The sequence below is a fragment of the Epibacterium sp. HA2-3 genome, from assembly GCF_055693725.2.
Window position 1 is genome coordinate 423885 of the sequence record NZ_CM172490.1, and the last position, 114562, is coordinate 538446.

98 protein-coding genes and 1 tRNA gene (2 of these 99 only partly in view) are annotated in these 114562 nt (G+C 60.8%); 48 read left to right on the plus strand and 51 right to left on the minus strand.

All coding sequences use genetic code 11. From position 1 onward, the window contains the following. Positions 1–855, minus strand: the 5' portion of a protein-coding gene (locus ACZ1HH_RS02100; RefSeq protein WP_472637179.1) for an NAD(P)/FAD-dependent oxidoreductase. It extends 456 nt beyond the left edge of the window; only the first 855 of its 1311 coding nucleotides appear in the window; it begins with the start codon at positions 853–855; the stop codon falls past the left edge of the window. A gap of 245 nt (positions 856–1100) precedes the next feature. Here ACZ1HH_RS02100 and ACZ1HH_RS02105 point away from each other — a divergent pair, with 245 nt between their 5' ends. After that, positions 1101–1658 carry a sigma-70 family RNA polymerase sigma factor gene (locus ACZ1HH_RS02105; protein ID WP_305809490.1) on the plus strand — a complete coding sequence of 186 codons (558 nt, stop codon included), beginning with the start codon at positions 1101–1103 and terminating at the stop codon, positions 1656–1658. Next, positions 1655–2290, plus strand: a complete 636-nt coding sequence (locus tag ACZ1HH_RS02110; protein WP_472637180.1) for a ChrR family anti-sigma-E factor — start codon at positions 1655–1657, stop codon at positions 2288–2290. Before ACZ1HH_RS02105 ends, ACZ1HH_RS02110 begins: the two co-directional genes overlap by 4 nt. A 153-nt stretch (positions 2291–2443) precedes the next feature. Here the strand turns inward: ACZ1HH_RS02110 and gap are convergent, their stop codons facing one another. Then, entirely contained in the window at positions 2444–3448 is a 1005-nt protein-coding gene (gene gap, locus ACZ1HH_RS02115) for a type I glyceraldehyde-3-phosphate dehydrogenase (RefSeq protein ID WP_472637181.1), read from the minus strand. A gap of 338 nt (positions 3449–3786) precedes the next feature. Between gap and ACZ1HH_RS02120 the strand changes: the two genes are divergently transcribed. Both ACZ1HH_RS02120 and ACZ1HH_RS02125 read left to right on the plus strand, forming a co-directional pair. After that, on the plus strand, positions 3787–5520 hold the full coding sequence (locus tag ACZ1HH_RS02120) for an alpha-amylase family glycosyl hydrolase (protein ID WP_487320351.1): 1734 nt from the start codon (positions 3787–3789) through the stop codon (positions 5518–5520). 180 nt (positions 5521–5700) lie between these two features. Then, on the plus strand, positions 5701–5958 hold the full coding sequence (locus ACZ1HH_RS02125; protein WP_416367899.1) for a YjhX family toxin: 258 nt from the start codon (positions 5701–5703) through the stop codon (positions 5956–5958). A gap of 226 nt (positions 5959–6184) precedes the next feature. On the opposite strand, the gene ACZ1HH_RS02130 is transcribed toward ACZ1HH_RS02125, so the two are convergent. Both ACZ1HH_RS02130 and ACZ1HH_RS02135 read right to left on the minus strand, forming a co-directional pair. Continuing rightward, on the minus strand, positions 6185–7414 hold the full coding sequence (locus ACZ1HH_RS02130) for a glycosyltransferase family protein (protein ID WP_011537768.1): 1230 nt from the start codon (positions 7412–7414) through the stop codon (positions 6185–6187). Next, on the minus strand, positions 7407–8186 hold the full coding sequence (locus ACZ1HH_RS02135) for an HAD-IIB family hydrolase (RefSeq protein WP_416367900.1): 780 nt from the start codon (positions 8184–8186) through the stop codon (positions 7407–7409). The genes ACZ1HH_RS02130 and ACZ1HH_RS02135 overlap by 8 nt, the downstream gene beginning before the upstream one ends. A 417-nt stretch (positions 8187–8603) precedes the next feature. Between ACZ1HH_RS02135 and ACZ1HH_RS02140 the strand changes: the two genes are divergently transcribed. The 4 genes from ACZ1HH_RS02140 to ACZ1HH_RS02155 all read left to right on the plus strand — a co-directional run bounded on the left by ACZ1HH_RS02140 (position 8604) and on the right by ACZ1HH_RS02155 (position 13306). Further along, on the plus strand, positions 8604–10271 hold the full coding sequence (locus ACZ1HH_RS02140; RefSeq protein ID WP_472637182.1) for a BCCT family transporter: 1668 nt from the start codon (positions 8604–8606) through the stop codon (positions 10269–10271). A 176-nt stretch (positions 10272–10447) separates the two neighbouring features. Continuing rightward, complete coding sequence (locus ACZ1HH_RS02145) at positions 10448–11146, plus strand: fumarylacetoacetate hydrolase family protein (protein WP_044026664.1); 699 nt, start codon at positions 10448–10450, stop codon at positions 11144–11146. Between the two features lie 134 nt (positions 11147–11280). Further along, positions 11281–12702: an alkaline phosphatase D family protein gene (locus ACZ1HH_RS02150; RefSeq protein ID WP_472637183.1), complete on the plus strand. Its 1422-nt coding sequence runs from the start codon at positions 11281–11283 to the stop codon at positions 12700–12702. 208 nt (positions 12703–12910) lie between these two features. Continuing rightward, positions 12911–13306, plus strand: a complete 396-nt coding sequence (locus tag ACZ1HH_RS02155; protein WP_416367904.1) for a hypothetical protein — start codon at positions 12911–12913, stop codon at positions 13304–13306. Positions 13307–13336: 30 nt separating this feature from the next. Here ACZ1HH_RS02155 and ACZ1HH_RS02160 read toward each other — a convergent pair whose 3' ends face one another. From ACZ1HH_RS02160 to ACZ1HH_RS02200, 9 genes are all read right to left on the minus strand, one after another. Next, positions 13337–14815: a mannitol dehydrogenase family protein gene (locus ACZ1HH_RS02160; RefSeq protein ID WP_472637184.1), complete on the minus strand. Its 1479-nt coding sequence runs from the start codon at positions 14813–14815 to the stop codon at positions 13337–13339. Beyond that, the gene (locus ACZ1HH_RS02165; protein ID WP_472637185.1) at positions 14815–15585 is read right to left on the minus strand and encodes an L-iditol 2-dehydrogenase; all 771 of its coding nucleotides are present in this window, start codon (positions 15583–15585) and stop codon (positions 14815–14817) included. The genes ACZ1HH_RS02160 and ACZ1HH_RS02165 overlap by 1 nt, the downstream gene beginning before the upstream one ends. After that, positions 15582–16589: an ABC transporter ATP-binding protein gene (locus tag ACZ1HH_RS02170; protein WP_472637186.1), complete on the minus strand. Its 1008-nt coding sequence runs from the start codon at positions 16587–16589 to the stop codon at positions 15582–15584. The genes ACZ1HH_RS02165 and ACZ1HH_RS02170 overlap by 4 nt, the downstream gene beginning before the upstream one ends. A 12-nt stretch (positions 16590–16601) precedes the next feature. Beyond that, positions 16602–17432, minus strand: a complete 831-nt coding sequence (locus tag ACZ1HH_RS02175; RefSeq protein ID WP_168610121.1) for a carbohydrate ABC transporter permease — start codon at positions 17430–17432, stop codon at positions 16602–16604. 15 nt (positions 17433–17447) lie between these two features. Continuing rightward, entirely contained in the window at positions 17448–18314 is an 867-nt protein-coding gene (locus tag ACZ1HH_RS02180) for a carbohydrate ABC transporter permease (protein WP_416367908.1), read from the minus strand. 102 nt (positions 18315–18416) lie between these two features. After that, a complete protein-coding gene (locus ACZ1HH_RS02185) occupies positions 18417–19724 on the minus strand; it encodes an ABC transporter substrate-binding protein (protein ID WP_416367909.1) in 1308 nt (435 codons plus the stop codon). Between the two features lie 131 nt (positions 19725–19855). Then, the gene (locus ACZ1HH_RS02190; RefSeq protein ID WP_011537780.1) at positions 19856–20887 is read right to left on the minus strand and encodes a LacI family DNA-binding transcriptional regulator; all 1032 of its coding nucleotides are present in this window, start codon (positions 20885–20887) and stop codon (positions 19856–19858) included. Positions 20888–21087: 200 nt separating this feature from the next. Next, complete coding sequence (locus tag ACZ1HH_RS02195; RefSeq protein ID WP_472637187.1) at positions 21088–23391, minus strand: methyl-accepting chemotaxis protein; 2304 nt, start codon at positions 23389–23391, stop codon at positions 21088–21090. A gap of 750 nt (positions 23392–24141) precedes the next feature. Next, positions 24142–26601: a GcvT family protein gene (locus tag ACZ1HH_RS02200; protein WP_472637188.1), complete on the minus strand. Its 2460-nt coding sequence runs from the start codon at positions 26599–26601 to the stop codon at positions 24142–24144. A gap of 101 nt (positions 26602–26702) precedes the next feature. Between ACZ1HH_RS02200 and ACZ1HH_RS02205 the strand changes: the two genes are divergently transcribed. Beyond that, entirely contained in the window at positions 26703–27356 is a 654-nt protein-coding gene (locus tag ACZ1HH_RS02205) for a TetR/AcrR family transcriptional regulator (RefSeq protein ID WP_168610126.1), read from the plus strand. Between the two features lie 73 nt (positions 27357–27429). Here the strand turns inward: ACZ1HH_RS02205 and ACZ1HH_RS02210 are convergent. The 3 genes from ACZ1HH_RS02210 to paaZ form a co-directional block, all read right to left on the minus strand. Beyond that, positions 27430–27506 (minus strand) — tRNA-Met (locus ACZ1HH_RS02210). Positions 27507–27620: 114 nt separating this feature from the next. Then, positions 27621–28526: a PaaX family transcriptional regulator C-terminal domain-containing protein gene (locus tag ACZ1HH_RS02215; RefSeq protein WP_472637189.1), complete on the minus strand. Its 906-nt coding sequence runs from the start codon at positions 28524–28526 to the stop codon at positions 27621–27623. A gap of 29 nt (positions 28527–28555) precedes the next feature. After that, positions 28556–30586 carry a phenylacetic acid degradation bifunctional protein PaaZ gene (gene paaZ, locus ACZ1HH_RS02220; RefSeq protein WP_472637190.1) on the minus strand — a complete coding sequence of 677 codons (2031 nt, stop codon included), beginning with the start codon at positions 30584–30586 and terminating at the stop codon, positions 28556–28558. 160 nt (positions 30587–30746) lie between these two features. Here paaZ and paaG point away from each other — a divergent pair, with 160 nt between their 5' ends. From paaG to ACZ1HH_RS02245, 5 genes are all read left to right on the plus strand, one after another. Further along, positions 30747–31532 (plus strand): 2-(1,2-epoxy-1,2-dihydrophenyl)acetyl-CoA isomerase PaaG, encoded by a 786-nt coding sequence (gene paaG, locus ACZ1HH_RS02225; RefSeq protein WP_472637191.1) that lies wholly within the window; start codon positions 30747–30749, stop codon positions 31530–31532. 3 nt (positions 31533–31535) lie between these two features. After that, entirely contained in the window at positions 31536–31967 is a 432-nt protein-coding gene (gene paaI, locus ACZ1HH_RS02230) for a hydroxyphenylacetyl-CoA thioesterase PaaI (protein WP_011537787.1), read from the plus strand. 55 nt (positions 31968–32022) lie between these two features. Beyond that, complete coding sequence (gene paaK, locus ACZ1HH_RS02235) at positions 32023–33333, plus strand: phenylacetate--CoA ligase PaaK (RefSeq protein ID WP_011537788.1); 1311 nt, start codon at positions 32023–32025, stop codon at positions 33331–33333. A 6-nt stretch (positions 33334–33339) separates the two neighbouring features. Next, a complete protein-coding gene (locus ACZ1HH_RS02240) occupies positions 33340–33936 on the plus strand; it encodes a TetR/AcrR family transcriptional regulator (RefSeq protein WP_472637192.1) in 597 nt (198 codons plus the stop codon). A 204-nt stretch (positions 33937–34140) separates the two neighbouring features. After that, a complete protein-coding gene (locus ACZ1HH_RS02245; RefSeq protein ID WP_011537790.1) occupies positions 34141–34404 on the plus strand; it encodes a YMGG-like glycine zipper-containing protein in 264 nt (87 codons plus the stop codon). A gap of 146 nt (positions 34405–34550) precedes the next feature. On the opposite strand, the gene trpS is transcribed toward ACZ1HH_RS02245, so the two are convergent. Then, positions 34551–35579: a tryptophan--tRNA ligase gene (trpS, locus tag ACZ1HH_RS02250; RefSeq protein WP_011537791.1), complete on the minus strand. Its 1029-nt coding sequence runs from the start codon at positions 35577–35579 to the stop codon at positions 34551–34553. Positions 35580–35693: 114 nt separating this feature from the next. Here trpS and ACZ1HH_RS02255 point away from each other — a divergent pair, with 114 nt between their 5' ends. Further along, complete coding sequence (locus ACZ1HH_RS02255) at positions 35694–36380, plus strand: rhomboid family intramembrane serine protease (RefSeq protein WP_472637193.1); 687 nt, start codon at positions 35694–35696, stop codon at positions 36378–36380. Positions 36381–36396: 16 nt separating this feature from the next. Here ACZ1HH_RS02255 and murJ read toward each other — a convergent pair whose 3' ends face one another. From murJ to ACZ1HH_RS02270, 3 genes are read right to left on the minus strand one after another with little or no spacing between them, the layout of a single operon-like run. Further along, the gene (gene murJ / locus ACZ1HH_RS02260) at positions 36397–37944 is read right to left on the minus strand and encodes a murein biosynthesis integral membrane protein MurJ (RefSeq protein WP_472637194.1); all 1548 of its coding nucleotides are present in this window, start codon (positions 37942–37944) and stop codon (positions 36397–36399) included. After that, complete coding sequence (locus ACZ1HH_RS02265; protein WP_044026665.1) at positions 37941–40769, minus strand: [protein-PII] uridylyltransferase; 2829 nt, start codon at positions 40767–40769, stop codon at positions 37941–37943. The genes murJ and ACZ1HH_RS02265 overlap by 4 nt, the downstream gene beginning before the upstream one ends. After that, a complete protein-coding gene (locus tag ACZ1HH_RS02270) occupies positions 40729–41904 on the minus strand; it encodes a penicillin-binding protein activator (protein WP_472637195.1) in 1176 nt (391 codons plus the stop codon). Before ACZ1HH_RS02270 ends, ACZ1HH_RS02265 begins: the two co-directional genes overlap by 41 nt. Positions 41905–42001: 97 nt before the next feature. Here ACZ1HH_RS02270 and rsmI point away from each other — a divergent pair, with 97 nt between their 5' ends. From rsmI to ACZ1HH_RS02290, 4 genes are read left to right on the plus strand one after another with little or no spacing between them, the layout of a single operon-like run. After that, a complete protein-coding gene (gene rsmI / locus ACZ1HH_RS02275; protein WP_472637196.1) occupies positions 42002–42865 on the plus strand; it encodes a 16S rRNA (cytidine(1402)-2'-O)-methyltransferase in 864 nt (287 codons plus the stop codon). A gap of 5 nt (positions 42866–42870) precedes the next feature. Beyond that, positions 42871–43245: a YraN family protein gene (locus ACZ1HH_RS02280; RefSeq protein WP_416367922.1), complete on the plus strand. Its 375-nt coding sequence runs from the start codon at positions 42871–42873 to the stop codon at positions 43243–43245. A 60-nt stretch (positions 43246–43305) separates the two neighbouring features. Further along, positions 43306–44241 (plus strand): glutathione synthase, encoded by a 936-nt coding sequence (gene gshB, locus ACZ1HH_RS02285; RefSeq protein ID WP_416367923.1) that lies wholly within the window; start codon positions 43306–43308, stop codon positions 44239–44241. Next, positions 44238–45134, plus strand: a complete 897-nt coding sequence (locus tag ACZ1HH_RS02290) for an alpha/beta hydrolase fold domain-containing protein (RefSeq protein ID WP_472637197.1) — start codon at positions 44238–44240, stop codon at positions 45132–45134. Before gshB ends, ACZ1HH_RS02290 begins: the two co-directional genes overlap by 4 nt. Here ACZ1HH_RS02290 and ACZ1HH_RS02295 read toward each other — a convergent pair. The 4 genes from ACZ1HH_RS02295 to cobU all read right to left on the minus strand — a co-directional run bounded on the left by ACZ1HH_RS02295 (position 45131) and on the right by cobU (position 48681). Then, positions 45131–46633, minus strand: a complete 1503-nt coding sequence (locus ACZ1HH_RS02295) for a YifB family Mg chelatase-like AAA ATPase (RefSeq protein WP_472637198.1) — start codon at positions 46631–46633, stop codon at positions 45131–45133. The two genes, ACZ1HH_RS02290 and ACZ1HH_RS02295, sit on opposite strands and share 4 nt — an antisense overlap. 110 nt (positions 46634–46743) lie before the next feature. Continuing rightward, a complete protein-coding gene (locus ACZ1HH_RS02300; protein WP_472637199.1) occupies positions 46744–47424 on the minus strand; it encodes a glutathione S-transferase family protein in 681 nt (226 codons plus the stop codon). Positions 47425–47482: 58 nt separating this feature from the next. After that, complete coding sequence (locus tag ACZ1HH_RS02305; protein ID WP_416367927.1) at positions 47483–48064, minus strand: histidine phosphatase family protein; 582 nt, start codon at positions 48062–48064, stop codon at positions 47483–47485. Continuing rightward, a complete protein-coding gene (cobU, locus tag ACZ1HH_RS02310; protein ID WP_472637200.1) occupies positions 48061–48681 on the minus strand; it encodes a bifunctional adenosylcobinamide kinase/adenosylcobinamide-phosphate guanylyltransferase in 621 nt (206 codons plus the stop codon). Before cobU ends, ACZ1HH_RS02305 begins: the two co-directional genes overlap by 4 nt. Positions 48682–48765: 84 nt before the next feature. Here cobU and ACZ1HH_RS02315 point away from each other — a divergent pair, with 84 nt between their 5' ends. The 10 genes from ACZ1HH_RS02315 to ACZ1HH_RS02360 all read left to right on the plus strand — a co-directional run bounded on the left by ACZ1HH_RS02315 (position 48766) and on the right by ACZ1HH_RS02360 (position 60645). Continuing rightward, positions 48766–49644, plus strand: a complete 879-nt coding sequence (locus tag ACZ1HH_RS02315) for an RNA polymerase factor sigma-32 (RefSeq protein WP_011537804.1) — start codon at positions 48766–48768, stop codon at positions 49642–49644. Further along, positions 49641–50504, plus strand: a complete 864-nt coding sequence (locus tag ACZ1HH_RS02320) for a ChaN family lipoprotein (protein WP_011537805.1) — start codon at positions 49641–49643, stop codon at positions 50502–50504. Before ACZ1HH_RS02315 ends, ACZ1HH_RS02320 begins: the two co-directional genes overlap by 4 nt. Positions 50505–50621: 117 nt before the next feature. Next, positions 50622–51833, plus strand: coding sequence for a bifunctional phosphopantothenoylcysteine decarboxylase/phosphopantothenate--cysteine ligase CoaBC (coaBC, locus tag ACZ1HH_RS02325; RefSeq protein WP_487320352.1), 1212 nt, complete (start codon positions 50622–50624; stop codon positions 51831–51833). Between the two features lie 236 nt (positions 51834–52069). Further along, positions 52070–52444: a hypothetical protein gene (locus ACZ1HH_RS02330; RefSeq protein WP_472637202.1), complete on the plus strand. Its 375-nt coding sequence runs from the start codon at positions 52070–52072 to the stop codon at positions 52442–52444. Positions 52445–52629: 185 nt separating this feature from the next. Continuing rightward, the gene (locus tag ACZ1HH_RS02335) at positions 52630–55143 is read left to right on the plus strand and encodes a CheR family methyltransferase (protein WP_472637203.1); all 2514 of its coding nucleotides are present in this window, start codon (positions 52630–52632) and stop codon (positions 55141–55143) included. Between the two features lie 151 nt (positions 55144–55294). Next, positions 55295–55786, plus strand: coding sequence for a dUTP diphosphatase (gene dut, locus ACZ1HH_RS02340; RefSeq protein ID WP_472637204.1), 492 nt, complete (start codon positions 55295–55297; stop codon positions 55784–55786). Then, the gene (locus ACZ1HH_RS02345) at positions 55783–56859 is read left to right on the plus strand and encodes a HesA/MoeB/ThiF family protein (RefSeq protein ID WP_011537810.1); all 1077 of its coding nucleotides are present in this window, start codon (positions 55783–55785) and stop codon (positions 56857–56859) included. The genes dut and ACZ1HH_RS02345 overlap by 4 nt, the downstream gene beginning before the upstream one ends. 2 nt (positions 56860–56861) lie before the next feature. Then, the gene (locus tag ACZ1HH_RS02350) at positions 56862–57653 is read left to right on the plus strand and encodes a transporter substrate-binding domain-containing protein (RefSeq protein ID WP_416367936.1); all 792 of its coding nucleotides are present in this window, start codon (positions 56862–56864) and stop codon (positions 57651–57653) included. Positions 57654–57726: 73 nt separating this feature from the next. Then, positions 57727–58533, plus strand: a complete 807-nt coding sequence (locus tag ACZ1HH_RS02355) for an amino acid ABC transporter permease (protein ID WP_011537812.1) — start codon at positions 57727–57729, stop codon at positions 58531–58533. Positions 58534–58629: 96 nt separating this feature from the next. Then, positions 58630–60645 (plus strand): M3 family metallopeptidase, encoded by a 2016-nt coding sequence (locus ACZ1HH_RS02360; protein WP_472637205.1) that lies wholly within the window; start codon positions 58630–58632, stop codon positions 60643–60645. A gap of 80 nt (positions 60646–60725) precedes the next feature. Here ACZ1HH_RS02360 and ACZ1HH_RS02365 read toward each other — a convergent pair whose 3' ends face one another. Beyond that, on the minus strand, positions 60726–61652 hold the full coding sequence (locus tag ACZ1HH_RS02365; RefSeq protein ID WP_472637206.1) for a 2-hydroxyacid dehydrogenase: 927 nt from the start codon (positions 61650–61652) through the stop codon (positions 60726–60728). Then, a complete protein-coding gene (locus ACZ1HH_RS02370) occupies positions 61649–62059 on the minus strand; it encodes a VOC family protein (RefSeq protein WP_472637207.1) in 411 nt (136 codons plus the stop codon). The genes ACZ1HH_RS02365 and ACZ1HH_RS02370 overlap by 4 nt, the downstream gene beginning before the upstream one ends. A 100-nt stretch (positions 62060–62159) precedes the next feature. Between ACZ1HH_RS02370 and ACZ1HH_RS02375 the strand changes: the two genes are divergently transcribed. Continuing rightward, positions 62160–63005: a LysR family transcriptional regulator gene (locus ACZ1HH_RS02375; RefSeq protein WP_472637208.1), complete on the plus strand. Its 846-nt coding sequence runs from the start codon at positions 62160–62162 to the stop codon at positions 63003–63005. On the opposite strand, the gene rodA is transcribed toward ACZ1HH_RS02375, so the two are convergent. The 6 genes from rodA to ACZ1HH_RS02405 form a co-directional block, all read right to left on the minus strand. Beyond that, complete coding sequence (gene rodA, locus ACZ1HH_RS02380; RefSeq protein ID WP_011537817.1) at positions 63002–64141, minus strand: rod shape-determining protein RodA; 1140 nt, start codon at positions 64139–64141, stop codon at positions 63002–63004. The two genes, ACZ1HH_RS02375 and rodA, sit on opposite strands and share 4 nt — an antisense overlap. After that, the gene (gene mrdA, locus ACZ1HH_RS02385) at positions 64138–66084 is read right to left on the minus strand and encodes a penicillin-binding protein 2 (protein ID WP_472637209.1); all 1947 of its coding nucleotides are present in this window, start codon (positions 66082–66084) and stop codon (positions 64138–64140) included. The genes rodA and mrdA overlap by 4 nt, the downstream gene beginning before the upstream one ends. Next, positions 66081–66620: a hypothetical protein gene (locus ACZ1HH_RS02390; protein ID WP_011537819.1), complete on the minus strand. Its 540-nt coding sequence runs from the start codon at positions 66618–66620 to the stop codon at positions 66081–66083. Before ACZ1HH_RS02390 ends, mrdA begins: the two co-directional genes overlap by 4 nt. Beyond that, positions 66613–67560 (minus strand): rod shape-determining protein MreC, encoded by a 948-nt coding sequence (mreC, locus tag ACZ1HH_RS02395; protein WP_472637210.1) that lies wholly within the window; start codon positions 67558–67560, stop codon positions 66613–66615. The genes ACZ1HH_RS02390 and mreC overlap by 8 nt, the downstream gene beginning before the upstream one ends. Before the next feature lie 55 nt (positions 67561–67615). Beyond that, a complete protein-coding gene (locus tag ACZ1HH_RS02400) occupies positions 67616–68662 on the minus strand; it encodes a rod shape-determining protein (protein ID WP_011537821.1) in 1047 nt (348 codons plus the stop codon). A gap of 199 nt (positions 68663–68861) precedes the next feature. After that, positions 68862–69614 (minus strand): lysozyme family protein, encoded by a 753-nt coding sequence (locus tag ACZ1HH_RS02405; RefSeq protein ID WP_487320353.1) that lies wholly within the window; start codon positions 69612–69614, stop codon positions 68862–68864. A 118-nt stretch (positions 69615–69732) separates the two neighbouring features. Between ACZ1HH_RS02405 and ACZ1HH_RS02410 the strand changes: the two genes are divergently transcribed. Beyond that, positions 69733–70512: a 23S rRNA (adenine(2030)-N(6))-methyltransferase RlmJ gene (locus ACZ1HH_RS02410; protein ID WP_472637212.1), complete on the plus strand. Its 780-nt coding sequence runs from the start codon at positions 69733–69735 to the stop codon at positions 70510–70512. A 79-nt stretch (positions 70513–70591) separates the two neighbouring features. Here ACZ1HH_RS02410 and ACZ1HH_RS02415 read toward each other — a convergent pair whose 3' ends face one another. Further along, positions 70592–72361 (minus strand): methyl-accepting chemotaxis protein, encoded by a 1770-nt coding sequence (locus ACZ1HH_RS02415; RefSeq protein ID WP_472637213.1) that lies wholly within the window; start codon positions 72359–72361, stop codon positions 70592–70594. Positions 72362–72580: 219 nt separating this feature from the next. Next, entirely contained in the window at positions 72581–74797 is a 2217-nt protein-coding gene (locus tag ACZ1HH_RS02420) for an NADP-dependent isocitrate dehydrogenase (RefSeq protein ID WP_472637214.1), read from the minus strand. 500 nt (positions 74798–75297) lie between these two features. Between ACZ1HH_RS02420 and ACZ1HH_RS02425 the strand changes: the two genes are divergently transcribed. Then, positions 75298–76590, plus strand: a complete 1293-nt coding sequence (locus ACZ1HH_RS02425) for a glycosyltransferase (RefSeq protein WP_487320354.1) — start codon at positions 75298–75300, stop codon at positions 76588–76590. Positions 76591–76604: 14 nt separating this feature from the next. Here the strand turns inward: ACZ1HH_RS02425 and ACZ1HH_RS02430 are convergent, their stop codons facing one another. Next, complete coding sequence (locus ACZ1HH_RS02430) at positions 76605–77207, minus strand: SH3 domain-containing protein (RefSeq protein WP_472637217.1); 603 nt, start codon at positions 77205–77207, stop codon at positions 76605–76607. Positions 77208–77369: 162 nt separating this feature from the next. Here ACZ1HH_RS02430 and ACZ1HH_RS02435 point away from each other — a divergent pair, with 162 nt between their 5' ends. The 4 genes from ACZ1HH_RS02435 to ACZ1HH_RS02450 all read left to right on the plus strand — a co-directional run bounded on the left by ACZ1HH_RS02435 (position 77370) and on the right by ACZ1HH_RS02450 (position 82410). After that, positions 77370–78356, plus strand: coding sequence for a 2-hydroxyacid dehydrogenase (locus ACZ1HH_RS02435; protein ID WP_011537828.1), 987 nt, complete (start codon positions 77370–77372; stop codon positions 78354–78356). Positions 78357–78403: 47 nt separating this feature from the next. Further along, entirely contained in the window at positions 78404–80203 is a 1800-nt protein-coding gene (gene ggt, locus ACZ1HH_RS02440) for a gamma-glutamyltransferase (protein ID WP_487320355.1), read from the plus strand. 256 nt (positions 80204–80459) lie between these two features. After that, positions 80460–81866: an FAD-binding oxidoreductase gene (locus tag ACZ1HH_RS02445; protein ID WP_168610660.1), complete on the plus strand. Its 1407-nt coding sequence runs from the start codon at positions 80460–80462 to the stop codon at positions 81864–81866. A 100-nt stretch (positions 81867–81966) separates the two neighbouring features. Then, positions 81967–82410: a hypothetical protein gene (locus ACZ1HH_RS02450; protein WP_472637218.1), complete on the plus strand. Its 444-nt coding sequence runs from the start codon at positions 81967–81969 to the stop codon at positions 82408–82410. Positions 82411–82421: 11 nt separating this feature from the next. On the opposite strand, the gene ACZ1HH_RS02455 is transcribed toward ACZ1HH_RS02450, so the two are convergent. Beyond that, positions 82422–82853, minus strand: a complete 432-nt coding sequence (locus ACZ1HH_RS02455; protein WP_011537833.1) for a GFA family protein — start codon at positions 82851–82853, stop codon at positions 82422–82424. A 282-nt stretch (positions 82854–83135) separates the two neighbouring features. On the opposite strand from ACZ1HH_RS02455, the gene ACZ1HH_RS02460 reads away from it, so the two are divergent. Beyond that, positions 83136–85643 (plus strand): GcvT family protein, encoded by a 2508-nt coding sequence (locus ACZ1HH_RS02460; RefSeq protein ID WP_011537834.1) that lies wholly within the window; start codon positions 83136–83138, stop codon positions 85641–85643. Positions 85644–85806: 163 nt separating this feature from the next. Next, positions 85807–86772: a nucleotidyl cyclase domain-containing protein gene (locus ACZ1HH_RS02465; protein ID WP_487320356.1), complete on the plus strand. Its 966-nt coding sequence runs from the start codon at positions 85807–85809 to the stop codon at positions 86770–86772. A 2-nt stretch (positions 86773–86774) separates the two neighbouring features. On the opposite strand, the gene ACZ1HH_RS02470 is transcribed toward ACZ1HH_RS02465, so the two are convergent. The 4 genes from ACZ1HH_RS02470 to ACZ1HH_RS02485 form a co-directional block, all read right to left on the minus strand. Next, positions 86775–87245, minus strand: coding sequence for an EF-hand domain-containing protein (locus ACZ1HH_RS02470; protein WP_472637221.1), 471 nt, complete (start codon positions 87243–87245; stop codon positions 86775–86777). 105 nt (positions 87246–87350) lie between these two features. Next, positions 87351–88004, minus strand: coding sequence for a DUF938 domain-containing protein (locus ACZ1HH_RS02475; RefSeq protein ID WP_416367952.1), 654 nt, complete (start codon positions 88002–88004; stop codon positions 87351–87353). Further along, the gene (locus ACZ1HH_RS02480) at positions 88004–89089 is read right to left on the minus strand and encodes an NAD(P)/FAD-dependent oxidoreductase (protein ID WP_011537838.1); all 1086 of its coding nucleotides are present in this window, start codon (positions 89087–89089) and stop codon (positions 88004–88006) included. Before ACZ1HH_RS02480 ends, ACZ1HH_RS02475 begins: the two co-directional genes overlap by 1 nt. Further along, complete coding sequence (locus ACZ1HH_RS02485; RefSeq protein WP_044027012.1) at positions 89086–90033, minus strand: aldo/keto reductase; 948 nt, start codon at positions 90031–90033, stop codon at positions 89086–89088. The genes ACZ1HH_RS02480 and ACZ1HH_RS02485 overlap by 4 nt, the downstream gene beginning before the upstream one ends. A 117-nt stretch (positions 90034–90150) precedes the next feature. Between ACZ1HH_RS02485 and ACZ1HH_RS02490 the strand changes: the two genes are divergently transcribed. Next, a complete protein-coding gene (locus ACZ1HH_RS02490; RefSeq protein WP_416367953.1) occupies positions 90151–90759 on the plus strand; it encodes a CDP-alcohol phosphatidyltransferase family protein in 609 nt (202 codons plus the stop codon). A 268-nt stretch (positions 90760–91027) separates the two neighbouring features. Here ACZ1HH_RS02490 and ACZ1HH_RS02495 read toward each other — a convergent pair whose 3' ends face one another. The 7 genes from ACZ1HH_RS02495 to xdhA form a co-directional block, all read right to left on the minus strand. After that, positions 91028–92104 (minus strand): BMP family ABC transporter substrate-binding protein, encoded by a 1077-nt coding sequence (locus tag ACZ1HH_RS02495; protein WP_011537841.1) that lies wholly within the window; start codon positions 92102–92104, stop codon positions 91028–91030. 117 nt (positions 92105–92221) lie between these two features. After that, complete coding sequence (locus tag ACZ1HH_RS02500; RefSeq protein WP_011537842.1) at positions 92222–93142, minus strand: ABC transporter permease; 921 nt, start codon at positions 93140–93142, stop codon at positions 92222–92224. Then, entirely contained in the window at positions 93142–94224 is a 1083-nt protein-coding gene (locus tag ACZ1HH_RS02505) for an ABC transporter permease (RefSeq protein WP_011537843.1), read from the minus strand. The genes ACZ1HH_RS02500 and ACZ1HH_RS02505 overlap by 1 nt, the downstream gene beginning before the upstream one ends. A gap of 117 nt (positions 94225–94341) precedes the next feature. Next, entirely contained in the window at positions 94342–95862 is a 1521-nt protein-coding gene (locus ACZ1HH_RS02510; RefSeq protein ID WP_472637222.1) for an ABC transporter ATP-binding protein, read from the minus strand. Further along, positions 95859–96794 carry a xanthine dehydrogenase accessory protein XdhC gene (gene xdhC / locus ACZ1HH_RS02515; RefSeq protein ID WP_472637223.1) on the minus strand — a complete coding sequence of 312 codons (936 nt, stop codon included), beginning with the start codon at positions 96792–96794 and terminating at the stop codon, positions 95859–95861. The genes ACZ1HH_RS02510 and xdhC overlap by 4 nt, the downstream gene beginning before the upstream one ends. After that, the gene (gene xdhB / locus ACZ1HH_RS02520; RefSeq protein WP_487320357.1) at positions 96784–99132 is read right to left on the minus strand and encodes a xanthine dehydrogenase molybdopterin binding subunit; all 2349 of its coding nucleotides are present in this window, start codon (positions 99130–99132) and stop codon (positions 96784–96786) included. Before xdhB ends, xdhC begins: the two co-directional genes overlap by 11 nt. Beyond that, a complete protein-coding gene (gene xdhA / locus ACZ1HH_RS02525) occupies positions 99129–100532 on the minus strand; it encodes a xanthine dehydrogenase small subunit (RefSeq protein WP_472637224.1) in 1404 nt (467 codons plus the stop codon). Before xdhA ends, xdhB begins: the two co-directional genes overlap by 4 nt. Before the next feature lie 405 nt (positions 100533–100937). Between xdhA and dnaE the strand changes: the two genes are divergently transcribed. Continuing rightward, positions 100938–104438: a DNA polymerase III subunit alpha gene (dnaE, locus tag ACZ1HH_RS02530; protein ID WP_416367960.1), complete on the plus strand. Its 3501-nt coding sequence runs from the start codon at positions 100938–100940 to the stop codon at positions 104436–104438. Positions 104439–104772: 334 nt separating this feature from the next. Here the strand turns inward: dnaE and ACZ1HH_RS02535 are convergent, their stop codons facing one another. Further along, positions 104773–105267 (minus strand): DUF995 domain-containing protein, encoded by a 495-nt coding sequence (locus tag ACZ1HH_RS02535; protein ID WP_011537849.1) that lies wholly within the window; start codon positions 105265–105267, stop codon positions 104773–104775. Positions 105268–105390: 123 nt separating this feature from the next. Beyond that, a complete protein-coding gene (locus ACZ1HH_RS02540) occupies positions 105391–105585 on the minus strand; it encodes a SlyX family protein (protein ID WP_011537850.1) in 195 nt (64 codons plus the stop codon). 153 nt (positions 105586–105738) lie between these two features. On the opposite strand from ACZ1HH_RS02540, the gene hisS reads away from it, so the two are divergent. From hisS to hisG, 3 genes are read left to right on the plus strand one after another with little or no spacing between them, the layout of a single operon-like run. Beyond that, on the plus strand, positions 105739–107241 hold the full coding sequence (hisS, locus tag ACZ1HH_RS02545) for a histidine--tRNA ligase (protein WP_472637225.1): 1503 nt from the start codon (positions 105739–105741) through the stop codon (positions 107239–107241). Between the two features lie 2 nt (positions 107242–107243). Next, positions 107244–108335, plus strand: coding sequence for an ATP phosphoribosyltransferase regulatory subunit (locus tag ACZ1HH_RS02550; RefSeq protein ID WP_472637226.1), 1092 nt, complete (start codon positions 107244–107246; stop codon positions 108333–108335). Next, positions 108332–109024, plus strand: a complete 693-nt coding sequence (gene hisG, locus ACZ1HH_RS02555; RefSeq protein ID WP_011537853.1) for an ATP phosphoribosyltransferase — start codon at positions 108332–108334, stop codon at positions 109022–109024. The genes ACZ1HH_RS02550 and hisG overlap by 4 nt, the downstream gene beginning before the upstream one ends. A gap of 157 nt (positions 109025–109181) precedes the next feature. On the opposite strand, the gene ACZ1HH_RS02560 is transcribed toward hisG, so the two are convergent. Together ACZ1HH_RS02560 and ACZ1HH_RS02565 are read right to left on the minus strand one after the other, a co-directional pair. Beyond that, positions 109182–109613: a DUF1489 family protein gene (locus tag ACZ1HH_RS02560; protein ID WP_416369366.1), complete on the minus strand. Its 432-nt coding sequence runs from the start codon at positions 109611–109613 to the stop codon at positions 109182–109184. A 189-nt stretch (positions 109614–109802) separates the two neighbouring features. Then, on the minus strand, positions 109803–110132 hold the full coding sequence (locus tag ACZ1HH_RS02565) for a TIGR02300 family protein (RefSeq protein ID WP_011537855.1): 330 nt from the start codon (positions 110130–110132) through the stop codon (positions 109803–109805). Positions 110133–110244: 112 nt separating this feature from the next. Here ACZ1HH_RS02565 and ACZ1HH_RS02570 point away from each other — a divergent pair, with 112 nt between their 5' ends. The 5 genes from ACZ1HH_RS02570 to ACZ1HH_RS02590 all read left to right on the plus strand — a co-directional run. Further along, the gene (locus tag ACZ1HH_RS02570; protein WP_011537856.1) at positions 110245–110946 is read left to right on the plus strand and encodes a M48 family metallopeptidase; all 702 of its coding nucleotides are present in this window, start codon (positions 110245–110247) and stop codon (positions 110944–110946) included. A 32-nt stretch (positions 110947–110978) separates the two neighbouring features. Beyond that, the gene (locus ACZ1HH_RS02575; protein ID WP_011537857.1) at positions 110979–111641 is read left to right on the plus strand and encodes a GntR family transcriptional regulator; all 663 of its coding nucleotides are present in this window, start codon (positions 110979–110981) and stop codon (positions 111639–111641) included. A gap of 130 nt (positions 111642–111771) precedes the next feature. After that, positions 111772–112551 carry a serine acetyltransferase domain-containing protein gene (locus tag ACZ1HH_RS02580; protein ID WP_416367963.1) on the plus strand — a complete coding sequence of 260 codons (780 nt, stop codon included), beginning with the start codon at positions 111772–111774 and terminating at the stop codon, positions 112549–112551. Then, complete coding sequence (locus ACZ1HH_RS02585; protein WP_472637227.1) at positions 112548–113441, plus strand: VOC family protein; 894 nt, start codon at positions 112548–112550, stop codon at positions 113439–113441. Before ACZ1HH_RS02580 ends, ACZ1HH_RS02585 begins: the two co-directional genes overlap by 4 nt. Positions 113442–113449: 8 nt before the next feature. Next, positions 113450–114562, plus strand: partial view of an amidohydrolase gene (locus ACZ1HH_RS02590; RefSeq protein ID WP_472637228.1) — the 5' portion only. Its footprint extends 27 nt past the window's final position; the window shows 1113 of its 1140 coding nt (coding positions 1–1113); the start codon lies at positions 113450–113452; its stop codon lies off the right edge, out of view.

Genomic DNA, 114562 nt, shown 5'->3' on the forward strand with positions numbered 1-114562 from the left:
TTCCTGCGGCGTCGGCGCAGCTAGCAGGCGCAGCGCATCATCGGAGTGGCAGGCAAAGATCACTTCGTCGAATTGCTCTGAACGACCATCGCCCAGACGCAGGGTCACACCCGCATCGTGGCGCTCGACCGTTTGCACAGGGCTCGCGGCGCGCAGGTCAACGCCGGTGTTCTGAAGGTGCCGGGTGAGGCGACGGACATACTCGCGGCTGCCGCCTTTGACCGTCCACCACTGATGCTGACCAGTGGCCGACAGTAGCGCGTGATTGCGAAAGAAGCGCACCAATGACCGGGCTGGAAAGGCGCGGATTTCTTCGGGTGGGGTTGACCAGATCGCGCCACAGATCGGCATCAGATAGTACCGCTGGAACCAGTCCCCGAGCGAGAGTTCCTTGACCAACTCGCCGATGGTGGTGCTGTCGTCGCGGGCGAACTCTTCGGCGCGGGCGTTGAAGCGCAGAATGTCGCGCACCATGCCAAAGAACGCGGGCCGTGCAAGGTTGCGGCGCTGTCCAAAGAGCGCATCCAGGCTGCGTAGTCCGTATTCCATCGCACCGTTCTCGATGGTGGCTCCAAATGACATGTCACTGCGCACAACCGGCACGTCCAGTTCGTTAAACATCCGCGTGAGATGCGGATAGTTCACGTAGTTGAACACGATGAACCCGGTATCGACCGGCTGGGTCCCGTGCAGACCTGCCTCGACCGTGCGCGCATGCCCGCCAAAACGCGCGGCCGCTTCAAACAGGGTCACATCGTGGCGCGGACCAAGAAGCCAGGCGGCGGCCAGACCGGAAATGCCACCGCCAATGATGGCGATGCGGCGGCGCTGGGGGGGCAGGGCATCAAATGACATAAACTCTCCATCCGTTTTCATGAACTTACGAGTCCAAACGGGCATTCGGATCAAAAAACTAAAAAATACTCGGGGCAGAGCACTATTTTGCGGGATGAGGCATTTTTTATGATCTGCTCGATGAAGCCGTGCGTACTGAGTGTATGTTTGAAGCATCTGCAGCTCTGTGTGAGGACCCACTTGATGCCCGCGCCCCGACGGCTAGTGTGGGCGAGGGCACGAGCGGTTGCCGGGAGAGCGACAGAGTGACAGGTGAGGCATATTCCGAGACGACAGTCTGGATGCTGGCAGTGCGCGATGACAGGGACAAAGCCGCCTTCGGGCGCTTGTTCGATCACTTTGCGCCCCGCCTCAAAGGCGTGATTTGCCGCTCGGGTGTCTCCCCTGCGCAGGCTGAGGACATCGTTCAGGACGTGATGCTCACGGTCTGGCGAAAGTCGCATATGTTCGACCCCGGTCGCGCTCAGGTTTCGGCCTGGATCTACCAGATCGCGCGCAACCGGCAGATCGACATCTTGCGCAAGGAAAAGCGTCCCGTACCGGAAGAGTTGAAGCCGGTCGAGGACACAGAGGATGACGCGTCACAGGTCGTGGCGCTGGAACAGGAGACGCAGGCTCTGCGTGCGGCGCTTCAGACCCTGAAGCCCGCGCAGCGCGAAATGGTGGAGCGCGCCTATCTGGGCGAGCTGACCCATGCGGAGATCAAGGCCGAGACGGGTCTGCCGCTGGGAACCATCAAGTCGCGCATCCGGCTGGGGCTGGAGAAACTGCGTCATGAATTGAAGGGAACGCAACGCTCATGACGGGTATTACGCACCATATCCCTGACGAGTTGCTGATAGCCTACGCGGCGGGCAGCTTGCCAAAGGCGTTTTCACTTGTGGTCGCCGCGCATGTTTCCATGTGTGACGAATGCCGTGCGCGCCTTGGCGCGCATGAGGCGCTCGGTGGCGCGCTCCTTGATGATATGCCCGTGGCCGAGGTTTCGGCGGATATGAAGGGACGGCTGTTTGACGCGCTCGACGATCCGGTTGCCCGAGAAAAGCGCTATGACCGGGCGGGGATTTTCCCTGCACCTGTCATGGAAGCCTTGGGGGGGCTGCCGCCAAAGTGGAAGCCCCTCGGGCTCGGTGTGCGGCAGATGATCCTCGATCATGATCGCGGTGGCAGCGTGCGGCTTCTCTATATTCCGGCTGGACAAGGGGTTCCGGATCATGGGCACAACGGGCTGGAATTGACCCTGGTACTGCAGGGCGCGTTTTATGACGAGACCGGACATTTTGGCGTCGGGGATCTGGAGGTTGCAGATGGGGATCTGGAACACGAACCCATAGCTGCTGATGGTCCTGCTTGCATCTGTCTTGCTGCGACGGATGCCTCGCTTCGGTTCCGCTCTTTTGTGCCTCGCCTTTTGCAGCCGATTTTCCGGATCTGAGCCTTCTGGGCTCAGGTGGTGACGGGAGCGAGGCGCTGCCTCGCGCTCCGGGATATTGTTAGTTAGAAGAAAACGATGACATGAAGAAGGGCCGCGGCATTTGCCGCGGCCCTTTGAAATGTGGCGTGAGGTGTGTCGCGCAGCGGTATTGCGTCAGAGGAATTTGCCCATGGCGCGGCCGGTGTCGATCATGCGGTTCGAAAAGCCCCACTCGTTGTCATACCAGCTCACCACGCGCACCAGGCCCTCGGAGGTCACGGCGGTTTGTGGGGCGGCGAAGATCGACGACCGCTTGTCATGGTTGAAGTCGATGGACACCAGTGGAGCCTCTTCATAGCCGAGAATGCCCTGAAGCGGGCCCTCTTTTGCGGCGGCCGCGATCGCGGCGTTGATCTCTTCGACCGAAGCGGCACGCTCGGGCTGGAACGTCAGGTCCACCACCGAGACATTTGGTGTCGGGACGCGAATGGCGGAACCTTCAAGGCGGCCCTTGAGGTGTGGCAGCACCAGGGAGATAGCGCGCGCCGCGCCGGTAGATGTTGGGATCATCGAGAGCGCTGCCGCGCGGGCGCGGTAGAGATCCTTGTGGGTGGTGTCATGGGTCGGCTGGTCGCCTGTGTAGGCGTGGATCGTGGTCATATAACCGGTCTTGATCCCAAAGGCGTCGTCCAGAACCTTGGCCACCGGGGCAAGGCAGTTGGTGGTGCAGGAGGCGTTGGACACCACGATGTCCTCTGCGGTGAGGTCGTGATCATTGACGCCAAAGACCACGGTGCGGTCAACTTCGGTCCCCGGCGCGGAAATCAGCACGCGTTTGGAGCCGTTTTTCAGATGCGCGGCTGCCTTGTCGCGGGTGGTGAAGAGGCCAGTGCATTCATAGGCGATATCGACATCGGACCAGGGCAGCTCTTCTGGGTTGCGGATGGCCGTCAGGCGGATCTCATGGCGGCCCACTTTCATGGTATCGCCCTCGACTGTAACCTCTGCGTCGAGGCGGCCGTGAACGCTGTCGAACTTGAGCAGGTGGACCTGGGTTGCCGGCGGGGCGAGATCGTTGATCGCCACCACCTCAACGTCGGTGGTGTCGTTCTCCAAAAGTGCACGCAGCACGTTGCGGCCGATCCGGCCAAATCCATTGATCGCGATTTTAAGGGTCATTTGCCAATAACTCCGGTTGGGTTTCCGGGCACGGCACCACCACTGGTACCGCTATCACTCGCGGCTATCGTTATCGCTAACGAAGGCGCCGATCAAGCCCCGTCGCTCAGCGTGAAACTGTCGCGCGATCACGAATGTGCAACTCTGGGCCTGCGCGTCAGGATAGCGCAATCTCAGACAGCTGCACGTAATATGCCCGGAAAATGGTCACAGACCCCGCCCATCCACTGTTTTGGCGGCACAGAATTTGCCCGCGTGACCGTAGGCTCCTAGGGTTACAGAGGACCCTGTCTCACGGTGAGGGAGGCATCTGCCGCGCTATCGCAAAAGGGAGAAAGATGGCCACATCCTTTGCTGCACGCCTGTCGCAACTGCTGACCCAAATCTATCCGGACTTGGACACGGAGATCCTTGGCTCCAAAGTGGCTGAGGCGTTTTGGCCCGAAGGCAGTCATCGGCGCAAGCGCCCGCGCAGGCCTGGAAATTCTCTTTGGTCAGAACGCGACGCATTGCTGATCACCTATGGCAACACCATGCGTGATGGGGCGCATAAGCCGTTAGACCTGCTGCATGATTTCCTGCTGACTTATATGAAGGGTGTGGTGAATGGCGTGCATATCCTGCCGTTTTTTCCCTTCACTTCGGACGACGGGTTTGCCGTCACGGACTATCGCAAGGTGAATCCTGAGCTGGGTGATTGGGCCGACATTCGCCGGATCGGCGGCGCGTTTCACCTGATGTCTGACATGGTGCTCAACCATGTGTCCTCGCAGAGCGCCTGGTTCAACGCCTACCGGCAGGGGCAGCCGCCTTATGACCGCTTCTTCTACGAGGCTTCGCCCTCGGACGATCTGAGCGCAGTGGTGCGTCCACGCACAACGCCGCTGCTGCAGGAGGTAGAGACGGCCACGGGCGCGAAACATGTGTGGTGCACCTTCAGCCACGATCAGGTTGATCTCAATTTTGAGAACCCGGAGGTCCTGCTGGAAATCCTTCGGATCATTCGCCTGCATATCGATCAGGGGGTCCGCATTATCCGGCTCGATGCGGTGGCCTTTATCTGGAAAGAGGTTGGGACCAGTTCGATCCACCTGCCGCAAACCCATGCGATTGTACAGCTGCTGCGCCTGCTGGCAGATTATGCGACCGAGACGGTGGTACTGCTGACCGAGACCAACGTGCCGCGGGCTGAGAATCTCAGCTACTTTGGCAATCGCAACGAGGCCCATGTGGTCTATAATTTTCCGCTGCCGCCATTGATCCTGCACGCGATGATGGCGGGCTCGGCGCGCTACCTGCTGAATTGGGCACGGGCGATGCCGCCGGCGCCCCTGGGATGCGCCTATTTGAATTTCACCGCGAGCCACGATGGAATCGGGATGCGCCCGGCGGAGGGGGTGCTGCCGCAGGAAGAAATCGACCAGATGATCGCCTGCGTGCGGGCGGTAGGGGGGCTTGTGTCCATGCGGGCCTTGCCGGGGGGTGGTGAAGCGCCCTACGAGGTGAACTGCACCTATTTTGACGCGCTGGGCCGGACCTTTGACGGGGGCGAAGCGCGAAAGGTGGATCGATTCATCTGTGCGCAGACCATTCCCATGAGCCTTGAAGGAATTCCGGCGTTTTACATTCACGCGATGCTGGCGACGGCCAATGATCATGATGCGGTGGCGCGGCGCGGGATGAACCGGGCGATCAACCGCCACCGGTGGGATTACGGCGAGCTGAAGGCGCGTCTGAATGACGCGGACAGCGCGCAGGCTCAGGTGATGTCGGCGCTCTCCGAACGGCTGCGGGTCCGGGCCGAGCAGCCGGCGTTTCACCCCAATGCTACCCAGTTCACTTTGCAGCTGGATGATCGTGTCTTTGCGCTCTGGCGGCAGTCGCTGGACCGGGCGCAGTCGATCTTTGCGCTGCACAATGTCAGCGGAGATGGGGTGATCCTGCATCCCGGCGCGCTGAACCTTATTGAAGGTGAGACATGGCGGGATCTGTTGTCCGGTGACATGTTTGAAAGCGATGCAGAGATCACACTGGCACCCTATCAATGCCGTTGGATCACCAATCAGGCTTGAGCGGCGGCGCGGGAGAATGTTAGGGGGCTCAGACGCCCCTCCAGACAAGGGAATTGTTGATGTTGGAGATTGCACCCACCCGCTGACAGGATCCGCACTCGGAGACCTGTCACACCCGGACAACTGCAGCACGCGTGTGCGCGGCCCGGTTTGACGTGGTTCAATCACAGGCAATATCACATGAACATTTCCAAGAACGAACAACGCGTGTTGCACGTGTTGGCGCAGGGTGGGCGCATCCTGTACGAGCGTGCACCCAATGGTCGGGTCACCGAAGTGACATGCTACACGCGAGAAGGGCTGATCTTGGCCAATTGCACGCTTGATGTTTTCAAAAAGCTGAGGCGAAAGCGGCTTGTCGAAAGCAAATCCTCAAGACCTTACCAGATATCTGAAAAGGGGCGGCGTTCGGTACGTGCGCAATTGGACAACCGATGACGCAACAGGTGGGTGCGAGGGGCCAGCCCCTCGCGCTCCCCGGGATATTTGGGGTTAGAAGAATGGGGGCGCTGATCCGGGAGGCAGCAAGAATCCTGGGATAAGGCCATTATATCAGATCTGACCGCTTCGCCTTTTTTGGAGGTGCGGCGCAGAGCGGGGGCAGTGACATATTGATCCTTTGGGGGCGCCGGCTCTTGTAGCTGCGGCGCTCGGTGGGCAGGGGTCAGGGACTTGGGCTGTATTCGGCCTCATCCGCGAGCGCTGCAGCCTTGAGATCCTGCAGAAACGTCGGATTTGCCGAGTGGATGCGGTTCCAGTTTGGAATGAAAGGGGTTTCATGGGGGTTTTCCAGAAACACTTGCCCGGCGGCCATGATGTTGTTTGCAAACATTTCGACCATTTTTTCTTCGCCGTGGCGATCCAGAGCGAGGCCATTCATCATGGCGTCGTGGGCATAGGCTTCCAGCAGATCAAGGGCCGAGCGATAATAGGTGGCCTTGAGGGTGCGAAAGACATTGGGGGTGAAGACCGTGCCGTCGGCGGCGAGCTTGCGAAAGATCGCCTTGCAGATGTCTGTCGACATGCGGTTGAGCCCCGCAGAGGCATCTTCGGGGCTGAGGGACTGGTGTTTGTGGTCGTAGTTGTCGGCGATCTCCACCTGACAAACGGCTTTGCGGCCAAGATTGCGCCAGGCTTCGGACAGAACGCCGATCTCCAGCCCCCAATCGGAAGGGATGCGCAGGTCCGGCAAAAGTGGTGCGCGCAGGGCCATCTCCCCCGAGAGCGGGTAGCGAAAGCTGCGCAGGTAGTCGATATAGTCGCGATCTCCGATGGTGCGCTTCAGCGCGATCAACAGCGGCGAGACCAGCAGGCGCGAGACGCGACCATTGAGTTTGCCGCCGCCCACCCGCGCATAAAACCCTTTTGAGAGCTGATAGGAGAAGGCGGGATGCGCCACGGGATAAACCAGCCGTGCCAGCATCTCCTTGGAGTAGGTGCTGATGTCGCAATCGTGGATCGCGACCACCGAGCTTTCGGCCTGGGCCAGAAGATAGCCGATGCAGGACCAGACATTCTTGCCCTTGCCCGGCTCGGGCGGCGCGAGCCCCTGTGCAGCCAGACGCGCGCCCAGCTGCTTCATGCGGGGGCTGTCATTCCACAGGACGCGGTGGCTTTGAGGCAGGGAGGCAAAATAGGTACGGGCGTGGCGGTATTCGGCCTCGCTGGCGCGATCCAAGCCGATTACGATGTGATGGAGGTAGGGAACACGGGCGAGTTCGTCGAGGATCGGGCGCAGGGCCGGGCCTTCGAGTTCGGAATAGAGGCAGGGTAGGATCAAGGAGATCTTGCGGGTCTGGGCAAAGGTAGTGAGCTCATACTCCAGCTCCTCGACCGGGCGGCTGCGCAGGTTGTGGAATTGGGCGATATTGCCATTCTGGTGGAAGTCAGCCATGCGCTGCGGCTCCTTTGTGGTCGTGGTCCCATTCGCTGAGGATCTGCAGCATGGCCGCGTTCCAGCCTTTTGGACCCTCCTGTTGCGTGTGCATGATCCGGTGCTCAGGCGGGATCGCGGGCATATCCGGACCATGATCGTTGCGTACAATGACGCCAATATCGGCGGTGGCGATCATTTCCGCGTCATTGGGGGCATCGCCGAGGGCGACGGTGAAGCAGGGGGCGTGTTGCTGGCGGATCTTTTGCATCTGCTGTGCCTTGGTGGCGCCATAAGAGAGCGTGAGGAACCGCCCCCCTTGGCGCGCGGTGACCCCTTCGCGGGCCAGTGCGGCAAGGAACGCGTCTTTCTGAGCAGGGGTGCCATGCCAGAGGCCGGGTTCGCTGAACTGGCGCGTCTTGGCGCGCACTGCGCCCTCATCGCTGAGGCCCGTGAGGGCGGCAACCTTTTGCGTGGACATATCACCAAAGCCTTCAAAGGGCATCTCGAGCCGCGTGAGAAGCCTGCGCAGTTTGTTGTAGGTGGCCGGGTCACTGTCGATCTCTGTCGGGCGCTGACAGGCGGATCCGTTCTCGACGATCATTGGGGCGTCTCCCAGCCCGAGTTCCTGATGCAGCGGCAGCATTTCGACCGCGGTCTTGGAGCTTGCCAGGATCAACACTGCGTCGCGGCTGCGCAGCGCGGACAAGGCCGGTTGAGCGGCGGCATGGCTGTAGGTCGTGTGATCCAGCAAGGTGCCATCAAGATCACTAAAAACAAGCAGCCGGGGCATGACGGGGCCTTCCTGCAAGACGGCGCGACAAGGCCGTGCGTGAACTGTTTCCCAAGCCTAAGGAGCGCCGGGTATCTGGGCAAAGGTCGCGGGGCGTGCTCTGCTTTGATATGCTGCAAATCTCAACATATGCCCGTTTTTTGTGCAAAATTCGCGTACGGGCACGATGCTGCGGCGCGGCGTGATTGGATCTGCGGCTTTGCGACGTGGCTCTCAGCTTCGCGACATCCCCCCGAATTTCAGTCCCAGCGGATGCCGCATCGACGAGTTTTCCTGTCGGATCGCAGTTGGCGCAGGTGGCGCCAAATCGAGACGATCGCGCAATCCACCTGCAGGCTTTTGCTGCGGTGGCAACCAAGATTGCGCCCGGCACATTCGCCCGAGGTCGCCTTTCCCCAACAGAGAGGACCAACCACCATGCCGCTTAAACCGCCTTTGACGGAGCTTGAGATCAAGACTGCCGACAGCGGATTCTACAAAGGGTTTACCAAGGATGTGACAATCACTGCCAAGATCCTTGTTGCCGCCCTGATCCTCTGGGCCGTGGCCTTTCCAAATCAGGCGGCCAGCGTGCTGTCGCACCTAAACGGGGTCATTCTGGCCAGCTTCAACTACTGGTACATCTACGTGGTCGCCTTTTTTGTGGTGGTGAGCCTGGGGCTTGCGATCTGGCCTGCATCCGGACGTCTGCGGCTCGGAGCGGAGCATGAAAAGCCAGAGTTCTCGGCCTTTTCCTGGTTCTCCATGATGTTCGGCGCTGGCATGGGAATTGGTGTTCTGACCTATGCCACCGGTGAGCCGATCTATCACTTCCAGAACAACCCGGATGTCATCCAGGGTTTTGTCGAAGGGGCCAGCGCCGAGACGGTGCGCTCGGCCTACAAGTGGTCCTTTTTGCATTGGGGTCTGTCTCCATGGGGGGCCTATGCGTTGACCGGGCTTGCGCTCGCGTTCTTCGCTTACCGCCGCGGGCTCCCGCTGACCATTCGGTCGGCGCTGACGCCTCTGTTCGGCGATCGGCTGTCGGGTTTTGCGGGTCATGCCGTCGATGTGGTGGCCGTCATCGCGACCGTGCTGGGGGTGGCGCAAACGCTCGGCTTTGGGGTCGAGCAATTCGTCGCGGGGCTGAGCCGCATCGGCTTTGGCGACTGGCTTCTTGTCACAACCGATGAAGGAACCCAAAAGGCGTCTGTGGTGGCGATCGTGCTGTCGCTGGTGATCATAATGGGGGCTTCGACGCTGTCGGCCCTGTCGGGTGTCGGCAAGGGGATCAAATGGCTCTCCAACATCAACATGGCGTTGAGCGTGTTCTTGCTGTCGTTTTTCCTGATCTTTGGCTCCACGGTTTTTGGCCTCACGGCGCTGGTGACAGGGATCTATGACTATCTCCTGGCTTTTCCCGAGATGCTGTTCACCGTCTGGAGCGACAAAGGCACCGAGACCAGCAGCGCACTTGAGAGCTGGCAGGGTGGTTGGACCATTTTCTACTGGGCTTGGTGGATTGCGTTTGCTCCCTTCGTCGGTTTGTTCCTCGCCCGGATCTCTCGAGGTCGGACGATCCGCGAATATGTCTTTGGCGCGATGCTGGTACCATCCGTCATGTGTTTTGTCTGGTTCGCCCTGATTGGCGGCACCGCCATCGATCTGGAACTGTCGGGCATCGCAGAGGGTGCAATCCTTGGAACGGGGCTGTCAGACCAGCTCTATGCAACCCTCGCAGTTCTCCTCAGCGATGGTCTGGCCTGGGTGTTCTCGGTGGTCGTCGCGGTTCTGTTGATGACCTACCTTGTCACCTCGGCGGATTCGGCGGTGTTGATTATCAACACCATCAACGCCGCAGGTGACGAGGGACCAAAGGCACGTCCTCATATCATCTTCTGGGGCGTCGCCTTGGCGTTGGTTGTCGGAGCGTTGCTGATCATTGGTGGTCTCGGTGCGATCCAGACCGCGATGATTATCGGCGCGCTGCCCTTCTCGGTGGTGATGGCGTTGATGGGCGTTGCCTTGATCAAGGCCATCATCCTCGACGGGCTTCGGGGCCGCGCGGGACTGCCAGTTACGGCAGATCAGCTCGCGGGCGAGTAGTCCGGTCATGTCCAAACGATTGCCCGCGCGACATCCTGCGCGCGGGCAATGACATCCTGCGCGCGGGCAATCCGGGGGCTTTGCGCGGCACAGGGACATCGGCCATGCACAGCAATGCTTGGCCTTCGGGGGCGAAGCCTCTATCTCTTTTGGTGACAAAGAGAAAAGGACCGCCCATGCCCGCCGCGCAGCCCGACTATGTGATTGCTCCGCCCCCACAGCCCGCCCTGCCAATTGCCGAGAGCACCGCCCTGTTTCCCGTGCGCAGGGTATATTGCATCGGGCGCAATTATGCCGCGCACGCGGTCGAGATGGGACATGACCCGGATCGCGAGCCGCCGTTCTTTTTCCAGAAAACGCCCGACAGTCTCGATGCTTCGGGGCGCTTTCCCTACCCGGTGATGAGCGAAGACGTCCATCACGAAGCAGAGCTTTTGGTGGCGCTCGGCAAAGGCGGCGAGAATATCTCTGAGGATGCCGCGCTTGATCATGTCTGGGGCTATGGGCTGGCGCTTGATATGACGCGTCGCGATCTGCAGGGGATCGCCAAAAAAGCGGGCCGGCCTTGGGAAATTGGGAAATCCTTTGAACATGCGGCCCCGGTTGCGCCGTTAACGCCGGCCACGACGATCGGGCATCCCGACGCGGGTGTGATGACGCTCACCGTGAATGGAACGCCGCGCCAGCAGGGGGATCTCAATCAGATGATCTGGAAGATCCCCGAAATGATCGCGCATCTTTCGCAGTATTACAGGCTGGCGGCGGGGGATGTGATCCTCACGGGTACGCCTGCGGGTGTTGGCCCGGTTCTGCGCGGTGATCAGCTTGAGCTCACTTTCGACGGCCTGACCCCGCTTCGGGTTCTGGTGGAGTGACAAGCGCCGATCCCAGGAAACAGCGATTTCATCATGCACCCCCTCGGGCGCCGGGGATTGGCGCGGGTTACATCACCGCACTCCATACCCTATCTCTGCACACAAGGACGGCACGGATCTGAAATGAGGGACACATGACTGTTGAATTCGACGCGGCGCACCTTGGTCCCATCCTGTACTACCGAGGTCTGGAGGGCGACGCGCTGCAGCTGGCGGCAATGGTCATGCTACCGATTGGAGAGCGCCCCGAAACCCTGCGTACGGATGCGGGGGACCACGCGCCAACGCTCTTGCGCGAGATTGGTCGCAGCGCGGTTTGGCGGTATGATTTTGGTCTGACGCCCAGCTGCGGCAGCTATCGCCTTGGGGATCAGAGCTACGACGTGCAGACTGATCTTCATGGCGATATGCGCATTGCCTTTGCGTCTTGTAATGGCGAGGAAAAAGGCGATCTCGACCGGGATCAGGAAGAGCGCAACCGCATGTGGGCGCATATGTGTGCCGAACACCGCCGCGCGCCTTTTGCGCTGTTGTTGCAAGGGGGCGACCAGATCTATGCGGATGAGGCCACAGAGGGCCATCCCCTGAGCGAAGACTGGCCGGACAAGGCCGGGCGTCCGCGCAATGCAGAAGAGCTGAAGGACCTGGCCGATCATCTCAGGCTGCGGTTTGCGGAGCGGTATGTGCAGGCGCTCTTTGGCGAGGCGCCAAGCTGGATCATGGCGCGGGTGCCGACACTGGCGATCTGGGACGATCATGACATCTGCGATGGCTGGGGTTCACTCTACCGCAGCAAGACCCACTCCGAGGTGGGGCAGTGTCTCTATGCCGTGGCGCGTGAAATGTATCTCTTGTTTCAGCACGCCGCCGTGGAAGGCGACATTCCGGATCTCTTTATGGACGAGACGGGCACCTCGCTGTCATGGCAGCGCGCCTTGCCGGGGGTGAAGCTGCTGGCGCCGGATCTGCGCGCCGAGCGCGGCCGCCGTCAGGTTCTGGGCGCCTACGGGTGGTCTGCGGTCGAGGCGATGAAGCCGGGATCGGAACATACCTTTGTGATTTCCAGCGTACCGCTCCTGGGGCCGCGGTTGTCATTGGTGGAGGGGCTCATGCTGATGATCCCGACCATGCAGAAATACGAGGACGATCTGCGCGATCAGTGGCAAAGCCGCGCGCACCGCAAGGAATGGATACGCATGCTCAAGCAGGTCATTGCATGGCGCGAGGAGGCGCCGGTGACGATCCTGTCTGGCGAGATCCACCTCGCCACGCGCGCCGAAATGGGTCCTGACGAGACGCGCGTGCATCAGCTTGTGGCCTCGGGCATTGCCCACCGTGCGCCGCCGCAGAGCTATGCCCGAAGTCTGGGCACTTTGGCGGGACTCGGTGATGCGCCTGTGAGCGGGCATCCGATCCGTATTCATCCGCTTCCGGGTCAAAGCCAACGCTACACGGCGGAGCGCAACTATCTTGAGCTCAGGCGCACGCATGGAAAATGGCATGCGGTCTGGCACCTCGAAGAGAGCGGGGACACAGTCCCGATGGTTCTGGAGTAACAGCAGCGGGCGGGTCGAGATCTTCACCTTTGATAAATTTTTCTGAACTTTTCCTTTCTTTTCAGGCCGTATCGTGGGGTCTGACAGGGAGACATTAATCTCTTTGCGTCACGCTGTTCTCGCGTTGGGGTGACGCAATTGGGTGAGTGACCTTTGCATGTATCAGGCCATTGGACCGGTGCCGTGCAAGGGTAGGGGATAGTAATACATGAGTGAAAAAGATCAGAGACGACCAAGCGGTCTGCGCGGGGCCGAGTTTCTTGGTGTGGCGACAGCCTTGATATTGGCGGTACTGGCGGGGCAGGGGCAGGCAAGGCTGCCCCATGACACGGGTTTTGCCGCTCTTCAGGGGCCGGGCGCGACGCCACTCAGCCGGGATCGCCGTGCGGTGAAGGCGCCTATGCCGCAAATGTCGCCCCTCAGTTGGCGGTGTCAGTCGGTCTGCGACGAGACTGGCCATGTGCGCCAATCCTGCCTGATGCTTGCAGACCCGCGACTGAGCGGTATTGGGCAGCGGCTTGACTATCTCTCAAAAACCAAATCCGCGCTCAAATCCCTTGGTGATCTGGGATTGAGCGATCTGATTGAAACGCCCACCTGCTAGGTGGCGCGCCCCAGCCCGGGGCGCGCGAGGTCAAATCTGAGCCGTGTAGGAACGGAGCGCCTCGCGTGTTCCTTTGCTCCAGATCAGTGCATGCCAGTGGCAGAACCGGTCAGCAAACTGCGTCTCCTGAGCGAGATCTCCGTAATATTCGGACTGCGCCAGCCAGATCTCGGGGGCAGCCCTTGCGGCCTGCGCCGCTTGTTGCAACTGCGGCCAGTTGGGGTCATTGGCTTCGATCTCGGTTCCGTCTTCGCGCAGCCCAGCGCACATCCGCGCCCAGAGGGCCTCGACCAGAGCGAGACCATCGACCGGACCCCGCGCAGCCAGCGCGTCACGCAGGATCGGCAGGATAAAGCCCGCGTGCCGTGAAGAGCCGTCGAACGCCACCCGCCGGGTGGTGTCGTGGATGGCCGGGTTCGAGAACCGGTCCGCAATCAACGCCACATAAGCGTCCGCTGTGATGCCAGGCACCGGCGATACATAGGGCGCGATCTCTTGCGTCTCCACTTTCTCGAACATAGCCCGAATGTCGGGGTCCAGCATGCAGTCCGCGATCGTCTCACAGGACAATAGCTCGCCCGCATTGGCGATGACCTGGTGCCCGGCGTTCAGGATACGGATCTTCATCGTCTCATAGGCGTGGACCTGATTGGTGAAGGTCGCCCCGACCTTGTCCCAATCCGGACGCCCGGCGCAGAAATTGTCCTCGATCACCCATTGGCGATAGGGCTCATGGGTGACGGGGGCCTGATCGGCGACGCCCATTTCCGCTGCAAGCGCTATCTCTGCCGGGCCGGTTGCGGGGACAATGCAATCGACCATGGAATTGGGAAACGTGCATTGCGCCGCAATCCAGCTTGCGAGCTCTGGATCGCTGCGACGGGCCAGGCCAAGCACGGTCTGGCGGGTGACATCGCCATTGCCCTGCAGGTTGTCGCAACTTTGTACAGAGAACGGCCCAACACCGGCGGTGCGGCGCAGCGCAAGGGCCGCAATGATCGCGCCGAACACGGTGCGCGGGGTGCTTGGATTGGCAATATCGTGCAGGATATCCGGATGTGTGTCATCAAACGCGCCCGAGACCGGATCCCGGTAATACCCGCCTTCGGTCACCGTCATGGAGACAATGCGGATCTCGGGGCGGGCCATGGCCGCAATCAGCGCGCCATTGTCAGCCTCGATCGGCAGGTAGTCGATCATAGAGCCAACCACCTCGGCGGACGTGGTGTCAGGGGAGAGAGCGATCAGGGTGGTGAGACAGTCCTGCGCCTTGAGGCGCGCGCGCATCGCGGCGTCATAGTCGCGCACGCCAGCGCCGATGATGGCCCAATCCTGGGCCTCGCCCTGCTGCATCAGTCTGTGCAAGTACCAGCTTTGATGGGCACGGTGAAAATTGCCAAGCCCGATGTGAAGGATGCCCGCCGTCAGCGCCGCGCGATCATAGGTCGGGCGCGTGATATGTTTGGGCAAATCCGAGAGAGTGTCGTTTGAAAGGCGCAGCGAGGTCATCAGCTCATCCAGTTTCCGCCGTCGACGTTATAGGTCTGCGACACCACATAGTCGGCCTCAGCGCTGGCGAGAAAGATCGCCATACCGGTCAGATCATCTGCGGTTCCCATGCGCCCAAAGGGCACGGCGTCGCCCACTTCGCGTTTTTTTTCGCCGGGGGCTTTGTTTTCATATTTTGCAAAAAAGGCATCTACGCCATCCCAGTGCTCGCCATCCACCACACCGGGGGCGATGGCATTCACGTTGATCCCGTGCTGAATGAGGTTCAGCCCCGCTGACTGCGTCAGACTGATGATCGCCGCCTTGGAGGCGCAGTATACAGCGACCAGAGCCTCGCCGCGTCGTCCGGCTTGACTGGCCATATTGATGATCTTGCCACCGGCGCCACGCGAAATCATGTGTTCCGCAACCGCCTGCATGGTGAACAGCGTCCCCGCAACATTGATGTCGAATACGCGTTCAAAATCGTCGCGGTGGATTTCCGTGATGGGTGCGGCGGTGAAAATCGCGGCGTTGTTGACGAGAATATCAATGCACCCCAAGGCCTCGACGGTTTGCTCGACCGCGCGCTCGATGCTCTCTTGGCAGGTCACGTCCAGTTCTATCGCAACCGCTTGGTCGCCGAGCTCGAGTGCCGTCTGGCGCGCGCGTTCAGTGTCGATATCAGCGACCGCGACGCGGGCACCTTCGCGAATGTAGGCCTCGGCAAAGCTGCGCCCGATGCCACGGGCTGCGCCGGTGATCAGGGCGGTTTTTCCTTCAAGTCTCATTCGGGGATCCTCAGGCCTTGGGCGTCAAAGCGATGCATCACATCCGTACGTGGCGTCAGGCTGACCCGATCGCCGTGGCGAAAGCCAACCTCGCCGTCGGCACGCACGGTGATGGTCTCGGCGAGACCCGTGTCGTGGATGTGAAAGAAGGTATCCGACCCCAGGTGTTCGGAGACCCCGACCACGCCGGACCACATGCCGCCGCTCTCGCCGATGTCGATATGCTCGGGGCGCACGCCAATGGTGTGCGCGTCGTATTTTGCGGCCTCGTCGCCTTCGATAAGGTTCATCTTGGGCGAGCCGATGAAACCTGCCACAAAGAGGTTGCGGGGGCTGTGATAAAGCTCGAGCGGGCTGCCGACCTGCTCGATGTGACCCGCGCGCAGCACCACGATCTTGTCGGCCATCGTCATGGCTTCGACTTGGTCATGCGTGACGTAAATCATTGTGGTGGCGAGTTTCTTGTGAAGTTCTGAGATCTCCATCCGCATTCCGACCCGCAGTGCGGCATCGAGATTGGAGAGCGGCTCATCAAAGAGGAACGCCGCAGGTTCCCGCACGATGGCGCGGCCAATGGCAACCCGCTGACGCTGTCCGCCAGAGAGCTGGCCGGGCTTGCGATCCAGATAGTCGGTCAGATTGAGCGCCTTTGCAGCGGCATCGATGCGGCGCATTTGCTCGGCGTCGTCGATGCCTGCCATTTTCATCGGAAAGGCGATGTTTTTGCGCACCGACATATGCGGATAGAGCGCGTAGGATTGAAACACCATCGCAAGGCCGCGTTTGGCAGGCGGCGTCATGGTTGCATCCTGACCGTCAATGCGGATCTGACCAGAGGTCACGTCCTCAAGCCCTGCAATGAGGCGCAGGAGGGTGGATTTTCCGCAGCCCGAAGGGCCGACGAAGACTGTGAATTCACCGTCCTCAATCGTCAGGTCCAGCGGCGGGATAACTTCTGTCGCCCCAAAGCTTTTGGTGACTTTGTCGAGTGTAATACGTCCCATAAATCGTCGTCCTTATTTCACAGCGCCAAAGGTCAGGCCGCGCACAAGTTGTTTCTGGCTGAACCAGCCAAGGATCAGGATCGGCGCGATGGCCATGGTGGAGGCCGCGCTGAGTTTTGCGTAAAACAGTCCTTCGGGACTGGAGTAGCTGGCGATAAAGGCCGTGAGCGGAGCCGCTTTGGCGGCCGTCAGGTTCAGGGTCCAGAAGGCCTCGTTCCAGGCGAGGATGATGTTGAGCAGCACGGTTGATGCGATGCCTGGAATGGCCATAGGTGTCAGAACATAAAGAATTTCTTCTTTCAGGGTGGCGCCATCCATCCGCGCTGCCTCGAGAATTTCGCCGGGGATTTCCTTGAAATAGGTATAGAGCATCCAGATGATGATCGGCAGATTGCACAGCATCAGCACCACAATCAGACCCGTGCGACTGTCGAGCAATCCGAGGCGGATAAAGATCAGATAGATCGGGTACAGCACGCCTACGGCGGGCAGCATTTTTGTTGAGAGCATCCACAACAGGATATCCTTGGTGCGCTTGGAGGGCACAAAGGCCATCGACCAGGCTGCGGGCACCGCGATTAGGATGCCAAGCAGGGTTGAGCCCCCGGCAATCGCGATGGAGTTCCACAAGAAACGCAGGTAGTCGGAGCGCTCCTGTACGACGGCGTAGTTTTCCAGCGTCCAGTCAAATGCGAGGAACAGTGGCGGGTCGTTGATTGCCTGCGCCTCGGTCTTGAAGGAGGTCAGGATCGTCCAGAGGATCGGGAAGAAGATCAACAGGCCAACCGACCAGGCGGCGATGGTATTGATCGCTTTTCGGTGTTGGGTCACGGAACGTGCCATTTCGGGTCTCCTCCCTTATGCGTCGAGGTTCTTGCCGACGATGCGCATCAGGAATGCGGCAACGATATTGGCAAGGATGATGGCATAGACACCGCCAGCGGAGCCAAGACCGACGTTCTGGCTCTCCAGTACACGCTGGAAGATCAGGTAGGTCAGGGTCCGGGTGCCAAAGGAGCCTTGGGTGGTTACAAAGATCTCGGCGAAGATCGACAGCAGAAAAATCGTCTGGATCAGGACGACCACGGTGATCGCCCGGCCGAGGTGGGGCAGAATGATGTAGCCAAAGCGCGCAAGCGGGCTTGCCCCATCCATCTCTGCCGCTTCAAGCTGTTCGCGGTCGAGCGACTGAATGGCCGTCAGGAGGATCAGGGTCGCGAAAGGCAGCCATTGCCAGCTGACGATCATGATCACGGATTGCATCGAGGCTTCGGAGAGCCACGCGATCGGCTCTGCCCCGAAGAACTTCCACAGATGCGCCAAGAGCCCGTTCACGGGATCCATGAACATGTTCTTCCAAACCAGCGCCGACACGGTGGGCATCACAAAAAACGGCGCGATAACAAGGATGCGTACAATGCCTTGGCCCCACATGGGTTGGTCGAGCAGGAGCGCAAGCAAAACGCCAAAGATCACAGTGATCACGAGCACTCCGCCTACGATCAGCAGCGTCGCCTGCACGCTGGGCCAGAAGGCGGAGGACGATACAAAGCGGACGTAATTGTCAAAACCGACCCATCCAAGATCGCCCCCGCGCAGGGGCAGATATTTCTTGAAGGAGAAGAGCAGGGTCATTGTCAGCGGAACAAGCATCCAACCGAGCAACAGAATGACGGCAGGGGCCATCATGAAGCGCGCGGCCGAGCGGGAATGCTGGGTTGCCATTTGAGACTCCTCATCGGTCGGGTCGGGCCCTTCCGAGGCTGCAATTGAGTGAAAAAAGGCCAAGGCTCGCGTGTTGCGAAACCCTGGCCAGGAGGAGTGAGGTTAGTAGCCTGCGGCTTCCATTTCGTCAGCGACCAGAGCCTGTGCTTTTGCAAGCGCTTCGTCCGGGGTTTGCTGACCTGCGACCATGGCCGAGAATTCCTGGCCTGCGCTGGTGCCGATGCCGGCCCATTCGGGGATTGCGACATACTGGATGCCCACATAGGGCACGGGATCCACGGTGGGGCTGTTGGGGTCCGCCGCATTGATCGAGTCGAGCGTCATCTGCGCAAAGGGAACCTTGGCGTATTCAGGGTTCTCATAAAGCGACGTGCGGCTGCCAGGCGGTACATTGGCCCAACCTTCGTTTTCCGCCACAAGCGCAAGATACTCCTTGGAGGTGGCCCATTCGATGAATGCCTTCGCCTCATCCTTGGCGTCAGAACCCGCAGGCACGGCCAGCGCCCAGGCCCAGAGCCAGTTGGCCCGTTTGCCCTTGCCGGTGTCGGGTGCCAGAGCAAATCCAACCTTGTCAGCGACGGTGGAATCGTCGGGGTTGGTCACGAAGGAGGCCGCCACAGTCGCGTCGATCCACATGCCACACTTGCCTTGCTGGAACAGTGCGAGGTTCTCGTTGAACCCATTTGTAGAGGCACCCGGAGGTCCGTAGCTTTGCAGCAGATCGTTGTAGAAAGTGACCGCCTCTTTCCACTCGGGGCTGTCGAGCTGCGGCGTCCAGTCTTCGTCAAACCAGCGCGCACCAAAGCTGTTCGCCACGGTGGTGATGAAGGCCATGTTCTCGCCCCATCCTGCCTTGCCGCGCAGGCATGCGCCGTAGATTTCGGCGTCCTTGTCTGTCATCGCGGCGGCGGCTTCCTTGATGAACTCCCATGTGGGGGCTTCGGGCATTGTCAGGCCCGCGGCCTCCATCAGGTCGGTGCGATACATGACCATGGAGCTTTCACCGTAAAACGGCGCGGCATAGAGAGTGCCATCATGTGAAAGGCCAGCGCGCATCGCGGGCAGGATGTCGTCCGCGTCGTAATCAGCCCCCATGTCGGTCAGCGGCACAAGCCAATTCTGAGCGGCCCAGATCGGGGTTTCGTACATGCCGATGGTCATCACATCGAACTGGCCGCCGTTGGTGGCGATGTCTTGTGTCACGCGCTGACGCAGCACGTTCTCTTCGAGCGTGACCCACTCCAGCTGGATGTCGGGATGTTTGGCGGTGAAGTCGTCAGTGAGGCCCTGCATCCGGATCATGTCGCCGTTGTTCACGGTCGCGATGGTCAATGTGGTCTCGGCCTGGACGGCGCCAGTTGCCATAACCGCAAGTGCAGAGGCCGCACAAAGTGCGTTTCTCAGGTACATCCGTTTCCTCCCTAGTGTCTGGATGTTGTGCCCTTACGGTAGGAGCAGGGAGGCGAATTCGTCAATAAAAAATTTACGCGCGTAAAGAATAGTCATCGAAGGGCAGCAAACTCAAGACCTTGGCGCAGGGCTTAGGCGGAGGCGCGTTTGATCAAGGTGCCCTCGAACAGGGTGCTGTTGCGCAGGTCCGGGTGCTCTCCCGATTCGATGAGGTTGAGAATCGCCTCAACGCTGCGTGTTGCGATGGCGGAATAATCCTGCGCGATGGTGGTGAGTGGCGGGCATGTAAAGCGCGCATAGGGGTGGTCGTCGTGGCCGGCAACGCGCAGCGCGCAGCCGGTCCCGCAGCCAACCCGAAGTCCGCATTCATAGGCGGCAGCCAGAAAGCCGATCGCGAGGCGATCATTGGAGCATAGAACCGTGTTTGTGCAGAGTTCGCGGTTTCGGATGGCCGCAAGGCCGCCTTTGTAGCCGATCTCCTCAAAGTCCCAGGTTTCGCCTTCAACCTGAACCAGTTTGGGGTCCAGTCCCAAGGCTTCCATGGTATCGATGTACGCGCGACGGCGTTTGTAAGCATTGGGGTTGGTGGGGGTTTTCATCTCAAAGAAAACGGGCGGCTCCCCAGTTTTGCAGAGATGTTTCACCATTAAACCAACGCTTTGCGGGTTGTCGAGCCCAAAGAAGGCCTGTCCGAGGTCATCAAGGTTGTTGTCAAAGAGAACGGTCGGGACATCGGTGCAAAACCGATCGACCGCGGCCGTGTCAGAGCGGCGGCCAAGGGGGGCCAGCAGAACGCCAGCCGGACGGATCGAGCGCAGCGAGTCGAGGTTTTCGACCTCCTGCCTCGTCTCGCCATGAGAGCTGAGCAGGATCGGTCGAAAGCCACCCTGAATGACGAGATTCTCGATCACACGCGCAATCTCAGCAAAGAAAGGATCCGCAAGATACGGCACCACGATGCCAATGTTTTTGGTCAGCCTCCTGTTCTGATTCATTGCGTAGATGTTGGGCTGATAGTGGTGCTCTTGCAATGCGGCCTCGACCTTCTTGCGGGTTGAGGCGCGGACGCTGTCGGGGTTGTTGAAATACTTGGAGAGTGTTGGTCGGGAGATGCCGCTGACGCTGGCCAGCTCTTCCATGTTGCGGATTTTCGACTCTGACATGTGCCCTCCTGAGTATTCTGGGTCCCGATTGCAGAGGTTTCGCCGTGCGGTTTGAGGCGCATTGTGCACCTTAAACTTTGCGGGCGCAAACTTTACTGGAGCTTTCTTAGAGGCTGATCCCCTGTTTTGCATAAAAACGCAAGGCTGCACCTTCGAAGGTGCGATGCCTTGCGTTTGACCTTGTAGTGCTGCGTTGGCGTCTAGCCCGCTGCCTCATGTGAAGCGGCAGGTGTGTCGGAGCCGTCGTCCCAAGAGGCGGGTGCATCTGTGCTCATGGGGGGATCAATCTGAAAGCGTCCGGTGACGCTGGAGAGCGTGCGCGCTTCGCTTTGCAGCAACTGACTCGACGCGGATGCTTCTTCGGCCATCGCGGTATTCTGCTGGGTGACGGCATCGAGTTCGCGCATAGCGGTGTTGATGTCTTCAAGTCCCTGCGACTGATGCTGAACACCGCCCGCGATTTCAGAGACAAGATCGCCCACCGAGGAGACCTGAGCGATAATGCTCGTCAGCGCATTGCCCGCCTTGTCCACCATCGACACCCCGTTGGCCACATGCTCCTCGCTTGCGGAGGTCAGGGTCTTGATCTCGCCGGCGGCTTCAGAAGCGCGGCGCGCAAGGTTTCGCACCTCAGAGGCCACAACGGCGAACCCTGCACCTGCTTCCCCGGCCCGTGCGGCCTCCACTCCGGCGTTGAGAGCGAGGAGGTTGGTCTGGAAGGCGATATCATCAATCATATTGATGAATTTGGCAATTTCGCTGGAGGCCTGCTGGATCTGATCCATGGCGGCCACGGCAGAGCGCACCACCTCGTTGCTCTGTTCTGCCTCGCGGCGCGTGCCACGCATGGTGCTGTCGACCTCGGTGGCCTTTTCCGCTGTTTCGCGAAGGCGCTGGCTCAGGTCCTGCATGGCTGTGGCAGTTTTCTCAAGCGTGGAACCCTGGCTCTCGGTGCGTTCGGCCATTTCGTTGGCGGCGGCGCGCTGCTCCTGCGAGAAGCGATCCACATGCTGCGAGGCTTCCACGACTTCCCGCAGGGAGTTGCGCAGGTTCTGCAGGCTGTGGTTGTAGTTCTCGCGTAGGGTCTCGTAGTCTTTGGAGAAGGGGTGTTCAATCTCGCTCACGAGATTGCCATCCTGCAGCTGCGCCAAGGCGCGGCTCATTTCATCCACCACAAAATCTGTTTCGCGTTTGGCTTCCTCTTCGCGCTCTGCAGCCTCATCCGCGCTCTTGAGCTTGTCGCGGAAGGTATCGAGGCTGCGCGCCAGATCGCCAAATTCGTCGCCACGGCTGAGACCGGAAATGGCAATGTCGTAGTCCTCTTGCGCGAGCGCATTGGTGGCGTCGCGCAGCTGATGGATCGGGCGTGTAACCCTGTTGGCAGCCGCCCAGGAAACCCCGATGGAGACAACGATCGACGCGCCGATCAGGGACAGCACCATCCAGCGGATTCGATGGATCACGGCAAAGGCCTGGGCGCTGTCGGTTTCCATCACCACCGACCAGTCAAAGCCATTGAGGTCAAGCGGCACCACAACTGCGGTTGCGGGTGTGCCCAATGCGGTGACCGTAGCGGTGAAATTGCCAGCTTCGCCTGCGCGTGCCGCAGCGATATGGGGGGCATTGGGAAGAACGCTCAGGAGAGAGAAGGCATCGGCGATCATCCCCGGGCTCTTGGTGCGGCCATCCGGGTCGACAAGAAAGATGTTCTCATAGCCATCGTCCGCGAGGTTTGCGTTCAGGGCAGATTGCACAAAATCGGTTCCAATCCGTACTGCTATCACGCCCACCGGATCGCCACGCTTGTTCAGGATCGGAGAGGCAAGAAACGCATCAACGGCGCCGGAGGGCCCATAGGCTGAGAAATCTTCGACGACGACGCTGCCGGGCTCCGCCGCGAGAGCGGCTTGCGCGACGCGCGACAAGGCAGTGTCGGCCAGCACGCTGTCATTGATATTTTCCGCAAAGTCCCCTTTTTTGTGGACCGAATAGGCCACAAGCCCCGCGGGGGTGATCAGGTAGATGTCTGAATATCCACTGAGTTCGGCAGTCTGCACAAAGGTCGGATGATACGTCACATGCGATTGGCTGTAGTAGGAGCCATCACCGGGATCGACCAGTGCAGCGCGCTCTTCTTCGGTGTTGGGGTTCTCTACGATGTAGTGCGTTTTCAGGAAGCCGATCTTGTCGTCGACCTCGATCATCCCGATGACGCGCTCGAAATTATTGATGGCGCGAAAGGTGGTTGGCAGTGCTGCGAGGTTGGAGACATCGCGTTGCGCAGCATCGATGCTGAAACGCAGGGCCTGCGCGCCGGCGTGCGCCTTGGATACTTTTGCAGAAGCGACCTTCTCGTGGATGCTGCGTTCGGCCATCGTGTAGATGAGCAAAGATACGGTCACCACAAATGCAACTGTGAGGGCAACCATCAAGACGGGCAGTTTGAGTTTGAGCGAAACGCTCGATGGCTTTAGCAACACAGGGGTGGTCTCCTTGAGGGTCATACATGCGCATTTCGGTAATGTTCTCACAACTTTCCTAAGATTCAGTATTGCGACGATCTCGCGGCCGTTCGCGGTTGCTTGACCCAAGCTTTGTTGCGGTGCCATCGCATGCGGCGTGTTTGCGTCGCGATTTGCCAAGAGATTGTACAAGCTGAGGAAATCTGTCGCGCGTGCTGGTTGCGTTGCGTGCGCATCAAGGACTGCAACTGAATGTCTAAAAACTGACATATTCGCGTTCTGCAAATCTCTGATCTCGCATTTGCGGTGCGCGCCGAGCCTGACGTTGAGAGAGGGCACCTATTGCAGTGCAGCGAGTTGACGGAACCGACTGGTCAGGCGGTTGCCGCTGCAGGGCAGCGTTATTGGTGGTTGAGATTTGCTGATCCGGGGTGGGTTTTGCTGTTCCACCCTTGCGCAAAACGCGTGTTTGCGCCATAACGCGCGGGTGCGGCAAATGGCAAGAACTCGGGCAGTTTTTGCCAGGTTCTTTGTGCGCCTGACGCAATTACATCTGGGTTATCTGCCTTTCGTGCCTTTGCTGGCGATGGATCTCCCGCGTCTTTGAGGGCGTAGAGTTGCCCATCGAGGCTGGGTTTACGTGCAGTGTCACCTTTTTGCTACCATTACCATTCGGTAAGTTGCAGTTACCACTCGGTAAGTTGAGCGTGCACGGTGCCTACCGTCTGGTAAGGTTGGCGCTAGTGAAGTGCAGAAACCTCAGTCCAGAATAAGTTAAGAGATTGAAAGTTATCACTTTCTCACTCTCTCCATTGCGGGGTCGAAGAGCGGTTTGAGCGAAGCAGTTGCAGCGATCTTGGTCCCTGCGATGTCGATTGACCAAGCGCCTGAAGTGGCGATCTCTGAGGTCAGTGGCGTTTCGATCTCCACAAATCCAATGCCGACCGCGCCTTGAAGGGTATGACCATAGGCGCCGACCTGGATGTAGCCGACGGGTTTATCGTCGAGATAGATGATTTCATTGCCATGAAGCAGCGGCTCGGGATCTCTCAGCAGGAATTGCAGCATGCGCCGTTTGGGCACACCTGCGGCCTTTATTTTGGCGAGGGCGTCGCGCCCAATGAAGCCGCCGGGTTTGTCGAGCTTCACGGCAAAGCCCAGGCCTGCCTCAATTGGTGTGTCGGTGTTGTCGACATCCACGCCAAAGTCGCGATAGGCCTTTTCCAGCCGCAGCGAAGACAGTGTTTGCATCCCGGCATTGCGCAGCCCGTGGTCTGCGCCAGCCTGCATCAGCAGGTCATAGACTTGCACGGCGTGCAGGCTCGGGACGTGCAGTTCCCAGCCTAGCTCGCCGACATATGTGACACGGAGCGCGTGAACGCGAAAGAGCCCGACATCAATATGTTGCGCAGTCATGAAGGGAAAGGCCTCTTGCGAGAGGTCTGCGGCGCTCACTTTTGCGAGGATGTCCCGGGCCTTGGGGCCATGCAGGTTGATCTGCGTGATCCCGTCGGTCATATCCGTGATTGTTACAAATTCATCGGCGCCGATGTGGCGCCGCATCCAGGTCTCCGTATGGCCGTGGCTGTTCTCCCCGACCACAACCATGAATCGGTCGACGTCCATGCGGGTTACCGTAAGGTCAGCTTCAAAGCCGCCCGCTTGGTTGGTCCAGGCGGTATAGACCACCTTGCCGATGGGGACGTCGATGTCATTGCAGCTGATGCGATTTAGCAATGTACAGGCGTCACGTCCCTGGACAAGGAATTTTGCCATCGAGGACATGTCCATCACGATTGCATCCTCGCGGGCGGCACGGTGTTCTTCGGCGTGCCAGTCAAACCAGTTCTGCCGGCCCCAGCTGTAGCGGTCGATCTTCGCCGCCTCTGGGGTCGGGGCAAACCAGTCAGGCAGCTCCCAGCCGTGACTCTCCGTGAAATAGGCCCCGGCGGCCCTGAGCCGGTCGTAGAGTGGCGAGCGCTTGAGGCCGCGGGCCGTTTTGAAACTGTCATTTGGAAAATGCGCGCCGAAGCTCTTGGCGAGGAGTTCTGGGGTCCGGGCGCGTCGGAAGGCGGGTGTGTTATGCGTGCCGTCGGCAAACCGGCTGACGTTGAACGCCGTGTGATCAACCGGGCAGCGTCCTTCCACAATCCAGTGCGCAAGTGTCTTGCCGACCCCCGGCCCGTAGAGGATCCCAAGCGAGTTCATCCCCGCGGCAACCCAGCAATTGCGCAGGCTCGGGGCCTCGCCGATCAGGGGGGCAAGATCCGGGGTAAAACTCTCGGGCCCGCAAAAGAATTTGCGCACACCCGCTGCGGCGACCTGTGGCACACGGCTGAAAGCGGCTTCGAGGTGAGGGGCCATGCGATCCCAGTCCGGTTCAATCTCGCCAAAGGCAAAGTTGTCCGGGATGGCGTCGATCATCCACGGGGCGGCGTCGGGTTCGAACAGGCCGACCAGCAAGCCGCCAACTTCTTCTCGGTAGTAGGACCAATTGTGCGGATCCTCGAGCAGTGGCAGATCGCGGTGGATACCCTCGATCTCTTCTGTGATCAGATAATAGTGTTCTGCGGCCTGCAGCGGCAGATTAACGCCAGCCTTTGCGCCGATCTGACGCGACCACATGCCCGCAGCAATAACCACATGCTCGGCAGCGATGTCGCCATGATCGGTACGTACACCAACAGCGCGTCCTTGCCGCGTGAGGATATCTGTCACAGCGACATCTTCAAGGATCTGCGCGCCGCGAGTGCGCGCGCCGCGCGCCAGCGCCATCGTTGTGTCTACCGGGTTGGTGCGGCCCTCCTTGGGATACCAGAAGGCGGCAAGCGTGTTGCTAAAGTCGCCAATCGGAAAGCGTTCCTGCGCCTCGCGCGGTGAGATTTCGTGGATTTCGAAGCCGTGAAGGTTCATGAAGGCTGCCCCACGGCGCATTTCCTCTAGGCGTTCCGCGGTGTCTGCCGGTTGAATGTAGCCGACTTCGCGCCAGCCGGTCGCCTGTCCTGTTTCTGCCTCAAGGCCAGCAATCAGTTCGCGGCCGTGTAGATAGAGTTCGCATTCCCACTCCGCTCCTAGAACGGCCGGGACGATTTCGCCTGCGGCGTGCCACGTTGTGCCAGCTGTCAGCTTGTCGCGCTCCAGAATCACAACGTCTGTCATGCCAAGTTGCGTGAGGTGATAGGCGATATTGCAGCCGATCGACCCCCCGCCGATGATCACGACTTGCGCTTGGGTCGGAAGGGAAGAGGGCATAGTCTCAACTCCTGCAGCGAACTCTGATTTGATCAAATGGCTAGCTTGACCCTAAGCCAAAATCAAGAAATTGATTGAATGAGCATTCAGTGGAGTGGAAAATGTCAGACAACTTGCCTAAAAAACAGCCACGAACCGCACCGCCCGAAGCCCGGCGTGAGCAGTTGATCGATGCGACCATCACTGCAATCAGCACATATGGTCTCTCGGGAACAACACTGGCGAAGGTCACGGCGGAGGCAGGTCTGTCGCTTGGGCTGGTTAATTTCCATTTCAAAAGCAAGGAGGCGCTTCTGACGGCAACGTTGACGCATCTTGCAGACGAACACCGCGCTCTTTGGTTCACAAGGTCCTCACAGCCGGATGTGTCTGCCGCTGACAAACTGAAGCTCATCGTCGACGCGCAGTTTCACGCCAAGATCTGCAACCGCCGCAAGCTTTCGGTCTGGTTTGCATTCTTCGGTGAGAGTCGCCCGCGCAAAGCCTATCGGGAGCTGACCGGCCCCCTAGATGAGGAGCGTCAGATTGCGACCTCTCGCTTGTGTGCGGACATCATAGCAGAGGGTGGCTACAGCGGCATCGATTCCGATACGGTTTCGGCGATGCTCGAAAGCCTCTTTGACGGGTTCTGGCTCAATATTCTGATGTATCCAGACCGCTTTACACGGCAGTCGGCCAAGGCGCAGGTTCTGTCGTATCTGCGGCTTTGCTTTCCGCAGCACTTCACGCGCCTCGATGCCGAAACGTTTGCATGAGTGTCGTGCGTGGGACAAGTGCCTGCACAGGCGTGGGCCCATGGTGTTGGCTGTGTGTCTGTTGTGGGAAGGGTGGTAGCGGAGGAGGGACTTGAACCCCCGACACGCGGATTATGATTCCGCTGCTCTAACCAACTGAGCTACTCCGCCGCTCGCTGTGTGGAGGCGATTTACGGAATGCCATCGGCAGGGTCAAGGGAGAAAACAGAAAGATCCGAGATTTTGGAGATTTTTTTTGCCCGCCGCCCGGCTTCCCGTTTGATGTCAGCCAGTTACAGCGATTGTGCCGTGTGGCGCAGCTTGTACGGCCACAGGGGCAGCGTCTTCGATTTCTGCCAGTTCGGGCTGCGGCAACTTGTCGAGCAGGGCAAAGACCCGCGTGCGACAGGATTCTCCGCTCCAATCTGCGGGGTGAAATACGCGTGGCACGTCCGGGTGTCGGAGCGTAATCCGGCGCCAGCGATGGACGAGGAGCGTGCGCAGGCAGGCGCGTTGCAAGGGAGAGAGGTCTGGTGGGCTCCCGAGGGGTGCAAGGGCCTGGTCAAGAGCCGCGCAGCTCTGCCGCAATGGTTCTGGAAAGAGATCGTCCTGAAGCCAGCCGGGCACATGCGCCACATCGAGATTTGCAACCAGCATGTGCGAGGTCTCTGCGGCGTGCTGCATGGCAGGGCCCGGTGTGATCGCGGCGTGGCGATTGACCCGGATGCTGGTTAGTGGCGTCTGGTTGCAGAGCGCATCCAGCGTCTCCAGCCCGTCTGGCGTGCCCGCAACAAGCAAGGTCCAGGCGTCTGTTTCACATGTGCTGCGCGCGTAGATACGGGGGGTCACCAACGCGGATTGCTGCCGCCCAAAGGGGGTCAGGAAATGAAAGGAGCCCCGCCCGCGTCGCTGGCTCTCGGTCCAGCCATCCTTACGCAAACGGTGCAGCGCAACCCGAATGGCCTCTGGTTTGATGCCAAGCGGAGTAATAACCCGCGTCAAGGCAGCACTGCTGACGCCGGCGCCTTTGTCTTGCGCCATATCTCCGAGGAAGGACACGATGATGGACCAGACCCTCAGGCCATCCGGTTCAGTGAGCGCCGTGATTGCAGTGGTAAACCAGTCGTCGGTGTCTTGTGTCATGCAGATACGATAAGGGCTGGCGCGGGTTAGCGCCAGCCCAACTGCCATGACGTGACATCATCGAGGCTGAGGTGGGTTCAGAACGCCACCATGGTCAGCAGGTCGTATTCCGCCACCAGCTCATCATCTTGATTGGTGAGGGTCACATGCCAGCGGACCTCGCCATATTCTTCGTTTCGCGGGGTCTTGGCTTTGACGGTCAGGCGCACCTTGATGCTGTCGCCAGGCACCACCGGCTTCATGAAGCGCAGGTTATCAAGTCCGGTATTGGCGAGCACGGGGCCCTCATTCGGCTCGACGAACATGCCCGCTGCAAAGGACAGGAGCAGGTAGCCATGAGCAACGCGGCCGGGAAAGAACGGGTTTCGCTCTGCGGCGGCATCGTCCATGTGGGCATAGAAGGTGTCGCCGGTGAACTGCGCAAAATGGGCGACGTCATCGCTGGTGACGACACGCGGCGCGGTGTGCAGTGTTTCCCCAATCGTGAGTGCGCCAAAGCGGCGCGTGAAGGGGTGTGCGGGCCCTGTGGTTTCGGGGCCGCCAGGCACCCACTTGCCTGTGATCGCCGACAGAATCTCGGGCGAACCCTGCACCGCAGTGCGCTGCATGTAGTGTTTCACCGCACGCACTCCGCCCAGCTCCTCGCCGCCGCCGGCGCGACCGGGGCCGCCATGCACCATATGGGGCAGGGGAGAGCCGTGGCCCGTGGATTCCTTCATTGAGGAGGCATTGTTGATATAGACGCGTCCATGGAAGGCCGCGATGTTTAGCGTGACCTCGCGTGCGACCACCGGGTCTGCGGTGATCAGGGAAGCCACGAGGGAGCCCTGGCCGCGATTGGCGAGTTCGGACGCATGAGAAAGGTCGCGATAGCCCATGACGGTAGAGACAGGGCCAAAGGCTTCGGTGTCGTGCACATGTCGCGCGGCGTCCGGGTCGGCACAGTGGAACAGCATGGGCGGCACGAAGGCGCCTTTGTCTTTGTCAGCGCCCTCAACGGTGAAATTGTCGGGGTCGCCAAAGACGCGGGTGGCCTCGGTTGCGATTTTGGCGGCTTGCTCCAGCACATCGCGTTTTTGCGCGGCGGAGACCAGCGCGCCCATACGGGTGCTGTCGGCGCGTGGGTCACCAATGGTGATCTTGGCAAGCGCGGCGCTCAGCCCATCGATCACAGCGTTTACCTGTGCGTCGGGCACGATGATGCGGCGGATCGCAGTACATTTCTGCCCCGCTTTGGTGGTCATCTCGCGCTGTACTTCCTTGAGGAAGAGATCAAACTCCGCGCTACCGGGTGCTGCGTCGGGGCCGAGGATCGACGCGTTGAGGCTGTCTTGTTCCGCTACAAACCGCACGGAGTTTTCAACAATCGCGGGGGTCTGGCGCAACTTGAGCGCGGTTGCGGCAGAGCCGGTAAAGCTCACCACGTCCTGACAGGTCAGCCGGTCCAGCATGTCGCCAAGTCCGCCACTTACCAGTTGCAACGCCCCTTCGGGCAGAAGGCCGCTGTCGAGCATTAGGCGCACGGCAGCCTCGGTGACGTAGCAGGTGGCGGTAGCGGGTTTTACGATGGCGGGAACACCGGCGAGCAGGGTGGGTGCGAGCTTTTCCAGCATGCCCCAGACCGGGAAGTTGAAGGCGTTGATATGCACTGCAACACCGGGCAGCGAGGTGCAGATGTGCTGGCCCATGAAACTGCCGTGGCGCGACAGTTGCTCGACCGCGCCGTCTGCATAGACCGTGCTGTCGGGCATCTCGCGTCGCCCCTTGGAGGCAAAGACAAACACCGTGCCGATGCCGCCGTCGACGTCGATCAGGTGGTCCTTCTGGGTCGCGCCGGTGTCAAAGCTCAGGTCGTAGAGCTCTTGTTTGTGGGCGTCCAAATGCTGCGCCAGCGCCTTGAGCATGCGGGCGCGGTCATGGAAGGTCATGGCGCGCAGGGCGGGGCCGCCCGTATCGCGGGCATGATCGAGCATCGCTTGCACATCGAGCGTGGCATTCCCCGCGCGCGCAATCACCTCTCCGGTGATGGCAGAGGCAATCTCGCGTGCGCTGTGGTCCGGTGCGATCCATTCTCCGGCGGCAAAGCTCGCCACATCTTTCGGGCACATGTCTCGTGTCTCCCTGAAGCCTGTTGTGCAAATGCAGTGCCAGCGCCCGAGTTCGGGGCGGCTCATTTTCCTGATTGAATATATTGACCGTCCGGTCGGTTTATGCAAGTCTTTTCCCAATCGAGCGCGAAATCGGTCGCCAGGGGCAAGGGGAGGGCTCATGGAGCAGAGCATTCTGACACAGGATCACGACACATGGTGCGAGATCACGCTGAACCGCCCTGATCGCCTCAATGCGTTTACCGATGAGATGCATCTGGCCCTGCGTGCCGCTTTGGAAGAGGCGCGCGACTCTGGAAAGCGGGCGTTGCTGCTCACGGGTGCTGGGCGCGGGTTTTGCGCGGGTCAGGATCTGTCGGCGCGCAATCCGGACGCGGCGGGAGGCCCCGTGGATCTGGGCTACACGGTGCGCACGTTTTATGCGCCACTCGTGAACCTGATCCGATCGCTGGAGTTTCCGGTCGTCTGCGCCGTCAATGGCGTTGCCGCAGGGGCAGGCGCGAACCTGTCGCTGGCCGCAGACATTGTGCTGGCTGCACAGAGCGCGAAGTTCATCCAGTCTTTTTCCAAGGTCGGCCTCATCCCCGACACTGCTGGCAGCTATCACCTGCCGCGCCTGCTGGGCGAGGCCCGTGCCAAGGCTCTGGCCTTGACCGGAGAGCCTCTGAGTGCCGAACAGGCCGCGGATTGGGGACTCATTTGGAAATGCGTTGCGGATGAGGCGTTGATGGACGAGGCCCGCACCCTGACCGCAAAGCTCGCCGACGGGCCGACACTGGGGCTGGGGCTGACCAAATCGCTGATCCAGACCTCGGGGGCCTATACGCTTACAGAGCAACTCGAGCGTGAGGCGGATGCGATGAAGGCCTGTGGCGAGAGCGCGGATTACGCCGAAGGCGTGCGCGCCTTTCTGGAAAAACGAACGCCCGTGTTTCGGGGGCAATAATCCATGTCATTGACCGCACAACAACGGGCCGAGAAATCCGCACAGGCAATGTGGGCCGACGATCAGGCGTCCAAATGGGCCGGCATGGGCATCGAACGTGTCGACGAGGGCAGTGCCGCGCTGGCCCTGACCGTCGAGGCGCATCACTGCAACGGCCATGGGATCTGCCATGGCGGCGTGATCTTCATGCTCGCCGACAGCGCCTTTGCCTTTGCCTGTAACAGCCGCAACCAGGCGACGGTGGCGCAGCACAATATGATCAGCTTTATCGCGCCAGGTCGCAAAGGCGACAGGCTACTGGCCGAGGCGCGTGAGGTTTCTCTGACCGGGCGCAGCGGCATCTATGACGTGAGCGTCAAGAATCAGGACGGGCAGCTGATTGCAGAGATGCGTGGCTGCTCGCGCGCGATCAAGGGACACCTCTTCGAGGAATGAGCCGAGGCACCCGGACCACGGGTGCAGACAGACACCAAGGCGATGGAGGACGCCCATGCTTGATTTGACACCAAACCGGGACGAATTGGATCCGATCGAGATCGCGTCTATCGACGAGATCCGCAGCCTGCAATTGGAGCGCCTGAAATGGTCGCTGCGCCACGCCTATGACAATGTGGCGATGTATAAGGCGCGGTTTGATGCAGCGGGCGTCCACCCCGACGACCTGCAGGAGCTGTCGGATCTCGCAAAGTTCCCCTTCACCACCAAAGGTGATCTGCGCGATGCCTATCCTTTTGGGATGTTTGCGGTCCCGCGCGAACAGATCCTCCGGCTGCATGCGTCTTCTGGCACCACGGGCAAACCGACCGTGGTGGGGTACACGCGAAAGGACATCGACACTTGGGCGGACCTCTTGGCGCGGTCCTTGCGCGCCTCAGGCCTGCGGCGCGGCGATATGGTGCATAACGCCTATGGCTACGGGCTGTTCACTGGCGGGCTTGGCGCACATTACGGCATTGAGCGCCTCGGCGCGACGGTGGTGCCGATGTCGGGCGGCCAGACCGAAAAGCAAGTGACGCTGATCGAAGATTTCCGCCCCGACGGCATCATGGTGACGCCGTCCTACATGCTGAACATCCTCGAGCAATATCACCGCATGGGGATCGACCCGCGCAGCTCTTCGCTGAAGGTTGGCGTCTTTGGCGCGGAACCCTGGACCGATGCGATGCGCCGCGAGGTCGAGGCGGCCTTTGATATGCATGCGGTGGATATCTACGGCCTCTCGGAAATCATGGGGCCGGGTGTCGCCAATGAATGTGTGGAGACCAAGGACGGGCCGGTCATCTGGGAGGATCACTTCCTGCCGGAAATCATCGATCCCGAAACAGGCGCGGTGCTGCCCGATGGCGAGTTGGGCGAACTGGTCTTCACCACACTCACTAAGGAAGGCCTGCCGATGGTGCGCTACCGCACCCGAGACCTGACCCGCCTGCTCCCGGGCACGGCGCGTTCAATGCGGCGGATGGCCAAGATCACCGGGCGATCGGATGACATGATCATCCTGCGGGGCGTCAATGTGTTTCCCAGCCAGATCGAAGAGCAGATGCTCACGGTAGAGGCGCTCGCGCCCTACTATCAGATCGAGCTTTACAGCAAGGGCCGCATGGACGCGATGCGCATCCATGTTGAGGTATTGCCAGCGGCCACCGCACCCGAACAACGCGAGGCCTGCACCAAGCAGCTGGCCAAGCGGATCAAGGATATCGTTGGCATCTCGGCAGAGATTTCGGTAGGCGAGCCCGGCAGTGTCGAACGCTCGCAGGGCAAGGCGCGCCGCGTCGTCGACAATCGCAACAAAGGATAAGAACTCTTGGCCCGGACGATTGCCAAAGACCACGATCAAAAGCGCGCGCAGATCCTCGCGGCGTCGGCGCGCCTTTTTGCCGAGGAAGGCTTTGACCGGGCCTCGATGACGCAGATCGCGCGGGCCTGCGGGATCTCCAAGGCCAATATCTATCACTACTATGAGGGCAAGGACGCACTACTCTTTGACCTTCTCGACAGCTATTTGCGCGGGCTCAGGGATCGGGTCTGCGGTCTTGAGCTGAGCGATCCGGACCCGGTTGTGCGCCTGCGTCTTATCCTGACCGAGGTACTTTTGGCCTATGAGGGCGCCGATCACGAACACAAGGTGCAGCTCAATGCGATGTCAGCGCTGCCGGAGCCACAACAGGAGCATCTGCGCGCGTATCAGCGTGAAATGGTGAAATTCATGAGCGCCGCGATCCGCGATGCGGCGCCTGATACTTTGGCGGCGGACAAGGACAAGCTGCGCGCGGTGACGATGTCCGTGTTTGGGATGCTGAACTGGCACTACATGTGGAATGCGGGCGCAGACACCGAGGACCGCAAAGGCTATGCCGATGTGGTCGCACGCCTCACGCTTCACGGCGTCTCCGGGCTTTAGACCGCGCCACAACCCATGATGCATCGGCAACGAACCGCGCTCTCTGCGCCATCGCCGAGGGAACGCTTGGGAACAATTTCCGACGTGCTACGTTTCTACATGGACGGTCAACCATCACCGGCGGCAAGGAGCCGGGAGGCAATGTGGCGCATATGAAGCGGCTCCTCCCCCTCTAGCCCCGGTCATCAGAGAGGAGATGGATCAATGTCCAAGACGTCAGGACTCTTAGCGACACTCTTTGCGGCGAGCGTGCTTGTGGCGGGGTGCAGCGACAATCAAGACATCAACGCTGTGAGTGGCGCTCTCGCGGGTGCGGCTGTCGGCAACCAGGTTGGCTCTGGCAGCGGCAAGGTTGCCGCCACGCTGATCGGTGGCGCGGTCGGCGCGCAGATCGGTGCCAATGCGCCGCGTCAATGTACCTATCGCAACAGCGCCGGGCAGACCTACAAGGCCGCGTGTCCGTCGTAACCTTTATTGGTGACACATGTAATGCGCCCGCAGCTGCTTTGGCGCCGAGGGTATCGCACAAACAAAGTCTGCGCGCAAAGAAGAGGGCCGCCCAATCAAACGGGCGGCCCTCGGCAGTTCTGGACATCGCAGTTGATGTGCTGCGATCAAATCTCGACCGGGGCGACCATGCCGACAATGTCGTAGGTCTTACGCAGAATTGGTGCAGTGATTGCGCGCGCACGCTCCGAGCCCCGAGCGAGAATCTTGTCGATCTCGTCCTGGTTCTCCATCAGACGGGCCATCTCGGTGGTGATCGGCGCCATACGCTCGACCGCGAGATCGGCCAGCATTGGTTTGAATTCCGAGAACTGTTTGCCGCCCACATCTGCGAGAACCTGATCCACTGTCTGATCGGCCATCGCCGCGTAGATGTTCACAAGGTTGCGTGCCTCGGGGCGCTCTTCAAGCCCTTTGGCCTCGGAGGGCAAGGCCTCGGGGTCGGTCTTGGCCTTGCGGATTTTCTTGGCGATGGTGTCCGCATCATCGGTGAGATTGATCCGGCTCGCATCAGAAGGGTCGGATTTCGACATCTTCTTGGAGCCATCACGCAGGCTCATGACACGGGTGGCCGCGCCTTCGATCACCGGCTCGGTCAGCGGGAAGAAGTCAACGCCATAGTCGTGGTTGAACTTTGTCGCGATGTCGCGGGTAAGCTCGAGGTGCTGTTTCTGGTCCTCGCCCACCGGCACATGGGTGGCGTGGTAGATCAGGATATCGGCTGCCATCAGGGACGGATAGGCCAACAGACCCAGCGAAGCGTTTTGCTGGTTTTTACCTGCCTTATCCTTCCACTGGGTCATCCGCTGCATCCACCCCATGCGGGCGACGCAGTTGAAGATCCATGCAAGCTGCGCGTGCTCCGGCACCTGGCTCTGATTGATCAGGATGGATTTTTCCGGATCAAGCCCCGCGGCAATGAAGCCTGCGCAAAGCTCGCGCGTGGCCTTCTTCAGATCGGCGGGGTCTTGCCAGACGGTGATCGCATGTAGGTCGACCATGCAATAGATCGACTCCACGTCCCGCGATTGCCAGTCGACGAACCGCTTCAATGCACCGAGGTAATTCCCCAGATGCAGATTGCCCGAAGGCTGTATGCCTGAAAAGACACGCGGGGTGAAGCTGGTTTCGCTCATCGTCGAAAACTCCCGTCTGGAATTATGCACCATCGTCGCTTACCCATGGCGCAGAGTATCGTCAACAGGCGTAGACCCGTAGAGCGCGCGCCAGAGCGCCGGAGAGCAGGACCAATGCAAGATCAGAACCAATCTCCCTTTAACGCCCTGCCGCCAGTGGTGGTGGCTTTGGTGATCGTGATCATCGGTATCGAGGCAATGTTTTCCTTCGGCGCCCGCGGCTACATCGGTGGCCCGGAGGCGGTGGGCTGGCGGCTGAACGCCCTGCAGGAATACGGTTTTGGCCCGCAGTATTTCTGGTGGATGTGGGAAAACGGCACCTGGCCCTTTGATCTGCTGAAGCGTTTTGTCACCTACGCCTTTGTGCACGGGGCCTTTACCCAGGCAGTTTTTGTCTGCGTGTTCCTTCTGGCCATGGGCAAGATGGTAGGCGAAGCCATGGGTGAGATCGCCGTTGTGCTGATCTTTATCGGCTCTGCCATCGGAGGGGCCTTGGCCTATGCGCTGCTGGTCGGTGGCAATGTGGCCCTGTTCGGGGGCTTTCCGGCGGTCTACGGGTTGATCGGCGGCTTTACCCATCTTTTGTGGCTATCACTTGCGACCGTCGGCGCGCAGCAATACCGCGCCTTCACGCTCATTGCGTTCTTGATGGGGGTGCAGTTGCTCTTTGGTCTGATTTTTGGCGGCAGCCCGGAGTGGGTTGCCGATCTTGCGGGCTTTGTCACCGGGTTTGTGATGTCGTTCTTTCTGGTGCCCGGTGGTTGGGCCCGCATCCTGCAGAAGCTGCGTCAGGACCGGTGATTGGCGACCCCTGCGGTCAGGCTTTGCCGCGCCGCAGGGCCGATCTGAACTCCGACAGACGGAAGGCGCCGATGATCTGACCAATCGTGAAATAGGCTACGGCACCCACCACGATCAGCGCCAGAAGCGCAAGGTAACGCCAATACGCCAGCGACAGCACGTCGCTTAGAATGGTCGCAGCGCCCAGCAGCACCACGCCCATCGCAACGGAGGCCAGCACAATGCGCAGGCAACGTCGCTGGAAGCGTGCATCAAATTGCGCCGCCTCTCCCATGCGCCGCGACCCAAGCCAGAGTTGCAGCACCATGACCCAGCCTGCAGCCGGAGCGGCGATGGCGGGGGCAAGCCAGCCCACAAGAGGTTGCAGGCCCACTGCAAGCACTGCGTTCACCACCATCGCCACTAGGGCATAGTGAAACGGGCTGCGCGTGTCCTCGCGGGCAAAAAAGAGTGGCTGCAGTACCTTTTGCAGCACAAAGGCCGGCAGGCCAGCGCCATAGATCGCCACAGCCATGGCAATCGCCGCTACATCCTCCGCGCCGGTTGCGCCGCGTTCATAAAGCACGGAGACCAGTGGCACAGGGATAGCGATAAGCGCCGCGGCGGCGGGGATCGTCAAAAGGAGCGAGAACTCTCCGGCACGCGAAAACGCATCCCGCGCGCCTTCATCGTCGCCCGCACGCAAGCGGCGCGACAGATCCGGCAAAAGCACGATGCCAACGGCGATCCCCACCACGCCAAGGGGCAGTTGATAGAGCCGATCCGCCAGCGAGAGCCAGGACACGGCGCCCTGATAGGCAGAGGCCACGGCTTGCCCGACCACCAGGTTGACCTGCGTGACCCCCATCGCGAGGGCAGCGGGCAGCGCCACGCGCACAAGCTGTTTCATGTCCGGCGTGAGACGCGGCATGCCCGGGCGCAGGGAAATCCCTGCACGGGCGGCGGCGACCCAGACCAGGGCCAGCTGAGCAATCCCCGCAAGCGGGATCACCCAGACAAGCCAGTCAATCACGGCCTGCCCCTGCAAGGCTCCCGCAATCATGGCGGCGCAGGCAAAGATGTTCAAAAGCACGGGTGCCGCTGCTGCAGCGGCAAAACGACCAGTGGCATTCAAGACACCTGAAAACAACGCAGCAAGCGACATGCAGAGGATATAGGGGAAGACGATCCGGCCATAGCCAACCGTCAGATCAAACCGCGCATCGCCTTCAAAGCCGCCCGCGGTCAACCAAACCAGAAACGGCATGAAGACCATGCCCAGAGCCGTAAGCCCCAAGACAGCTGCCGCAAGCAGGTTAAACGCATCCTGCGCAAACCCTTGCGGATTCTCGTCCGCTTCCCAGCGTTTTGCAAACATCGGCACAAAGGCGGCGTTGAATGCGCCCTCGGCAAAGAACCGGCGAAACAGATTGGGCAGGCGGAAGGCGGCATAGAACGCATCTCCGAGCAAGCCGGGGCCGATATAGGCCGCAATCAGGATCTCGCGCAGAAACCCGAGAACCCGGCTTGCGAGTGTCCAGAAGCCGACGGTCAGAAAGCCGGACATCAGTTTGATCGGCTTCATGTATCCGCCCGTTTTGCACCGTCTACGATGGCTTCGCGCAGCTTTTTCTCCAGCGACTGTTGCTTGGAGGCCGAGTGATATTTCAAGCCAAACATGTCTTTCACATAAAAGCTGTCTACCACCTGCTCGCCGTAGGTCGCGATCACCGCATTGGCAATATAGACATTCGAGGCCGCAAGCGTGCGCGCCAGATCATAGAGCAGGCCGGGGCGATCGCGGGTGTCCACTTCAATGATCGTGTAAATATCGGAGCCATCGTTATCAAAGGTGATATGGGTCGGCACACGGAAGGCGCGTTCGCGCTTTTTGATCTTGTCACGCGATTTCAGCGCGTCGCGGGCGATCACTTCGCCCCGCAGTGTCTTTTCGATCATGCTACGCAGGCGCGGGAGGCGAGAGGCCTCGAACGGGTGACCGTCTGCATCCTGAATCCAGAAGGCATCGGTCACAAACCCGTCCTTGGTGGTGTAGCTGCGCGCGTCGACGACATTGGCGCCGACAAGCGCCAGCGCGCCCGCTATCCGCGCGAAGATTCCAGGATGATCCGGCATCACGAAACAGGCGCGGGTGGCATCACGGTCTTCATCCGGGTGCAGGCGCACCAGCATGGCCGACGGATCATCCAGCGCGTCGATCTCGCGCAGCATTTCGGCAAAATCCACATGCGCGGTGACATGCAACCCTTGCCAATAGGGCGGATAATGGCGGGCGGTTTCGCGTTTGACAGCGGCCTTTTCCCAGTCGGGCAGGGCCGTGCGCAGGCGTTTCTTGGCCTCGGTGCCGCGGTGCTCGCGGTTGAAGGCCTCCAGTCCGTTTTCCATCGCGTCGCGTGTCTGGCTGTAAAGCGCGCGCAAGAGAACCGCTTTCCAGTTGTTCCAGGTATCAGGGCCGACGCCGCGAATGTCGCAGACCGTGAGCAGCAACAAGAGATCCAGCCGTTTGACCGTCTGCACGGCTTTGGCAAAATCGCGCACCGTGCGCGGGTCGGCAATGTCGCGTTTTTGTGCCGTATCCGACATCAGGAGGTGATAGCGCACCAGCCATTCCACCGTCTCGGATTCGGATTTGTTGAGCCCCAGCCGAGGCGCGACCTTGCGGGCGATCTGCGCGCCAAGAATGGAGTGGTCCTGCGGGCGTCCCTTGCCAATGTCATGCAGCAGCATGGCGATGATCAGCACCTTGCGATTAACGCCTTGCTTGATCAGTGAGGACGACAGCGGCAGCTCGTTCTCGAGTTCGCCCCGCTCAATGGCTGAGAAATTGGAGATCACCTGAATCGTGTGCTCGTCCACCGTGTAGGAGTGATACATGTTGAACTGCATCATCGCCACGATGGGTTCAAACTCCGGGATCAGGGTCGATAGGACACCCAGTTCGTTCATACGCCGCAGAACGCGTTCCGGGTTGCCGTGTTTCAGAAGAAGGTCGAGGAAGATCCGCTGAGCATCCGGAGAGTTGCGCATCTCGTCGTCGATGAGATGCAGATTGGCCCGCACCAGTCGCATACTGTCAGGATGCAGCAGGAGCCCCGTGCGCAAAGCTTCTTCGAACATGCGCAGGAGGTTCAGCTTGTCCTCAAGAAAACTCTCAGGGTCCGCGATCTCGAGCCGGTTGTGGTGAATCCGATAGCCCGGTTTCACGCGCGGCTTGCGTCGGAAAATACGCTCCAGCAGCGGCTCGCTCTTCAGCTGGCTGTCTTCCAGTTTCGAGAGCAGGATGCGGGTGACATCGCCCACCTGCGTGGCGTGGCGAAAATAGTCCTGCATAAAGACCTCGACTGCGCGCCGGCCGGAGGTGTCCTCATAACCCATGCGTTCGGCGACCTGCACCTGCATGTCAAAGGTCAGCTGTTCGGTGGCGCGCCCCGCACTGAGGTGCAGATGGGCACGTACCGCCCAGAGAAAATTCTCGGCCTTGGCAAAGAAGTCGAACTCTTCGGGGCGAAACAGGCCAAGTGGCACCAGCTCGGCCACGTCCTGCACCTTGTAGAGATACTTGGCGATCCAGAAGAGCGATTGCAAATCGCGCAGGCCGCCCTTGCCTTCTTTCACGTTGGGCTCGACCATGTAGCGCTCACCCTGCTTGAGGTGGCGCGCATCACGCTCCGCCAGCTTGGCATCGATGAATTCGGCAGAATCCTTGGCGAAGAGATCCTTCGCCAGCCGCGCTTCGAGTTCGGCTGCAAGCGGTCCGTGACCGGCCAGAAAGCGGTGCTCAAGCATGGCGGTGCGGATGGTGAAATCCTCAGAGCCGAGCCGGATGCAGTCTTTGATCGTCCTGCTGGAATGGCCGACCTTCAGGCGCAGGTCCCACAGGATGTAAAGCATGGATTCGATCACGCTCTCGGCCCATGCGGTGATCTTGTAGGGGGTGAGGAACAAGAGGTCGACGTCGGAAAACGGCGCCATCTCACCGCGGCCATAGCCGCCCACGGCAAAGACGGAAATCCGTTCGCCCGTGGTGGGGGTGGCAATGGGGTGCAGCACCTCAACAGCGGCCATCTGTGCTGATGTGACCAGCCCATCCGTCAGATAGGTATAAGACCGCGCCAATTCGCGCGCCGCAAAGGGCTGCAGCTCAAAGGCCTCGGCAATTGCACTGCGCCCGGACTTGTTGGCCTCTCGCAAGAGCGCAACAACAGCGGCACGGAACTCCGCGCCCTGATGGTCCTGCGCCAACTCCTTGATCCGAAGCCGAATTGCATCGGCATCGAAAATCGCACTGGGGTCGCAGATGAGCGACCCCAGAGGTTCAGGATGGGTTTTGTCGAGAGTGTTGGTCGGTTCAGGAACCGGCTCCGGGGAAGCTTCGTGGCGCTGGGTCAATGATGAAGACTTTCTTGTCCTGGATCGTTGCGATGGCGAGACCACGTTCACTGGTGCCATCCGGGCGCAGGCGGAAAATACCCCCTGTGCCCTGGAAACCTGCGGGTTGTGTCAGAGCCGCACCGGTGAGCGCCCCGGAGTTGCCAGAGCTGACCAGCGCGCCAATGGCGGCGATCCCGTCATAGGCCAGACCACCGATCGGGTGCGGTGCCGCGCCATATGCGGATTGATAACGTGCACGGAAAGAGGCAGACTTCTGTGGGTCGGGCAGGGCGAACCAGCCGTTCTGAACTCCGGGCAGTTCAAGCGTCTGCGCGGGGATGTCCCAACGGGTCAGGCCCATGTACTGCACGTCTTCTGGCGTGACACCGGCTTCGGGCAACAGCTGCGACAACAGCGGCAGCGCGCCTGCGGTGGTCGCGGTCATGAACATCACGTCCGCTTTGTTCTGACGCACATTCTGGCTAATGGTCGGGATCGCGTTGATCACACCCTGCTGCGACAGCTCATAGCTGACGTTGCCCGTAATGGTCATGCCACTCTGCACGGCGGCCTGCTGAATGGCAGAACGCCCGGCCTGTCCGGCGGCATTATTGCCCGACACAACCACCATGGAGTTCTTGCCCTGGCGTTTGGCATATTGGGTCAAGCGGTTGGCGGAGTTCTCAAAGGTCGAGCCCAGAACGAACACGTTGCCGCCCGCGATCGAGGCATTGTTCGAGAAGGCCAGCACGTTCACACCGCGCTTTGCGGCGGCAATCCCTGCGGCATTTGCGGCTTCGGCATAGACCGGACCAAGAATGATGCGCGCGCCGTCCTGCACCGCTTGCGAGGCAACGGCAGCGGCGGTTTCAGGGTTGCCCGCGGTGTCATAGACACGCAGGTCCACCTCTACGCCGTTCAGATCCGCAATCGCGAGGCGGGCTGCATTTTCAAGGCTCTGGGCCAGAACGCCATCACCATGCTGTGCCGAACCGCGCGGTACCAGCAGTGCGACAGGCACAGGTTTGGAGGTGTTGATGGTCGGCCCCCCGCCGGACAATGCTCCGGGGTCACAGGCGGCGACAAATGCAGAGGCAACAACTGCGGTGGCGGTCAAAGCAATCTTGCGGGCCCGATTGAAAACAGCAAACATAAAGCGCATAAACTCCCTGTTCCGGGCCGCAACGATATGCGAGGCGTACCCGTTTTGGTTTGGAGCGATCATAGACGACCAGAAAAGCGGGTCCAGCGTGAATCATAAAATCGTCAGTTTACCGCCGGGGTTGTACTTCGTCGCAACGCCCATCGGCACGGCCCGTGACATCACGTTGCGTGCGCTTGACATATTGGCGTCCGCCGATGTGATTGCAGCCGAAGACACACGTTCGATGCGCAAGTTGCTCGACATCCACGGGGTCCCGCTCGGGGATCGTCCGGTGGTGGCCTATCACGACCATTCCGGCACGGGCGCGCGGGCGCGCCTGATGGCGGATCTCGCGGCGGGCAAGTCGGTGGCCTATGCATCCGAGGCAGGTATGCCGATGATTGCAGATCCGGGGTATGATCTGAGCCGCGAGGCCGCGCGAGCTGGCCATCTGGTCACCGCCGCACCGGGGGCATCGGCGGCGCTTTGTGCGCTGACATTGGCGGGGCTGCCGACAGATGCGTTTTTCTTTGCAGGCTTTTTGCCGAACGCCAGCGGGGCGCGGCGCAAGCGACTGCAGGAGGTCGCAAATATCCCCGGCACGCTCGTTTTCTACGAATCACCCAAGCGCGTTGCCGCCTCGCTGGCCGATATGGCAGAGGTCCTTGGCGCGCGCGACGCGGCCCTCTGTCGTGAGCTTACCAAAAAATTTGAAGAGGTGCGCCGAGGGCCGCTTGCTGAGCTTGCCTCCGGGCTTGCCGAAGCACCGGTAAAGGGTGAAATCGTGATCCTCGTGGACCGCCAGCGCGCGGCGACAGTCACGGCTGCTGATCTGGAGGCGGATCTGCGGGCCGCGTTGCGGGAGAACTCTGTCAAGGACGCAGCAGCGATTGTCGCCGAAGCCCATGGTGAGCCGCGCCGCAAAATCTATCAACAAGCGCTGCAGATCGCGCGCGAAGATCAAGGATAGAAGTCATGACGCAGAACGCACGCGCAAGAGGGCAGAACGCTCATTTTGCGGGCGCGGCTGCCGAAGAGATCGCGATCCGTGCCTATCTGGCGCGAGGTCTTACCCTTGTGAAGAGTCGCTGGCGCGGCCCGCATGGCGAAATCGATCTGATCCTTCGAGACGGAGAGACCGTGATCTTCGCCGAAGTGAAATCCAGCACCACCCGCGACAAAGCCGCGGCACGCATCAAACCCGCGCAGATGCAGCGGGTTTTCAACAGCGCGGGTGCCTTTCTTGAGGGCGAACCCTTGGGCCAACTGACCCCGGCGCGGTTGGATGTTGTGCTGGTCTGGGGCGCGGGCGAGGTGGAGATTATCGAAAATGCCTATGGCCACGGCTGAGCCATTGAACATGGCCAGCGCCTACGCCATGTATCTGTTGTGAAACAAGGGACACATATTATGAAAATCGCATTTCAGATGGACCCGATCATGGGCGTCGATGTGAACGCCGACAGCAGCTTTCGTCTTGCGGAAGAGGCCCAGAAGCGCGGTCACGAGCTGTTCTATTACAGCCCGGATCAGCTTGCCTACCAGGAAGGGCGCATCACGGCGCGCGGGCATGACATGGTGGTGCAGCGTGTCGAGGGCACGCCGGCGACGCTCGGAGAGCTGCGGGAGGTAGACCTGGCAGATTTCGACGTGGTCTGGCTGCGCCAGGATCCGCCGTTTGACATGCATTACATCACCTCGACGCATCTTTTGGATCGTCTGAAGGGCCAGGCGCTTGTGGTCAATGATCCCTTCTGGGTGCGCAACTACCCTGAGAAACTGCTGGTTCTGAACTTCCCTGATCTCACGCCGCCGACGACGATTGCGCGCGATCTTGAGACCATCAAGGCCTTCAAGGCCAAACATGGCGATGTGATCCTGAAGCCGCTCTACGGTAATGGTGGTGCCGGGGTGTTCCGTCTGGATGCCAATGACCGCAACTTGTCGTCGCTGCATGAGCTCTTTACCGGCTTCAGCCGGGAGCCTCTCATTGTGCAGAAATTCCTCCCGGATGTTTCAAATGGTGACAAGCGCGTCATCCTCGTCGACGGGGAGCCGGTGGGCGCCATCAACCGCGTGCCCGCGGCGGGCGAGACACGGTCCAACATGCATGTGGGCGGGCGGCCTGAAAAAATCGGGCTCACGGAGCGCGATCTGGAGATCTGTGCCGCGATTGGACCGCTCCTCAAGGAGAAGGGGCAGGTGTTTGTCGGCATCGACGTGATCGGCGATTATCTGACAGAGATCAACGTGACCTCTCCGACCGGAATTCAGGAGCTTGAGCGCTTTAACGGCGTCAATATCGCGGAAAAAGTCTGGGAGGCGATTGAGGCGCGCGTTGCGTGAGTCTTGCGCTTGATTTGCTATTGGTTGGGCTGCGCCATGTGGTGCGGCCCCGCCTGCGCCGTGCGCATGGCCCGCTAGAGGCGCGCCGAGCCTTTGACCGCGCGGCAGCGGTGACATTCCGGGCGCCGCCCTTCCTTTGTCGCATCAAGGACCGGGCGGGGCTTGACCGGATCCACTGTGGTCCGCGCCTGCATGGCAAAATTATTCTTTATTTTCATGGCGGTGGCTATGTGGCCGGTGGCCCGCATACGCATGCAGCCATGCTCGGGCAGCTGTCAGGGCTTTCGCAGCTTGAGGTCTGCGCGCCGGCGTATCCGCTGGCCCCCGAACATCCTTTTCCGGCGGCGTTCGAGGGCGCCGTGGCATCTTGGGAGCATCTGATGGCTGCGGGTTACGCGCCGTCGGATGTGGTGTTGGGCGGCGATTCTGCCGGTGGCGGCCTGGCGCTCGCGCTGCTGTCCTATCTATGCCACGCGGCAACGCCGCCTGCGGCCGCGTTTGCGATGTCGCCCTGGTGCGATCTGAGCCTGAGTGGCGACAGCCTGCAGGGCAATGCAGAGCGAGATCCGCTCCTGCCCGCAGAGCGTATCCGGGAACTTGTGGGCTATATCCTGCCCGAAGGCGCCGATGACGCGGACCCGCGGGTGTCGCCACTTTTTGCAGAGTTCCCCACCTGCCCGCCGGTCTTGCTGCAGTATAGCGAGACGGAAATCCTGTTTGATGATTGCCGCCGGATGGCAGAACGCCTCAGGGGTTTTGACGCTGACGTTTTGGAGAGGCGGCATCCCCGCGCACCACATGTCTGGCATCTGTTTCAGGGCTGGGTCCCCGAGGCCCGTCAGTCGCTGAGGGAGATTGCCGATTTTGCACGCGCGGCGTTTGCTGCGCGCTAACTGGGCAGGCGGTAGGACAGTGCCTCGGCTACATGATCGCGGGCGATCTGCGCTTCGGCATCCAGATCCGCAATGGTGCGGGCCACGCGCAGGACCCGGTGATAGCCGCGCGCACTCAGGCCAAACTGCTCGGCAGCTTGGAGCAGGAGCGCGCGACTGTCGGTGCCCAGCTCTGCGACTTTTTCCAGCATCTCACCCTCTGCATCCGCATTGGTATGGGTGCCGTCGCAGGCGGCATAGCGTTCCCCCTGAAGCGCGCGCGCTTGCGCAACGCGGCTCGCAACACTGGCAGAGCTCTCGCCGGGGCGACTGCGTTCGAGATCGGCAAAGGCGACGGGCTCGACCTCGATGCGCAGGTCAAACCGGTCCATCAACGGCCCTGAAATCCGGCCCATGTAATCTGCACCGCACCCCGGCGCGCGGGGGCAGGCGCGGGCAGGGTCGGTCAGATAGCCACAACGGCAGGGGTTGGCCGCTGCCACAAGCATGAAGCGGCTTGGATAGCGCACATGAGCATTGGCGCGGGCCACCATCACGTCACCCGTTTCCAGCGGTTGCCGAAGGGTCTCAAGGACGGCGCGTGCAAATTCCGGCAGCTCGTCGAGGAACAGCACCCCATTATGCGCGAGGCTGATCTCTCCGGGGTGCGCACGACGCCCGCCCCCCACGATGGCGGCCATGGAGGCGGTGTGATGAGGCGCGCGAAACGGGCGCGCGCGGCTGACGCCCCCGGCTTCGATCAGGCCACAGATGGATTGGATCATCGAAGTCTCCAGGGCCTCCCCGGGTGAAAGCGGTGGTAGGATCGAGGGCAGCCGCGCCGCAAGCATAGATTTCCCCGCGCCCGGTGGGCCGCTCATCAGCAGGTGATGGCGTCCTGCAGCGGCAATCTCGAGTGCACGGCGCGGACCCTCCTGGCCTTTGACATCGGCGAGATCCTTCTCGAGCGGGTCATCCAACACCTCGCCCGGCTGGGCTGGTGCAAGGATGCCTTGTCCGGTGAAATGGCGGATTGCGTCTGAGAGCGACGCCGCACCAATTACGGTTGCAGCTTCGACCCAGGCTGCCTCCGCGCTGGAGCTCTTGGGGCAGAGCAGCGTGCGCTGTTGTTCGGCGGCTGTTAAGGCGGCGGGCAAGGCGCCGGTGATTGCGACCAAGGTTCCATCCAGCGACAGCTCACCAAGCGAGAGGGTCTCTTCGGCAGCTTCCGGTGGCAGGATTTCCAAAGCCGTCAGCAGCGCGACTGCGATTGGAAGATCAAAATGGCTGCCCTCTTTGGGGAGATCGGCTGGCGATAGGTTGATGGTGATCCGTTTCGCGGGCAAGGCAATCGACATGACCGCCAAGGCTGATCGCACCCGGTCGCGGGCTTCGCTGACGGCCTTATCGGGAAGGCCCACGATGGAAAACGCCGGAAGCCCCGGGGCGACGGCACATTGAACCTCAACCGGACAGGCTTCAACACCTTGAAATGCAACAGTTTGTGCACGTGAAATCATGGCCGCCCCCTGCGGTGCCTCAAAACAGGCCCATAGGGAGCAGCATTTAAAAACGTGGTTACCGATTGGTTAAGGGTGGCGTAAGTCCAGCGCGAAATCGCAGGCTGGGATCACAGCGCCCAGGGTTTGCGCTCCAGATCCAGCGCATAGGGTTCCGGGTCGTAGTGGACTTTGCGCGCTTCCGCCTGCCACGCAAGCACCGCTGGATCGCTCAGAAGCTCCACACAGTAGGCGCGGGTTTCTGTAGAGACCGGGAGGTCAAATCCGATGACCCGTGCCGCAACTGGGGTGTAAAATACATCGGCAAGGCTATAAGCGCCAAAAAGAGGGCCCCGTGCGTGGCCAGAGACCGCACGCGCGTGGGCGAAGAGTGTCTCCAGTCGGCTTAGATCGCTGAGAACGGCCTCCGAAGGCTCAAATCCCTGCCAGATATGACCAAGCTGCATGGGGCAGGCCGACCGCAAGGCCCCGAACCCCGCCGCCATCTCTGCGCAGAGCCAGCGCGCCGTGGCCCGACTGGCTTCTGATGCGGGCCAGAGCCCGGCTTTGGGGTGACGCTCGGCGAGGGTCTCAGCCATGGCCATGGTTTCGCCAACCACGGTGCCATCCGGCAGGACCAGCGTGGGCACCAATCGAGCCGGTGCAACCTCGGCAAGGTCCTGCGCCATGGTTCCGTTGTAAAGTCCCACCAGCCGCGTGTCGTAGGGCAGGGAGAACTTCTCGAGCATGAGCCAGCCGCGCAAAGACCAGCTGGAATACATGCGATCTGCAATATAGAGTGTGTATGTCATGGGGAGAGATTAGCGACGCCACATACATCAGGAAAGCTAATGTTTGTGCGCTCACGCATCACAAAATTTGATTGATCGCTCCGGCACTCCATCCCGTGCTCTCGTGATCTATCCGGCTCAGGGACAGGTTGTCGATTTTGTGGGCAAAAGCCTCGGTCGCCGTGAGGCCCAGGGCGCGTTGCACCTGACAGAGGATCTGGCCGAAGTGGCCCACGACAACAACATCCTGACCCCTGTAGGTCTCTGCAAGCCTGTCGAACTGTCGCGAGACCCGTTGCATCAGCCTGTTCCAACTCTCGCCATTTGGGGGGGCGACGTCTCCGGGCTTCTCCCAAAAGGCGCGAATGTGGTCCGGGTCCTCGGCGTCGATCTCGCTCCAACGGCGCAGTTCCCAATCTCCAAAATGGATTTCGCGCAAATCTGAGGTATGGGGCAGGCGGGTGCGTGATCCCTGGATCGCATCTGCCGTGGCAACGGCTCGGCTCAGATCTGACGAAATAACCACCGCCGTGTCGGGGAGGGCGCGCGACAGCCGAGACAGCATCGCCGTATCAGAGAGGTCTGCGGGCAAATCCGACCAGCCCACCATGGATTTGGCGTGGGTCGGGCCATGGCGTATCATGTGAAAACGCGTAATCATGTCGTGCCTTTCAGCGTCATTGGCAGCCCCGCTGCGACCAATACCACCGTGTCCGCCGCAGCGGCGAGCGCAATATTCAAGCGTCCCTGCGCCTCGCGAAACCGCCGTGCCAGCGCATTCTCGGGAACAATCCCAAGACCGGTCTCGTTGGTGACGACGACAACTTCGGCGGGGCAGTCTTTGATCGCTTCCAGCAGGACGCGGGTCTCTTTCTCGAGGTCATTTTCCGCAAGCAGATGGTTGGTGAGCCACATGGTCGCACAATCCATCAAGACCACATCATGTGGTTGAGCGGCGCCAAGCGCCGTTTTGGCTTCATAGGGCTCTTCGATGGTGGTCCAGCCGGCGCCACGCTGATCGACGTGGCGCGCGACCTTCTCCTGCATTTCAGAGTCAAATATTTGTGAAGTCGCCCAGTAAACCCTGCTTTTCCCTGTCTTAACACAAGCTTGCTCAGCAAACGCAGATTTGCCCGACGCTGCGCCGCCGAGAATGATTGTGACTTTGCTGGCCAATTTGCGTATCCTCAAAGTTGTAGGCGCGTTGAGCATCATGCGCCAAGACGCCCATGCCCGAATGATCCGTAGTTTCGCCGGCGACCAGGATGCATAGAGCATCTTTTGAATATCCGACAGATTATTTTTGAACCAAAGCCGACCCTCGCACGTTGTCAACGTAGTTCTTAGAACAGGGAGTTTAAAATGGCACTGGACGAGACCACCAAGAACCCCCTCCCGAAGCAGGCCATGAAAGCCGAGCTTCTGGATGCAGAGACGGAATTGGCGTTGGCCTACGCATGGCGCGATGAGAAGGACGTGCAGGCGCTCCATCGTCTGATCACAGCCTACATGCGGCTCGCAGTGTCGATGGCGTCAAAATTCCGCCGCTACGGCGCTCCGATGAATGATCTCATCCAAGAGGCAGGGCTTGGCCTGATGAAGGCGGCAGAGAAATTTGATCCCGACCGCGGCGTGCGGTTCTCGACCTACGCGGTCTGGTGGATCAAGGCGTCCATTCAGGACTACGTGATGCGCAACTGGTCGATGGTGCGCACTGGCTCGACCTCCTCGCAGAAGTCCCTGTTCTTCAACATGCGCCGTGTGCAGGCGCAACTCGAGCGCGAGGCAGCCGGCGAAGGCGTGGAACTCGACCGTCACAAGCTGATGCAGATGGTTGCCGAAGAGATCGGCGTGCCGCTGCGCGATGTCGAGATGATGGACGGCCGCCTCGCGGGTGCTGATTTCTCGCTGAACGCAGTGCAGTCGGCAGACGAGGACGGGCGCGAGTGGATCGACGCCTTGGAAGATGACAGCGAACAGGCTGCGGACCGCGTGGAGGCCGATCATGATCGTCGCCAGCTGCGCGAGTGGCTGCTCTCGGCGCTGAATGGTCTCAATGAGCGCGAGCGCTTTATCGTGCGCGAGCGCAAACTGAGAGAAGAGGCGCGCACTCTGGAGAGCCTCGGCAATGAATTGGGACTGTCAAAAGAGCGCGTGCGTCAGCTGGAAGCCGCCGCCTTCTCAAAGATGAGAAAGAGCCTTGAAGGTCAGTCCCGTGAGGTGCAGAACTTCCTTGCATGAGGAATATGCATTTTAGGCGCGGACCTGGAGGTCGGCAATTTCATCTGGCAGCAGTTCTTGCACTTTTGCCTTTTATTACAAACGCCCAAGCGCTTGCGGAGACAAAGCTGGCGCATATCATCGAGGAAGCCAAGCAGGCCGATGTGGTCTTGCTTGGCGAGATCCACGACAACCCGGCGCATCACAAGGTCCAGTCCGAGGTGATAGCTGAAATTGCGCCTGTGGCGGTGGTCTGGGAGATGCTCACCGAGGATCAGGCGGCGCGACTTACGCCGGATGCGCTATCGGACCCGGCAGGGTTGGGCGAGGTGCTCGACTGGGGCGAAAGCGGTTGGCCCGCGTTTGCTATGTATCAGCCTCTGTTTGAGGCGGCCCCGGAGGCGCAGCATTGGGGCGCGGCGGTCCCGCGGTCGGTGGCGCGAGACGCCGTTGCCAAGGGGGCGGTCGCGTTTTTCGGGGTAGAGGATGCGGCCCGCTTTGGGCTGGATCTGGCACTGTCTCAAGAGGAACAAGCTGCGCGCGAGGCCGAGCAGCAAGCGGCGCATTGCAATGCATTGCCCTATGATCTTCTCCCTGGAATGGTGGAGGTGCAGCGGCTCCGGGACGCGACGCTGGCTCGTGTGGCGCTTCTTGCGCGCGAGGCCGCACCTGCGGGCGCTGAAGGGCCCGTCGTCATTGTGACGGGCAACGGACACGCGCGGCTCGATCGTGGAGCGCCGGTGTATCTGCGCTACGCGGCACCCGACCTTGATCTCTTGTCTCTGGGGCAAGCCGAGGATGGGCAGATCCGAGGCGAGTTTGATCTCGTCCGGAATGCGGCGCCCATCGCACGCCCTGATCCCTGCGCGGCCTTTTACTGAGGCAAGGCAGCCCGCAAGATACACATGTAGCCTTGGCCTTTGCCCTCGTTTTCCCCTTTCACTAGGGGGGGGGAGGGCATAAGTTTGCCGAGCAAAGGCAAGGATCGAGGGCCCATCATGCTGTCAGGAAAACATATTCTGCTGATCATTGGCGGTGGGATTGCAGCCTATAAGTCTTTGGAACTGATCCGGCGACTGCAGGATCAGGGCGCGCGGGTGACGCCGGTTCTGACCCGCGCCGGAGAGGAATTCGTCACCCCTCTGTCTGTTTCCGCGCTTGCGGGGAACGCCGTGCACCGAGATTTGTTTGACCTCACCGCCGAGGCGGAAATGGGCCATATCCAGCTCTCGCGGAGTGCCGATCTTCTGGTGGTGGCTCCGGCGACGGCTGATCTGATGGCGAAGATGGCGCAGGGTCATGCAAATGACCTCGCCTCCACCTTGTTGCTGGCGACGGATACGCCGATTTTGCTGGCGCCCGCGATGAACGTGCGGATGTGGGAGCATCCTGCCACCCAGCGCAACCTGACCCAGCTTAGAAATGACGGTGTTTCCGTGGTCGGCCCGAATGAAGGCGGAATGGCCTGCGGTGAGTATGGCGCCGGGCGACTGGCCGAGCCGGAGGAGATCATCGCGGCAATCACCACGCGTCTTGCCGCCGGGCCGCTCGCGGGCAAGCGCATCATCGTAACTTCTGGTCCCACTCACGAGCCCATCGACCCGGTGCGGTATATCGCCAACCGATCCTCCGGGGCGCAGGGCACGGCGGTGGCCCGTGCTCTGCGGGCACTGGGGGCGGAGGTGGTCTTTATCACGGGCCCTGCAACGGTGCGCCCGCCGGAGGGGGTGCAGGTGGTGCCCGTTGAAACCGCCAGCGACATGCACGCGGCTGTTCAGGCGGCGCTGCCCGCGGATGCCGCGGTTTTTGCGGCGGCTGTAGCCGACTGGCGCGTGGCCTCTGCTTCTGACCGCAAGCTTAAGAAAACCAAAGATGGGATGCCCCGTCTCGCGTTTGAGGAAAACCCCGACATTCTGCGCGAGGTGGCCTCTCAGACGCAGGATCGTCCCGACCTTGTGGTTGGCTTCGCCGCCGAAACCAATGATGTTGTCGAACACGCAACGGCAAAACGCCTGCGCAAGGGCTGCGACTGGATTGTTGCGAACGATGTTTCCCCCGCGACTGGCATCATGGGGGGAGCCGAAAACGCCGTGATCTTGATTACCGCCGAGGGCGAAGAGCATTGGCCTCGTATGCCAAAAGACCAGGTGGCGCAGCGCCTGGCGGAAAAAATTGCAGCTACACTCACCCCGCCAGTTTCGGGGGGATAAGATCCGGAAAAATTGATTGCCTTCAATTCGGCGTCGATATGTTCTCTCCTTTTTTCTCGCCTAGCGTAAAATTCGACCCTCGCTTTTTTATGCTAAGGCAGTAGGGATTTAATAAGTTAACGGCTAAAACCATCCAGCGGTCTATGCTCAATTCCATTGGAGGTGTCATATATGTGTTGTTGTGGGGAGAGATTGCCAAGCGCGACACCCTTTGGGTTTGCAAAGGACTGCACGAGATGACGCAGCCGGCGGGTGACATTCTGGTGCTTGAAGATGACATCACGCTTGGACAGCTCTTGTGCAATATGATCCGGATGTATCGGCTTGGGGATCCGTACCTTTCCCTGAGCGAGGTGGATGCCTGCCAGATGCTCCGGGAGCGGGACTTCAAGCTGTGCTTTCTGGGGCTGCGGCTGCGTTCGGGGGTGTGCAAGCGCGCAGTGGCTGAGGCGGATGCGCGGATGGTTCCAACCCTGCTGATGGTCGACTCCGAAGGGCTGCAGGAACTCGTGCCGCCGCCACGCCGCGGGTTGGTCCTCCAGATGCCAGCCCGTGAGGAAGTGATCCGCGCAGCTGCGGTCACGCTTTTGGGTCAAAACGCAGCCGGCTGAGTCCTCGCCGGTATAAATTTTTGAACTTTAAGTGATTTTCACCGGTGCCGGTCCGTGCTAGCGTAATTCTGCGCGGCTGTCAGAGTTCCTTCCACGTCGTATCGAAGCGTCCGGGCAAGGCTTGAATTCGCCGCCGTATGCGGCGGGTGGCAATAGAGCAGGGTTTCGTCCCAGAGGACACATCAATGAGCGACCGAAGTATTCCTTTTTTGGTTGGTATCGCTGCTTCCGCTGGGGGGCTTGAGGCTCTGTCCGAACTGGTTCAGGAGCTCGGAGAGCAAAATGAAGCGGCCTATGTGATTGCCCAGCATATGTCGCCAAATCACAAGAGCATGCTCAGTGCGTTGATTTCTCGCGAAACGAGATTGCCGGTTCGTGAGCTGACGCCCGATGCGGACATCTGGCCGGAGGCCAACACGATTTATGTGGTGATGCCCGGCCATGACGTCATCGTCACCGAAGGTGGCCAGCTAGGGCTGCGAGCACCGAGCGGGCTGCGCGGGCAGCCAAAACCGCTTGCGGATCTGTTGTTGAAAACCATGGCCGAGGAATGCGGCGAAAACTGCGCCGCGATTATTCTCTCAGGCACTGGGAGTGATGGCAGCTATGGGGTGCGCGCCATTCGCGAGGTGGGCGGCATTACCATTGCACAGGATCCCGAGAGTTCCAAGTATTCCGGGATGCCGGCCTCTGCGTTGCAAACCGGCTGCGTTGATCTGACGCTTCGTCCGCGTGAAATCGGTGAGCACTTGGGGAAAATCCTTTCCCGTCCCCGGGATTTCACCGAATTGCAGGAGCTGCATCAAAAGCCAAATCACCTGTCTGATCTGTTCCAGATCCTGACGGCGCGCACCGGTGTGGATTTTCGCGAATACAAGGCGTCGACCATCAACCGCCGCATTGCGCGTCGGATGCTGGCCCTCGGTTTTTCGGAATACAACGCCTATGTGGATTTTTGCCGCAGCGACCTTGCTGAAGTGGATGCGCTTTATAAGGATCTGATGATCTCCGTAACGCGGTTCTTTCGCGATCCCCAGCAATTTGATGCCCTGAAGGCCGATATTCAAAAGCTGGTTGCAAAGCTCGAATCCTCATCCGATCAGCGAACGGTTCGCGTCTGGGTGTCTGGCTGCGCCACAGGCGAAGAAGCCTATTCGGTTGCAATCCTGTTTTTGGAAGCGATGGGCGGCCTTGAAAAAGTATCCCAGCGCCGATTGCAGGTGTTTGCCACCGATATTGACCAGCATGCACTGGATGTGGCGCGACGTGGGGAATATCCGATCTCTGCGATCAATGACATTCCGGAGGAATTGGTCGATCGCTATTTTGTCGAGCGCACTGAAACCATCGAGGTCAAAAAGGCGCTTCGAGCTTTTGTCCTGTTTTCGCGCCACAACGTCATCCAGGATCCGCCGTTCACCAATCTCGACTGTGTGAGCCTGCGTAACCTGCTGATCTATTTCAATGGGCCCTTGCAGGACAAAGTGCTCGCACGGATCGGTTACGCTCTGGTCCCTGATGGGCTGCTGTTCCTTGGGGCTGCCGAAACCGTGGGTGGGATGGAGACGATCTTTGAACCCACCAGCACCTCCGACCGGATCTACCGCAAAAGACTCGTGACGCGCAAACCCGCGCTGCAACCGTTCATCGAGGATGCAACGGCTCGGCGCCCCTTGGAACAGCCCGCGCTGCCGTATCTGGCTGACAAGAACAAGCATCACAGTGCGACACGGCAATTTGACAACCTGATCCGTGTGTTGGCCCCAAATGGTTTCCTCGCCAGCGCCACAGGCGCGATCCTGCGCGTGATTGGCGACATCTCATTTGTGACCGCACTGACGGAAAACACCGGGCTGCAGGTGGACCTCAAAATCCTGCTCCCGGAGTTGCGCAGCGAAGCCTCAAGTCTGATCAATGTCACCTTGCGCTCACGCGGTGTGCGCAGTGGCCAGTGGCATCCCTTACCACGGTCCAAGCATGAACAGGTGCGTCTGACCTGCTATCCTATCGTCTCCGCGCCAGACGGTGAAATGGACGGCAACAGCATTGTTCTGATCGGCGTCGAATCTCGGATCAAGGAAGAGCAGGCCGCACCGCCCGAGAGCCGCAATCCCGAGGAACAGGATCGCTATATTCGTCAGATCGAGGACGAGGTGATCTCTACCCGCGAGGCGCTCCAGCAGACCATCGAAGAGTTGCAGACTGCCAACGAGGAACTGCAGTCGGTCAACGAGGAAATGCAGGCCGCCAACGAGGAATTGCAATCCACCAATGAGGAGCTTGAAACCTCCAACGAGGAATTGCAGTCCACCAATGAAGAGCTGATCACCGTCAACGAGGAAATTCAGGTCAACTCCAGCGAGATCCAGCATCTGAGCGCGGAGCTCAGTGCAGTATTGCGGGCCAATCCTTTTGTGATGATCGTGGTGGATCAGGCTCTGCAGGTGCGTCACGCTTCGCGACAGGCAATGACGATGTTCGAATTGGACGCCCTTCCCAAGTCGGGCATCCACATCAGCCAATGCGCGCCCGTTGACGGGATGCCGGATCTGACGTCCCGGATTTCTCATGTCTTCCGTACCAGTGCGCCCCTGGTCGAAAACGCCGAGTTTGGCGGTGCATCGCATGAAATGACATTCACGCCGTTTCGGGAGCGCGAAGGCCGGGACCTCATCGGGGTGGCCGTCACCATCGTCTAGGCGTGATATGGGATGGGGCCATGTGGGGTGGGCCTGATTTACAGGCGCTGTCGAAAACCCAGTGGTGTTTCCTACCCGATTTGCGGCATAAACGTCGCGAATTGGACGGCGCGGAACAGGACACGCGCGCAGAGACAGAAGGATCGCCCCGATGACTGCATCGCCATTTGCGGTAGACGTGAAAATCATTGACCCGCGTATCCGGGATTGGGGGATGCCCAGCTATCAGACCCAAGGCTCTGCCGCGATTGACCTTTTTGCCTGTATCGACGCCCCCAAAGAGATCGCGCCGCAGGCGCCTGCAGTGCTGATCCCCTCGGGGCTGGCGTTTTACATGGGCGATCAGTCCTGCGCCGCGCTTGTGATGCCGCGGTCCGGGCTTGGTCACAAAAAAGGGCTGGTGATGGGTAATAATGTCGGCCTCATCGATGCCGACTATACTGGCGAAGTGTTCATCAGCGCCTGGAACCGCAACCCGCCGCGCGCCGCGCCGATCGTGATCGAGCCGGGGGAACGCATCGCGCAACTCATGTTTGTGCCAGTTCTGCGGGCGACCTTGAACGAGGTCGAGACATTCTCAAACAGCACGGAGCGTGGTGCGGGCGGCTTCGGCTCGACCGGCTCGGGGGCGACCGGCGCATGATTTTGGTACTGGGGCTTGCGGGGCTGATCTGGTGGGGCGGGCGGCTCTTTGGGGCATCGCAGTCGATGCGCTGGGCGTTGCTCGGTCTTTTGTTCCTGGCGGTTCTCAGCATCCAGCTGACCTTGCCCGAAGGCAATCCATTGCGTGCCGCCACTGGGGGATCTGCGAGCCTGTGGCTCCTGATTGCCGGGACAGGGGCCTTGGTTGCGCTCTATGGCCGCGTGTTGAAGCGGCTGCGCAACCGTGCGGATGCGCGCGAGGACAGTGCTGATGCGCCTGAGGCGGCTGCTCCGTTTCGGGACTCGGAACTGGACCGCTATGCCCGCCACATCGTCCTGCGCGAGGTCGGAGGCGCTGGGCAAAAGCGCCTGAAAGACGCCAGAGTTCTGGTGATCGGAGCGGGTGGCCTGGGGGCTCCCGCGCTGCAGTATCTGGCCGCTGCGGGCGTCGGCACCATCGGCGTTATTGACGATGATCGCGTCGAGAACGCCAATCTGCAACGACAGGTCATCCATCGTGACGCCGATATTGGCATGCCCAAGGTCTTCTCGGCTCAGGCCGCGATGGAGGCGCAAAACCCTTTTGTGACCGTCCGTCCGTATCATCGTCGCCTCAGCGAGGACATCGCATCGGAACTCTTTGCGGAATATGACCTGATCCTCGACGGGACTGACAATTTCGACACTCGCTATCTGGCTAATGCGGCGGCGGTTGCGCAGAGGAAACCCCTGATTTCCGGCGCCTTGTCGCAGTGGGAAGGCCAGATCTCCGTTTTTGATCCCGCCTCGGGCGGCCCGTGTTACCAGTGTATTTTTCCCGAAAGCCCCGCCGCTGGCCTTGCGCCCAGCTGTGCAGAGGCGGGTGTAATTGGACCTTTGCCCGGCGTTTTGGGCGCGATGATGGCTGTGGAGGCCGTGAAACAGATCACAGGCGCAGGAGAAGTCTTGCGCGCGCAGATGTTGATCTACGATGGTCTCTATGGTGAAACCCGCCGGATTGCGTTGAAAGCGCGCGCCGATTGTCCGATTTGCGGACCCAATGCAGGCACCCCGGCCCCGACAGGAGAAAACTGAATATGACCCGCACTTTTGCCCTGACTGCCCTTGCAACGGCTGTCTTTGCCACCGGCGCCCTGGCTGCCGATCTGCCGGATCTTGAAGGGCGCGAGGTCGTGTTTGCGACCGAAAACACCTATCCGCCTCTGCAGTTCATCGACCCCAACAGCGGCGAGGCAATTGGTTGGGAATATGATGCAGTGGCCGAGATCGCCAAGCGCATCAACATCACCGTGGTCTACGAGAATTCGAGCTGGGATGCGATGATCCCCGCGATCACCGCAAGCCAGTATGATGTCGCCATGAATGGCATCACCATTCGCGATGACCGCAAGGAAAAGGTCGACTTCTCCGAGAGCTACCTGACCTCGCAGATGCGCATGATCGTTGCGGGCGACGAAGACCGGTTTGAGGACGCAGCAGGCTTTGCCGCGGATGAGGACCTCCTGGCGGCAGCGCAGCCCGGCACCACGCCCTTCTATGTCACCGTCTATGATGTGCTGGATGGTGATGAAGCCAACCCGCGGATCAAACTGTTTGAAACCTTTGGCGCCTCGCTGCAGGCGCTGCGCGCAGGTGATGTGGATCTCGCTCTGTCCGACAGCACCGCCGCAAGTGGCGTTGTTGCGGCCTCTGACGGTGCACTGAAAATCGTTGGTGAGCCGCTCGGCACAGAGGACTTTGGCTTTATCTTCCCCAAAGGCAGCGATCTGGTGGAACCCGTGAACGCCGCGCTTGCTGCGATGAAGGCCGATGGCACGCTGGATGCGCTCAATAAGAAGTGGTTCCTCGACTACAAGATGGGCCAATAAGCGCCTTTCCTTCTGAACTCCAATACCGCCCCGGCCAAACACAGGCCGGGGTTTGTCGTGACAGGGCAAGCACATGACCAATCGCCACAAGCGCGAAGACAAAGAAGATTTCCCGTGGTGGCTGGTCGCAGTCGGACTGACCGCGCTCTATCTGGGCATTGAGGTCGCATTGAGCGACGTCTACGCACAGATCATGAACACGCTGTGGCGGGGCGTTGGGATTACCATCTTCGTCACGATTGTGAGCTTCTTCTCCGCCTCGGCTCTGGGTCTTGCGCTCGCACTCGGGGCAGAATCGCGTTGGCTGGTGCTGCGGCAGGTCTGTCGCTTTTACGTCGAGGTGGTGCGCGGCGTGCCAATCATCGTGCTGTTGCTCTATGTGGCCTTTGTACTGGCTCCGGCGCTTGTGGATCTGCGCAACTGGCTTGGCGGTTTTCTCGGTCTTGAGGACATTCGCACCCGCAATTTCCCGCTCCTGTGGCGCGCGATCGTGGCCCTTATGATCGCCTATTCGGCCTTCATTGCCGAAGTCTTCAGGGCCGGTCTGCAGTCGGTGCCCGACGGCCAGATCGAGGCGGCAAAGGCGCTCGGGCTCTCGGGTTGGAAGCGGTTCCGCTTTGTGGTGTTCCCGCAGGCCATCCGCACGATCCTGCCACCGCTCGGCAATGACTTTGTCGCGCTGGTCAAGGATTCCTCGCTGGTGTCCGTGCTGGGCGTTCTGGACATCACGCAGCTGGGCAAGGTCACGGCCGCCAGCAACTTTCGCTATTTCGAGACCTACAACATGGTCGCGCTCATCTATCTGGCGATGACGATTTCCCTGTCTTTGGCCCTGCGCGCATTGGAGCGGCACTTGCGCAGCAAGCAAGAGCATCGCTAGGCAATCTGGGGTCTTAGGACAGCGAAAACCGAAACACTGCAGACAGATTGCAGGTCCCCGGTGAAGGCGCTAGCGTCGGTGCAAAGGAGACCTCATATGACAAATCCGCTGCTTCGCGACTGGCAAACGCCCTTTGGGATTGCCCCGTTCGATCAGATTTCCGACGAAGATTTTGCGCCTGCGCTTGATGAGGCGCTAAAGGCGCATACTGCGCAGATCGACGCGATTGCCACCGACCCCGCGCCGCCCACATTCGCCAATGTGATCGAGGCTCTGGAGACGCCATGCCAGCCACTTGAACAGGTGCTGTCGGTGTTTTTCTCGGTGGCCGGGGCGGACAGCAACCCGGCGCGCGAGGCGCTCCAGCGCGCGTTCTCTCCGAAACTTGCGGCGCATTTCTCGGCCATCACTGCCAATAAGGCGCTTTATGCACGGGTGCAGGCGGTGTGGGACCAGCGCGACACTCTGGACCTGACCGACGAACAGGCCCGTGTCCTGATGCTCACCCATCGTGGGTTTGTGCGCGGCGGCGCGGCGCTCAATGGCGCGGAAGATACCCGCATGCAGGAGATCAAATCCCGCCTTGCGACGCTTGGAACCAATTTCACCCAGAACCTGCTTGCGGATGAGCGGGACTGGTTCATGGAGCTCTCTGAAGACGATCTTGAGGGGCTTCCTGATTTTGTTGTGAAGGCCGCACGGACCGCGGGGGCTGAAAAAGGCGTTTCCGGGCCGGTCATTACACTTGCGCGCTCTATTGTGACGCCCTTCCTGCAATTCTCGCCGCGCAGGGACCTGCGTGAAAAGGCCTTTCGGGCCTGGGCTGCACGAGGGGCAAATGGCGGCGCACATGACAACCGGGCGATTGCGGCAGAGATCCTGTCGCTGCGTGAAGAACGGGCCAAGCTCTTGGGCTATAGGAATTTTGCGGCCTACAAGCTGGAAACCGAGATGGCCAAAACGCCGGAGGCGGTGCGTGAGCTGTTGATGGATGTCTGGGGGCCAGCCAAGGCGCAGGCGGACAAGGACGCCGAGGTGTTGACGCGGATGATGCATGAGGACGGCATCAATGGCGATCTGGCGCCTTGGGATTGGCATTACTACGCCGAAAAACGTCGCAAGATCGAACATGATCTCGACGAAGCCGAACTCAAACCATACCTGCAGCTCGACCGGATGATTGAGGCGGCTTTTGCCTGCGCAAATCGTCTGTTTGGCCTGGAATTCGCACCCCTTGATGTGCCGCTTTATCACAAGGACTGCCGCGCCTGGGAGGTTACGCGGGAAGGCAAGCATCTGGCGGTGTTTATTGGGGACTATTTCGCGCGGGGATCAAAGCGGTCCGGAGCGTGGTGTTCGGCTATGCGTGCGCAGGCGAAATTCCCCGAGGAACAGACGCCAATCGTGGTCAATGTCTGCAACTTTGCCAAAGGCGACCCGGCGCTGTTATCCTATGACGATGCGCGCACGCTGTTCCACGAGTTTGGCCATGCGCTGCACCAGATGCTGTCGAATGTAACCTATGAGAGTGTCTCCGGGACCTCCGTGGCGCGCGATTTTGTGGAACTCCCGAGCCAGCTCTATGAGCATTGGCTGGAGGTGCCCGAGGTACTGCAGGAGTTTGCCACCCATGCAGAGACCGGCGCGCCGATGCCGAAGGAGATGCTCGACAAGGTGCTTGGGGCTGCGACCTTCAATATGGGGTTCCAGACCGTCGAATATGTGGCGTCCGCATTGGTGGATCTGGAATTTCATGATGGCAGCGCACCCGAGGATCCGATGGTCAAACAGGCCGAGGTTCTCGCACAGATCGGCATGCCGGCAGCGATTGTCATGCGCCATGCTACGCCGCAGTTTGCGCATGTTTTCTCAGGCGACGGGTACTCCTCGGGCTACTACAGCTATATGTGGTCAGAGGTAATGGACGCCGATGCTTTTGAATCCTTTGACGAAGCCGGCGGCGCCTTTGATCCTGCACGCGCTGCGGCGCTTGAGGCACACATTCTGTCCAAAGGGGGCTCTGAGGATGCCGCTGAGCTGTATACGGCGTTCCGGGGGCGACTTCCGGGGGTGGACGCGCTTTTGAAAGGGCGTGGGCTGGCCGCCAAGTGAGCGCCCCTTCTGGGGCGCGGCCCCCGATGGGGAGATTTGGGAAAGATGAAGAGGGGCGCCAAGTTGGGCGCCCTTCGTCGTCAATAGCCGCGGTTCCGGTCGACGAGATGCACAAAATCCTCACCTGCTTCGCCGAGGCGAATATTCTCCGCAATCACGCGTGAGGCCGTGATGGGGCGGGTTTCAGCCGCGATGTGAGGGGTCACAGTGACTTTGGGATGGGCCCAGTAGGGATGATCCTCGGGCAGGGGCTCAATCCGGAACACATCCAAGGTCGCATGTGCGATCTGCCCCGTTTCGAGCGCCGCGAGCAGGGCCTCGTCGTCGATCAGGGGGCCGCGGCCGGGGTTGATGATGCGTGCGCCCTTGGGCAGCCGAGCGAGGCTTTGCGAATTCAGGATGTTTTGGGTGTGAGGCGTATCCGGCAAAAGCAGGATAACGATCTGCGCCTCCGCAAGCGCTGCATTCAGGCCCTCTGGTCCGTGGTGACAGGTCACGCCCGCAACAGATTTGGCGGTGCGCGACCATCCGGAGACGGGAAAGCCGAGTTGCGTCAAAGCGGTGGCACAGGCCTGGCCCAGAGCGCCGAGGCCGAGAATGGTGATGGGGCGCTCTTCGGCAAGCGGCGGGATATAGGGCGACCAGCTGTTCTGCAGCGCGAGAGAGCGGTCGATGTCCAGATGATACCGTAGCACATGGCCCGTGACCCATTCGATCATGGATTGCGTCAGGCCAGGGTCGACCATACGGCAGAGCGGTTGGGTCAGGGTCTCATTGGTGGTGATCTTCTCCACCCCGGCCCAGAGGTTCAGGACCGCTTTGCAGCGCGTGTAGGGGCGAAAGTCTTGAAGGTCTGAATTGGGCGCGTAGATTATGTAATCCACCTCCTCGGGCGCGAAATCCTGGCGCAGATCGACTGCGAGCCCCTCGGCCTCGAACGCAGCGCGCAGGGTTGGCTCATAGGTGTCCCACCGTTCCGGACGGGCTGCAAAAAGCGCATTGATCATGTTGCAAACACTCCGTCCATATCGGCAAAGCCTTTGACCTCGATCGGGTTTCCGGCCGGGTCGTAGAAGAACGTGGTGCTTTGCTCGCCCGGTTCTCCTTTGAACCGGGTGGTGGGCGGAATTTCGAATTCCACGCCTGCGTCATGCAGCCGCTCTGCAAGGCGTACCCATTCGTCTTGCGGAAGGATCACACCGAGATGCGGCATAGGCACCATATGCTCTCCGACGCGGCCGGTCTTGGCGGTTTCAAAGGGCGCGCCCTTGTGCAGCGAGATCTGATGGCCAAAGAAGTTGAAGTCGATCCAGGTGTCGGTGCTGCGCCCGGCCCGGCAGCCAAGCGTTTCGCCATAAAAGCGGCGTGCGGCGTCCAGATCATCGACGTGATAGGCGAGGTGAAAGATGCTCATGCGGCGTCTCCTGCGTCTTGAGTGCGGGTCATGTTACCCATAGCGCTCCCGGACATGCACATGCTAGCTTGTTTTTGGATCTTCAATCGTAAGGAAAACTGTGGATACGAGATTCGTAGCGAGCTTGCTGGCCATAATCGAGGAAGGCTCGATCGCGGCTGCGGCGCGGCGCAGCGGGGTGACGGCCTCGGCGCTGTCGCAGCGGATCTCCGCACTTGAGGCTGAACTGGGCGTCACGCTTTTGCGGCGCGAGGGGCGAATGGTGCAGCCCACGCATGCCTGTCGCAGTGTGCTGCCCCGGCTGCGGGCGATGCTGCGGCTGGAACAGGACTTGCGCGCGGACTTGCGGGGTCAGAGGCTGGCAGGGCCCTTGCGGGTGGGGGCGATCTCTACCGCGCTTGGGGACTGGGCGGCGCAGCTGTTGCGGCATCTGCATCACGCGGCTCCTGATGTCGATCTGCGGTTTGTTCCCGGGACCTCGCCGGGTTTGATGGCTCTTCTGGAGGCAGAAGAAATCGATTTGGCGCTGGTGGTGGAGCCGCCTTTGTCGCTGCCAAAATCTCTGCGGTTCCAGCAGATGTTTCAAGAGCACGTTGGGTTGTTACGCCCAGCTTTGGATAGCGCCAGCACCTTGCCTTATCTGGTCTATTCGCGTGAAGCCTGGGGCGGGGCGATCTGTTGGTCGGCCTTGACTGCGCGCGAGCCAAACCCGTCTGTCTTGGTGGAAATGGATGCGCTCGAAGCGCTGGCGCAGATGGTCGAGGATGGTGTCGGTCAAGCGGTGCTGCCAGCGTGGCGCAGTCTGGCGCGCCATGCGCCTGCAGCCCGGTTCACCGCGTGGCCTGGTGTTTATCGTAGCATTGGCCTGCTGCACCGTCTGCGCGATCAGGACAGCCCGTTTCTGACATTGGTGCGCGAGGGGATCGGGCAGGAAGGCGGCCCTTAGCGCGGGCGATGGACGTTGGCGCTCTGGACAATTCCGAATGCAGCGAGGAGCACCAGCATGGCCGAGCCGCCATAGGAGACCAGTGGCAAGGGCACGCCGACCACAGGTGCGAGCCCCATCACCATCGACATGTTGACCGCAAAGAACAAAAAGAAGTTGAGCGCGATGCCGAGTGTCACCAGCGAGGAGAACCGGTCCCGGGCCGAGATCGCGGTGGCAACGCAGAAGACGATGATCATCACATAGATCGACAGCAGCATCACGCCGCCCACAAAGCCGAACTCTTCGGCAAGTGTGGTGAAGATGAAATCGGTGTGCTTTTCCGGCAGAAAGTTCAGGCGCGACTGCGTACCCTGCATAAAACCGCGCCCGGACCAGCCCCCGGACCCAAGCGCGATCTTTGACTGCGTGATGTGATAGCCAGCCCCGAGTGGATCTTGGGAAGGATCGAGAAACGTGTCGATGCGGCGGTACTGATAATCCTTCAGCAGTTGCCAGTCGGTGCCCCGGCTCTGGAAAACAGCGGCGACCAGCCCACCGGCGGCGGCAATCACTGCAGCAAAATAGGCCCAATGTACCCCGGCTAGGAACATCACCCCGCCGCCCGCTGTCAACAGAAGGATAGAGGTCCCAAGGTCAGGCTGTTTCAGCACCAAAAAGGTCGGTGCAAGGATTAAGAACACCGGCACGAGCACGAACAGCGGCCGCGAGGTGCGATTGGCGGGCAGCCAGTCGTAATAGGCCGCAAGCACCATCACGAGGGTGATCTTCATAAGCTCGGAAGGTTGCAATCGGAGCGGTCCGATATCTACCCAGCGCTGCGCCCCCATGCCGACGGAGCCAAACAGCTCGACCGCTACCAGCAGCACAAGCGCCATCAGATAGGCCAGCACGGAGATATTGCGCCAGAACCAGATCGGCACCATCGCCACCACCAGCATCACGCCGAGCCCGACCAGGAAACGCTTGGCCTGCGGTTCGACCCAGGGCGAGAATGACCCGCCCGCCACCGAATAGAGCATCAAGAAGCCAACGCCGGCCGCCGCACAGAGCAGCAGCACCAGGGGCCAGTTCAGAAACAGGATCTTGCGCAGGCCGGTCGGGGTCGATTTGGCGTGATACTCAAGATAGCTCATGCCCGGTCGCTCCCGCCGCTTTCCTTACGCTGATGCATTTCGCGCTGGAGACGTTCCTGTTGCGCTTGGATCTTGCTGCGATCGCCTCTCGGGTAGGCCTCGAGCGGGGGCGTGCCGCCATAGAGGGCCTGCAGCAGGACATCCCGTGCAATAGGCGCGGCTGCGGTGGAGCCGCCCCCGCCGTGTTCCACCACGACCGAGACAGCGTATTTGGGATTGTCATAGGGCGCATAGCAGACATAGAGCGCATGATCGCGCCGCTCCCACGGCAGATCCTGGTTGCGGATCACGCCCGACGCGCGTTCGGCGGCGGTGATATTGCGCACCTGGCTGGTGCCGGATTTCCCGGCCATGCGCATGTCCTCTGCAATGATCCGCGAGCGGTAGCCGGTACCGCGACGGTCATTGCTCACGGCGTACATGGATTTGCGGACATGGTTCAGGTGGTTCTGGTTGAGCCCGAGTGGCTCCCCCAGGCCGGAGGGCTGTTCGATCCCATTGATGGATTTTACCAATCGGGGCGAGATCTCGCGCCCCGATGCAATCCGGGCGGTCATCACCGCAAGCTGCATGGGGGAGGCAAGCATATAGCCTTGTCCAATCGATGCGTTCACCGTGTCCCCTACGAGCCAGTCCTGACCGTAGGTGCGTGATTTCCATTCCCGGTTGGGGGCAAGACCCGCCGCAACGGCAGACATCGGCAGATCGTGGCGTACACCAAGCCCAAGCCTGTTGGCCATCTCGGAAATGCGGTCCATGCCCACTTTGATTGCGAGATCGTAATAATAGACGTCACAGGAGCTCTTGAGTGAATCCAAGAGGTTCACATGGCCATGCCCGGCGCGTTTCCAACAGTGGAACCGCCGCCCCGAAACCTCGAGGTGACCGGGGCACCACGTGGTCTCGGCCGGTGTGATGACTCCCGCCTCGAGCCCTGCAAGGGCCGTGACCATCTTGAAGGTGGAGCCGGGCGGGTAGGTGCCTTGCACGGTTTTATTGGCCAGCGGGCGGTAAGGGTCTTCGGTGAGCGCGCGATAATCCGCGACCGAAATCCCGCGCACAAAAAGGTTGGGATCAAAACTCGGGCTTGAGCAGATCGCCCTGAGATCGCCGTTCTCCACATCCATAATGACTGCCGCAGCGCTCTCGGAGCCAAGGCGCGCCTGCACATAGCTTTGCAGATCTGCATCCAGCGTCAGCTGCATATCCGCGCCCGGCTCACCTTCTCGCCGGTCAAGCTCTCGCATCACCCGGCCTGCGGCGTTGACTTCGACCCGCTTGATCCCGGCTTTGCCACGCAACGAGTCCTCTTGCTTGGACTCAAATCCGACTTTGCCAAACTGGAAACGCGGCGTGAGCAGCACTGGATCCGGGTCTTCCATTTTGGAAAGATCATAGTCCGAAACCGGCCCGACATAGCCCACAACATGTGCAAAATCAGGGCCTTGTGGATAAACGCGGGAGAGGCCGACCTCGGGTGTGATGCCGGGCAGGGCCGGGGCATTCACCGCGACCTTGGAAATATCATCCCAAGAGATCTGATCTGCCAAAGTAATGGGAAGGAAAGGCCGCGAGCGGCGCATCTCGTTGCGAGCGCGCTCCAGATCCTCTTCGTCGAGGGGCAGCAGCCGGTTGAGATTGGCGATCACCTCTTCCACATCGCCGGCGTCCTCAGGCACCAGAACGATCCGGTAGGAGGGCGAGTTCTGAGCGATGATATTGCCGTTGCGATCATAGATCTCGCCTCGGCTGGGCGCGAGCAGGCGAATGTTGATGCGGTTCTCTTCGGCAAGCAGGCGGAACTGGTCGGCCTGATCCACCTGCAAAAACCGCATGCGCATGGCCAGCGCTCCGGTGAATCCGAGCTGAAGCCCCCCGAGCAGCAAGGTGCGACGGGCGAGTTTGCGATGGCTGTGATCCTGATCTTTCTGATTGCGTTTCACAGGCGCGCTCCAAGGGTTTCTGCATCCGCCGCCGACAGGCGACGTACTCCGAACAGGCTCTGGCTTATCAGCACAACGAGCGGATAAGCGGCGATGGTCATGATGACCTGCACCAGAATCAGCGCGATATGCGCCTGTTCCACCGCCAGAATGCCAAGGATCATCCGGTTGAGCAAAGCGATGGCGATCATCACGATGCTCACGGCCACCCATTCCCCCAAAAACGGAGTTTCGCGATGGGTCGAGAGGCGTGATTTCAAGAACTCGCAGGCCAGAAGCGCCAGCAAGGCCCAGAGACCGGGCGGACGTTGAAACAGCAAGTCCGCCAAAAGCATGACCGCCGCGATCAGCAGCGGTGGCACGAAATCGGGACGACGCGAGGACCACGCCAGCGCAAAAGCAAGCAGCAGATCCGGCGGGCTCCACCGCCGGGGCATCGTATCAAGCGGCAGCAGGTGAAAGAACATGATCAACAGCGCCACCCCGGCAAAGACCGCACGCATGAGCCAGATCGCAGCCGGAGAGGTCTTAGCCATTGTCACCCTCATCCTGTGTTCCACCCGGGGCCGCGCGCTCCAAAAAACCTTCGGGGCGAGGCAGGGGGATCATATCGTCGGGCACTGGCGCGATCAGAGCGCCGGGATCGCTTATGGGGGCGCTGCCCTGATGGCGCAGCACACGCAAGAATTCCAGCCGCTCATAGTCCGCCGAGAGCCGCACCCGCAACCGTCCCGCGCGGTCCTGCGCGACCTGTCCGATCAGCAGGCCGGGCGGAAAGACCTTGCCGTCTCCGGATGTGACGACCCGGTCACCCGGGCGCACCAGCTCCGGGTTTTCGACGAAATTCAACAAGGGCGCGGCGGTGTTGTCTCCGCTCACCAGGGCGGTCTGGCCAGAGGGCTGCAGAGTTGCAGGCACCGCGCTTGCGGCGTCGGTCAGCAGGATCACCCGCGCGGTATCGAGCCCGGTGCCGGAAATACGCCCGACCAACCCGATCCCATCCATCGCGGCCCAGCCGTCCTGAATGCCGTCTCTCGCGCCGACATTCAAAAGCACCGACTGCCGAAAGGGAGACCCAGAATCCGCCAAGACCACGCCGGTGACATAGGTTAGCTGCGGATCAAGACGGACGTTGTTCAAATCCAGAAGGCGGGCGTTTTCCTGCTCCAGCTGCAAGGCTGCTTCTTTCCAGGCACGCATCTGCCGCAACTCGGAGCGCAACTCGCGGTTCTGTTCCGACAGACGCTGGTAGCTTTGAAAATCGCGCACCAGATTGATCGCGCCGGTGACCGGCGCCATCGCCCATTGCATGTTGGGCACCACCGCGTCCACCACCTGCGCGCGAAATCGCTCCACACGGGGGCTGTCGATGCGCCAGACCAGAAATATCACCGCCAGAACCAACACCAAAATCCCGACAAGCAAACGCTTGAGCGGGCCTGCATAGTCTTCGCGCTGTGACCGATCTTTGGCCAAGGCTCTCCTTCCAGCAGTCTTTCAAACCAGAGCCATGTCCGCTCTGTTCGGGACGTCAGCTGTCGTAGTCGATCGCGTGACGCAGCTGCTTTTCGTATTCCAGCGCCTTGCCGGTGCCCAGAGCCACACAGTTGAGGCTTTCATCTGCGATGGAAACCGCAAGGCCGGTCTGCTCGCGCAGGGCCAGATCCAGATCGCCAAGAAGCGCGCCGCCCCCGGTGAGCATCACGCCCCGGTCGACGATGTCTGCGGCCAGATCGGGTGGCGTGGTTTCCAGTGCCGTCATCACCGCCTCGCAGATCTGCTGAACCGGTTCGGCAAGCGCCTCGGCGACTTGTGCCTGAGAGATCTCGATCTCCTTTGGGACACCGTTCAGCAGGTCGCGGCCGCGGATCTGCATCGACTGGCCTCGGCCATCGTCGGGCATCCGGGCGGTGCCGATGGAAGTTTTGATCCGTTCGGCCGTGGCCTCCCCGATCAAGAGATTCTGCTGGCGGCGCAGATAGGAGATGATTGCCTCGTCCATCCGGTCGCCACCGACGCGCACGGAGCGCGCGTAAACGATGTCGCCCAGCGACAGAACTGCGACTTCGGTGGTGCCGCCGCCGATGTCGACAACCATGTTACCGGTCGGATCGGTGATCGGCATGCCGGCCCCGATCGCTGCGGCAATCGGTTCGGCAATGAGGCCAGCACGGCGCGCCCCGGCGGCCAGAACCGACGAGCGGATCGCACGTTTTTCCACGGGCGTGGCGCCGTGCGGGACGCAGACGATCACCTTCGGCTTTGAAAAGGTGGAGCGTTTGTGGACCTTACGGATGAAGTGTTTGATCATCTCTTCTGCGGTATCGAAGTCCGCAATCACACCTTCACGCATCGGGCGGATCGCCTCGATGGAGCCCGGGGTCCTTCCCAGCATCAGTTTGGCGTCCTCGCCCACTGCGAGCACCTTTTTCACGCCATCCTTAACGTGATAGGCCACCACTGAGGGTTCCGACAGGATGACGCCTCGACCCTTGACGTAGACCAGCGTGTTTGCGGTACCGAGGTCAATGGCCATGTCCGATGTGAACAGACCGCCGAGATTTCCGAAGAGCGCCATGTAGAAGGGATCCTGTGAGTACTGCAATTGCTGGGCCGCGACTCTTTTGCCGGGCCACTGACTGTGCCCTTATAAGCGTGGCAGGCCTGCCGTAAAAGGGAGTATTGGGATCACCTAGCGTCTTTTCGCCTGTAAACAGGGCCAATCTGTCCCCTCTGCGCAATTCCCGCACAACAGGCCCGTCTCGTAGGTCAGCGCGTCAGCCAGAAAAGATGGCATCCATGCGCGCCTTGTAGGTATCCCATGTGACCGTGGCGCGGTTTCCTGCGTAGTTGTGATAATAGGATTTTCCGTTCGAGGTCGGTAGCCCGGCCCAGATCTTGGCGAGGTTGTTCATGAACTTGGTCTGGCTGATTTCGCCAGCCTTGAACTGTGACAGGCCCGCTTCTTCAATCAGTTGATGCGCCAGTTGGTCCTGCAAGGACTTGTTGAACTTGCGCCCCAAAGGCACGCCCTGGTGTTTCACCAGGCGGCGCAGGGTGGCGGGAATGAACTGATACCGGCCGATCGCATGCGGCTGCCCCGGTGTTGCGTCGATCCACGTATAGATTTCCAGCAGCGTCATGTCGGTGGGTTTGGCAGGTGGCTTGATCTTGGCGCCATACTGGACCGCGTCATAATTGGCCCGCCCGGCCTCGGCGCTGGCGATCACGTTCATGATCTCTGCTACATCGACACCAACCGCAACGGCAGCGCGTGCAAAGAGACTTCCGCTGCTGCGCCCGCGAAAAAGGCTTGCGGCGCTCGGGTTCATCGAAACTGCGCCACGCCCCGTGGCATCGTCATTCAGGATCGCCTCGCGCGCCGACGGGGTAGAGGTGCGCATGAAGAAGCCCCCATCCCCCACCAGAGAAAACCCCGCGGAATTTGCGTGGAGCGCGCTGTGTGGGAGGGAGAAGATAAGCGCCAGCGCAATCGCGACGCCGGGCTTGAGGCTCGTTCTGAGGGACATATGGACCTGCTTCTGCGGGTGATTTCGCCACTCAATTTGCCGCAATGTGGTTGAGATTTGGTTTAGGGCGCGCGCGGAGCCTCTTTCGCAAACCCCGCATTACAGCTAAGGGACGCATATGCTGTCGTATCAACATATCTATCACGCGGGAAATCTTGCGGATGTCCAGAAACACGCGCTTTTGGCGTGGATGCTGGATTACATGACCCAAAAGGACAAACCGCTGAGTTACCTGGAAACCCATGCGGGACGTGCGCTCTATGATCTTGGTTCTGCGGAGGCGCTGAAAACAGGCGAGGCCGCGAAGGGGATCGATGTTGCGCGTGACTGGTTTGCCCCGGATCACCCATATGCGCGTGTGCTGGAGCGGGTCCAGGTGCAGCATGGGGCGACCAGCTATCCGGGTTCGCCTCAGATCGCGGCAGAGCTACTGCGTCCTGCCGATAGGCTGCATCTGGCAGAGCTCCACCCGCAGGAAGCGGTGGCGCTGCGTGAAGCCATGCGCGGGTCGGGCGCAAAGGTTCATGTCCAGGATGGTTTTGAGATGGTGCAGTCGCTGGCACCGCCAGAGCCGCGCCGGGGGCTAGTGCTGATCGATCCGAGTTATGAAATCAAAGCCGACTACGCCCGTATTCCCGGTATCATCGCAAAACTGCACCGCAAATGGAATGTCGGCGTGATCGCGCTCTGGTACCCGATCCTGAGCGACGGCACGCATGTCCCGATGCTGAAGGCGCTTGAGGCGCACGCATTACCGGAGGTTTTCCGCCATGAGGTGCGCTTTGCCCCGGCGCGCGACGGGCATCGGATGATCGGCTCCGGGATGTTCGTGGTGAATGCACCCTTTGGGTTGTCACAGGAAGCCGTGCGTCTTGATGCGAAATTTGCGTCGCTCTGATTGAAGCTGGCGTGTTTGAAAAGGGAAACCGCCCGCACGGGGATGCGGACGGTTGGATGTCAGGGTCGAGCGGGCTGTTTTACGAAGCCCGGCGTTGCGCGACGGGATCCGCGTCATCAACCTGAAACTGACGGGCGTTCTGAGCCAGGGCGTTTGCCTCATCCCGCAGGCGCTGGGTTGCAGCAGAGGTTTCCTCGAACATTGCCGCGTTCTGCTGTGTGACCTGATCAAGCTGGTCGGCGGCGGAGGTGATCTCCGAGAGGCTTGTGGCTTGTTCCCGGGCCGCCTCAGCAAGGGCGCTGACGGTTTCGTTGATGGCGGAGATATGCGCGTTGATCTCGTCAAGAGCCGTGCCAGAGTCGCGCGCCAGTGACACACCGGTCTCCACCTCGCGGCTGGCGTTTGTGATCAACTCTGCGATCTCGCGCGCCGCATCTGAGGATTTCCCGGCCAAAGCGCGCACCTCGCCAGCCACAACCGCAAACCCGCGGCCGGCTTCGCCCGCGCGTGCGGCCTCAACCCCGGCGTTGAGCGCCAGCAGGCTGGTCTGAAAGGCGATATCGTCGATCAAAGAGGTGATGCTCGAGATCTTGTCGGAGCTTTCCTCGATCCCCTGCATGGCCTCAATGGTGCGCCGGACCACCTGCGCGCCGCGCTCGGTCCGTTCGCTGGCCTGCTGCACCCGCTCGGAGGCTGCGCGGCTCTCTTCGGCAGAGTTTTTCACCGAAGCCGAGAGCTCTGTGAGGGCCGCGGACGTTTCCTCGAGGGAGGCTGCCTGGGTTTCGGTACGCATGCCAAGCTCACGTGAGGAGCTGTCGAGGGATTCGCTTTCGCTCTCAATCCGCTCCACCCCGGCGACCAGCGTGCGCATCAGGTCGGAGATCTGCGTAACCGTTGCGTTAAAGTCTTCTGCCACCTGCCGGAACTCGTCGGGCATGGCGTCATCGACGCGCACGGTGAGATCCCCCTGGGCAAATTTCGCGAGACGCTGGCTCAGGATGGCGACGACGCGCTGGCGTTCCTCATCCTTGATGTGCGCCTCTGCTTCCAGTGCTGCCTGCATTTGCAGCCCATCCCGGAAATTCGCCACTGCATGCGCCATTTGGCCGATCTCGCTGCGATCCAACAGGCCCGGCACATCCGCGTCCAGGTCGCCCTCGGCCATGGTGGCCATACGTGCCTTGAGCGCATTAAGAGGCGGCAGCATGCTGCGGATAATCAAGAGCGATACGCCGATCAACACGGCGAGGGCAACACCAAGCCCCATCAGGGCCTGCATCCGCATTTGCGCGATGTCGGCCTCGATGTCGTTCATGTAGGCGCCGGTCCCAAGGTACCAGTCCCAGGGTTCATAATATTGTGCGTATGTGAGCTTGGGTTCGACGGCTTTGGTGGCGGGGTTCTCGAAATAGATCGTCGAGAGCGAGTGCCCCTCAGCATCCAGATTGCCGAGGATGTTTTCGAAGATCCGGTTGCCATGCACGTCCTTCAGGTCGCGCTGGCTCTCACCTCCAACCCATTGCGGGCGGAAGGGGTGGACGGAATAGACGATGTCGCTGTCAAAGGCATAGACATAGCCGTTTTCGCCAAAGCGCAGATCATTGAGAATTTGAGCCACCGAGGCTTGCGCCTCGGCCTGGGTCATTTCACCGGCTTCGACGCGGGCATTATGGGCGTCCAGATGGCTGCGGGCGATGTCTGTTATGTGGCGCAACTCTCCCGCCCGAAGATCATAGGCGGTCTGAGAGGCATGGTTCAGGGTGTAGAAAGTCAAGCTTGCGGCCGCGACGAGCGCAAGCGCTACAAGGGCGTAGATCCGAGTGGATAGTCCGTAAAATGCGGCGGGCATGGGTTTTTGGCCTTGCGTGTTTTCGGTTCGCGACCTTTTTCTGACAAAAAACCTAACACCGGCTTTACAGACCCGATCTGATGCGCCTGCGGGTACCCGGTATTCAAAAAATGCAATGCACCTGTGGAACAGAGGCGGGTTTCCCCTCTGACCATGCAAAAAGCGCCCGGACTGTGCCGGGCGCCTTGTGATTTTTGGACTTTGATCCTGAGGTCAGGCTCAGCCGATGATGCCGTTGAGGGTTGCAGAGGGGCGCATGACGGCGGCCTTCTTTTCAACGGAGGGGTGGTAATAGCCACCGATGTCGGCTGCGCCTCCCTGAGCGGCGGCGAGTTCAGACAGAATCGCCGCTTCGTTGGAGGCAAGAGCCTCGGCAATCGGTTTGAAATGCGCGGCCAGCTCCGCGTCATCACCCTGTGCCGCGAGGGCTTCTGCCCAGTAGCGGGCAAACCAGTAGTGGCTGTCGCGGTTGTCGGGCTGGCCGACTTTGCGCTCGGGCGATTTGTTGTTGTCGAGGATGCCTTGGGTCGCAACCTCGGCAGCTGCGCCAAGCACGCCTGCCTTCTCGTTGCCTTTGACATCGGCGAGGAACTTCAGGCTTTCGCCCAGAGCGCAGAACTCACCCATGGAGTCCCAACGCAGGTGGTTTTCCTCAACCAGTTGCTGCACGTGTTTGGGCGCGGAACCGCCTGCGCCGGTCTCAAACAAGCCGCCGCCGTTCATCAGCTTCACAATCGACAGCATCTTGGCCGAGGTGCCAAGCTCGAGGATCGGGAACAGGTCGGTCAGGTAGTCGCGCAGCACGTTGCCGGTGATGGCGATGCTGTCCTTGCCCGCAGTGATGGTCTCGAGGCTCTGACGGGTGGCTTCGCGCGGCGCCATGATCAGGAACTTGTCGGCGACGCCAGCCGCCTCAAGCGCGGGTTTGACGTAATTGATCAGCTCTGCGTCATGGGCGCGGTTTGCGTCCAGCCAGAAGATCGCCTCGGACCCGGTCAGGCGCTGACGGTCCAGGGCCAGTTGGATCCAGTTCTCGATCGGAGCCTTTTTCACGGTGCAGGCGCGCCAGATGTCGCCGGCCTCGACTTCGTGGCTGTGCAGGGTCTCGCCATTGGCCAGAACAACGCGGATCTCGCCGTCTGCCGGGGCTTCGAAGGTCGTCGGGTGCGAGCCATACTCTTCCGCCTTTTGCGCCATCAAGCCGACGTTTGCGACCGAACCGGCAGTGGTCACGTCGAGCGCGCCATTGGCTTTGAAGAAGTTGATGGTCTCGTCATAGACGGTGGAGTAGCAGCGGTCGGGGATCACGCAGTTGGTGTCGCCCTTGGCGCCGGTCTCGTCCCAGCCCTTACCGCCAGCACGGATCACGGCCGGCATGGAGGCATCGATGATCACGTCGGAGGGCACATGCAGGTTGGTGATACCCTTGTCGCTGTCCACCATATACATGGAGGGGCGTTCGAGCGCGGCGATCTCGGATTTGATCTCATCTGCGTTGGGCAGGCTGTCGATGGCGGCCAGAACCGCACCCAGACCGGAGTTCGGCGACCCACCTGCTGCAGCAATTGCGGCGCCGTGTTTATCCCACACAGGGCCGAGCCAGGCTTTGACCGCGTGGCCAAAGATGATCGGGTCGGAGACCTTCATCATGGTGGCCTTCATGTGCAGCGAGAACATGGTGCCGTCCGCTTTGGTGTCCTCGATCGCGCCAGACAGGAACGCGGCGAGCGCTTTGGCGGACATGAAGGTCGCATCGGCAACCGTGCCTTCTGCCAGCGGCCAGCCGTCTTTCAGAACGGTGACGGACCCATCTTTTGCGACAAATTCGATCTTCGCGTCACCGGCCTGCTCGGCGGAAATGGTGGCGGATTTCTCGTTGGCATAAAAGTCGTTGCCGGGCATCGACGAGACTTTGGTCTTGCTGTCGCCAGACCATGCGCCCATCGAATGCGGGTTGTTCTGAGCGTAGTTCTTCACGGCTTTGGCCGAACGACGGTCCGAGTTGCCTTCGCGCAGAACCGGGTTCACCGCGGAGCCCTTGATGGTGTCGTAGCGGGCGCGGATTTCCTTTTCCTCGTCGGTTGCGGGCTCGTAGGGGTAGTCGGGCAGCTTGTACCCCTGCGCCTGCAACTCCTCGATCGCGGCCACCAGCTGGGGCACGGATGCAGAGATGTTGGGCAGTTTGATGACATTTGCGTCGGGGGTCTTCACCAGCTCGCCCAGCGCGGCGAGGTCATCGCTTTGGCGCTGCGCTTCGGTGAGGTTCTCCGGGAAGGTCGCGATAATGCGTGCGGCCAGCGAAATGTCCTTTGTGCCAACGCTGACACCGGCAGCATCCGCAAATTTGCGGATGATCGGCAGGAAAGATGCCGAGGCCAGCTCGGGCGCTTCGTCTACAATGGTATACAAAATGTCCGGCGTTGAATTTTCTGCCATGTTCCACAACCTTTCTGCGAATTCGGAAGCTGTTGTTCGTCGTCAATTCGGTGCGCGTGTGCCGCGTCACTTGATACTTGTCCGGCAGGGGGCGCGGGGCCTGCGCCGGGCATGCATGATGTTCACACGCCTCTCCTAGACCACGAGACGACACAAGGCAATTGTCTGCATGCGACTTCGCGGCATTGTTGCGCAGGCTTGCCGCTTTGTGCGCCACCCCTTTGCGACATGACCTATCCTTGCGAGAGTTCCCCCTGTTCCTACGGACGTCGCTCATATTCTGTAGCTGAATAGCGATTGCCTGTGATAACATGGTTAAATTGGAATGTGGGGTGCTCTGAGGAGCGTACCAGCACCAAGGCGGGCGCGAAGCAGCAGGGGGGCTTTGTTTCGCGCCCCGGGCGCCCGAGCGTCCACGGACAAGAGCCATGGCATCAGCCATCGCAGAGTGCAGGGAGGGCGCGGCATGTGATCGTTTCCCGGCGCGTAGGAGGAAAGTGATGAGAAGCATGGTAGCGGGCGACCTGTTCATTTACGCACCCGTCCCGGTCTATCGGGACGCGGGTACGCTCTATATCGAGCGTCAGGCGGTGAATGGCCTGCGGCTCTGGTCCCAGCATTTTTCCCGGGTGACGGTCCTCATGCCCGAAAAAAATCACGACGTTCCAAAGGGCTGGATCCCCGTTGACATGGCGCTGGCCGATTTGCCCGCGGTGCGGCTGGAGACGGTTCCGTCTGCTTTCACCCCCCTGCAGTTCCTTCGAGCGTGGCGGCGAGAGCGTCGTCGCATCGGCGCGCTTGTGGCTGAAGCAAGCTACCTCAGCTTCGCAATTGGGGGCCTCTTTGGGGATTGGGGGGCGGTCTGTGCGCTGGAGGCGCTCCGGCAGCGCAAGCGCTTTGCGATCTGGACCGATCGGGTCGAATCTGATGTGCTGCGGAAATCACGCGACTGGGGCGACTGGAAGCAGCGTCTGAAATCGCGTCTTTACAGTCGCCCTATGGCCTGGCTCGAGCGCGCCTTGATTTCGCGCGCCGCACTGGGCCTGTTTCACGGTCGGGAGACCTTTGATAGCTACGCGGGGTTCAGCCCCAATCCACAGCTGGTTCACGACATCCACATTTCGGGCCGGGATCACATTCGCACCAGTGCGCTTCAGAAGAAACTCTCCGGGCTTGGGGCGCGACCGTTGCGAATCGTTTATGCGGGACGCGCCGAGGGCATGAAGGGTCCAGGTGACTGGATCTCGGTTCTCGAACGGCTGGCCGTGCTGAATATCCCTTTTGAGGCAGAATGGCTTGGCGAGGGAAGTTGTCTTGCGATGATGCGCAATCGTGTCCGTCGCGCAGGTCTCGAAGATCAAGTCCGCCTGCCTGGATTTCTAGAGGACCACGCCGAGGTGCGTGCGCGCTTGCAGCGGGCGGATGTATTCCTTTTTTGCCACAAGACCGCCGAGTCGCCGCGCTGTCTGATCGAGGCGCTCACTGGCGCGACGCCCATCGTCGGCTACGAGGGGGGCTATGCGCGGGACCTGATTGCGGGACATGGCGGCGGCATTCTGGTGCCACAGGGCGATACAGAGAGATTGGCGCAGACGCTTTCGATGCTGCAGGGGGCACCGGATACGCTTGCGACGCTGATGCAATCGGCGCATCTCGAGGCTGCACCTTTCACCGATGAGAAAGTCTTTGCGCACCGGTGCGACCTCATTCGCCGATACCTTGCGCCAAGCGCCAGTCGTCGTGGGCCGGGTGGGCCAGGCGGGCGGATCCTGCGGGTGGTTGTGGAGCGCTAGGTCTGCTGCACGGGTTATTCGCGCAGCTCGTCCGGATCAACGCCCCAGAGATTGTCTTTGTGCGTCCAGCCGCTGTGTCCCCCGGCGGTGATTTCGCACCAGTCGCGCGTGCAGGCGCCAAGCTGGGCCACAACCCCAAGCTCAAACGCGGCCACCGCCGGCGCGTCCTCCTGAGGGCGTGCGCGCACCTGCAGGAGATCCTGCTCGACCAAGACCGTGCGCACCCCCGACAAAAGCGCGTAATGAACCCAGCCTCCTTGTCCATCCCGGTCACGCACGCGTCGCCAGTGGCCATATTCGGCCGTGACCTCCAATGGCATGCCGCGGCGTTTGAACACCCAGTCGATACGATGATTGAGTGACGGGCCACGGCGCACATTGCCTTCGGCGGCTTTCATGGACACGTAGCGGGGCAGCGGCAGGTTCGTGACCGGCCCAAGAGTTTGCGCGGCAGCTCTCTCGGGCGCGCTCTCCTGCGCGGTGGCGACGGGGGCCGTGGTGTCAAAGAAACCACCCATCACAAGCGCACAAAGCGCCCCGCGCAGGGCGACTCGCACAGAGAGGCTGCGCGGGCGTTCATTTTGTTCAGTGAATCTCTGCACGGCCTCGATGCCCATTTTTGTCTCGGGCGCCTTGTTTTTATGATCTCGTCACCCGTTGATCCTGCATCGGCTCTTAGCGCAATGCAAGCGCGGGCGGAAGGGTGCTTGTACCCGCAATTATCTTGCGACACGATGTCATGGAATGGAACGACTTGCATAGCCCGAGGGAGAAGGCACGTGCCCAGAGAACGCCTGAGTGTTGTTGTTACGCGACGGTTGCCAGAGCCGGTGGAAACCCGCCTGAGCGAATTGTTCGACGTGCGGTTGCGCACCGACGACACCCCAATGACCCGCACAGAGCTGGCCGCCGCCATGAAAGAGGCGGATGTGCTGGTACCGACGGTCACCGACACGATTGACGCAGGCCTTCTGGGGCAGGCGGGCGAGCGGCTGCGGCTGATCGCCAATTATGGCGCGGGTGTCGACAATATCGACGTGGCCACTGCGCGCCAACGGGGCATTCTGGTCTCCAACACCCCCGGCGTGCTGACCGACGACACGGCCGATATGACGATGGCGCTGATCATGGCTGTCGTGCGCCGCATTCCCGAGGGTCTTGCGATCATGCAGCGCGGCGATTGGGAGGGCTGGTCGCCCACGGCCATGCTTGGCGGGCGTCTTGCAGGGCGCCGACTTGGCATTCTGGGCATGGGCCGCATCGGTCAGGCCGTCGCACGCCGTGCCCGCGCTTTTGGCATGCAGGTGCATTACAACAATCGCCGGCGCCTGCGTCCCGAGGTCGAGGAAGAGCTCGAAGCAACATGGTGGGAAAGCCTTGATCAGATGGTGGCCCGCATGGATGTGATTTCGATCCACTGTCCCTCGACGCCTTCGACCTTTCACTTGATGAACGCGCGGCGCCTGAAGCTGCTGAAGCCCGATGCGGTGATCGTCAACACCTCGCGCGGGGAGGTGATCGACGAAAACGCTCTGACGCGCGGCCTGCGCGCGGGCGAAATCGCGGGCTGTGGGCTTGATGTCTACGAACATGGTACCACCGTTAATCCGCGCCTGCGCGAGCTGCCCAATGTGGTGCTCCTGCCGCATATGGGGTCTGCCACGATCGAGGGACGGATCGAAATGGGCGAGAAGGTTCTATTGAATATCAAGACATTTGAAGATGGGCACCGCCCACCGGATCAGGTGGTGCCTGCCATGTTGTAAGCGCAGAGTCCGGTGCAACGCGGGCAGCGCGATTTGGGAGGAAAGATATGAGACCATTATTTTTGAGCGCGGCGCTCTGTGCGGCGCTGGCGCATCCTTTGTCGGCACAACAGGCCGCAGATGCGGTTGCCCCTGAAACAGCGACGACGGGCGCTGGTGCGGCGGGGCTCTCGCTCTCCGAAGCCGCAGCTGCTGCGATGGCTGCGCGGGATGCGGGCACGCCTGTCGAGGCGGAGAACTGGATGGTCGCTGCCGCAAACCCGCTGGCGGTCGAGGCGGGCGCGCGGGTGCTCCGTGAGGGCGGAAGTGCCGCAGACGCCATGGTTGCGGTGCAGGCCGTGCTTGGGCTGGTGGAGCCGCAATCCTCTGGCCTCGGTGGTGGGGCGTTTCTGGTCTACTACAATGCCTCCACGGGTGCCATCACGACGCTTGACGGGCGCGAAACCGCGCCGCTCGCGGCCACGCCGACGCTGTTTCAGGATGAAAACGGCGAACCGCTCAAGTTTTTCGATGCTGTCGTCGGAGGCCGTTCGGTGGGCACGCCCGGCACACCGGCCTTGCTGGAGGCGGCCCATCGCAAATGGGGCCGCGCCAACTGGGGCGGGCTCTTTACCGATGCGATCCGTCTGGCTGAACTGGGTTTTGCCGTTTCCCCACGGATGGCGGACTCGATTGCCAATGATGCCGAACGGCTGGGTCGGTTCCCGGAGACCGCAGCCTATTTTCTGCCCGAAGGCATCCCGCTTGCGGCGGGTGAGGTGATCACCAACCAGCCCTACGCCAATGTGCTGCGTCGCATCGCGATGGAGGGGACGCGGGCCTTCTATTCAGGCCCGGTGGCTGCCGATATCGTGCGCGCCGTACAGGGCGCGACCGGGAACCCCGGCGTCCTCTCAGAGCTGGATCTGGCGCTCTATCAGGTCAAAGAGCGTCCGGCAGTCTGTGCCAGCTACCGCGTCTTTGAGGCCTGTGGCATGGGGCCGCCTTCGTCTGGCGCGCTTACTGTCGGGCAAATCCTGGGCATGCTAGAGCCTTATGACCTGGCAGCGCTGGGCCCAGACAGCCCCGAGAGCTGGCGTCTGATCGGGGACGCCTCGCGCCTCGCCTTTGCAGACCGCGGCCGTTACATGGCTGACAGCGATTATGTCCCGGTGCCCACCAAAGGTCTGCTGGACCCGGAGTACCTCTCCAAACGCGCGACGTTGCTCGAAGGCGATGCGGCCTTGGAGACTGTGGCCCCTGGCGCGCCTGAGTTCGATCATGCGCTGATCTGGGCCGATGATGAGAGCATCGAGTTTCCCTCGACCTCGCATATCTCGATTGTCGATCAATACCGCAATGTGCTGTCGATGACGACCACGATCGAAAACGGCTTTGGATCGCGTTTGATGACAAACGGGTTCTTGCTCAATAACGAACTGACGGATTTCTCATTCCGCAGCCACCGCGACGGGGTGCCGATTGCAAACCGTCTCGAGCCCGGAAAACGCCCGCGCTCCTCGATGGCGCCGACCATTGTGATGCAGGATGGCAAACCCGTTCTTGCGATTGGCTCTCCGGGGGGGAGCCGTATCATCGGTTACGTGGCAACGGCGATCATCGGCTGGGCCGACTGGGGGCTCGACATTCAAGACGCAATCTCGCTGCCTCACGCTGTAAACCGGTTCGGCACTTACGATCTTGAGGCAGGCACCGGAGCCGAGGCGCTCGAAGCCGCGCTCACGGACATGGGGTACCAGGTAAATGTGCGTGACCTGACCTCGGGCCTACATGCGATCGAAATCGATAATGGCCTGAAGGGAGGCGCGGATCCCCGCCGTGAAGGCATTGCGCTTGGTGACGAGTAGGGCAGGGGCTTTGCCCCTCCTGACCTGACGGTCAGTTCACCCGAGGATATTTTGCGTTAGAAGAATGACGCTGCAGATCCTTCTTCTAACCGCAAATATCCCGGAGCGCGAGGCAGAGCCTCGCAAGTCTGGCCGTTGAGCCACCGCCCCTTGCCGCTCTGAGCGCGACGGCCTAGAGTGCGCAGTATATTTTGTTAACAAGGCAAATGCTTTGCGAGATCTTGTTGGCGCTGGGAATACGAGAGAGGACACCATCATGGTTCAGGCCATCACATTGCCCCGTAACGAAGGCGGTATCAAAGCTGCAATCGCCGCGCTGTCTGAGGCGTTTGGCGATCGTCTGCAGACCGGGCAGGCCCTTCGTGAGCAGCATGGGCACACGACCACCTGGATCGACAACCAGGCGCCGGATGCAGTGGTCTTTCCAACATCCTCCGAAGAGGTCTCTGATATTGTTAAAATATGCGCCGAGTTTGGTGTGCCGATTATCCCCTTCGGAACGGGCACCTCGTTGGAGGGGCATGTCAACGCCCCCGCGGGTGGCATCTGCGTGGATATGATGCGGATGGATCAGATCGTTGCGGTCCACGCGGAGGATCTCGACGTGGTGGTGCAGCCCGGAGTGACCCGCGAGCAGCTCAACACCTATCTGCGCGATCAGGGGCTTTTCTTCCCCATTGATCCCGGCGCAAACGCATCACTGGGTGGCATGGTGGCAACGCGGGCTTCTGGCACCAATGCTGTGCGCTATGGCACCATGAAGGACAATGTTCTGAGCCTTGAAGCGGTGATGGCCGACGGCAGCATCATCCGGACCGCGTCTCGGGCCAAGAAGTCTTCGGCGGGGTATGACATGACCCGTCTTCTGGTTGGTTCTGAGGGGACTTTGGGGCTGATCACCGAGATCACCCTGAAGCTGCAGGGCATTCCAGAGGCAATCCGCTCGGCGCGCTGTTCTTTCCGTTCGGTGGATGAGGCCTGTCAGGCTGTGATGATGACCATTCAATACGGCATCCCCGTCGCCCGCATCGAGCTTTTGGATGAAATGAGTGTGCGCGCCGCCAATCAGCATTCCGGGCTGGATTTGCCTGAGGTGCCGTTGTTGCTCCTTGAATTTCATGGCTCGGACGCCGGCGTCGTCGAGCAGTCGGATACCTTTGCGCAAATTGCAGAAGAGTTCGGAGGGTTTGACATTGCCGCGACATCGACGCCGGAAGAACGCAACAAGCTCTGGCAGGCGCGTCACGACATGTATTGGGCCAGCCTTGGGCTGCGCCCTGGTGCCAAGGGGATCTCGACCGATGTCTGCGTGCCGATTTCCAAACTCGCCGATTGCGTCTCTGCGGCCCGCTCCAAGGCCGAAGAAATGGGGCTGATTGCGCCCATCGTGGGACATGTGGGAGATGGCAATTTCCATGCGCTTTTGCTGATCGATATGGAGAGCGCAGAAGAGCGAGAAAAGGCGGATACCTATGTCAGCTGGCTCAACGATCTGGCGATTTCCATGGAAGGCACCTGCACCGGGGAACACGGCATCGGGCAGGGCAAACGCCCCTATCTGGTTCGTGAATTGGGGGAGACCACCCGCTTTATGGCGGCGGTCAAGGCAGCGCTGGACCCGGATAATATCCTCAACCCGGGCAAGATCCTGATCGACGGCTGACCTCTGGCCGGTCAAAGGCGCGGCATCAGCTGCTCCTTTCTATGGCCCAATTTCTGCCCCATCTTCTTGCTAACAGGGCTTTGTGAGAAGGTGGGGTAGGATGTTTTTCATCAGACGACTTTTGAGCCTGTTTCGGTTCTATATGTTCATTTTGATCTGCGGTCTCATCATGGTCGGCGTCGATTACGATATGCAGGCCAAGGCTGTCGGGCGGACAATCGCGACCTATGACGTCGATTCCTATCGATTGACATTGCAGCGACGCCTCGGCGGGGAGCCGTTGCGCGTGGCGTCGGATGGGCGTGTTGGCGCGCCAGAGGGCGAGGTCACATCGCCCTTGGATGTCGCGTTTCGCGCGCTGCGCGGACTTGCGGTGGCAAAGGCGCATGTGATGGGGCAGGACCTCGAGATGGAGCAGGTCGTGCTTTTGCCGCCGCCCTCTGCGACCCAGGTCCCGATACCGCAGCAACCACAGACGATGCCGGTGCAGGACACCCAAGAGCAGCGCCCCTGTGTGCGGCGCGGCAATGTGCTGGACTGCTGACACGCGCAAGGCTATTTCGGCAATCTTCCGAGGATCACAGCCCAGAGGGTTCCCCAGCCGGTCAGCGCGGTCTGTCCCTTGTCGGCCAAGGCGTAGTGATCCGGTTTTTCATCGCTGAAGATCTCCCTGCGGAGGTACCAACCGGTCTGATCATCGAAAAGCCCCTGTCCGAAAGTGTAATGCTCCGAGTGCCTTGGTTTGTGCCACAGGCTAGAGCCGCAGTAGCGGCAACTGCCTCTACTGCCGATGCGAGAGGACTCCCAGGACCGTACTGGGCCTTCGATCGAAAGTACCTTTGTGCAGACGACACCCATCCATACGCCTCCTGTCCAGCGGCGACACATCTGGCAGTGACACGCGCCATAGGTGTCGGGTGCAAGCACCTTAAATTGGACTGCACCACAGGCACATTTGCCGGATTTTTCTGAAATCTGATCACTCATAAAAATGCCTCTCTTTACCGGGCGCAATGCGTGTATGGCCTCCGACTACGCTCGGGACTGGACCTCCAATACTGACGCGATGAGCGGAAACAGGTTTCCGGGAAAAGCCAAGCCATACTCTCTGACACCCCCCTCATTTGGCGATGAGTGCGCGGTTTTTGGCTGAAACTCTGACGTGAAGTCGGTTTTGTCATTTTTTGCGTCGGACTGATTTGCCGCCTTGGGCGCTCTGTGCGTCATAACCGATTCAATTGTGAATCAGAGAACTCGGAGAGCGGGCTCATGAAAACCCAAGTCAAAGCACTGGTCGTAGGCGGTGGCGCCGTCGGTACTTCGATCGCATATCATCTGGCCAAGGCTGGTTGGGACGATGTCATGCTGATTGAGCGCGACGAGCTGACGTCCGGCTCCACGTGGCACGCCGCTGGCCTTTTGCCGCTGTTCAACATGTCCTATGCGACCACCCACATCCACAAATACTCGGTGGATTTCTACAAGACGCTTGAGGAAGAGACCGGCCTCAATGCGGGCTTTGCCGTTGTCGGCAACCTGCGCATGGCGCAGACACAGGAGCGTATGGACGAGTATATGCTCTATGCCTCGACCGCCGAGACCTGCGATGTGGCCTATGAGTGGCTCACTCCGGAGCAGATCAAGGAACGCTGGCCGCTCATTGAGACCGGTGACCTCAAAGGCGCGATCTACCACACCGAGGATGGCTATATTAACCCCGCAGATGTGACCCAGGCGATGGCCAAGGGCGCACGTCAGCGTGGTGTTGAGATCGTGCGCAAGATGCAGGCCGACGCCTTCCACTGGAACGGTACCCATTGGGAAGTGACCTGCACCGTGATGGCGGAAAAGGGCGGCAATCTCGTGGAGACAGACGAGCAGGTGGTGATCACTGCCGAGCACGTTGTCACAGCCTCCGGCAACCACGCGCAGCGCACGGCCAAGATGCTTGGCATCAAGATGCCCGCAATCCCGGTCGAGCACACGTTCATTGTGATGGACAAAGACCCCGAGCTGGTCAAATGGCGCGAAGCGGGCAACCCCGAGCACCCTGTCATCCGTGACGCCGACAATGAATCCTACGCCCGCGAAGAGCGCGGCGGCTGGATCCTTGGCATCTACGAGCACGGCGCCCCGGCGCGGTTTGAGCATGGCGTTCCGGACAGCTTCCGTGCGGATCTGTTCCCGCTTGATCTGGACCGGATTGCGGAACAATACATGGCGATGGCGGAGCGTGTGCCCTCCTGTGCTGACAGTGGTCTCAAGGACGATTTCAACGGCCCGATCTGCTACACGCCTGATGGCAACCCGCTGGTCGGCCCGGCGCCGGGTCTGCGCAACATGTGGCTGGCCGAAGGCTTCTCCTTCGGGATCACCGCTGCAGGCGGCACCGGCTATTACCTCGCGCAGATGATGGTCGATGGCGAAGCCGAGATCGACATGGCGTCGCTTGATCCCAAACGCTACTCCTCCAACTGGATGACCACAGAGTTCGCGGCCCGCAAGAACGAAGAGTGCTACGAGCACGTTTACATTCTGCACCACCCGGACGAAGAACGCCCCGCTGCGCGCCCGCTGCGCACCGCGCCTGCGTTCGACCGCCAGAAAGCGCGCGGTGCACAGTTTGGCTGGGTCAATGGATGGGAACGTCCGAACTACTTCGGCCCGGTGGATGCACCGGACAATTTTGACGAAGAAGCACGCTCCTTCCGTCGTGGTGGCTGGTGGCAGCATGCCGTGGACGAAGCCAAGGCAATCCGCGAAGGCGTTGGCCTCATTGACGCGACCGCCTTTACGAAACATGTCGTCAAAGGCCCCGGTGCCACCCAGTTCCTCGACTGGTTCACCTGCAACAAGCTCCCGAAGGTTGGCCGCATCAACCTGACCTATGCGCTGACCGCATTCGGTACCACCCGCACCGAATACACCATCGTGCGCAACGGCGAGAACAACTACTATCTGGTCTCCGCCGGTGCGTGGTCCGAATATGACGCCGACTTCCTGCGCAAGGCGGCCGAGGACAAGATGGAGGAATTCGGCTACATCGAGATCCAGGATGTGACCACGCAGTGGGGCGTCTTTGCCATCGCAGGGCCCAAGTCCCGCGATGTGCTGAAAGAGGTCATCGTGGATGCCGATCCGGCGACTGCGCTCTCCAACAAGCGCTTCCCGTGGCTCTCCGCCAAGCAGATCGAACTGGGCATGTGCCCGGTGAACGCGATCCGCGTGGCCTATACTGGTGAACTGGGCTGGGAACTCCACCACCCGATCGAGATGCAGAACTACCTCTTCGACCTCCTGGAAAAAGCGGGCGAGAAACACGGTATGAAGCTCGTGGGCGCACGCGCTCAGAACTGGCTGCGTCAGGAGAAAAGTTACCGCGCCTTTGGCAACGAACTGGGCCGTGACGCGACCCCGCTCGAAGCCGACCTGCCGCGCTTCGTCGATCTGGAAAAGGACTTTCACGGCAAGGACAAGCTGGTCGAAACCGGCGTCCGCGTGAAGTGCTGTACCCTGCTGATCGATGGGCCAGAAGACGCCGATCCCTGGGGTCGCGAGGCGCTCTATGCCGAGGATGGCACCCGTGTGGGCCGCCTGACCTCGGGTGGCTACTCGGTCGCCTTCGAGAAATCCATCGGCATGGGCTACGTCAAACCCGAGATGGCTGTCGAAGGCACCAAACTGAAAGTGAAGATCCAGGATAAGCTCTGGGATGCGGTTGTCACTTGCGACAGCCCCTATGATCCCAAGAACGAAACCATCCGAAAGGACGGTTGATCCCTACCATCTTCGTCCGCGCCCTGTGGCGCTGGGCTTTAAGGTCGCACAAGCGCTCCGGTTTTGCCGGGGCGCTTTTCCCTTGGTCCTGCGACCAATTTGCGGGATAATGACGACCGTGTTGCGGCGCCTCTGAACAGGGCGTCGGAGGTTAAAAAAGACAGTGATCCTGAGTAAGTTCCTAGCTGTGGTTGCGGATATACCCGCGCGCTATCTCGACTCGATTACCCGTGGCTTTTGTGTTGCGTTGCTGCTGGGGCTTGCGGTCAAAAGCGTGCTGCTGTCACATTGGGCGCTGAGTGCCATCCTTGTTGTGTTGGCGGGGATCATTCTGGTGAACATCATCGCGCTGCACCTTGAGCGCGAGGCCTTCATTCCATTGTGGATGCTTGTCACCGTATTGACCGCCACCGTGATCCTGACCACCTGCTATGTCGGCCTGTCCGGCGCAACCTGGATGTTCCCGACCCTGGTTGGGTTGAGGTTTGCGGCGCCCCCCTCGCAATACCAACCCGCGCGGCTGGTGCTGATCGCGGTTGTGCCACTGGTGGTGCTTTTGCAGGGCGATCCGGGCAACGCGGCGCGTCTACTGGCGGCGGGGCTCATCACCTCGGCCTACCTCTGGCTCGCCGAGGGGGAGATCGTGTCGCTGCGTTCGAGGCTGGATGGCGACGATGGGCGCGATCCGGTGACACGGGCCTTTTCCCGCGCGCGCATGGAACAGGACAAGTCAATGATCGCATCCTATGCGCCTGTCGGTCTGGTCGTGGTGCGCCTCGATGGATTGATGGATCTGCGGGTGCGGGGCGAAGGCGCGCGGGCGGATGACATCATGGCCTCTGTTGCGGCCGCGATCATTCCTCTTCTGAGCACCCGAGAGCGGCTCTACCGGCTAGGTGGCAGCGAATTCCTGATCGGCCTTGCGGGCTGGAGGGCATTTGAATGTTTCGAGCTTGGTCAAACTGTCTGCAAGACTGTGCAGCCACATTTGCCGAAAGGGATCAGGGCCAGAAGCGGCGTCGCAGAGGTCACCACGCCGCAGGACTTTGATGCAGCGCTCGATCTGGCATCATCCATGGTGTCCAAAAGCGGGGATCTGGGGCGCAGCGTGTTGTCCACAGCACTCTAAGCCTAGCGTGCCATATCCCTATCCGAAACGATGCCATCGCCGTCCCGATCAAGGCTCTGAGCGAAGCGGTCGGAATGGCGGTGAAACTCCCGCCTCGAGATCAGGCCATCCGCATCCGAGTCGGCAAAAGTGAAGGCGTCAATCCGGCCCGGGCTGGCCCTGTGCTCCTCATAGTCCTGACCCATTTGGCGGAAGCGGGTTCTGGTCTCTTGAAGCGAGCGATCAAACTCGTCCGCATCGATAAACCCATCGCCGTCCCGGTCGATCTGCTCGAACTGCTGATTGCGCACCAGGGCGACTTCGCTCACCGTCACCGCGCCATCGCCATCAAAATCTAGGCTCGCCAGAAAATCCGGATCTGCTCCTGCCGTCTGCGCGCCGAGGGTGGTGGCAACCAGACAGAGTATAGCCAGCGTCAAAACGCGTGGCCCGGATGGCGCAGACGCGACAAAGGAAGGGAGGGGCTGGGCCATGAGACACCTTGCAGTTGTTGCTTGTGTTGCTTGGCTCTGAGTTAAGCGCGCAGGTCCCGGTTTTTGAGGGGTTCCTGTTACAAAAGCGTCATTTTTTCAATCGGCTCATGTAGGGGAGAAGACCAGACAGAGGTTGTTTGCGGGCATGTCCTTGGGCGGTGCCATCTGCAATCCGGCTTCGGCGGCCCAGATCGAGACGGTTTCGACGTTCTTGTAGCCGATGTCAGGGTCATGCTCTGTGAGGGCTGCGTGAAACGCTTTGTCACCTTCGCTCACCAAAAGGCCCTCGCGCGAGAAGGGGCCATAAATCAGCAAACGTCCAGAGCGTGTCAGCGCGGTGGCCGCTTCTGACAGCAAGTTTTGGGCTTCGGTGTTGCTGATCAGGTGTAAGAGGTTCGAGAGCACAATCAGATCAAAGGGTCCGATCAGCGCGCCCCATCCCTCTGTGGTGGCATCCAGCGCCGCGGCGGGTGCGATGTTCGTGAGACCGGCCTCACTGGCATAGGCATCAATGCTGGCGCGTCTGCTCGGGTCTATGTCGCTGGGATGCCACGCAATGTCTGGCAAGGCGCGGGCATAGCCAATCACGTGCTGGCCGGTGCCACTGGCGATTTCAAGCGCCCGGCCCCGCTGGGGCGCATGCTGGGACACGATTTGAAGCAGGGGCTCCAGATTACGCGCCGCAGAAGGGGCAAAGAGCTTGCCACCCTCACTTTGCTCGGCGACCGAAGCCTGGCCCGGGACGGAACGAAAGGGCATCAGCGCAACCTCGCAGGATCAAGAGCGTCAATGATGTGAGGAGCGATCTCTGGGCGCTGCCCTGTCATCAGGTCGCGCAGTAGCCGGGCCGAGGCAGGGGCGCTTTGAAACCCGTAGCCACCTTGGCCCGCGTACCACCAGAATCCGGGATGATCCGGATCCTCGCCAATAACCGGCACACCGTCGGGAGCGAAACTGCGCAATCCGGCCCAGCTGGTTTCGAGCCGTGTAACGGGCGTGGTCACCATCTCCTCGTAGCGCGCAAGCCCCTCCGCCAGTACCATGTCATCCGCCCAGGCGTCCTGTGGAGGCAGGGGATCAGCATCCGCAGGCGAAACCAGAAGCTTGCCCGCTTGGGGTTTGGCGTACCAGGCCTCTCCCACGCCCATGAGCATAGGCCAGTTGGCGACGTCTCGACCCTCTGGGGCAGGCAGTTGCGCGATGGAGCGGCGTTTGGGCTGGAGCCCGATCGGAGTGACCCCGGCGGTTTCTGCGATGATGTCTGCCCAAGCCCCGGCAGCGTTGACGATCTGGCGGGCCTCATATTGGGTGTCGCGGGTTTCAACGCGCCAGCCCTTGTCGGTGCGCGAGATCGTCATCACCTCCTGTCGCAAGACCGTTTGGCCACCCTGCCGGCGCAGGTCTTTGGTCCAGTCTCCCATCAACCGGTCGGTGTCGATGTCGGTTGCCGTGTCATGAAGCGCAGCAAAGGCGACGACCTCCCGGTTCAGGATCGGCACCCGTGCCAGCGCATCGTTGATGGGAATCTCCTGAAGATCGAGTTCCGCAAGATCTGCATCAAACGCTGCGCGTTGATCCGCGCGCCCAACGAGCATCAGTCCGCGCGGGCTGAGATATGTCTCGCGCCCCTCGCCGGGGGCCTCGAAAAAGGTGCGGCTGGCCCGCGACAGTGCCTTGATGGCAGGAGGGCCATAGTCCTGCTCAAACATCGCGGCAGAGCGCCCGGAGGCGTGGTAGCCAAGCACCTCCTCGCGTTCCAGCACCACCACCTGATGCGATGGCGACAAATGTGCCGCTGCACCAAGCCCGGCCACTCCGCCGCCGATGATCAGAGTGTCTATCATGCTTCTTCGAGCCGGTCCGTGGCGGGGGCCGGGCGGGGGCTCAGGGCTTCGATACGCGCATAAAGTTCTGGAGACATGTCAAATTCCGTGGCCTTGAGCGAGGGCGCAAGCTGGGTTGCGGAACGTGCCGAGAGGATCGGAGCCGGGCGCGCGGGGTGGCCTGCGGCCCATGCGACTGCCAGCGTCGCGGGATCGGTGCCAAGATCCTCGGCCAAGTGCAGAAGATCGGAGGCTGTCCGGTGCATCCAATCCTGGCCATAGCGGGCACGATAGTTTTCATCCTCGCTCAACCGACCTGTGCCGCCTTGCGCATATTTCCCGGTCAAGAGCCCGCCGCCCAGCGGCGAATAGGGTACGGGCAAAATCCCCTGGTCGGCACACATCGGCAGGATTTCCACCTCGGCCTGTCGTTTCACCAGCGAGTACATCGGCTGTAGCACGTCAATCCGGAGGCCCAGTCGCGCCGCGAGAGCAACGGCTTTCATGACCTGCCAGGCGGCGAAGTTTGACAGGCCAACATGGCGGATGTGCCCTTCCTGTTTAAGTTCGGCAAAACAGGTCAGCGTGTCCTCGAGCGGGGTTTCAGGGTCAAACCGGTGCAAATACAGAAGATCCACCTGATCGAGCTTCAGGCGCTGTCGGCACTGATCGAACTGCGCTCGCATATTCGCCGCGCTGGCGCCGCCGGTGAAGCCAACCTTGGTCGCGACATAGAGGCTCTCGCGGTCCTTGGCGATCAACTGACCGAGGATCTCTTCGCTGGCGCCCTCGGTATAGAGCCACGCGGTATCAAAATGGCGCAGACCTGCTGCGCGGCAGGCCTCATACATTTCGGCAGAGGCCTGCGCATCGGCGCGTCCGCCAAATTGCATGCAGCCAAAGGCGAACCGGCCAACGTCATGGCCATCAAGGGTGGTGAGCGGGGGGCAAGTCTGAGCAGTCATGCGCCGGAGACTGACACGCAGACCGGGCGCGCGCAACGCAGAGTTTGGCCTGATCATCACGACGCGGCAGCGGCAACGTGAGTGGATGTTTCACCGTCTAGCGGTTAGATCTGGATCATGTTTGATGCCAAGATCCGCCCCCTCATCGACCCGTTTCTGAATGCGCAGGGCGCCCGGCTTGCCGCGCGCGGCGTCACGGCCAATCAGGTCACCCTTGCCGGGCTTGGTCTTGGGCTTGCGTCAGCCGGGCTGATCGCAGTTGGCCTGACCTGTTGGGCGCTGGCATTCCTGTTGGCGTCACGGATGGCGGATGGGCTGGATGGAGCCGTGGCCCGTCAGCACGCCCCAAGTGATTTTGGTGGTTACCTCGATATTGTCTGTGATTTTGTATTCTACGGCGCTGTACCGCTTGGATTTGTGGCGCTTGCCCCCGAAGCAAACGGATTGGCCGGGGCGTTCCTGTTGTGCAGCTTTTACGCCAATGGAGCGAGTTTCCTGGGCTATGCCGTGCTCGCTGAAAAACGCGAAATGAAGACCTCTGCGCGCGGGGTGAAAACGCTCTACTTCACCGGGGGGCTCCTTGAGGGTGCAGAAACCATCGGCTTTTTTGTGGTTCTGTGTCTCTGGCCCGACGGGTTTGCGCCACTGGCCTATGTGTTTGGAACCCTGTGTTTCGCGACGGCTGCATCGCGGGTCGTATTGGCCGCAAAGGTGTTCTCGGCCTGAACAGCTGCACCGTTTCGCGCCGCCCTGGGTCTGGGCCCTGATTTATTCAGGATCTCTTGGGACTGGCGACTGCCACCACAGCGCGTGCGGATGCAGAATTGGCGGAACGTGCGGTCTGCGCATCTGGCGCTGCGTCGGAGCATGTAGTTCGTTAGGGACGCCTCGAATGTGCCAAATTCCGCAACCCGGCGATACCACAGACGGCCCCCGACAAAAAAGACCCGCCTGTGCTGGCGGGTCTTTCAAGGTCTCAGGTGACGATCGCCGATTATTCGGGGATCGTGCCTTCGATGCCTTCAACGTAGAAGTTCATGCCAGCAAGGGTGCCGTCGTCCGCAGTTTCACCTTCGGCGAGGAACACCGAGCCGTCCTGCTTTTTCAGCGGGCCGGTGAAGGGGTGGTATTCGCCAGAGGCGATCGCGTCCTTCAGAGCCAGCGCTTCGGCTTTGACGTCTTCAGGAACCGCATCGGTGATCTCGCCAATGCCGACCATGCCCGGGCCGATACCGTCCCAGGTGTCGACAGACGTCCAGGTGCCGTCCATGACCGCTTTGGTGCGCGCGATGTAATAGGGCGCCCAGTTGTCGATGATGGAAGAGACGCGCGGCTTGGGCGCATACTCTGCCATGTCGGAGGCCTGACCAAATGTGATCACGTTGCCTGCGGCCTGCGCTGCGGCTTGCGGGGCGGTGGAGTCTGTGTGCTGCAGAATGACATCTGCGCCCTGCTCGATCAGCACCTTCGCAGCGTCCGCTTCCTTGGCGGGGTCAAACCAGGTGAAGGCCCAGACGATCTTGAACTGCACGTCGGGGTTTACTTTCTTGGCGTGGATATAGGCCGAGTTGATGCCGCGAATTACTTCCGGGATCGGATAAGAGCCAATGTAGCCGATGATGTTGCTCTCGGTCATATGACCCGCAATAACGCCTTGCACGGCGCGACCTTCGTAGAACCGGGCCGAGTAGGTCGACACGTTTTCCGCGCGCTTGTAGCCGGTGGCGTGTTCGAATTTCACGTTCGGGAACTTCTTGGCGACATTGATGGTCGGATCCATGTACCCAAAGGAGGTGGTGAAGATCAGATCCGCACCCTGAAGAGCCATCTGCGTGATCACGCGCTCGGCGTCTGGGCCTTCGGCAACATTTTCAACATAGACGGTTTCAACCGCGTCGCCGAACTCCTCGACAACCGCCTTGCGGCCCTGATCGTGCTCGTAGGTCCAGCCGCCATCTCCGACGGGGCCAACATAGACAAAGCCGACTTTGGTTTTGTCCTCGGCCAGCGCGCCACCGGCGGCCAGACCCAGTGCAACCGCTGCACTGGCAAGAAGTTTGGTGAGTTTCATGTGATGGGTTCCCCCTGATTGGTTCCATGTTTGAATGTCCGCCCCGGTTCGATCCGAGACTGGACAGGTCTTGATCGGCGCAGGCAAACACCCCGCACCTGCCATAGGCCTCCGACGTCAGCGGGAGGCGTGAAAACTCCGGCCAAGCGACGCTGGCGCGCTGCTCTTGTCGGCGGAAAGAATGACGAGCACCAGAATAGTGATCAGATACGGCGACATTGCCAGATATTCCACCGGGATAGCAACGCCCGCCGCCTGAAGATTAAGCTGCACCACGGTCACACCGCCAAAAAGATAGGCACCCAAAAGCGCGCGCCATGGCTTCCAGCTGGCAAAGACTACCAGCGCCAGTGCAATCCAGCCAATCCCGGCCGTCATGCCCTCGGTCCATTGCGGGACGCGGATCAGGCTGATGTAGGCCCCGCCAAGCCCCGCGCAGGCACCTCCAAATAGGATCGCAAGCGTGCGGATCTTGACCACCTTGTAGCCCAGTGCATGCGCCGCGTCGTGGTTTTCACCCACCGCGCGCAGGATGAGGCCAACGCGGGAGTATTTGAGCACTGCCCAAACCGCAGCCGTGAGAGCAATCCCGAAATAGAGCACGACATCATGGCCAAATAGGATTCGGCCAACCACGGGCAGATCCGAGAGAAGAGGAATGTCCACGCGCCCCATCTGAGGAGGTTTCACGCCTACGTATCGCTGCCCCATGAGCGCGGACAGGCCGAGCCCAAATAGCGTCAGCGCCAGACCCGAGGCCACCTGGTTGGCCAGCGCCACCTGGGTCATGATCACGAACAATAGCGACAAGAGCGCCCCGGCCGCGGCCGCGGCGACAAATCCCAATAGCGGAGAGCCCGTCTCGACCGCGGTTGCAAACCCGGCAATAGCCCCGACGATCATCATACCTTCAACGCCGAGGTTCAGAACGCCGGATTTCTCCACCACCAGCTCGCCGATAGCGGCCAGCAGCAACGGGGTCGCCGCCACCATCAGGGAGGCGATGAGAAGGACTGGATTGATAGCAGACAGATCCATCAGAGCGCCTCCGGCTTGCCAATTGCGATGCGGTAGTTGGTGAGCAGATCAAGCGCCAGCAAGAAGAACAACAGCATGCCCTGAAACACCTGAATGGCCGACGAAGGCAGGCCGAGATTGCCCTGCGCAATGTCGCCGCCAATGTATGTCAACGCCATCAAGGCGCCTGCCAGCAGGATACCCACCGGATGCAGGCGCCCCAGAAAGGCCACGATGATCGCGGTAAACCCGTAGCCCACGTTGAAATCGATGGAGACCTGGCCCGAAGGCCCAGAGACCTCGAACATGCCTGCAAGCCCTGCCAGAGCGCCAGACATCCCAAGGCAAAACAGAACCAGCCGGGCGGGTTTAACGCCTGCAAACCGGGCCGCCCGCGGTGCTTCGCCGGTCAGGCGGATGTGATATCCGAGCATATGCCGGTTCAGCAGCACGTAGGAGAAAATCACCGCAATCATCGCCGCGACAACACCCCAGTGCATGCCGGTTCCGGCAATCAGTTCAGCGTTGTGGGCGCTCTCGTATTGTTGCAGGTTGCGCGATCCCGGAAAGCCAAAGCCTTCGGGGTTTTTCATCAACCCCAGCGACATGGATGCAAGCAACTGCTCGGCCACATAGACCAGCATCAAGGATACGAGGATTTCATTGGTGCCAAAACGGGTTTTGAGCACCGCTGGAATCATCGCCCAGGCCCAGCCCCCTAAGGCACCCGCCAGAACCATCAGCGGAAAGATCACCCAGGAGTCCGTGGGATAGAACGCCAACCCCACACCTGCGCCGGTCAAAGCACCGATGATGTATTGCCCTTCGGCGCCAATGTTCCAGATCCCCGCACGAAACCCAAGGCTCAGTCCGATTGCGATCAGAACCAGCGGAGCGCCCTTAACCAGAAGCTGCGGGCGATAATAAAAGGCGAACTCGCCAAACAGTGGCTCCCAAAAGATCGTTCGGATTGCCTCGACGGGGTTTTTGCCGAGGGTCGCGAACAACAGCCCTCCCATCACCATTGTCGCAAGCACCGCCAGCAGCGGTGTCGCCATGGACCACACCCGCGATGGCTGCGGTCGTTTCTCTAGCCGGATCATCCCTCTTGTCCCTCTTGGCCGGATCTTTGTGTTCCGGTTCTTTTCATCTTCTTCCAAATATCCCCGCCGGAGGCTTCCGCCCCGAGCGTCACTTCCCCAAAGTCCGCGACAAGTGCGCTACACATGCGCCACTTCCATGCCATGTGCACCGCCCATCATCAGGCCGATCTCATCCACCGTCAGCTCCCCCGTGGGGCGCGGGGCGGACAGACGACCCTCATTGAGGGCGGCGAAATTGTCGGAGATTTCCATCAGCTCATCGAGATCCTGACTGATGCAGATCACCGCAGTCCCCTGCGCGGCAAGATCAAGTAGCGACTGCCGTATTGCCGCCGCCGCCGCCGCATCCACGCCCCATGTGGGCTGGTTCACGATCAGGACCTCGGGGCGCTGCAGCACCTCACGGCCAATGACGAACTTCTGCAAATTCCCACCAGAGAGCGAGCGCGCCGCGTTCTCCGGTCCCGGTGTGCGCACATCAAACGCCTTGATGATCTTCTCTGCAAAGGACTTGGTCGCCCCCCATTTCAAAAAGCCGTTCTGCTCCAGCCCCTCGCGCACCGACCCGGTCAAAAGCGCATTTTCGGTCAGGCTCATATCCGGCGCGGCGGCATGGCCCAGGCGCTCTTCGGGAGCACTGAGGACACCAAGAGCGCGGCGCGCGGTTGGGCCCATTCGCCCGATGGGCTGGCCGTCGAATTTCACCGCGTCGCGGGCTGTGGTCACCTCACCCGACATCACTGACAGCAGCTCGTCCTGCCCGTTGCCTGCAACACCACCAATGCCAAGGATCTCGCCCCGACGCACGGTCAGGTGCACATTCTTCAACGCGGTGCCAAATGCCGAAGGCGCGGGCACCGAAAGGCCAGAAATATCCAGTGCCACATCACCAAAGCTGCGCGCGCCGCGTTCCGGCGTCTTGAGCGCGCTACCCACCATCAGTTCTGCCATCTCGCGGGCAGAGGTGTCGCGCGGCACGCATTCGCCCACATTCTTGCCGAGCCGCAGGATCGTCGCGTGGTCGCAGAGCGCGCGGATTTCTTCGAGCTTGTGCGAGATATAAAGGATCGAGGTCCCTTCGGACTTCAGCTTGCGCAGGGTCTCAAAGAGGATCTCCACCTCTTGCGGTGTCAGAACCGATGTCGGCTCGTCCATGATCAGAAGCTTTGGATCCTGCAGCAGGCAGCGAATGATCTCCACCCGCTGACGCTCGCCCGCCGAAAGGTCTCCGACCGTGCGGTAAGGATCGAGCGGCAGCCCATAGGCTTCGGACACCTCACGGATCCGGGCCGCCAGATCACGCAGCGCCGGTGGGTTCTCCATGCCAAGGGCAATGTTTTCTGCCACATTCAGCGCATCAAATAGCGAAAAATGCTGAAATACCATGGCAATGCCGTCTGCGCGCGCTTGACGCGGCTCGGAGGGCTCATAGGCCGCTCCGCGCAGGGTCATGCGACCGGAATCCGGTTTCACGAGGCCATAGATCATCTTCACGAGTGTCGATTTTCCGGCACCGTTTTCACCCAGAAGCGCATGCACCTCGCCTGTGCCGATGGTGAAGGAGACCTGGTCATTGGCGACGACGCCGGGATAGGCCTTGGTGAGGCCGTCAAGGGTCAGAAGGGGAGGCGTGCTCACGCGCTATGCTCCTTTTTCAAGTCCAAACGCTGCGAGAGCGCCATGAGTTCTGCCGCCACGCCGATGGCGATGGCATGTGGATGTTTGCCCAGTTCGGGCATGCCGATCGGGCAGGTAAGGCGCGCGATCTGCTCCGGGCGATGGCCAAGCGCTGTAAGGCGCGTACGAAACCGAGCCCATTTGGTCTTGGATCCGATCAGCCCTGCAAAATCAAACCCATGCCCCAACAGCCGGTGGCATAGCGCCAGATCCAGCTGATGGGAATAGGTCAGGATCAGATGATAGGCTTCCGCAGGTGCATGTGGCACCAGACGGTCCGGCTCCTGCGCGGGTAGGGCCGTGACGGAAGCGGGGATCTCCTGCGGGTACTTTGACCGCATCACATCGACCCAGGTGATCGCGTAATCCGGCAGAGGTGCCAGCACCTCAACAAGCGCACGCCCCACATGGCCGGCGCCCCAGATCCACAAGGGTCGCGTCGCGCAGGCGACCGGTTCGATCATCCAGCCAGCAATCAATTGTGGCGCTGGCGCAAGCCCTTGCGCGCGGGCTTGGTTCAGGATCCGGCTTACCGCCAAAGGCTCCGGTCCGGGAGCCACCGCCCGTGAGATCACTTCGCCTGTGAGCTGCGCGATGCTTACTTCGGTGTAGACTTCGCTCAACAGGGTGACAGCGCCCCCGCAGCATTGCCCCAGATCTGGGCCCAATGCATGCGTCGAAAGCCGGTATGGCGCATCCTGACGTCTTGCGGCGTCTGCGGCTTCAAATTCCAGCGTCCCACCGCCAATGGTGCCAGATTGCCCGCCGTCCCAAACCAGCATGGCTGCACCGACTTCACGCGGTGCGGAGCCTTTGACCTCGGCCACCACCACGCGGATCACCCGACCATGGGCCTCTACGGCCGCCTTTAGCGCTTCGACGTCAAACCCCATGGCGTAGTGTCTCTGTTGCCCGCCAGATCTCTTCCGCCGTCGCAGGCGCGTTCAAATGTGGATACCCTTCGCCGAAACGAGACACCGCATCCGAGAGCGCAAGCCAGGCCGAAATGCCCAGCATAAACGGTGGCTCGCCCACCGCTTTGGAGCGATAGATGGTCTCTTCGCGGTTTGATCCGTCATAGAGCGCCACGTTGAACACATCGGGCCGGTCAGAGCAGGCCGGGATCTTGTAGGTAGATGGCGCATGGGTGCGAAGCCGCCCGGTCTCGTCCCAGACCAGCTCTTCGGTCGTGAGCCAGCCTGCGCCCTGAACATAAGCGCCTTCCACTTGTCCGATATCGAGTGCCGGGTTCAGCGAGGCGCCCGCATCATGCAAGATATCGGCGCGCAGAATGCGGTTTTCGCCGGTCAGCCGGTCGACCACCACTTCGGTGATCGCTGCCCCATAGGCGAAATAGAAAAACGGCCGTCCGGCTCCCTTGATCCGGTCCCACTCCAGCGAGGGCGTTTTGTAAAACCCCGTTGCCGAGAGGCTCACCCGGCCCGTGTAACACTGCATCGCCGCCGCCTCAAAACTGATCCGTTCAGAGCCGATGCGCACCTGATCCTTCTCAAACGAAACTGCGGATTTCGGCTGTTGATAGACTTCGGCCAGATGCGCCGCCATGCGGTCGCGAATGGTGTCACAGGCGGCTTTCACCGCCATCCCATTGAGATCAGAGCCCGAGGAGGCTGCGGTGGCCGAGGTATTTGGTACCTTTGCGGTGTCAGTCGCTGTGATTTTCACCCGCCCGAGGTCGACCCCAAAACGTGCAGCCGCCACTTGGGCCACCTTTTGAAACAGCCCCTGTCCCATCTCGGTGCCGCCATGATTGAGATGGATGGAGCCATCCTGATAGACGTGCACCAAGGCGCCCGCCTGATTAAGGTGGGTGAGCGTAAAGGAGATCCCGAATTTCACCGGTGAGAAGGCCAGGCCGCGCTTCAAACGGTCATGGCGCGCGTTCCAGGCCGAAATCTCCGCCTTGCGCGCGGCATAATCGGCGGATTTCACGAGCTGCGCGGTCATCTCATGCAGCTCGAAATCTGTCACTTCCATGCCATAGGGAGTGGTATTGTCCTTCTCTTTTCCAGAAATATCCCGGGGGGAGGTCGCTGACCGGGGGGCAGAGCCCCCTTTGGACGCAAGGGGGGCGGCATAGTAGTTGCGTAGCCGCAGCTCGACCGGATCCATCCCCAAGACCTGTGCGGCATGATCCATCACCCGCTCGATGCCGACCATGCCTTGAGGGCCGCCAAAGCCGCGATACGCTGTGGCGCTTTGCAGGTTGGTTTTCAGCCGATGGCTCTCAATGCGGATCGCAGGGATTGCATAGGCGTTGTCCGCATGCAGCATGGCGCGATCTGCCACCGGTAGCGACAGGTCCTGCGCCCAGCCGCAATTGACCAAATGAGTGAACTCGACGCCCGTGATCCGCCCTTCTGCGTCAAAACCGGCGCGATAAGAGATCCGGAACGCATGGCGCTTGCCGGTGATGGTCATGTCATCGTCGCGGTCATAGCGCATCTTGCAGGCCTTGCCGGTGAGGCGCGCGGCTACGGCGCAGGCCACTGCCAGCGCATTGCCCTGGCTTTCCTTGCCGCCAAAGCCGCCGCCCATGCGTCGGGTCTCGACCCGGACTGCGTGCATCGGCAGTCCAATCGCCTCGGCCACCTTGTGCTGGATTTCGGTTGGGTGCTGGGTGGACGAATTGACGATCATGCCGCCATCTTCTTGCGGCAGCGCCAGCGCCGCCTGACCTTCGAGATAGAAATGCTCCTGACCACCAATGTCGAAGCTGTCTTCGATCACATGCAAAGAGGCCTGAATGGCTGCGGGGGCGTCGCCTTTCTCATAGATGCGCGGGCCGTCTTCAAAGCGGCTGTCTGCTGCCAGTGCCGCCTCCACACTCAAGAGCGCGTCGGTTTTGCGGTATTCGATATCGCCCTTGCGCGCCGCAACGCGTGCGGCGCGATGAGAGGTGGCAACCACCAAAAAGACGGGCTGACCGAGGTAGTGCACCTCGCCCTTGGCCAGGAGCGGCTCATCATGGGCTGAGGGAGAAACATCATTGTCAAAGGGCAGATCCTCCGCGGTCAGCACTGCCACCACACCGTCCGAGGCGTGAACCTCGGCAAGGTTCATCGCGGTGATGGAACCGCTGGCGATCGGCGCAAGACCAAAGGCCAGATGCAGTGTGCCCTTGGGGGTGGGGATGTCATCCACGTAGCGGGCCTTGCCCGTGACGTGCAGGGCGGCGGCATCATGGGGCAGGGGGGTGGACACACTCATGGCTGGACCTCCAGCACATGTTCCGGCGCGCCGTTCAGGTCGGAGAAGTAGCGCCGGAGCATATTGCGTGCGCAGTCGAGCCGGTAGGCGGCAGACGCGCGCATATCGCTCAGGGGCGTGAAATCGTGATCAAACGCGGCCTGTGCAGCCACAACGGTCGCCTCTGTCCAGGGGCGACCGACCAATGCCTCCTCGACGTGGGTGGCGCGTTTGGGAATGGCCGCCATCCCGCCAAAGGCGATCACAGCAGCCGTGACATTGCCGTTCACGACGGTCACATTGAAGGCGCCCAGCACCGCCGAGATGTCCTGATCAAACCGTTTTGAGAGCTTGTAGACCCGCAGGCTGTCGGGCTGCCGGTCAAAGCTCACGGCTTCGATGAATTCGCCGGGCGCGCGGTCCTGCTTGCCGTAGTCTATGAAGAAATCCTGCAGCGGCAGGCTCCGGCGCATGTCGCCCTTGCGCAGATGCAGTGTGGCGCGCAGGGCGATGAGCGCGGGAGGGTTGTCCCCGATGGGAGAGCCATTGGCGATATTGCCCCCAAGCGTGGCGGCCGCGCGTACCTGTTGGCTGGCATAGCGGCGCAGCATCTCGGCATAGGACGGGTGCAAGGGCGCAAGGGCGGCGCGCAGGTGGTTCATATCGGCCATGGCACCGATGCGCACCTCCGCGTCGCTGATTGTGATCTCCTTGAGGTCGCGACAGCCGTCCAAAAAAATCACATCCCGCAGCTGGCGCAGATGCTTTGTGACCCAAAGCCCCACATCAGTGGCGCCAGCAATCAGCGTGGCCTCGGGTCGCGCTGCGTAAACTCTGGCCAGATCATCCGAAGAGCAGGGACGCAGGGCGTTTAGGGGCTCTGCCCCCCGGTCTGCGTCCTCCCCCCGAGGTATTTCTGAAAAGGTGAAACTGCGATCCTGCGCGATATGATCAGGGACGGGCGCGTCCTGAGCGGCCTCGGCAGCACGGATGATCGGCGCATAGCCGGTGCAACGGCAGAGATTGCCGGCAAGCTGATCGTCATGGTCTGTGGCGCCATTTGTATGCGCGGTGACCATCGACATCACAAATCCTGGCGTGCAGAAGCCGCACTGGCTGCCGTGATGGTCGATCATCGCACGCTGAACCGGATGCAGCGTGCCTATTGGTGCTGCGACACCTTCCACGGTGCGCACGGATTTGCCATGCAACTGAGGCAGAAAGAGAATGCAGGCATTGAGCGCCTTGGCGCCGCTCTGATCAGTCACCATGACCGTGCAGGCCCCGCAGTCGCCCTCGTTGCAGCCTTCTTTGGTGCCGGTGAGGCCGCGCTCTTCTCGCAGCCAGTCCAGAAGCGTCGTGGTGGGGTCCGGTTTCGCAAGCGAGACCTGTTCACCATTGAGATGAAAGGTAATCGTCATCTTGAAAAGCCCGTCGCGGTACCCGGTTGTCCCATGCGGCGCGGCCCTCGATGCGACGTAGAAGGCCTGCGGGAGTATTGGTGGATGATGCGCCCAGCTTGTGTGGCCCGATCAATCAAAGCAAGAACAATGGCGGAAGGCATCTTGAGGCTATCCTTTGGGTGCGGGGTGGGGAGCAGCAAAGATTGCGTGGTTATCGGTTGATTTGTAACAATTTTACGCGTCGCGCGCTACGGGTGAGTTCGCCTTTGGGATAAAGAGTTTTAGGGAAAACCAGAAAATCACTGCAAATAAATTGGGCGTGCGCGGGCACTCAGGTGACTTTTGGCCACGCGCGAAGAGGGGCGCAATGTCGCCGTCAGATCACATCTTTCGCGCCACCCCGCGTGAGGGTACGGTCTGCCCATGACAGCTCATCCCCGATTCATTCACCTGCGCACCCATACCGAATACTCTCTGCTGGAGGGGGCGGTTCGGCTTAAGAAACTGCCGGATCTGTGCAAGGCCAACCAGATGCCTGCAATTGCTATCACCGACACCAACTCGATGTTCGCGGCGCTTGAGTTTTCCGTGACGCTTTCGGGGGCAGGCATCCAGCCGATCATTGGCTGCCAGGTTGATCTTACGTTTGAAAAGTCTGATCCCGGCGAGAAGCCGAAGTTTCCTGCACCGGTGGTGCTTTTGGCGCAGGATGAGACCGGGTATGAGCATCTCATGCGCCTGTCGTCCTGCCTCTATGTTGATAATGGCGGGCAGCTGCCGCAGGTCTCGCTTGAGGAGCTTGAGGCGAACGCAGGCGGGTTGATTTGCCTGACGGGGGGGCCGGAAGGCCCGATTGGCAAGCTCTTACAGCAAGGGCAGCGCCCGGCGGCCGAGGCACTGATGCAGCGCCTCAAAGGAATGTTTCCGGATCGTCTTTATGTGGAGTTGCAGCGCCATCCGGGCGAGGACGGCCAGCCCGAAGCGGAAACCCTGACCGAGCGGGGCCATGTGGAGATGGCCTATGCGATGGATCTGCCGCTGGTGGCCACCAATGACGTCTATTTCCCCAAAACAGAGATGTATGAAGCGCATGATGCGCTGATCTGCATTGCCGAGGGTGCCTATGTTGATCAGGCAGAGCCGCGACGTCGTCTGACCGCTCAGCATTATTTCAAGAGCCAGGAGGAGATGATCGCGCTGTTTGCGGATCTTCCGGAGGCGATTGAAAACACCGTGGAAATTGCGCAGCGCTGTGCATTCATGGCCTATCGCCGCGACCCCATCCTGCCCAAATTCGCAGACGACGAGGTGGACGAACTGCGCCGACAGGCCAACGAGGGCCTGCAGCAGCGCCTCGCGGTGATCCCGCATGCGGTTCCGGTCGAGAAATATCAGGAGCGGCTCGATTTTGAACTCGGCATCATCGAGAGCATGGGCTTTCCCGGCTACTTTCTGATCGTTGCCGACTTTATCAAATGGGGTAAGGAACAGGGGATCCCGGTGGGACCCGGGCGGGGCTCGGGCGCGGGTTCGCTGGTGGCCTATGCGCTGACGATTACCGACCTTGACCCGCTGCGCTACAGCTTGCTGTTCGAGCGCTTCCTGAATCCCGAACGGGTCTCGATGCCCGACTTCGACATCGACTTTTGCATGGATCGCCGCGAGGAGGTGATCAAATACGTGCAGCAGAAATACGGCCGCGACAAAGTGGGGCAGATCATCACCTTTGGTGCGCTTCTGTCCAAAGCGGCGGTGCGCGACATTGGTCGTGTGCTGCAGATGCCCTTTGGACAGGTGGATCGACTGTCGAAGATGATCCCGGTCGAAGGCGTGAAGCCCGTCTCGATTGAGAAAGCCCTGCAAGATGAACCGCGCCTCGCTGAAGAGGCGCGCAACGAACCGGTGGTGGACCGGCTGCTTACGTATGGTCAGCAGGTCGAGGGACTGTTGCGCAATGCCTCCACCCACGCGGCGGGGGTTGTGATCGGGGACCGGCCTCTGGATGCGCTGGTGCCGCTCTATCAGGATCCGCGTTCGGACATGCCTGCAACCCAGTTCAACATGAAGTGGGTGGAGCAGGCCGGATTGGTGAAATTCGACTTTCTCGGTCTCAAGACGCTCACCGTGATTGAAAACGCGATGAAGCTGATTTTCAAATCCGGGCGCGACCTGCATATCGGGGCTGACGGCACCGAGTTATATGAACCCGCAGAGGGGGCGGAGAACCAGATCAACCTGATCCCGCTCGATGATGAGGTTACCTACAACCTCTATTCACGCGCCAAGACGGTCGCGGTGTTCCAGGTGGAATCCACCGGCATGATGGATGCGCTGAAGCGCATGAAACCCACCTGCATCGAGGACATCGTGGCGCTTGTGGCGCTCTATCGTCCGGGGCCGATGGAGAATATCCCCGTCTATTGCGAGGTGAAAAACGGCCAGCGCGAGATTACCTCGGTGCATCCGCTGATTGACCATATCCTCGAGGAAACCCAAGGCATCATCGTGTATCAGGAACAGGTGATGCAGATTGCCCAGGTGATGGCGGGCTATAGCCTCGGCGGTGCGGATCTCTTGCGCCGTGCGATGGGTAAGAAAATCAAGGAGGCGATGGACGCCGAACGCCCGAAATTTGAAAAGGGCGCGGCCGAAAACGGCGTCGACAAGAAAAAAGCCTCTGAGGTTTTTGACCTTCTGGAGAAATTCGCCAACTACGGCTTCAACAAGTCCCACGCCGCAGCCTATGCGGTGGTGTCCTATCAGACCGCGTGGCTCAAGGCGAACCACCCGGTCGAGTTCATGGCCGGTGTCATGAACTGCGATATTCACCTCACTGAAAAGCTCGCGGTGTACTTCGAGGAAGTGAAAAAGGGGCTGCAGCTTCCCTATGTGGCGCCGGATATCAACCGTTCGCTTGCCACCTTTGACGTGGTCGACGGGGAACTGGTCTACGCGCTGGGCGCGCTCAAGAACGTGGGCGTTGAGGCGATGAACATGATCGTCACGGCGCGTGGCGACAAACCCTTTGTGAACCTCTATGATTTTGCGCGCCGGGTGGATCTGAAACGGGTTGGTAAACGCCCGCTCGAGATGCTGGCGCGCGCCGGGGCTTTTGACGTTCTGGATCCCAACCGCCGCCGCGTCTTTGAAAGCCTCGAAGGGTTGGTGCAATACTCCGCCGCTATTCAGGAACAGAAGAACTCCAATCAGGTGTCGCTCTTTGGCGAGGCGGGCGATGACCTGCCGGAGCCGCGCATGGCCGGGGTGCCCGATTGGCTGCCGGCGGAACGGCTGAGCGAAGAGTTCAAGGCGATTGGCTTTTATCTCACGGGGCATCCACTGGATGACTACATGCCTGCCCTCAAACGCAAGGATGTGATGACGCTCGATGAGGTCATGGCGAAGGCCGAGCGCGGCCCGTTCATGGCCAAGATGGCCGGGGTCGTGGCCGGACGTCAGGAACGTAAATCCGCGCGTGGCAACCGTTTTGCCTTCGCGCAGCTTTCAGACACCACCGGTGCTTACGAGGTGACGATCTTCTCTGATGTGCTCGAGAAAAGTCGAGACCATCTGGAGACGGGCTCCAAGGTGGTGATCACCGCCGAAGCTACGATGGAAAGCGATCAGCTGAAGCTGTTGATGCGTTCGGCGGGGCCGGTGGATTCTGCGATTGCGGATGCGGGGCGCTCCAGTTTGCGCGTCTATCTCGAGAGCGCCTCTGCGGTGGCAACCGTGGCGACCGTGTTGGAGGACGCCAAGAAGGCCGCCAAAAACGCCAGCCCCGGTGAGATCTATGTCTACCTGCAAGATCCGGCGCTGCCCGGTGATGTGGAAATGGACCTTGGCCAATTGTTCCCCATCAACCCGCAGATCAAAGGCGCGCTCAAGAGCCTCGAGGGGGTGATGGACGTGGAGGAAATTTAACCCTCTCGCTGGTTCGGCATCAATTTTTGCTGACCAACACGACTGTTGGTGCTGGGGCGACAGTTTCTGCACATCTGGGCGATTGTTGCGCGCCCTCGGGTGGGGTCACAGATGCGCGCGCGCAGCGGGAATCACACACACCGCAGTATTGATCGCGGTGGCAAGCATGGCTCAGCTCAGACTGCTTGGCGCCATACGATGTTACCTGTCGGCTGCTGCGTGACGCGCGCGCCAGTGCAAGCTACCGCGCGCGTCAAGAGAGTTGCCCAAAACACCTAGAGCCCCGCAGGTCTTGCGCCTTACGCAAGCCGTCTTGTGCGAGGCTCGGGCGTGCTCAGAGGCCGAGCTTGTTCTTCACAGAGTTCACTTCGGACTGGAATACATAGCCGTTCTTGAAGTCTCTGACGTTGTTGGAATTGGTCACGGGCCACCACTCGGAGTCTCCCTCCCAACTGCGGTACAACACACCCCAGCCGTTCACAACATGTTGAACGCAAATAGGTTCTGAGACGGAACTGCCTGCGCCGTTGCCCTCTGGGTAGTACCAGGTGAGGGTCTGGCAAAGCGTTCCATCCGCAGAAACGCTCCATGTGCCGACGCCGAGGCTCTCGGACTGTTCAGAGCACCAGGCGCGAGCCTGATTGTTGGGCGAGAAGTAAACGCCGCCCTCGCAGTTCTGTCTCCAGATGGCGGTTTTGCCGGAATAGGTCGAGAGCACCTTGTCCACCGGAGCAGGGCGCGCGTTTGCGGGTTTGGGGTCGGCCGTGGCGGCTACAGGCAGGCTTGCCACCAGCGAAATGGACAGAAGTGTTTTGAGTGATCGGGCCATCGGGCATGTCTCCTTGCGCATCAGAATGGGCAGATGGGTCAATTTGTGCAAAATCTTGTCCAAACTTTAACGACCGTAGCAAGGGCGAAGCCCGCGCAACCCCGGTCAAAACGGCCGGAGCCGTTAGTAATGGGGCGGGCGCTCATCGCCAAAGACAGCTCCGCCAGAGCCCTCTGCTTCGCGCTGCGCCTCGCGCTCCATCAGCATCTGAACGCGGCGCTTCAGCAGATCGAGATCCGCCTGTTGGCTGGTCACAACCTCGTTGAGCTCGTCGACGGTCCGGCTCAGATAAGCGATCTGTTCTTCGAGATGTTGCATGCCCGGGGTCTCCCTTGTGTGAATGGCTGATGTAGCGCGGGCACGACCGCGCGTCTATGGGAGTCCTGAAGCGCCGGAAGGGTGTCGCACCTTGCTCACTGAGGCCCCTTGGGCTAGACGCAAGCGCGAGAAACCACCCGCAAGGAGGCCACCATGGCCAAAGCCAAGAAACAGCCCCGTCCCAAGGCAATTACGCCCAAAGGATTCCGTGACTATTTCGGCGAAGAGGTGACCCAGCGCACGCATATGCTGGCCACCATTGCGGAGGTCTATCATCATTACGGGTTTGAGGCGCTTGAGTCTTCTGCCGTTGAAACGGTCGAGGCTCTGGGCAAGTTCCTCCCCGATGTGGATCGCCCGAATGAAGGCGTCTTTGCCTGGCAAGAGGCCGAGGACGATGGCAAAGGCGACTGGATGGCGCTGCGCTATGATCTGACAGCGCCCCTGGCGCGGGTTTATGCCCAGCACCGTAACGATCTGCCAAGCCCCTATCGCCGCTATGCGATGGGGCCTGTGTGGCGCAACGAGAAGCCCGGCCCCGGTCGGTTCCGTCAGTTCTATCAATGCGATGCGGATACCGTTGGCACCGCGTCGATGGCAGCAGATGCCGAGATCTGCATGATGCTCTCGGATACGCTGGAAAAGGTCGGCATCCCGCGTGGCGACTATCTGGTGCGCGTCAACAACCGCAAGGTTCTGAACGGTGTTCTCGAGGCGATGGGCCTGCCCGAGGACGACCCCAAGCGCGACGACGTCCTGCGCACCATCGACAAGTTCGACAAGGTCGGCGAAAGCGGCGTGCGTGAGCTTCTGGGTAAAGGGCGGCTTGACGCCTCTGGAGCCTATATCGACGGCGTGGGCCTTGAAGATCATCAGGCCGAGCCGGTTTTGGCGTTCCTGACTTCGAAGGGCGACACCGTCACCGAGACCATGACCAACCTGCGGGCCGCCGTAGGGGACAGCAAGGTCGGCCAGGAGGGCATCGCCGAGCTGGAACTGATGGGGTCGCTCTTTGCCGCTGCGGGCTATGGTGACGAGCGGATCCTGATCGACCCGTCGATTGTGCGCGGCCTTGGCTACTACACCGGGCCGGTATTTGAGGCGGAGCTGACCTTTGAAATATTTGACGAAAAAGGCCGTAAGCGCCAGTTCGGCTCGGTTGCAGGCGGTGGGCGCTATGATGGTCTGGTGAAACGTTTCACCGGCCAAGAAGTCCCTGCCGTAGGGCTCTCGATTGGCGTGGACCGCCTGTTGGCGGCGCTGCGCGAAAAGGGCCGTTTGGCCGCGACCCCGACCGGGCCGGTTGTGGTCACAGTGATGGATCGTGATCGCATGGCGGACTATCAGGCGATGGTGGCTGAGCTGCGCCAGGCGGGCATCCGCGCCGAGGTCTATCTCGGCAATCCCAAGAACTTTGGCAATCAGTTGAAATACGCCGACAAGCGCCATTCGCCGATTGCGGTCATCGAAGGGGGTGATGAAAAGGACCGCGGCGTGGTCCAGATCAAGGACCTGATCCTCGGCGCCAAGATCGCCGAAAGCGCCACCTTGGAAGAGTGGAAGGAACGCCCCAGCCAGTTTGAAGTGCCCCGCACGGAACTGGTTGCCAAGGTGCGTGAGATCCTCGTCAGCCAATCCAGCGATCGGGAGGGCTGAGCATGCCCAACAGATCCCAAATCGAAGCCCGCGCGGCACTATTGCGCCAGCGTTTTGAGGTGGCAGGCGGCGTTGTCGTCGATCCGCCGCTGCTGCAGCCTGCCGATGTGCTCCTTGACCTTTACGGCGAGGACATCCGTGCGCGCGCCTATGTGACATCAGACGCCCTGCGGGGCGAGCAGATGCTGCGCCCGGATTTCACCCTGCCGATGGTCCAGATGCATATGAAAGGGGGCGCGGAACCTGCGCGATATACCTATGCAGGACAAGTGTTTCGCCGCCAGGAGCATGACCCAGAACGCGCCAATGAATTTGTGCAGGTCGGCTATGAGGTCTTTGACCGCACCGACCCGGCGGACGCGGATGCTGAGGTCTTTGCGCTGTTTCAGCTGCAATTGCGCGGCCTCGAGCTGCGGGTCGCCACCGGGGATATCGGCATCCTGATGGCCGCCGTCGAGGGGCTCAACACCACCGAGGTGCGCAAGGCGGCGTTGCGGCGTCACATCTGGCGCCCACGCCGGTTCCGCGCTCTTCTGGATCGTTTTGTCGGACGCACGCCGATGTCGGAGAGCCGCAAGAAGCTTTTGTCGACCACCGGTCCGCTGACCGGCAGCGCACCGGAGATTGGCAAACGCCGCACCGCCGAGATCGACGCACGGGTCGAGACCCTGCGCGCGGATGCAGGCGCGCCGCCAATCTCTGAACATGAGATGGAGGCGCTGGAGGCCTTGCTCGCGGTACGTGAAACGGTTCCTTATGCGCTTGAGCAAATGCGCGATATCGCCGTTGATCTACCGGCTATCCTGCCCGCTCTTGAACGTTTGGAGGCCCGCTCGGCGGCGATGAAGGCCCGTGGGATTGCAATCGATCAGCTGGATTTCGAGGCTGCATATGGGCGCACATCGATGGAATACTACGACGGCTTCGTGTTTGGCTTTTATGCGGAGCGCCGCCCGGATCTACCACCGATCGCGACAGGGGGGCGCTATGACGCTCTCACTCGCTATCTGGGGCAAGGGGATGAGATCCCTGCCGTGGGCGGTGTCATCCGCCCCGACCTGATCCTGGCTCTGGAAGGGGAGGCCGAGGCATGAGCATCAAACTCGGTGTGCCGTCCAAGGGACGGCTGATGGAGAAAACCTTCGACTGGTTTGCAAAGCGCGGTATCACCCTGTCTCGGACCGGTTCTGATCGCGAATACGCCGGCGCAGTAGAAGGTGTTGAGGGCGTAGACCTGGTTCTGCTCTCGGCTGGCGAAATCCCACGAGAGCTGGCTGCCGGACGTATCCATCTGGGTGTGACCGGTACGGACCTCGTGCACGAGAAGCTGCCGCGCTGGGAGCAGCAGGTCGAAGAGCTCGAGCCTATGGGCTTTGGCGAGGCGGATTTGATCCTTGCGGTGCCGCAGTTCTGGATCGATGTGGACACGCTCGAAGATCTCGATGCGGTCGCTGCGGCGTTTCGCCGAACCCATGGTCACCGCCTGCGGATTGCGACGAAGTACCACCGTTTGATCCGCGAGTTCCTCGCAGATGCCGGAGTTGCGGACTATCAGTTGATTGACAGCCAGGGCGCAACCGAGGGGACTGTGAAGAACGAAACGGCGGAAATGGTCGCGGATATAACCTCCACCGGTGAAACTCTGCGCGCAAACCACCTCAAGATCCTCTCGGATGGGTTGGTGCTGCGCAGTCAGGCAACGCTGTGGCGCAGCCGCGTTGCAAAATGCACGCCTGAAGAGAAGCAAACCCTGCAAACGCTTTTGACAAAGATTGAAGGCTAAACTGGGATGCGAGGCTCTGCCTCGCGCTCCTGGATATTTGTCGCTAGAAGAAGAAAGGCTGCGGGATCCGCGGCCTTTCTTGCTTCTTCTGACCTCAAATATCCTGGGGTGAACTGGCCGTCAGGCCAGGAGGGGCAAAGCCCCTGCAGCCTTTGCGTCAGATCACGCCCATTTCCGCAAGCGCTTGAGAGAGCTCGGCCGGGAGCGGCTCTTCGCTTTCGCGTCCCTCCGGCAGGTCCGCAGGGGTGTCCTCGGGTTTGAGATAGCGCCAGCCTTGGAAGGGGCGTTTCGGGGCTGTGTGGGTGCGATGGACCTCTGGGTCGAGTACGATGGCGCAGCGTCTGATCTCATCGTCCCCAAAGACCTCGTCCATGCGAATGATGCGCTGCCGACATTGGATCAATCCTTTGATGACCCAGTAGATGGATCCCCCATCAACGATCTCGGACTCTCGCTTCGGCCACATGCGAGTGATGTGGCGCGGCAAACCATCCGGCCAGCGCCGGGCGTAACTCTGTTGCCAGTCCAAGAGGCTCTCGACACTTTCAGAGCCGACGGAGAGCTTTACGAGATTGATATGCTTGTCCATGGGGGTGTCCAGAGTCGTCTGCTTTGATGTCGTCATATTGTAGCTCTGACCACTAAAACAACAAGCTCTGGTGCGTAAAACCTGTGTTGACCGAAGCCCAGTGCCGTGAGGCCTGCGCGGTTTCGATCAAGGCGAGGTTGGGTGCGGTCTCCCCGGCGCAGGTCTTGCAGGCAGGGGAGACCGGACAGATCAGCTTTCTTCGTCCTCAGACGCGACGTCTGCGAGTTCGTCGAGGGACACGTTGTCCTCATCGTCGTCATCGTCCAGAACGTCGTCACCGAGATCCATATCGACCGCATCGTCATCATCATCGAGCACCGCATCATCGGAATCGGTGTTCTGTTTGGCCTTCAGGCTTGCGGCGTCTTCGGCGTCGGCTTCGATCATACGGCTCTTGGTGGTGTCGATTTCGACGACCTCACCAGTGTAGGGGCTGATGATCGGGTTGTTGTTCAGGTCGTAGAACCGTTTGCCAGTGGTCGGGCAAACGCGTTTCGTACCCCATTCTTCCTTGGGCATGTGGATTCCCTTATAAAATAGCGTGAGTCGGTGAGACGATTCAGGTGCCTTGCCATATGCTGTCTACCCTGTCAAAGCCTTTGCTCGCCTGTGGCACATGAGGAGAAATGTGATGCCGGAACTGAGCCTCTCGGGAGAGCCGGAAGTGCGGGTGACTTTGCGTCGCTCTGCGCAGGCTCGGCGCATGTCGCTCCGGATCTCTTCGCTCGACGGGCGCGTGACCCTAACCCTGCCCAAACGGGTCTCGGAACGGGAGGGGCGGGCGTTTCTGTTGGAAAAGGAAGACTGGATTCGCAGTCACTTGGCCCGGCAGCCGGAACGGATCGATGTTGGCATCGGGATATCTCTCCCCATTGAAGGGCGCACGATCACCATAAAGGCCGGGGCAGGGCGTCGGGTGCGGCACGCGGAGGATACGCTTGTGGTTCCGGAGCCTGCACCTGCACGGCGGCTCGAGCGATACCTGCGTGAGCTGGCGCGCGACCGGTTGGCGGCGGCGTCGGATCTCTATGCGGAAAGGCTGGGGCGGCGGTACAGCAGCCTCACCCTGCGCGACACGCGATCCAGATGGGGGTCGTGTTCCTCTGCAGGTGGCTTGATGTATTCTTGGCGGCTCATTCTCGCGCCGCCGGACATCCTCCACTATGTCGCCGCCCATGAGGTGGCACATCTCAAGGAGATGAACCACTCACGCGCGTTCTGGGCCACGGTTGAGGATATCCATGGAGACTATCGCGACCAACGGCACTGGCTGCAAACCGAGGGCAACGCGCTGCATCGCTACCGGTTTGAGGAAAACGTCGAGAGGGATTGATCTTCTGACGTTTTGTGATCACATGCTGCGTCATGGACAAGCTGCTGACGGGCAACCGGCCCACTGCCGAAAATACGGGGTCCGCGCATGATCGCGTCTACCGCGCCTTGCGGACCCGGATCATGCATGGGGCGATTGCGCCCGGAGCATCGCTGACCCTGCGTGGAATCGGCAAGGAATATGATGTCTCGATGACCCCGGCGCGCGAGGCGGTGCGCCGGCTGGTGGCCGAGGGCGCGTTGTTTCTCTCTTCTTCCGGTCGGGTCTCCACGCCAGAGCTCTCCAATGAGCGGATCGAGGAGCTGGCAGCCCTTCGGGCGCTGATCGAGGTGGAACTTGCCTCGCGGGCGCTGCCACGGGCGCATATGGCGCTGATCGACCGGCTGCAGGCGATCAATGGGACCGTCGCAGAGATGATCTCTAAACGTGATGCGGTGGGCTATATTCGCACCAATCTCGAATTTCATCGCACGCTCTATCTGCGTGCGCAGGCGCCAGCGATGCTGGCCATGGCCGAAACAGTCTGGCTGCAACTGGGGCCGACCATGCGGGCGCTTTATGGTCGTCTGGGCCGGACCGAACCGCCGCAGAACCACAAGCTGATCATTGCCGCGCTCAAGGCGGGTGACGAGCCGGGGCTACGGCTCGCGTTGCGCACGGATGTGACACAAGGGCTACGGCTTCTGGCGGGCTAGATTTGAGGCAGGCGTTTCCGAAGCGTGGTCTGTGTGTTCAAATTTTGGCAACGTAGCGCTGCCGAACTGTGTCTTGTGAAGATCGCGGGATCTGTGCAGTCTCTGCCCAAACGCTGCGAGCGAGGAAGACATGGGCGCCAATCCCCTGAGACAGAGCCTTCTGCAAGAGGTGCGTGATCTTTTTGCGCAGGAGCCAGCCCTGCGAGGCCTCTACGGCTATGACCCCGATCAGGTCGGTACCGTGCCTGCGTTGTTCGCTGCGGTGCTTTCCTCCAGTTCGCCCGACCCAAAGCTGCGGGATCTGGTGCGTGACCTTGCTCTTGAGGCTTTTGAAACTGGGTCTGAGCTTGTGGAGGTTATTCTGGACGATTTGCTGGCAACAACCGCCCGGGATGAGGCCGAGAGTGCTGCGCAGGTGCTGCACAGCGCGCATGGGTTTCAGGCGCTGATGTCCTACCGCCTGACCCGCGCGCTCTGGCTTGATGGGCGGCAAACGCTTGCGTTGGCGCTCAAGCTTCAGTTTACCCGCGTGTTCTCGGTCGAGATCTGGCCTCAGGCCCAAATCGGACGCGGGGTCTGGGTGGATCACGGGCTTGGGCTGGTGATTGGCCAGACCGCCGTGATCGAGGACGATGTCTGCCTCTGGCATGGCGTCACTCTGGGATCGAACTTCGTTGACATGGGGGAGGCCCGCCATCCAACCCTGCGCCGTGGCGTTGTGGTGGGAGCCGGCGCGACCCTCCTTGGTCCGATCGAGATCGGTGCCGGCGCGACCATCGCAGCCGGCGCGGTCGTCACCCGCGATGTGCCCGCGGGCCATGTGGTTGCGGGGCCACCCGCGTCAGATCGGGGTGTCGGGCGCTTCGCGGGCTTCACACCTTTGCAGCAACTCAGGGGGCAAGACAGATGACAACGCTTGGCATAGATCATCCGCTTGTCTGTGTGCGCGATCTGGCCGCGATGCGCGCGACCTATCAAAGTCTCGGCTTTTTGATGAAGCCCCCGGGGATGCACCCTTGGGGCACCTCGACGGCGCTGGTGATCTTTCGAAACCAGCTTCTTGAGCTGGTCAGCATTAAGGATGAGAGCCTGCTGGATGGCTATGCAGCGGGATCATTCCGCTTTGGCCGTCATGTCAAGGCGTGGCTGGCAGAGCGCGAAGGGGTCTGCCTTTCTGCACTCAATTCAATGGATGCTGAGGCGGATGAGGCAGCAGTGCTGGCGCGCGGTGGCAGCTGTGCTGGCACGGTTGAATTCGGGCGCGACGTGGTGCGCGATGATGGCACGCCGGATCGTACCAAGACCACGCTCAAGATTTTCCCGCATGCGGGGTTGCCGCGCCTCAGCATGTTTGCCTGCCAGCAACATCGCCGCGACCTGATCGAGTTTCCTGATTGGATGGATCATCCCAACGGGGCACATGGCTTTGCCTCTGCGACCATCCTTGCCGCGCCTTCGGATCAGGGCAGGGTGCGCGATTGGCTGTCCGTGCTCCACGGAGCTGACGCGGTACGGGACACCGACTGGGGATTTGAGGTTGCAACAACCAATGGGCAGTGGCGCGTGGTTAGCCGGGCCACCGCGCCCGCGCTCTTGGGAAAGCTGCCCGACGGGCTCGCGTCCGATGGCGCGCCATCGGTGATCTCGCTCGACATACGCTGCCATGCGCTGTCACAGCTTCGCCCCTTCGTCGAGGCAGGAGAGTTCGTCTGCCAGGACGTCAACGGGGCTTTGGTGCTGACAGAGGTTGCGCGTCTGGGTGGCATCCTGCTGAGTTTTCACGAAATACCAAAGGTTTGAGATAGAGCATGTTCGACACGACGCATATCGAAGAGGCCATCGCCCTGCGCCATGACCTTCATCGCCACCCAGAGTTGGGGTTCGAAGAGCATCGCACCTCGGAGATCATCGCGGACCTTTTGCACGGCTGGGGGTGGCGTGTGCATCGTGGTCTCGCAGGGACAGGGGTTGTTGCGCAGATGGGGCAGGGAGAACCGGTCATAGGTCTGCGCGCCGATATTGATGCATTGCCGATGGAGGAGGCTACAGGGCTGGCCTATGCCTCGGGGACGCCCGGCAAGATGCATGCGTGCGGTCATGATGGTCACACCGCGATGTTGCTGCTGGCTGCACGCAAGATCGCCGAAGAGGGCGTGGCCACAGGCACGGTAACGCTGATCTTCCAACCCGCAGAGGAGAATGATGGCGGCGCACGGGTCATGATTGAACAGGGGCTGTTTCGCGAGTTTCCGGTCGATCAGGTCTATGGCATTCACAACTGGCCGGGGCTCGCGCCAGGGCGCATGGTGGCGCGTGACGACAAGATGATGGCGGCCTTTGCCGTCTTTGAGATCGAGGTTGCCGGGCAGGGTGGGCATGGCGCAATGCCGGAGCAATCGGATGGAGTCATCGCGGCTGCAGCGGCGATGGCGACGACGTTGCAGGAAATTCCTGCCCGCGCTTTGTCGCCGCTGGAGCCGGGCGTGGTCTCGGTGACGCAGATCCATTCCGGATCGGCGTGGAATGTCTGCCCTGACCGTGCGGTCTTGCGCGGGACCGCGCGCTGGTTCGATCCCGCTGCTGGCGATACGATTGAGGCCCGTCTGACACAGGTGGCGAACGCCTGCGCCGCCGCACAGGGGTGCAGCGCGCGTATTGATTACCAGCGTCGCTATCCTGCGACGATCAACTCTGCTGTCGAGGCCGCTGCGGCGCGCGCGGTGGCCGCCGAGATGGGGCTTGAGACAGCCAATGTGGCACCGAGCATGGCATCAGAGGATTTTGCCTTTATGCTCAACGAGGTGCCCGGCGCCTATATCTGGCTGGGAGCGGCGCGCGACGGAGAAAATCCGGGTCTGCACTCAGCCAAATTTGATTTCAATGATGCCGTGCTCCCGGTCGGGGCCGAGTTCTGGGTGCGG

Coding starts and splice junctions, on each gene's coding strand:
- ACZ1HH_RS02110 (WP_472637180.1), top strand. CDS start 1,655: ATGACGGGTATTACGCACCATATCCCTGACGAGTTGCTGATAGCCTAC.
- gap (WP_472637181.1), bottom strand. CDS start 3,448: ATGACCCTTAAAATCGCGATCAATGGATTTGGCCGGATCGGCCGCAAC.
- ACZ1HH_RS02120 (WP_487320351.1), top strand. CDS start 3,787: ATGGCCACATCCTTTGCTGCACGCCTGTCGCAACTGCTGACCCAAATC.
- ACZ1HH_RS02125 (WP_416367899.1), top strand. CDS start 5,701: ATGAACATTTCCAAGAACGAACAACGCGTGTTGCACGTGTTGGCGCAG.
- ACZ1HH_RS02130 (WP_011537768.1), bottom strand. CDS start 7,414: ATGGCTGACTTCCACCAGAATGGCAATATCGCCCAATTCCACAACCTG.
- ACZ1HH_RS02135 (WP_416367900.1), bottom strand. CDS start 8,186: ATGCCCCGGCTGCTTGTTTTTAGTGATCTTGATGGCACCTTGCTGGAT.
- ACZ1HH_RS02140 (WP_472637182.1), top strand. CDS start 8,604: ATGCCGCTTAAACCGCCTTTGACGGAGCTTGAGATCAAGACTGCCGAC.
- ACZ1HH_RS02145 (WP_044026664.1), top strand. CDS start 10,448: ATGCCCGCCGCGCAGCCCGACTATGTGATTGCTCCGCCCCCACAGCCC.
- ACZ1HH_RS02150 (WP_472637183.1), top strand. CDS start 11,281: ATGACTGTTGAATTCGACGCGGCGCACCTTGGTCCCATCCTGTACTAC.
- ACZ1HH_RS02155 (WP_416367904.1), top strand. CDS start 12,911: ATGAGTGAAAAAGATCAGAGACGACCAAGCGGTCTGCGCGGGGCCGAG.
- ACZ1HH_RS02160 (WP_472637184.1), bottom strand. CDS start 14,815: ATGACCTCGCTGCGCCTTTCAAACGACACTCTCTCGGATTTGCCCAAA.
- ACZ1HH_RS02165 (WP_472637185.1), bottom strand. CDS start 15,585: ATGAGACTTGAAGGAAAAACCGCCCTGATCACCGGCGCAGCCCGTGGC.
- ACZ1HH_RS02170 (WP_472637186.1), bottom strand. CDS start 16,589: ATGGGACGTATTACACTCGACAAAGTCACCAAAAGCTTTGGGGCGACA.
- ACZ1HH_RS02175 (WP_168610121.1), bottom strand. CDS start 17,432: ATGGCACGTTCCGTGACCCAACACCGAAAAGCGATCAATACCATCGCC.
- ACZ1HH_RS02180 (WP_416367908.1), bottom strand. CDS start 18,314: ATGGCAACCCAGCATTCCCGCTCGGCCGCGCGCTTCATGATGGCCCCT.
- ACZ1HH_RS02185 (WP_416367909.1), bottom strand. CDS start 19,724: ATGTACCTGAGAAACGCACTTTGTGCGGCCTCTGCACTTGCGGTTATG.
- ACZ1HH_RS02190 (WP_011537780.1), bottom strand. CDS start 20,887: ATGTCAGAGTCGAAAATCCGCAACATGGAAGAGCTGGCCAGCGTCAGC.
- ACZ1HH_RS02195 (WP_472637187.1), bottom strand. CDS start 23,391: ATGACCCTCAAGGAGACCACCCCTGTGTTGCTAAAGCCATCGAGCGTT.
- ACZ1HH_RS02200 (WP_472637188.1), bottom strand. CDS start 26,601: ATGCCCTCTTCCCTTCCGACCCAAGCGCAAGTCGTGATCATCGGCGGG.
- ACZ1HH_RS02205 (WP_168610126.1), top strand. CDS start 26,703: ATGTCAGACAACTTGCCTAAAAAACAGCCACGAACCGCACCGCCCGAA.
- ACZ1HH_RS02215 (WP_472637189.1), bottom strand. CDS start 28,526: ATGGCAGTTGGGCTGGCGCTAACCCGCGCCAGCCCTTATCGTATCTGC.
- paaZ (WP_472637190.1), bottom strand. CDS start 30,586: ATGTGCCCGAAAGATGTGGCGAGCTTTGCCGCCGGAGAATGGATCGCA.
- paaG (WP_472637191.1), top strand. CDS start 30,747: ATGGAGCAGAGCATTCTGACACAGGATCACGACACATGGTGCGAGATC.
- paaI (WP_011537787.1), top strand. CDS start 31,536: ATGTCATTGACCGCACAACAACGGGCCGAGAAATCCGCACAGGCAATG.
- paaK (WP_011537788.1), top strand. CDS start 32,023: ATGCTTGATTTGACACCAAACCGGGACGAATTGGATCCGATCGAGATC.
- ACZ1HH_RS02245 (WP_011537790.1), top strand. CDS start 34,141: ATGTCCAAGACGTCAGGACTCTTAGCGACACTCTTTGCGGCGAGCGTG.
- trpS (WP_011537791.1), bottom strand. CDS start 35,579: ATGAGCGAAACCAGCTTCACCCCGCGTGTCTTTTCAGGCATACAGCCT.
- ACZ1HH_RS02255 (WP_472637193.1), top strand. CDS start 35,694: ATGCAAGATCAGAACCAATCTCCCTTTAACGCCCTGCCGCCAGTGGTG.
- murJ (WP_472637194.1), bottom strand. CDS start 37,944: ATGAAGCCGATCAAACTGATGTCCGGCTTTCTGACCGTCGGCTTCTGG.
- ACZ1HH_RS02270 (WP_472637195.1), bottom strand. CDS start 41,904: ATGTTTGCTGTTTTCAATCGGGCCCGCAAGATTGCTTTGACCGCCACC.
- ACZ1HH_RS02280 (WP_416367922.1), top strand. CDS start 42,871: ATGACGCAGAACGCACGCGCAAGAGGGCAGAACGCTCATTTTGCGGGC.
- gshB (WP_416367923.1), top strand. CDS start 43,306: ATGAAAATCGCATTTCAGATGGACCCGATCATGGGCGTCGATGTGAAC.
- ACZ1HH_RS02295 (WP_472637198.1), bottom strand. CDS start 46,633: ATGATTTCACGTGCACAAACTGTTGCATTTCAAGGTGTTGAAGCCTGT.
- ACZ1HH_RS02300 (WP_472637199.1), bottom strand. CDS start 47,424: ATGACATACACACTCTATATTGCAGATCGCATGTATTCCAGCTGGTCT.
- ACZ1HH_RS02305 (WP_416367927.1), bottom strand. CDS start 48,064: ATGATTACGCGTTTTCACATGATACGCCATGGCCCGACCCACGCCAAA.
- cobU (WP_472637200.1), bottom strand. CDS start 48,681: ATGCTCTATGCATCCTGGTCGCCGGCGAAACTACGGATCATTCGGGCA.
- ACZ1HH_RS02315 (WP_011537804.1), top strand. CDS start 48,766: ATGGCACTGGACGAGACCACCAAGAACCCCCTCCCGAAGCAGGCCATG.
- ACZ1HH_RS02320 (WP_011537805.1), top strand. CDS start 49,641: ATGAGGAATATGCATTTTAGGCGCGGACCTGGAGGTCGGCAATTTCAT.
- coaBC (WP_487320352.1), top strand. CDS start 50,622: ATGCTGTCAGGAAAACATATTCTGCTGATCATTGGCGGTGGGATTGCA.
- ACZ1HH_RS02330 (WP_472637202.1), top strand. CDS start 52,070: ATGACGCAGCCGGCGGGTGACATTCTGGTGCTTGAAGATGACATCACG.
- ACZ1HH_RS02335 (WP_472637203.1), top strand. CDS start 52,630: ATGAGCGACCGAAGTATTCCTTTTTTGGTTGGTATCGCTGCTTCCGCT.
- dut (WP_472637204.1), top strand. CDS start 55,295: ATGACTGCATCGCCATTTGCGGTAGACGTGAAAATCATTGACCCGCGT.
- ACZ1HH_RS02345 (WP_011537810.1), top strand. CDS start 55,783: ATGATTTTGGTACTGGGGCTTGCGGGGCTGATCTGGTGGGGCGGGCGG.
- ACZ1HH_RS02350 (WP_416367936.1), top strand. CDS start 56,862: ATGACCCGCACTTTTGCCCTGACTGCCCTTGCAACGGCTGTCTTTGCC.
- ACZ1HH_RS02355 (WP_011537812.1), top strand. CDS start 57,727: ATGACCAATCGCCACAAGCGCGAAGACAAAGAAGATTTCCCGTGGTGG.
- ACZ1HH_RS02360 (WP_472637205.1), top strand. CDS start 58,630: ATGACAAATCCGCTGCTTCGCGACTGGCAAACGCCCTTTGGGATTGCC.
- ACZ1HH_RS02365 (WP_472637206.1), bottom strand. CDS start 61,652: ATGATCAATGCGCTTTTTGCAGCCCGTCCGGAACGGTGGGACACCTAT.
- ACZ1HH_RS02370 (WP_472637207.1), bottom strand. CDS start 62,059: ATGAGCATCTTTCACCTCGCCTATCACGTCGATGATCTGGACGCCGCA.
- rodA (WP_011537817.1), bottom strand. CDS start 64,141: ATGAGCTATCTTGAGTATCACGCCAAATCGACCCCGACCGGCCTGCGC.
- ACZ1HH_RS02390 (WP_011537819.1), bottom strand. CDS start 66,620: ATGGCTAAGACCTCTCCGGCTGCGATCTGGCTCATGCGTGCGGTCTTT.
- ACZ1HH_RS02400 (WP_011537821.1), bottom strand. CDS start 68,662: ATGGCGCTCTTCGGAAATCTCGGCGGTCTGTTCACATCGGACATGGCC.
- ACZ1HH_RS02405 (WP_487320353.1), bottom strand. CDS start 69,614: ATGTCCCTCAGAACGAGCCTCAAGCCCGGCGTCGCGATTGCGCTGGCG.
- ACZ1HH_RS02410 (WP_472637212.1), top strand. CDS start 69,733: ATGCTGTCGTATCAACATATCTATCACGCGGGAAATCTTGCGGATGTC.
- ACZ1HH_RS02415 (WP_472637213.1), bottom strand. CDS start 72,361: ATGCCCGCCGCATTTTACGGACTATCCACTCGGATCTACGCCCTTGTA.
- ACZ1HH_RS02420 (WP_472637214.1), bottom strand. CDS start 74,797: ATGGCAGAAAATTCAACGCCGGACATTTTGTATACCATTGTAGACGAA.
- ACZ1HH_RS02425 (WP_487320354.1), top strand. CDS start 75,298: ATGAGAAGCATGGTAGCGGGCGACCTGTTCATTTACGCACCCGTCCCG.
- ACZ1HH_RS02430 (WP_472637217.1), bottom strand. CDS start 77,207: ATGGGCATCGAGGCCGTGCAGAGATTCACTGAACAAAATGAACGCCCG.
- ggt (WP_487320355.1), top strand. CDS start 78,404: ATGAGACCATTATTTTTGAGCGCGGCGCTCTGTGCGGCGCTGGCGCAT.
- ACZ1HH_RS02445 (WP_168610660.1), top strand. CDS start 80,460: ATGGTTCAGGCCATCACATTGCCCCGTAACGAAGGCGGTATCAAAGCT.
- ACZ1HH_RS02450 (WP_472637218.1), top strand. CDS start 81,967: ATGTTTTTCATCAGACGACTTTTGAGCCTGTTTCGGTTCTATATGTTC.
- ACZ1HH_RS02455 (WP_011537833.1), bottom strand. CDS start 82,853: ATGAGTGATCAGATTTCAGAAAAATCCGGCAAATGTGCCTGTGGTGCA.
- ACZ1HH_RS02460 (WP_011537834.1), top strand. CDS start 83,136: ATGAAAACCCAAGTCAAAGCACTGGTCGTAGGCGGTGGCGCCGTCGGT.
- ACZ1HH_RS02470 (WP_472637221.1), bottom strand. CDS start 87,245: ATGGCCCAGCCCCTCCCTTCCTTTGTCGCGTCTGCGCCATCCGGGCCA.
- ACZ1HH_RS02475 (WP_416367952.1), bottom strand. CDS start 88,004: ATGCCCTTTCGTTCCGTCCCGGGCCAGGCTTCGGTCGCCGAGCAAAGT.
- ACZ1HH_RS02480 (WP_011537838.1), bottom strand. CDS start 89,089: ATGATAGACACTCTGATCATCGGCGGCGGAGTGGCCGGGCTTGGTGCA.
- ACZ1HH_RS02485 (WP_044027012.1), bottom strand. CDS start 90,033: ATGACTGCTCAGACTTGCCCCCCGCTCACCACCCTTGATGGCCATGAC.
- ACZ1HH_RS02490 (WP_416367953.1), top strand. CDS start 90,151: ATGTTTGATGCCAAGATCCGCCCCCTCATCGACCCGTTTCTGAATGCG.
- ACZ1HH_RS02495 (WP_011537841.1), bottom strand. CDS start 92,104: ATGAAACTCACCAAACTTCTTGCCAGTGCAGCGGTTGCACTGGGTCTG.
- ACZ1HH_RS02500 (WP_011537842.1), bottom strand. CDS start 93,142: ATGGATCTGTCTGCTATCAATCCAGTCCTTCTCATCGCCTCCCTGATG.
- ACZ1HH_RS02505 (WP_011537843.1), bottom strand. CDS start 94,224: ATGATCCGGCTAGAGAAACGACCGCAGCCATCGCGGGTGTGGTCCATG.
- xdhC (WP_472637223.1), bottom strand. CDS start 96,794: ATGGGGTTTGACGTCGAAGCGCTAAAGGCGGCCGTAGAGGCCCATGGT.
- xdhB (WP_487320357.1), bottom strand. CDS start 99,132: ATGAGTGTGTCCACCCCCCTGCCCCATGATGCCGCCGCCCTGCACGTC.
- xdhA (WP_472637224.1), bottom strand. CDS start 100,532: ATGACGATTACCTTTCATCTCAATGGTGAACAGGTCTCGCTTGCGAAA.
- dnaE (WP_416367960.1), top strand. CDS start 100,938: ATGACAGCTCATCCCCGATTCATTCACCTGCGCACCCATACCGAATAC.
- ACZ1HH_RS02535 (WP_011537849.1), bottom strand. CDS start 105,267: ATGGCCCGATCACTCAAAACACTTCTGTCCATTTCGCTGGTGGCAAGC.
- ACZ1HH_RS02540 (WP_011537850.1), bottom strand. CDS start 105,585: ATGCAACATCTCGAAGAACAGATCGCTTATCTGAGCCGGACCGTCGAC.
- hisS (WP_472637225.1), top strand. CDS start 105,739: ATGGCCAAAGCCAAGAAACAGCCCCGTCCCAAGGCAATTACGCCCAAA.
- ACZ1HH_RS02550 (WP_472637226.1), top strand. CDS start 107,244: ATGCCCAACAGATCCCAAATCGAAGCCCGCGCGGCACTATTGCGCCAG.
- hisG (WP_011537853.1), top strand. CDS start 108,332: ATGAGCATCAAACTCGGTGTGCCGTCCAAGGGACGGCTGATGGAGAAA.
- ACZ1HH_RS02560 (WP_416369366.1), bottom strand. CDS start 109,613: ATGGACAAGCATATCAATCTCGTAAAGCTCTCCGTCGGCTCTGAAAGT.
- ACZ1HH_RS02565 (WP_011537855.1), bottom strand. CDS start 110,132: ATGCCCAAGGAAGAATGGGGTACGAAACGCGTTTGCCCGACCACTGGC.
- ACZ1HH_RS02570 (WP_011537856.1), top strand. CDS start 110,245: ATGCCGGAACTGAGCCTCTCGGGAGAGCCGGAAGTGCGGGTGACTTTG.
- ACZ1HH_RS02575 (WP_011537857.1), top strand. CDS start 110,979: ATGGACAAGCTGCTGACGGGCAACCGGCCCACTGCCGAAAATACGGGG.
- ACZ1HH_RS02580 (WP_416367963.1), top strand. CDS start 111,772: ATGGGCGCCAATCCCCTGAGACAGAGCCTTCTGCAAGAGGTGCGTGAT.
- ACZ1HH_RS02585 (WP_472637227.1), top strand. CDS start 112,548: ATGACAACGCTTGGCATAGATCATCCGCTTGTCTGTGTGCGCGATCTG.